Below are 113,290 nucleotides of genomic sequence, written 5' to 3'. Positions count from 1 at the left end.
CTGCCAGTTCCTGTTCATTCAGCATGATGGCGCCCTCCTCTTGAAACGTGCAGGCGGCGGTTAGGTCGCCGTTCACGCAAACTTGGAGCGGTACCCTGCGGTAATTGTAAGCGCCACTGAATGGTGCGGCGGGGCTGCGAACTGGCGCTAACATCCGCGCTTGAAGATTGGTTTTTCATGGACGATCTCCTGCTTCGCCGACGCGCATGGGATGGCTCGCCGACGTTGGTTTGGGAAATCGCGGGACGAACGATGCCACACCGACGACAAAAAACTGCCGGCCGGAGTTGACATAGCATGCTGGGGAGACGAAACTGGACGTGAGCAAAGGTCCGATACCAATGCGTCGTACCAGAAAGCCCATGAGCCACGAACTCTTGGGCTTTCGTCTTTTCAGCGTCACGCGTTTTGCATATTGGATGATCAAAAATTGCCTAGTGTGTCTGCGCCTCACCTCCCGTGATCAGTGTTGCCTTTAACATTGAATCCGGCTGGTCTTACCGCTTGATAGCCGGCTCACCTGCCCACCTATCTTCATTATTTCCCGCCTATGTCGGCACCCAATAGCTTTTCGGTTCTTGCAGCAGTACGCTCGGCAACCCAAGCCTGAACTACGACCGGGTCCCAACGTCTTGTTCTCCCTATCAGGTAGTGCGCCGGTGCCTGGCCATCGGCAATCAGCGTTTCGAGGGTTCGCTTCGAAACGTTGAGCAGCTCGGCCAGTTGCCGCGCCGTCAGGTGTGTGTGTGATTGCATCATGAGCCCAAGTTGTTGCAGGTCAGTGCAGTTTGACGGCGCGCCGTTGGCAACTCAATGCCAACTAAAAACATATATTGTTAAACTAGAGATAATTTTCTCTCTTATTTTCAATGCAATACGCTTAACATGGCCTTATACAGACCACCCCATTTGTAGAAAAATTACCGCCTGAGTCGTGCCAGAACCTCTTAAGTCACCCCTGCAAGATGCTCCCCTGCTGCGGGAGGCGAAGGCCATGGTGGTGGCAAGGCGGCCATGGCTCACCAAAGACCTGCTTTCCCTAGAAGCCGGCAAAGTGGTCATCACAGGGCTCTACCACCTCATGTGGTCGTCGACGCACGCCAATAGCGCGAAAAAACGGCTCGATAAAGCTGCAACGTATGACCCTAGGCAGGTCTGCCACCTTCCACACCGTCTTGGGAGTTCCGATTTTTCAACCGAAGTTGAGGTACTTGGCAGGGCGCTGCTCAGCCTCCCGGAAAGCCGCCGAAACTTAGGCATGTCTGCGAAGCAATTCCTGTCGCAGCATGAAAGAAACGACGTACACGGCAGTTGTTTCGTTCCTCTGCCTGGCATGGCACCACCCGACTTGGCCAAGTCGGCGTATGCGTACCTATTTGATAAAGCAGCTCCCGCAGCGCCGGTAGATGGTGATACGGTAGCCGCTCTTGCATGGCTGGGTTTATCGTTCTTGGGACTTGCCCGAATGACGCTGTGCCGGTTTTGCCCACGATGGGCATTTCCTGGAACTGGCGTCTGCCCCGCGCATAGTCAGGCTGTTGTTACCGACGGCACCGCTTCCGAGAAAGCCGCCCGCTTCCGATTTGCCCGCCAGGTTGGTGAGCATTACAACTACTATCAGCGCGATATCCCGAAATTTGTACCTATCAGCAACGAGAATGTATGCGCGTACATATCGCGCCTGCTGTGGTCCACCGTGCTACCCGACGAGGAAAGAACCGCTCGGGCAATCAAAGCGCAAATCCGGCGAAGTGTCCTTCTACAGGACTGGGTTGGTGGAGATTTCAGCAACTTGAAAAGCCAGCATTTATACATCCGCCTGCGTCAAACCATTGATCCTTTCGAGTACCGCCCGCGGGTCTGGCGTTGGAAGCTTCAACGGTTGAGATTATGGCTGACGTATGCCGATATGGTGCAGTGCCAACCGCGAAAGAAGTCTAGACGTACGCGCGACCGCATTCGGACTGCGAGTGAACTTGAGTCACTAGGCTATACCCAATCCGAGATTGCCAAGGAGCTTGGTATTACGCCGGCCGCAGTTTCACTCTGGCTAAAGAGATCGGGCCACAGCACCTTTGAGGCATTGCTTCGTTCGGTAAATGAGGAGCAGCTTCAGTACACCTTGCGTAGTGTCCAAGCGTTTGAAGCAAAGCTCCTGGCTGGCTACAGGCCAAACTTTTCTGGAGTACGTCGCTAATCGTTGCTCCTGCACAGCGCTTCCTGGGGGAGCGCATTTTTGCTACCCAGAACAAGCTGCCAAAGCCGTTGGATATCAGGGTTGGTGAGCACTCGATGGTTGTAACGGAGCCTGCCAATTGGCTACTGAAGCGGTCATGCAACCTGAACTTCCCTAGCAACGCTCTCAGGATCTCATCACTTGGCGCCAACACCCCGGACAAGTTGGGCAATCTCGCGGCGATCGCCAGTCCGGCGGAATCGTAATCGGGCGTGGACCAAACAGGACGACCATAACCTTCAAGAAAGCGATGAGCAGCACTAGTCGTTGAATTTGAGGAACCGCCGCGCCACATGATCAGCGGGTTACTGGAGACACGACTGATATCAACCTGAAGGTCATCGATGCGCTCAAAGGTCTCCCAATTCTCAACGAGAACCACTTCGTCATGCTGAAGGTTATCGATAGCCTGCTGATATCCCCATTCCAGATTGGCGCCCAGAGGAAGGAGCAGGGAACCTCCACACACCATCAATGGCTTTTCTTGGATAGACGGGCTGCGTGACGACGATAGCCCGACCGAGCGACCTGCAAGACCTTGCAGATCGGCTCGACCCCAAAGGTCTCCCGGTGTGCGTCGACAAAGTTCCTAAGGATTTAAGTCAGCGGTCGAGCCCCACCTAAACAAAAAACGCGCTGGCCAGCTTGAGAATCTCGTAGGCACGGCACAACTCCTTTACTTCGCGTTCCGACTCCTTGAGCCGCCGTAGCTCGGCTGGGTAACCTGCCCTGGCGGGCTGTTTGGCAATCTGCCGTTTCCTTGATCGCTATCAGTTCGCTCCTACGTGATGACTGCCACAATGCAAGCATTCCATCTCATCAGCAGGCTTGCCATGCTAAATCTCGGAAACAGCGCCGCACCTGGGTTTGACGACCCCATTGCTTTGCTGATTGCCTGCCACGACAAGGTGCGGCGGTTTGCAGCGCTCAGCCTGCGGCTGGATCAGCATTTGCAGCAGAAGGGGCAGGATAGCGAGGCGGCCAGTGCCGCCAGCAATATCTTGCGCTACTTCGACGTAGCTGCGCCGTTGCACCATGCCGATGAAGAGGAGGACTTGTTCCCTGCCCTGCGGCAACTGGACGATGCCGGGCTGAACACGGCCATGGCCAAGCTGGAGGCAGAACATGATGAACTGGCTGCATTATGGCGTGCGGTGCGCCCTTGGCTGGAGACTGTTGCCCAGCAAGGTCTGCCGGTTCGGCCGGTAGAGCTGGATGCTTTTGCGCAGCGCTACCCTGCGCATGCGCAGAGAGAAGAAGACGAGATTTACCCTGCCGCGCACCAGTTAAGCGCCCAGGTGCTGGCGCAGATGGGTGAACGGATGCGGGCACGCCGGGAGTATGCGGTATGAGCCTGACTGTATTTACTGTCTCGCCACAGCCGTCGTCCTGGCGCCGTCTGTTGCAGGTGCCGCATCGACTCTATTTCAGCGCTGGCGTGCTGGCCATGCTGGGCCTGGCCGCCTGGTGGATGCTGCGCCTGCTGGCACCCGGCAATGAGGGCTACCCTGCCATGCTGGTGCATGCGCTGCTGATGCCTTTGGGTATTTTTCCGTTATTCATGTTGGGCTTTATCTTTACGGCCGGGCCGCGCTGGCTGAATGTCGAGCCGGTGGGCGGCCATGCGCCTGCTGCGATGGCTTATCTGCTTGGCCTGCTATTGGCGCTGCTGGGCTTTGCCCGAGGCGGGAGCTGGCCTACCGTCGGCTTGCTGTTGATGCAACTGAGCTGGAGCATTGCCACCTTGCGCTGGCTGCAATGCATCAACAAGAGCGCCGCTCAGGACAAGCGCCATGCAGTACGGTTGTTCTGGGCCATGGCAGCCGGGGCAATGTCCTTGATGCTGGCATTGCTGTGGGTGCGCTCAGGCGAGGGGGTATTGTGGTGGTGGTGCCGGCAACTGAGCCTCTGGGGCTTTCTGCTGCCGGTATTCTTGATTGTTTCGCACCGGATGATTCCTTTCTTCACCCAGTCGGTGCTGCCTGAGCGTGCGCCATGGCGGCCCAATTTCCTGCTGGATGGCTGGCTGCTGCTGTGCCTGGCGTTGGTGCCTGCCGGCCTGTTGGGCTGGCCACTGCTTGAGGCGGCGCTGGCCTTGGGCCTGTCGGCCAGCCTGGCCTATACCAGTTGGCGCTGGGGTTTGTGGGCTAGCCTGGGCAATCGCCTGCTGGCCATGCTGCATCTTTCGTTTGCCTGGCTGGCGCCGGCCTTGCTGTTACAGGGCCTGGCCGCCTTAGGCGTGCCGGTGGGGGCGGCCCCCGCCCATGCGCTCGGCATGGGCTTTTGCTGCACCATGCTAGTGGGGTTTGTCACGCGTGTCAGCCTGGGCCATAGCGGCCAGCAGTTGCAGGCAGACAATCTCTATTGGGCCATCTACCTGGGCCTGCATACGGTGGCTTTGCTGAGGGTGCTGGTGGCGGTGCTTGCCGGGCCTGCTGCCTGGTTGCACCTGGCCTCGGCAAGCTGGCTATTGCTGATGCTGGCATGGGCTTGTCGGGTATTGCCGATCTACTGGCGCGCCAGGGCTGACGGCAAGCCAGGCTGAGCGCTAAGAGCATGTTCAAAGGATTGTTCCGTAGCTGCGCTGCGTCCACGGCGCTACTTCTTGCCGGCCCTATGGGGCCGGTTTTTTTGGCTGACGGGCCGGGGTCTTGATCCTGGTCAAGCTTTTCAAATAAGCCCGGCAACACCCTGCAAAAACACAATATCTAGTGCCAAACTGGCTGCATGACTACTAGATGGAGTGTTTATGTCGATCCTGCAGGTAATGAAGCGTGATGGCCGGCTTGTTGAGTTCGATGAGCGCAAGATTGCCGCTGCCATTGCGGCGGCGGGGCAGGCAACCGGCGAGTTCGACAAGTCGGTGGCAGATCTGCTTTGCCGGCATGTCTGTCAGAATCTGGCTGGGCAGCCCTGCCCTTCCATCGAGACCATACAGAATACGGTAGAAGAGGCGCTGGTGGCGTCTGGCTGCTGGCGCACTGCCCGTGCCTATATAGTCTACCGCGAACAGCATGCCCGCCTGCGCTCCTTGCAACATACCCTGGTGGATGTTGAAAGCGCCATGGAGGAGTATCTGGATCAGCGCGACTGGCGGGTCAATGCCAATGCCAACCAGGGCTATAGCCTGGGTGGGCTGATACTCAATGTTGCCGGCAAGGTGACGGCCAACTACTGGCTTAACCATGTCTATAGCCCCGAGGCGGGCCGCGCCCACCGCGAAGGGGATTTGCACATACACGATCTCGATATGCTGAGCGGCTACTGCGCAGGCTGGTCTTTGCGGCAGCTGCTTACCGAAGGTTTCAATGGCGTACCCGGCAAAGTAGAGGCCACACCACCCAAGCATATGTCGGCCGCCATAGGCCAGATTGTCAATTTTCTGGGTACGCTGCAAAACGAATGGGCGGGGGCGCAGGCCTTCTCCAGCTTCGATACCTATATGGCGCCCTTTATCCGCCGCGACGCTATGCGCTACAGCGAGGTGAAGCAGGCCATGCAGGAGCTGGTCTACAACCTCAACGTCCCCAGTCGCTGGGGCACCCAGACACCGTTTACCAACCTGACTTTCGACTGGACCTGCCCGGCCGACCTGCGCGAGCAGATACCGTATGTAGGCGGTGAGGAAATGCCGTTCAGCTACGGCGATCTGCAGGCCGAAATGGACATGATCAATCGGGCCTACATCGAGGTGATGATGGCCGGGGATGCCAAGGGACGTGCGTTTACCTTCCCCATACCCACCTACAACATCACCCCGGATTTCGATTGGGACCACCCCAATACCGCCTTGTTGTTCGAGATGACGGCCAAGTACGGCCTGCCCTACTTCCAGAACTTCCTGAACTCGGACCTGGAGCCGCACATGGTGCGATCCATGTGCTGCCGCCTGCAGCTGGATCTGCGGGAGCTATTGAAGCGCGGCAACGGCCTGTTCGGCTCGGCCGAGCAGACGGGATCGGTCGGCGTGGTCACCGTCAACTGCGCTCGATTGGGTTATATGCATGCTGGCGACGAACGTGGCCTGCTGCTGGCGCTGGACAGGCTACTGGAACTGGGCCGCGATGTGCTGGAGGTAAAGCGCAAGGTGGTGCAGCGCTATATAGACCAGGGTCTGTATCCCTACACCAAGCGTTATCTGGGCACCCTGCGCAATCATTTCAGCACACTGGGGGTGAATGGCATCAATGAGATGATCCGTAACTTCAGCCAGGATGCTTACGACATCACTTCGCCGCAGGGCCATGGCATGGCGCTGCAATTGCTGGACCATGTACGCAGCCGCATGACAGAGTTTCAGGAAGAAACGGGCCATCTGTACAACCTGGAGGCCACGCCGGCCGAGGGCACCACCTACCGCTTTGCACGAGAGGATAGGAAGCGCTGGCCGCAGATACTGCAGGCGGGTACGGCGGAGCAGCCGTACTACACCAACTCAAGCCAACTTCCGGTCGGCTATACCGACGATCCGTTTACCGCACTGGCCATGCAGGAGGCCCTGCAAAGCCGCTACACCGGCGGCACGGTCCTGCATCTCTACATGAACGAGGCGGTATCGAGCGCAGAGGCTTGCAAGCGCCTGGTGCAGCGATCTCTGGGGCAGTTCCGCCTGCCCTATGTGACGGTCACCCCAACCTTTTCCATCTGCCCCAAGCATGGCTACCTCAGCGGCCATCATGAGTTTTGCCCCAAGTGCGATGCAGCCCTGCTGGCACGCACAGAAGCCTGTTGTACCTGATCCATCACCCAAGGAGAACACATGAACAACGCAGTCGCAGAACGCACTCAAACCACCCTGGACGAACAACAGCGTACCCGTTGCGAAGTCTGGACCCGTGTAATGGGCTATCACCGTCCGGTCAGCTCGTTCAATACCGGCAAGCAAGGGGAGTTCCATGAACGCCGCTTCTTCACCGAACAACAGCCTGGATAGGGCCATCGGCCTGTTTCATCAGGTGGCTCCCGGGCCGGCCCTGGTCGGCCCGGAGGAGCCCGCCGTGGCGGGGCTGGTGCCCTTCTCCAGTGTGGATTGGCCGGGGCATCTCAGTGCCGTGGTATTTATCGGCGGCTGTCCCTGGCGATGTGGCTATTGCCATAACCCGCACCTACAGAGCCGTCGTGCCCAATATCACTGGCCGGCACTCTGCAACTGGCTGGAAACTCGCCGCGACTTGCTGGATGCCGTGGTGTTTTCAGGGGGCGAGCCGCTATCGGAACGTATGCTGCCGCAGATGATCGCGGCAGTCAGAACCATGGGTTTCAAGGTGGCGTTGCACACGGCAGGTATTTACCCGAACCGGCTGGCTGAGATACTGCCTGAGCTGAACTGGGTGGGGCTGGATATCAAGACCCACGCCAAGGGCCATGATGCGCTGACCGGGCGTGAGCGCAGCCACGCGCCGGCGGCCGCCAGCCTTGAGTTGATGCTGGAGTCGGGCGTCCCCTTCGAGTGCCGCACCACCTGGAGCCCGGCTTGGCTGAGTGAGGCCGAGCTGCTGGCCCTGGCGCAGGATCTGGCAGCGCGTGGCGTGGTGCAGTATGCCGTGCAGAACTACCGCGTCAAACCCGATATTGCGCCGACTGCCTGGCTGAGTACGGCTGCCAGACAGCAACTGCAGAGCTGGTTCCGCTGCTTCGAATACCGCTGACGGGTGGCGACCCTGCCCAATCAGACTAGCTCTTCTGGCGGATTCCGACGGATACCCGGCGGGCTTAGCATGGGGGCATTCTCACCTGCTTGAACAGGTACATCATGGCCATCAAACTCGACATCGAAGCCCTGCTGGCGCATCTGCCCCTGTTTCGTAGCCTGGACAAGACCCAACTGGTGCTGATGGCCCAGGCCAGCCAGGAAGTACGGGTCGCCAAGCATGGCTTCGTGTTTCATCGCGGCGATGCAGCCAGCGGGCTGTATGTGGTTGCCGTGGGCGGGATCAAGCTGGCCATACCGTCAGCCAATGGTCAGGAGAAGGTCATTGAATTCTTCAGCCCTGGCCAAGCCTTTGGCGAGGCGGTGATGTTTCTGGACAAGCCCTATATGGTGCAGGCGCAGGCGCTGGAGGACACGCTGCTGCTGTGGATAGACAAGCAGGACATCTATGCTGCCATAGACCGAGACCCCTCCTTTGCCCGGCGCATGCTGGCCGGCCTGTCGCTACGCCTGCATGCGCTGGTGCAGGATATAGAAACCGTCAACCTGCAGAACGCTTCGCAGCGGGTCATCAGCTACTTGCTCAAGCAGCCGCGCGAAGGGGAGCATGTGCAGTTCCCATTCAACAAGAATGTGATTGCCTCCAAGCTGGGGCTCACCCCCGAGACCCTGTCACGCCTGCTGCACCAACTCAACAGCAAGGGCTATATCGCCGTCGATGGGCGGGATGTGCATATCCTGGATGTGCCGGGGATGGAAGCGCAGCTCTACGGGCGTTGATGGTCCGCCCAAGCAGGCCATTATTGCGCCACAAGAAAAAGCAAGCGATTGATTGGTAACGACTTATTCGATTAAACCACCCTATCCACTTGATCAAGCTCAAGGCGGCAGGTGCGCGCGCAGCTTAGGCTGGCGCCACTACTCAACCGGGGCAATCAATGATGTGGTTCAACTCATTCAAGCTGGCAGGCCGCGAACTGCTACCCATAGTGCAAGGCGGCATGGGCGTGGGCATCTCTGCTCATCGACTGGCTGGTGCCGTGGCGGCGCAGAATGCGCTGGGCACCATAGCCAGCGTGGATCTACGTCATCACCATCCCGATCTATTGGCGGCTACCCATCGCTGCCGCGATCACGCGCTTATTGATCAGGCCAACCTGACTGCACTGGACCGCGAGATACAGGCGGCACGCAGGCTGGCCCAAGGCAAGGGCGCCATTGCAGTCAATGTCATGAAGGCTGTACGCGAGCATCCGGCTTTGGTCAGGCAGGCTTGTGAAAGCGGCGCCGATGCAATCGTGATGGGCGCCGGCTTGCCGCTGGACCTGCCCGAAATGACTGCCGACTATCCCAAGGTAGCCTTGATCCCCATCCTGTCGGACGCCCGTGGCGTGGGTATCGTGCTGAAAAAATGGCTGAAGAAAGGCCGGCGGGCTGATGCAGTGGTGATAGAACACCCTGGATACGCCGGTGGCCACCTGGGCGCGGCAAAGCTGGCCGAGCTGCGCGACGAGCGCTTTGATTTCGAGCGGGTGCTGGCTGAATGCCATGCCCTGTTTCAATCCCTGGCACTGGGCAAGGATGCTCCCAGGCTGATTGTGGCAGGTGGCGTGGATAGCCACGAGAAGGTACGGCGCTGGCTGTCGAGTGGTGCCGATGCGGTACAGCTGGGCACGGCCTTTGCCGTGAGCGAGGAAGGCGATGCCCATCTGAACTTCAAGCAGACACTAGCTGATGCCGATCCGGCTGAGCTGGTGGAATTTGTCAGCGTTGCGGGCCTGCCCGCCAGGGCCGTGGCCACACCCTGGCTCAAGCAGTATCTGCGCCGCGAAGCCAGCCTGCAAGCAAGCGCCCGCGCCGATGCACGTCGCTGTACCCAGCGCATGGATTGCCTGAGCCAATGTGGCTTGCGTGACGGCATCAGCCGCATAGGCCAGTTCTGCATCGACCTCAAGCTAGCGGCTGCGGTGCGTGGCGAGGTCGACAAGGGCCTGTTTTTCCGAGGAACCAGCAAGCTGCCCTTTGGGCAGGCCATCCGACCGGTCAGCGAGTTGATCGACTACCTGCTGCATGGGCGCTATCCGGCTGCCATCGGCCAGCCGGCCTGAATACGGTTTGCTTGTCCTTGCTCAAGGCGGCGGCCAGCGCCGCTTATTACCATCAGCGCATCCTAACCACTCGATGGAGACCATCATGTCCGGTATCGTCTGCGAGCAGACTTTTCTATTCGACGCACGTGGCGTCGCCAAGCGCTTCCGCCACGCCGCCATCTTTGGTGCACTGGAAGCCTTGCGCGAAGGCGAGACCATGCGCTTCGTCAACGACCACGATCCCCTGCCCTTGCTACAGCAAATAGGCCAACGCTACCGGGATCAGGTACGTGTGCAATATGTCGATCACGATGCAGCTCATGTCGTCATCGACTTTTCGGTTCATCCGGCCGAGCAGCAACGCTCGGAAGGTGGCTGTGGCAGTAATGGTGGCGGTTGCGGCTGCAGTGGGTCGTAGTGGGCTGTGCCCATGACAACACACCACTTTGTCTCGTGCGACCCGCGCACTGGCGAGATTTTTGGCGAACGCCCGCATTGGTCCATGGGCCAGCTGCAGGATGCACTTGCGCTCGCCACGGCAGCCAGCCGGCGCTGGATGCATACCGACGCCACACAGCGCAGTGAACGATTGCTGGCCTTGGCTGAGGCATTGGAACGCGCCCTACCCTCGCTGGCGTGCAGTATCAGCCGGGAGATGGGCAAAGGTCTGCTGGAGGCCGAGGATGAAGTTCTGCGCGCTGCCAAGTGGTGCCGCTTTATGGCACAACAGGCAGCAGTGTGGCTGGCAAACGAGCACAACGACACCGGCCAGATACTGCGCAGACCACTGGGTGTGGTACTGGCAGTGACTCCCTGGAACTACCCGGTGTGGCAGATGCTGCGCCCGTTGGCCGCCGCCCTGGCTGCTGGCAATGCCGTGCTGATCAAGCCGGCCTGCAATGTCGCACAGACCAGCGCGCTGGTTGAGACACTATGCCGTGACGTGCTGCCAGCCGGCCTAATGCAATGCCTGTGGGTGGATGAACTGGGTACCCATGCGGCACTGGCCAGCCCAACCGTGGCCATGCTGGTGTGTACCGGAAGCGAAAACACCGGGCGGCAGCTTGGCGCCCTGGCGGGCCACCATCTCAAGCCCGCCGTGCTGGAGCTGGGCGGCAACAATGCCTTTATCGTGCTGGATGATGCCGATATAGACGCCGCAGCCGGCGCCGCAGCCGAAAGCCGCTGTGTGAATGCCGGGCAAGCCTGCACGGCAGCCAAGCGCTTCATCGTCCAGCAAGCAGTGGCTGCTGCCTTTACGTCCGCCCTGGTCGAGGCCATGGCGTCGTATCGCTGCGGGGCCGCACTGGCCCCCTTGGCGCGTGCTGACTTACGCCACAAGCTGGGCCTGCAGGTCGATGCCAGCCTGGCAAACGGCGCTCGCTGCCTGTTAGGCGGGCAGGCAGCGAGTGGGCGTGGTTATTATTATCCTGCCACCGTGCTTGCCGATACCAGGCCCGGCATGCCGGCGTTTGACGAGGAGCTGTTTGGCCCGGTTGCCGCGATCAGCGTAGTGGAATCGGCTACCGTAGCGGTGCAGCTGGCCAATGCCGCACGACAGCAACTGGCGGCCAGCATCTGGAGTGCCGATGCGCCTCGCGCACAATATCTGGCAGGCCAGCTGAAGGCTGGCATGGTTTGCTTCAACCGCCGTCCCAGCAGCCGGTTTGAGCTACCATTTAGTGGCAGCGAGGCATCGGGCTACGGCAGTACGCTGGGTCGCGACGGTTTGCTGACGTTTACCCGTCCTGTAGGCTGGATGTGAGCCTGCTATGGACTTGCAGCATGCAGGGGAGAGACGAGGCAGGCGCCAGTGACACGCTGGGGCCGGACGTCTGTGCAACCTGAAACAGCAAACACGCCCCTGATTTATTCGCCCCCCAGCTCTCACCGCCACGATGGAAATCCACCTTGCATACTGCGTGGGGGCGCCTCGCTGACATGACTATTCTATTGAGTATTGAGATATCGCCATGAACCATCCCTTGCTGGTCGAGCTGGCAAGCCTGCTGCCACCGGCCAATCTGGTACTGAATGCGGACCGGTTGGCGCCTCGCCTGCTCGATGCGCGCAAGCGCCTGCGCGGGCAGACATTGGGCATGGCCTTGCCCAGCAGTGTCGAAGAAGCCGCCATGATCATCACCCGATGTTGGGCGCACGGGGTATCCATCGTTCCACAAGGTGGGAATACCAGCCTGGTCGGTGGCGCCACACCCATGAGCGAAACCAGTCTGCTGTTGGGGTGCGATCGTCTGAAACGGATACGCCAGATAGACCCATGCGGTTACACCCTGACGGCAGAGGCCGGCTGTGTGCTGGACGATATTCGCGATGCAGCCCAGACCGAAGCTCGGCTCTTCCCGCTCTGGCTGGGCTCGTCGGGTAGCGCCTGCCTGGGCGGGCTGATCGGCACCAATGCCGGCGGCTTGCAGGTACAGCGCTATGGCAATACCCGCGAGTTGGTACTCGGCATAGAGGCCGTGTTGCCGGACGGACAGATTTTCCGTGGTCTGCATCCATTGCGTAAGCGGAATGCTGGTTATGATCTGAAACAGCTGTTTATCGGCGCCGAAGGCACACTGGGCTTTGTGACGGCGGCAACGCTCAGGTTATTTCCGCAAGAGCGTGGCCAGGCGGTCGCCATGGTGGCGCTGGACCATGCCGAGCAGGTTCTGGCCCTGTTCGATCAGACCAAGGCGGCCGTTGGTGAGGTGCTGACGGCCTTTGAGATGATGGACAGCGAGGCCATGATACTGATGGCCAGGCATTTCCCAACCCTGCAACAGCCGTTTGCCGCCCCACCACCGTACTCCGTGCTGATTGCGCTGAGTGGCAGCGAGAGCGATGGCGTACTGGCCGAGCGCCTGATGGAGCTGCTGCTTGCCAGCGGAGGCGAGAATGCCGTACTGGCCCAAGACGGCAGCCAGGCCAAGGCGCTCTGGGCGCTGCGTGAGCATATACCGGCGGCGCAGACCCGCCAGGGTCCGTCGATCAAGCATGATCTGGCATTGCCCATCAGCGCGATACCCGCCTTTATTGCCGAGGCCGCCAGCCTGCTGAAGCAGTGGCTACCACAGGTGCGCCCGGTGGTGTTTGGCCATGTGGGTGATGGCAACCTGCACTACAACCTGGGCCTGCTGCCAGAGGCAGAGACAGGCCAGATCGAGGCGGAAGCCAATGGCCTGCTATTTGACCTGGTTGCGCACTATGGTGGGGATATCAGCGCCGAACACGGCATAGGCCGGCTGCGTATTGCTGCCGCCGATGCGCACCACGACCCGGTTGAACGGGCACTGATGCGCCAGGTCAAGGCCATGCTGGACCCGACTGGTCTGTTCAATCCCGGCGTATTGTTCTAGCGCCTGGCGGCAGGCCCTGCCTCACCTATCAGGATTGCAGGAACTGCCACCAGCACAGCACGATGGCCACCCATGCAGGCATGACCAGCAGCATGGCGTACCCACGGCGCACTTGCCCTGCGCCAGCAGCTTGCAACCAGAACAAGCGCAGGCTCCACAGCAAGCCCAGACCCAGCAATGCCAGTTGTGCCACGCCCTTCCATGGCAGCATCAGCCCCATGCCACGCAGCAGTGACAAGCTGGTGGCTGATAGCCCCAGGATTAAGCCCGTGCCTGCCAGCGGCGTGAGGCAATAGGCCAGTTGCAGGCGTCTGCTGCGCCAATCTGGTTGCAGCGCCCGTGCTGACACACCCAGCCAGAACCAGAGCCAGCTCCCCAGCAGGCTGCCGACCAGCGCGATATAGCCAACTATCATGGCGCCATCCAGCCAGCAAAAACTGTCGTTTAGGCTGGGATAATGCGTCAGCAGCCACCAGGGCACATCGTCATCCAGCAGGAACAGGCCGGCTTCATGCTCGATCAGCCAGCCCGCCACGGCCTGTTTGGCCATGACAAAGGTGCTGCTGGCGCTCCACTGAAAGGCACCGATGGCTACCCCTATCATGCCGTACAGCAGCAGTAGCACCTCCCAGGGCTGCGCCTGATCGGGTCGCAAGCGGGATATCTCGCGGTTAAATGGCCGACAGGCCAGTTGTACGGCATCACGCTGGCCGGCGCAGCGGCCGCATTGGTGGCACAGGCTAGCCCCCTCCATGCGGCGTATGTCGATCAAGGGGGCGCAATTGATGGGAATGGTCTTGCGTGTAGTGCGGGACTCCCAGGCCTGCCGATCTACCGCGTAATGCAAGGGCGCCAATCGCGCCAGCAGGCCGAACACGCCGCTGACAGGGCACAGGTAACGACACCATACCCGCTTGTTGCGGCCATAGAGATAACCGACCAGCATGGCGGCAAGGGTGGACCCGCCCAAAATCAGCAGCGCAGGCTGCGGGTATTGATACACGCTGATCAACTGGCCATAGACGGTAGTGGCGACAAAGCCCACCAGCGGCCAGCCTGGCCATTTCAGCCAAGCAGGAATACGCCGGCCTCGACCGTGGCCACTGGCCCATTCAGTCAGCATGCCCTCGGGGCAGAACAAGCCACACCAGCTGCGACCCAGCAGCAGGACGGAGACAATGACCCCAGGCCACCAAACACCCCAGAAAACGAACTGGGCAATCCCTGCCATGCTGCTGAACAACTGCGACTCAGCCGCCGGTAGTGGCAGCATGGCCGGCACGATCAGCAGCACCGCGTAGACAAGCACGATGCCCCACTGGCCCGCCTGTATGAAACGGCGATGGGCGCGCAACCAGAGACCCAGGCGAAACAGGGTGGCATCAGCGGGCATGCCTGCCTCGCCCCAGCCAGGCCCATACCAGACCCCAATAACCCAAGAGGGCCAGCAACGGACTCAATGCCGGGTGCGCCCGGTAGCCGGTGAAACTGGCCAGCAGATTGCCGGCACGGCTGGCGTCATCCAGTAGCCAACTGCTGTCCCAGAGCTCGTCCACCAAGGTAGGTAGCCAGCCCAGCATGGTCATTTTCTCGGCAGCCGCCAGCAAGAGCGCGCCGCCCAGCAGTAGCAACAAGGTTTCGCTCAACCGGAAGAAATGCCGCCAATGCAGCCAGCGGCCGCCCTGTTGCAGCAGCCAGTAGGTCAGCATGGCCAACACCACAGCCAGCAAGGCGGTCAGGCCTAGCTGGCCGGCGCTTTGTTGTCCCAGCCCCAGGCCGTACAGGAACACCACCGTCTCGGTACCCTCCCGGGCGATGGCCAATGCCGCCAGCAAGGCAATGCCTGGGCCGGCACGCTTTGCCACATCCTGTTGCAAGGCATGCTTCATCTGCCCGCCCTGCTGCCGCATCCACCCCACCATATGCACGATCAAGCCGCTGGCCAGCAGCATCATGGCCAATTGCATCTGCTCTATGGCGCCTTCTGGCAGGGCGCTGAACAAACCCAGCAATGCCGCCGCAAAGGCCAGCGCCATGAGCGTGCCGGCAGCAACGCCGGCCCAGAGCCAGCGCAATTTGTGCGTGGCATCCACCCCCTGGCGCAGCCAGGCGTGCAGTATGCCGATGACCAGCAGGGCTTCGGCGGATTCACGCCAGAGTATGAACAGGGCTTGCGTCATGGGGCATTAGTGGGCGGTGAGGACAAGGCGTCCGGTGTCAGGGTGAAATTCATCGATGAACTGATACTCGCCAGGCCTGAGCGGGTTGAGCACCACAAAGGAGCTTGCGCCCGGCGCCAGCACTTTCTCCACCCGCAGTCGCAGGTTCTCGAACTCGATCGGGCTTTGCCCGGCATTGCGCAGTACCAGCTTGATGCGTTGGCCTGCCGGCACAGTGAGCACCGCCGGGCTGAGCCGGCCATGTTCAGCTGTAATGGTGTGGGTGATCAGCTCACCTGCGATACTGGTGCTGGCGGTCAATAGCAGTACCAGCGCCGTTGCGAGATGGGTTGCTGCCTTGCCTGTCATAGCGCTCAATAGCCCCCCTTCTTGCCTATGCCTGCATACACAAATGGGTACTTCAGTGTGATGGGGGCAAACCAGGCAGCCACACCGGTTTCCTTATCCACATGGCGCCCAAAATGGGCGTGGCCACCACCACTCGGTGGCAATATGCGCAGAGTGAGCATGTATTTACCCGGCCCCGCCAATTTGACATTGTCGCCATAATGCGGCCCGTCGCTAGCCACCATGGGGTGCATGTCGCCCTGGGCAACCGGCTTACCGTCCGCCTTGCTTAGCTGGTACTGCACCTGCAGCCCAGGCACCCAGCCTCCCTCAGGAAAGCCATTGGCGTTATTGGCCAAGGCGCGTATGTCGGCCTCCAGGTGAATATCAGACGCCGCTGCCGCCCGCATCATGCCGGCAGGCTCCATCTGCACAGGCTGCAGGTACACGGCGGCCACTTCGAGACCGCTATGCATCTGCGGTTTGCCTATAGGGTATTCCAGCGCCATGGCGCTGCCTTGCGCCAGTAACAGGGAGAGTGCGAGCAAGGAGGTGGTGCGTAAGGACATTGGTTTTCCTTTAATGGTATTAATAATCGTTATCAACATTGTGTATAGACAAAACAGTGCCGGCCTTGTCCTACATCAAGAAAACAGCAGGCGGCGCCAAATAAGGCCGCCTGCCAGGCGAATCAGCCCGCCCTACCCGCTTGCATAGCCGTGTCGCTGGTCGCATCCGGCCCCATGGTCTCAGCCGCCTGCTCCCGCAGCGAGCGCGCTGCGCCGCTCACCGCCAGCCACACCACCTGCCGCTCTTCCTCCTGGCAGTCGGTATGCAAGCGCTTCTTCGCCCCCATCTGATTGAGTACCAGATGGGTATCAGGCGTGACGCCGACATTGCTCAGGCAGGCACTGACACAGGCGAGTGCACAACCATCGAGCGCCAGGACAGGGCGACCGCTGCGCGCCAGCTTGACCAGCACCGGCACCCCTCCCCCTACTCCGCTGATGCAGGACATCTCAGCCTCACCTTGCCTATCCAGCGCGATGGCCAGATCATTGGCAAGCTGGGCCACGCTGGAACAACCTGAACAGGCATATACCAAGGGGCGGGTACGTGGATTCATGGCAGACTCCTTCAATCAGAGAGGTAACGGTGGCGCAGCCAGGCAGGTCGCTCAGTCGCATCCAGCCAGTTCTTGACCATCAAGCCCAGCTCGGTATCGCCGCTGATCTTCAGGCGGCGCTGAAAGAACAAGGTGTCGGCATCCATCTCGCCCTGCAGCAGGCTGAAGAAATCGGCCGCGCTTGCGCTGAGTTCCAGATCCGCCTGGGCATCCCAACTCGGCCTGAAACTGCCATGACGGCAGCAGAACAGACAGCGCAGGCCCAGATCTGTCACCTCGATGGCGAAACGCTTGCCTTCCAGTTCGGCGGGGGGAAGCAGCCAGTTGAGATGGCGTGCCACCAGCAGGCCTGCAGTAAAGTGCAGTGACAAAAATGCGGGGGGTAAGCGCCGGCCCAGCGAGGCCAACAGGGCCGGTGGTTTGGGTAGCTTGAGCATTAGGCCTCCTGCCCCAGCCAATCGATGCCGGCCTTGCCATGCCAGTAACCGTTGCAACGGCGCATGCCGGCGGGTAGCGGTATGGGCAGTGCTGCCCTGCCTTGCCGCCACTGATGCAGGGCAGCGACAGCATCCAGAGTGCCCCTGGATTGTGGGCTGACACGCAACACCTCGACCCCCATACCGTGCAGCTCACCAGCTTGCTCCAGCAGATCCAGACACTGTGCCGACTGGGTCTGGATACCGTTGATTGCCAGGAAGTCACCTGCTTCCTGGGTGCGTAGTGCCAGGCCATCGGGATAGTCGATGCAGCGAAAGCCACATTCGTCCTTGCGCAGATGAAAATGCCGGGCAGTAAAACAACGTGCAGAAAAAGCCAGCGGCATCCTGCCCCAGACCATGACCTCGGCCTGCAACCCTGCAGGGCGTTCTGTCAGCAGGGTTCGCAGATCGGCCTGGCTCAGTTCCAGCGGGGCGACGAAGCGCTTGGCGCCTTGCCCAGCCAGCCAAGCCAGGGTGGCACCATGGTAGGCATTGAGGTGCGGGCCAGCCACGAAGGGGCGTCCGGCAAGGCTGCGTATGGCACCGACCTCGCCGACCTCGATCATGAATTCCGCCTGGTTGACCAGGCGCTTGATCTGAGCGACCTCGGTGCTGGTTTCCACCAGGGTGGGAGAGGAGAGGATGACAGCCTTGCCCGCAGCACGCAGCTCGCCTGCCAGCGCCAACCAGTCGGCTGCGCGCAATTCGTGCCGCCGGCTGCAGACAGTTTCACCGAGGTAGACAATATCTACCGGGCTACGCCCAACCTGTTCATAGAAGTCGAGCGTGGTCTGCCTGGGCCAGTAATAGAGCAAGGGGCCCAACGAAATCTGACTGGATATCATTTCCATGGTCGGTCGAATGCCCCTTGGGTAGTTTGCGATCCTTCTGCATGCCGCGACAGGCTGGCCTGCCAGTCTGGCCTGACCACATAGCGGGCGGGTGCCAGGTTGGCGGCATTGATGGCGGCCCGCAGCGTGGCGATGACCTGGGCCACATAAGCCGGACTGCGTTGGCGTCCCTCAACCTTGATGGCCTTGACCCCCATGGCTGCCAGGCGCGGCAGCAGGCCGAGCGCATTGAGACTGGTGGGCTCTTCCAGCGCATGGTCAAACCGGCCTTCAACCTCAAAACGGCCCTTGCACAGGGTCGGATAGGCAGCCGGTTCGCCAGGGGCATAGCGATCAATCAGGATGCCATTCAGGCGGGCATCGAGCTGGCCGCCGATTTCGCTCCAGCGCACGGCATGGGCCGGCGAGCAAACGCCCTTGTTGTTGGGTGAATCGCCGGTGGCAAAACTCGATAGCAGGCAACGGCCCTCGGCCATCACGCATAGGCTGCCAAAGCCGAATACCTCGATTTCTACCTGGGTCTGGCGTGTCACCCGCTCGATTTCCTGCAGCGTGAGTACCCTAGGCAGTACCACCCGCTGGATATTGAACTGCTCGCGCATCAGCTCAATCGCATCTGCGTGGGTAGCCGAACCCTGTACCGACAGATGCAAGCGCATGCGCGGGTAACGCTCGTGGGCATACACCATCAGCCCCGGGTCGGCCAATATCACGGCATCGGCACCCAGATCGTGCGCCGCGTCCACGGCGTTGCGCCATTCCTGCGTCCGGCCAGGCTGGGGGAAAGTATTGATGGCAAACAGCACCTTGCGCCCTAGCGCATGGGCATGCTCGACACCCGTGCAGATATCTGTTTCGCTGAAGTTCAGGCCGGCAAAATTGCGGGCATTGGTGGCATTCTTGAGGCCGAGGTAGACCGCGTCTGCACCAGCCTCCAGTGCTGCTTTCAGCGCAGCCAGGCTACCGGCCGGCGCCACCAGTTCCATGGGGGGAGGTAGATTGTTCATGCGGCCAAGTCTAGGCAGCGCAGGTAAGCTGCGCCTTAACGCATGTCAAGTCTTTGCCAGTTGCAGATAGCGGGACAATACGTAGAGCAGTAGCCCCCCAAGGCTGGCCTGTGATGCGGCAAACAACAGGCCGGCTGGCAGGGCAAGCCTGGCTGGGGCGATGGGCAGCATCAGCAGGCATAGCCAGGCAAACAGAACCAGCATCACCTGTATCCACTGCAAGGCAGGTGGCAGCAGCGTCTGCATGGCAGGTACCCGTACATGGGCAGGCAGTTGCCGACGGAGATGCAGCCACACAAGAAAGGGAATGATCTTGCCCAGCATGGCATTGATGGGTAGCACCGCCCCGCCCACCAGTATCAATACCCCTAGCCACCATGCTATCGGCCAATCCGCTGGCAACATCCCTTCCAGCAAGCCCAAAACGGCGGCCAACCACCAGGATAAAGCGGCGATACCCCATAGTGGCCAGGCAACATCGTGCTTGCGCTTGGCTTTAAGGGCCGCATAAAGCAGCAGGCTGGCCAGTAGGCATAAGGCCAGCCAGCACAGCGGGCGCCAGGGAGCCGGCAGGCCTGCCAGCTCCAGCAAGCCTAGCGCCAGCGGCAGCCAGATCAGCCCAGGTAGCAAGCGGGACAGGCGCGCGTCCAGTTTGGGGGTTTGCCAGAACATGGGCAGCACGGTAGCCGCGACTCCTGCCAGCAAAACCGCCAGCCAACCGCCTGCTCCCCAAGCCACATGCAGATCCAGCACTGACCGCAGGGGCAGGCCCCAGCCATAGGCCAGCACCCCAGCCAGTGCCGCACCCAGCAGCACGGTTACCAGCAAGGCCCAGGCTATCCAGCGCAACACGCGTGTGCTGGCATTGGTGGGGATGACTTGCCAGCCAGCCACAACAAGTGCGATCACCACACTGCCCACACCGATGGTTGCAATAGTGCCACCCAGGATAAAACCCGTTGGATTGCTACCCAGAAACCCCCAGACCAGGCCGCCCACCGTGCCCACGCAGCAAGGTGCTACCCAGGGTGCCAGCCAGCGGGTGGCCGGCACCGGCACGCCAGCCAGGACAGGGAAAAGCTGGAACAAGGCCCCCAGCATTACCGGCAATAGCATGCCCAGGGCCAGCACATGCACCAGGCTCAAGCTAAGTGGTGCAAAACGGTGCGGCAAACCCTCGACCGGCCCCAGTGCCAACAGCAGCCCCGCCACCATGCCAAGCCAGGGTGCCGGCAGCAAGCAGCCAAAAATCACGCCGGGTGATGGCGCCAGATGGAAGGCAAGGTTCCTGGGGGCATTCATGTCGTACAACTGGCGTGGGTATGCGCCAGCAGCGCGCCCAGATCCCCTATATGTGCGCGACACATGGGGTAGAGCACCCCTTCTTCCTTGGCATTGTGCTGCTGGATAAAGATGAACAGGGTGTCGAGCTCAGCTTGCAGGGCCGCATAGTCCTCTGCCAGCAGCAGGCTGCGGCAGTTCTCCAGTAGATCCCGCATGGCGTAGTGCTCGTCGCGCATGACCTCGGTGGGCCCATGCAGCAGGCCGGTGGCTAATTCAAAGGCCGGAAACAGTATGGTTTCCTCCAGCTCGAAATGCGCCAGCATGGCCTGCTCGGCCTCGTGAAAATAGCGCTGCCCGGTACATAGGTCGCGCTGCTGCACGGCGGCCTCCAGCCTGGCAAGCAGGTCGTCGCATTCGTGATGTTGATAGATCAGGCGGGTAATGGCATCAGACATGGCGGCAGCACCGATAGGAGAGTGTTGCCCATGCTAGGCGGCCACGGCACCTGCCGCCTTGACTTTGGGCAAGCAAGTGGGCTTTGGGGCGGGCCTGCTTGATCTCCATCAAGGGTCTGCGTACTCCCCACGAGCGTGCCGGACGAGAGGGCCATAATGCAGTTCTCAACAGGCGCCAAGAGCCAGTTCAAAGTCTTTGCACCGCACAACCCAAGCACCACTGAAACATGACTGACCCAGTTGAACGCCACTCCCTACTTGAGGATGCACAAGCCCTGCTGATAGGCACCCTGTTGGTGGCCTTGTCGGTATTGCTGCTGCGCCAATCCGGCCTGTTGACGGGCGGTACGGCCGGGCTGGCATTCCTGGGCCACTACTTGAGCGGCCAGCCCTTCGGCCTGGTGTTCTTTGCGCTCAATCTGCCCTTTTATCTGTTCGCCTGGCGAGCCCTGGGGTGGGTATTTACCCTCAAGACCTTTGCCGCCGTCAGCCTACTTTCGTTCTACAGCGAATGGCTGCCCAGCCTGATACATCTAGATCACTTGAACACCGCCTTTTCGGCGGTGCTGGCTGGCTTGTTGGCAGGTACGGGACTGTTGATGCTGATACGGCACCGGGCCAGCCTTGGTGGACTGGGGGTGCTGGCACTTTACCTGCAGGAGCGCCATGGCTGGCGGGCCGGCAAGCTGCAGATGGCGGCCGACTGCCTGATATTGCTGGGCGCCCTGCTGGCATTGCCGGCGGCCGAGGTATTGCTGTCGATTCTGGGCGCCATGGCCATGAATATGGTGATTGCGATTAATCACCGTCCTGGGCGCTACATCGGCATGTAGGTGCTGGCTAAAGGTCTGCCGGCCGGGCACGCAAGGGAACAGAAATCGAGATTATTGCCAACGCCCCTCAAGGCGCCGCCATGTCGCTGATTCCATGCTCCACCGCATATACCGCCACCTGCACCCGGCTGGTCAGGTTGAGCTTCTTCAGTATGTTCTGCACATGGATCTTGACCGTACTTTCGGCCACATCAAGGTGGCGGGCGATCTGCTTGTTGCTTTCGCCACGCGCCAGGCACTGGACTATCTCACGCTCCCTGGTTGTCAGCTTATCCCGCTCGGCCGGCTGACTGTTTGCCACCGGCGCAGACTGCGCCCGAAATTGCGCCACCAGCTTGGCGGTCATGCTGTCGGCGATGACCGGCTCGCCACGATGTGCCTTGCGTATGGCTGTCGTCAGTGCTTCTGCCTCGATATTCTTGATCAGATACCCCCGCGCACCATCACGCAATGCCTGACCTAACTCATCGGCCTCTTCCGACACAGTCAGAATGATGATGGCTGCCGTCGGCACATCCTGCACCAGCAACTGCAGTGTCTCCAGCCCGGACAGCCCCGGCATGTTCAGGTCAAGCAAGATTACATCGGGGTGGAATTCCTTGGCACGCTTGATGCCTTCTATGCCGTCTGCGGCTTCGGCAACCACGTCCAGATCGGCTTCACGCTGCAAGAGCTGGCGTACGCCAGAACGAAACAAGCTGTGGTCATCTACCAGCAAAATACGAATGGTCATGGTCTATCCAAGTGTATGAAATCAGGCTGCCTGGCGGGCAGTCTGCGGCAGAACCAGTTTGACGCTGACCCCTGCCCCAGGGCGAGCATCCAATACCAAGGAGGCATTCAGCCGCTTGGCGCGCTCTTGCATGATATGCAGACCGACATGGCGCTCGCCACGCTCCGCAACCTCGGCGGGCTCGTAGCCACGCCCATTGTCGCGTATCACCATCTCGAAATCCCGCCGGTTGTTGATTTCGACCGTCGCCTGGCTGGCCTGCGCGTGCTTGCGTATATTCGACAGCGCCTCCTGCAGGATGAACAGTACCTGCAACTGCTGTTCCGGCGGCAAGGGGGCGCCCTCCAACTCGTCCACCTGCAACAACACTGCCATGCCAGTCTGCCTGCGGAAGCGGGCAATGGTGTCTTCCACGGCAGCCAGCAAGGCCCCCTGCCCCAGCTTGCTGCGAAAGTTCAGCAGCAGCTCGCGCACGTCCTGATAGCTCTCATCAACGCCTGTCCTTAACAAAGGTACAATTTCGCGTACTTCCTTGAGGTCTTCCCGGCCTAGTGCCGAGTCCAGCATCTGCAACTGCAGATTCAGGAAGTTCAGGCCCTGCGCAATACTGTCGTGCAGGCCCTGGGCGACCAGATTGCGCTCCTCCGCCACCGCCAGCTGGCGGGCCTTGGCGCTGAGACGGCGATTATCTAGCGCCACCCCTAGATGCTGCCCCAAGGTCTCCAGCAATTGCGCCTCGGCAGCCGGCACCTCATGGGTGCTGCGAAAATGCAGCGAGAAGGAGCCCAGCACCTCGTCACGGGTCACCACCCTGAACACGGCCAGGCCCTGAAAACCCTCCTTGGCGCAATGAAAGGCTTCCGGCTGGGGCAGCTTGCGGAAGTCGCGTATCACCACCACACCCTGCTTGGTGGCTTCGCCACAAAAGCAGGCATCCACCTTCATGCAGTGCTCGGTTTCTTCAAGCGACTCAGACAGGCCTATGGAGACCACTAGGTGCAGTTTCTCACCCAGGGGGTCGATCACGCGGATGCTGCCGCCGTCGGCATTGAACTGCTGCATTACCCGCTGCAGAAATCCATGGCAAAGCGTGTCGATGTCTGTAGGCTGGTTCAGGAAGGCGGCCATATCATAGAGCGCGCCAAGTTCGCGATTCTGGTTGGCCAACTGTGCCGTCTTTTGCTGCACCCGGTCTTCCAGTTCGCGGTACAGGCCTTCCAGCTCATCTGCCATGCGGTTGAAGCCATAGGCCAGCACGCCAAACTCGTCTCGGCTTTCCACCGGCAGCCTTACCCCAAACTCCCGCGCCGTCATGCGGCGCAGGCCCTCTTGCAGATGCAGCACCGGCGAGATGATCCAAAGGTACAGCAGATAAATCAATGTCAGCGTGCCAACGCAGGCAATGCCCAGCAAGACGGCCTGCGACATGCGCAGCAGTGTGGTCTTGCCGGCATTGTCGGTTTCTATCATTTGCACCAGGTGGTCGGCCTCTTGCACGAATACGGGCAAGGCGCGCAAATAGGCCGTGTGGTCGCGACCTTGCAGGGTGGACTCTGCCGCAGGCTGCAACTGAGTCATCCAGGTACGTTCCACCAGTTGCATTTGCGCGCGGATTGCCGCGTCATTCGGCAGAAATAGCGGACGGGACGGCACTCCCCGCTGCAGGCGGGAGAGCGTATCGCGCTGGGCCTGCAATTCGGCATGCCATTGTGCCGGCCTGGCTGCGCTGGCCTGCAACAGCTCGATACCTACCCGGTTGGCACGCATGCGCAAACTGCCGGCATCATTGATCGCCGCCCCCGCCCCCTCAAGCTGCCAGGAAAGCCACAAGGTCCAGCCTATCATGCTCAGCACCACCAGCAGCGCCAACAGGGCACTGGCCACGATACGCGTCGACAACCTGTCCCGCAGGGCGGGCTGATCTACCGAGTCGGCTATCTGTGCATCCGGTCTGTTCATCGACTTGATCCCGTTCAAGGCACGCTGAGCTGCCCTGCGCTATTCTGTTTCCCAGTCTGCCCCGGGCAGACTGACCATCCCAAGACAATGTATATCAGGGCACCATGAGCTACCTTACCCTGCGCCATCTCCATATTACGGCGGCCTTCCTTAGCGTGGGCCTGTTCATGCTGCGCGGCGGCCTGGCCCTGGCCGGGCGCAATTGGCGGCAGGTACCTACGTTGCGCTGGCTGCCCCATGTCAATGATACCGTGTTGCTGTCGGCCGCCATCAGTCTGGCCTGGCTGAGCGGCCAGTACCCGTTCCAGCAACACTGGCTGACGGCCAAAGTGATCGCCCTGCTGGCTTACATCGCCACCGGCAAGCTGGCGCTGCGGCCTGAGTTGAGTACAAATCGCAGGGCGTGCTGGCTGCTGGCAGCGCTGGCCTGTGTGGCATATATCCTGGCCGTTGCCCGCACCCGTAGCCCGTGGCTGGGGCTAGCCTAAGAACCTGCCGTGAACTCAAGCCACTGGTGGGTGGCGATGCCCTAGAGTCTGTTCAAAGTCCTTTGGCCTCGTCGCGGCCCGCTGTGCTCGGCCGCATGAATATGCAGGCCATTCACCCACCCGTCACTGGCGGAAAAATCGCCACTTCGGCGCCGGGGGGTATGTGTGTATCCTGCCCGGCAAGCTCCTGGTTGACAGCCACCCGGAACACTTTATTGACCGCCAGCTCGACCGCCCAGGCGCCGCCACGGCTGCGTAGGTGCGCCAGCAGGCCAGCCACATCCCATGACGTAGCCGGCACTGCAAGGCGCTCGCCATCGCAGCCCAATACCTCGCGCAAACGGGCAAAGTACAGTAGTTGTATGGTCATGATAGGGTCATCAGGCGTAAGCCAGTTCAAACAGGTGGTGACAACGTACGCGCATGCCCGCAGCCAGCCGGGTACGCTCAGGGATTTCCAGCAATACATCCGCCTCTGCCAGCGAAGCCAGCGCCGCCGACCCTTGTTGCTCATAGGCCTGCACACAACGCTGCCCTTCCTGCTCCAGCAGCCTGGCACGCAGAAATTGCCGGCGTGACGCCATGTTTTCCACTGATTCCGCCAGGGGCAGGTAGCAGGGCAAGCGGCTACGCATGGTCTCGCCGCAGGCCCGCTGTATAAAAGGACGGGCCAGCAGCAGAAAAGTGATGGCCGCCGCCACCGGGTTGCCTGGCAGCCCCAGAAACGGCTTACCCTGGACATGCCCGAAGGCAAATGGCTTGCCGGGCTTGATGGCGACCTGCCAATGACTGATGGCGCCCAATGCCTCCACTGCCGTACGCACATGGTCTGCCTCACCGACAGACGCACCGCCCGAGCTGATTATGATGTCGCACTGGCCAGCTGCAGCCTGCAGCCGCTCCCTGGTTACTTCCAGGTCATCAGGCACCCAGCCAAGATCAAGCACCTCGGCACCGGCTCTGGCAGCAAGCGCCAACAACTGCGGCCGGTTGGCATCGTATATCTGGCCTGGCGCCAAGGGCTGGCCCAACGCCTGCAACTCGCTACCCGTAGACAGTACGCCTATCACCGGTCGGCGATACACCTCCAGCGCCGCATGCCCCTGCGTGGCCAGCAGCCCCACCTGCAAGGGACGTAGGCGTTCGCCGCGATACAGCAGCACGCTACCGGCGCTCAGCTCACTGCCCCGCAGGCGCATATGTGCGCCATAGCAAAGGGGCGAGTCCAGGTGCACCTGATCCCCCTCCACTTTTACCTGCTCCTGCGGCACCACACCCTGGCAGCCCAAGGGCAGCGGTGCCCCCGTCAGGACACGTACCGACTCGCCAGCAGCAATCTGCAAGCGCTCGCCCGCCCCCGCAGCCGCGTACCCCACCAGGCGGAATGGCCCCAATGGTTGCTCGGGGCGCATGGCAATGGCGTAGCCATCCATGGCGCTATTGTCAAAGTCCGGCAATTCATGCGCGGCCTTGATGGTCTGGGTGCTGACGCGACCAGCCGCCAGATGCAGGGCCACCTGCTCCGTACCTGGGGTCGCTACCGGATGGCTGGCCAGGAAGTGTTGTATGTCCTCTAGGCTATGCATGTGATTGCAGACTTTCCAGAATGAACGCCGCAATGAAGGCGGGCTGGTTGAGATCGAGCACGGGCAAGGTAGTGTCTATGGCCTGATCACTGGCAACTGCCAATAGCTCAGGCAGCTCCGGGTAAAGGGGCACCAGCCCCAGTGCCGGCCGGTAGACTTCCAACCGCGGTATGGCAAACCGCTTGTATCCCTCGACCAGGGTCAGGTCAGCAGGGGCCAGCCGCGCCAGTTGCGCATCCAGGCCCGGCTCCGGCGCATCATGCAGCTCATGGAAAATGGCGAAGCGATAGGGCGTAGCCAGTAGCACCTCGGCAGCACCGGCTGAGCGGAATCGTGCGCTGTCCTTGCTGGGCGGCTCCAGTTGCACATCGTGGTGGCTGTGCTTGATGACGTTGACGCGCAAGCCCTGTGCCGCGAAGCACGGCAGCAGGGCTTCGATCAGGCTGGTCTTGCCGCTGCCAGAGCGGCCTATCAGGCCAAATACCCGACTCATGCATCCTCCGGAACCAGTGGGCACACCAGCGGCAGAAAGGCATCGGCACGCGGTGAGTAGGCCAGCAATGCGCCTGCATCCAGATCGAAGTACCAGCCATGCAAGGTGATGTCGCCCTGGGCCAGCCGTTGCTGCACCCAAGGGAAGGATTCAAGATTCCGTAGCGAAACCAGGATGGCCGCCAATTCGCACGCCCGCTGCCGTTCGGCCGCTGTGGCCATGGGTAGCTGCTGCGCCACCCTGGCCCTGGCCGGCTCGGCAATACGCACCCAGCGGCCGATGAAGTCGGTCTCGCCATCAACCGGGAAACGCTGCTCCACCAGGGCGCGGATGCCGCCGCACTGAGCGTGGCCCAGGATGATGATGCGTGCCACCCGCAGTTGATCTACAGCGAACTGAATGGCGGCTGCCACCCCCTGGTGGCTCAGTCCATGGTTGCAGGGCGGCACCAGATTGGCGACATTGCGTACGGTAAAGATATCGCCGGGATCGCACCCTAGCAGCAAGGCAGGATCGACCCGGGAGTCGCAGCAGCCTATCAGCAGTGTATTGGGGTGCTGACCCTCGCGCAGATCGCGGTACAGGGCTGGCGTCTGTTCGAAGTAGTGCAGCTGAAAGCGCTGAAAACCATCGATGAAGCGTTCAAGGTCATGCATCTCAGCCCCCAGTCTGGGACATGAAACGAACAATTTTGGTGGGCTGGGTAGTGAACTCATGCCGCTCTGGCTTGGCGGCGATGGCTGCCACGATGGCGGCACTCAGCTCCACATCACTGGCACCTGCACGCAACTGCTGCCCCAGCGCCACCTTGTCTTCCTGGCCCAGGCAAAGATACAGGGTGCCATCCACCCCAAGCCGGACGCGGTTACATGCGGCGCAAAAATGCTGCGACATGGGCGTGATGACACCCAGGCTCATCTCACCATCGGCAGTCGTCCAGTAACGCGCAGGCCCAGCCCCCTGGCCTTTTACCTCGGGTATCAAGCCAAAGCGCTCAGCCAGCCGCAGCCCCAACGCCGTCAGATCGACCACGCCAGTCTGCCTGCCGGTGTCGCCTATGGGCATGGCTTCGATCAGGCGCAGGATAAAACCGTGCTCAATGGAGAAATCCACCATGCGCTCCACTTCGGCTTCATTCACCCCCGCCTGCACCACCATATTGAGCTTGATCGGTGCAAAGCCGGCCGCCTTGGCCACAGACAGGCCCTGCAGCACATCAACTAGGCAGTCGCGCCCGGTTATCCTGGCAAAACAGCTTTCATCCAGGGTATCGAGGCTGATATTCAGGCGCCGCACACCTGCCGCACGCAAGGCGGTTGCATGCTGGGCCAGCTGGGTACCGTTGCTGGACAGTGATAGATCCTGCAGACCGGGCAGGCCGGCTATCTGCCCCGCCAGGGTGGCAATCCCGCGACGCAGCAAGGGCTCGCCACCGGTCAATCTCACCTTGCGTACGCCCAGTTGCACGAACAGGCCAACCAGTCGGCTCATTTCCTGGTGAGTCAGCCAGTTGGCAGGCTCCTCAAAGCCTTTAAAGCCCTTGGGCAGGCAGTAGGTACAGCGCAGATCGCACCGATCGGTCACCGATACACGCAGGTAGTCGATGCGGCGATGGTAGGGGTCGATCAATACGGGTGCGGCAGTGGGAGTAATCATGGCAACAGCCCGAGGGAGTCTGGCCACCATTGTGCGCAGCCTGCGGCGGCATCGCTATTCGCTGTTGGGACTAGTCATTCTGGCGAAGCGCCCCAGCACGGAAAAAACACGGCAGCGCGGCCGGGTAGAGGTAGCCGCAGGCAGAACCGACCGGTGGCGCGCGCACCAGCAGGCTGGCAAGCCAGCCTAGCCTTGAGGCACCCATCAATACAGGCGTTGAGGTTCGCCTTGGCGGTCAAATGCCAGCAGCTGCTGCACCCTGCCTTGTTTGATCGCTTCTATCATGCGATTCAGATGGGGTTCGGCCTCAGCGCTGCCCGGCGCCTTGCCGCCACGACCAGCCAGGCTGGCAGCAAACAGCAGCTGCCACGATGGCCCCATCTGTTCAGACTCGGTACGCAACTGGACAAAGTCGCCGATTTCCTCAGGCAGCTTGTCGACACACATCAAGGGCGCCAGCGTACCGCCCTGCCCCGCGTCAAAGCGGGCGCGCTCCTCCAGACTGGCGTGCTCTGGCAACTCGGCCCTGGCAAAGACAAACAACAAGCGTTGCGGTTGATCTTGCTGCTTGGCAGCAAGGAGAAAATCCGAAAACGAGTTGATGGGCAAGGACATATCGATTTCCTGGGTGGCGTGATCTTCACGGCGCTCATTGCACCAGCGGGCTGTCGGCGCCTTCCAGCGTAATGCCTTCTATCCGGGCGCGGCCGACCAGCAGTTGCAGGTATTGGCGCCAGGCGGCGTCCTGGCTGGCAGTATGCAGGGCGGCGGCAATCTGCTCGGCAACCTGTTCATAGGGCAGCAGACGGCCTTCTACCCGTCGCGCCACCCGCACGATATGCAAGCCAAAGCGGGTTTCCAGCAGGCGCGGTAGGATGCTGCCCGGCGACATGGCAAACACGACACGCTCGAATTCCGGCACCGTATCGCCACGGCTCAGTTGCCCGAGGTTGCCGCCTACCTCGCCTGAGGGGCAGTTGGACAAGGTACGGGCACGCTCGGCAAACAAAGCCGGTTCAGCCAGCAACTCAGCTAGTGTCTGCTCCCCCAGGCCGCGCAATGCCTCCAGCGGCACCCTGGGTGTGACTTGAAAGAGGATATGGTCGACCTCGACCAGCTCACCCACGGTAAAGCGCTGGGGGTATTGCTGGTAGTGGCGGCGACAACTGGCCTCGTCCGGCGTAGGCACTTGCACCTCACTTGCCAACAGTGCATCGATGGCAGCCTCCTCATCGGCAGATGGCAAACCCAGCCGCCTGGCTTCATCCAGCAGCACCCGCCGCAGCACCAGTGCCGTCATGGCGCGCTGCATGGGGTTGGGGGCATCGCCGTGCAGCGGCAGTTCCTGTTCCATATCGGCGTCACTCAGTTCTACGCCATTCACCACAACAGCCATATTGGCCTCCTGGTACGGTAAGGCGCCCGGCCGGGCCAAGCGCAAGCTAAGAACCTGTTCTAAGGCGATCAGCGTGGGCGAACCAGCTGCCAAGCACGGCCCAGGTAGGTCACCGAGGCAAAGCCACTCCAGACATGCACCAGCCGGGTGAAGGGGAAGATGACAAACAAGGTCATGCCCATGAACAGATGCAGCTTGAACAAGAGATGGGCACCAACGATAAAGGCAGCGGCGTCTCCCTTGAAGGTCACAATGTGCTGCGCCCAGGTCATCAGCAAGACCATCTCATGTCCATCCATATGCTGGGCCGAGACGAAGATGGTGGACAAACCCAGCAGCAAGGTGACCAGTATCCAGAGCAGCAACACCTTGTCGCCAGGCTTGGTGACGGCACGGATGCGCGGATCGCTCAGGCGGCGATGCAACAGTATGAGCAGGCCCGACAGGCACAGGCCACCCATGACACCCCCGGCCGCCATGGCGAATGCCTGCTTGAAGCCATGCGTTACCCCCAGTGCGTCCCACACCGCTACCGGTGTCAGCAGGCCGACCAGATGGCCAAAGAACAGCCCAATGATGCCCAGGTGAAACAGGATATTGCCCAGTCGCAGATTGCCACGATGCAGCACTTGTGAGCTGTCGCTCTTCCAGGTGTATTGCTCTCGCTCGAAGCGGGCCAGGCTACCCAGGATAAAGATGGCGAAAGCAATGTAAGGGTAGATGCCGAATACGAATTGGTGCAGGTAGCTCATGATGGTGCTCCCGGTGGATTCAATGTGCGCTTGCCGCGCGCGGGTAGAACTGCACGGTGTGGGTGCCGCTCAACGTGGGCTTGAGTAGTGGCTCGACACCATCTACGCCCGGACCAAAGGTTTCCATGGCCTCGTCCATGTCCCGCACCGGCGGGTCGGTCTGCTCCAGCGGCACCACGGCCGTCAGGGTGCACAGCACCGCAAAGACAGCGGCATAGGGGCTTTCGTTGCGACCCAGGCGGCGGCCTATGGCGGCCAGCACATGTATCGCATCACCCAGCAGGGCTTCTGCCTGCGCTGGGCTCACCAGGCTCAGATACTCAAGAAACAGCGGCACATGGTCGGGCAGTTCAGCCGCATCGGGCTCAAAGCCGTGCTGCTGATACTCGTGCAGCAGATCGACCATGGCCTGACCACGATCGCGGCTTTCGCCATGCACATGCTCAAACAGGTGCAGTGAGTGAGCAGGGTTGCGGTCAAAGGTGGCGACATAGTTCTCCTGCAACGCGATCAGATCATGCTGCTTGAGGAAATCCGTCAGCTCGGCAAGTGCTTCCTGGGCATCGGGATACGCATCCAATGCGTCGTCGATTTCCATCAGGGCGTCGATAAGGTCCGGCTCAGGGTAAGTAAGCAGGGCGGAAAGAATGCGGTATAGGCTCATGGTGTACTCCTGAAACGCGGGGGATGGTGTCGCAGCACAACGTCCCGGAAGGCTGCGACGCCTCCCCTGTCGTTTACTCCTCCGTTGTCACAGGCTTCTTGCGCGACTTGGGCATCTCGACAAAGATCACGCTACCCTGCGGCTTCTTGCCAAACAGCGAGCCTTCCGAGGTACCACCAGAGCAGCCATTGCCGAAGGTAAAGCCACAGCTACCTTTGTCGTTGAAGCTATCCTCGACCATTTCCTTGTGGCTGGTCGGAATCACGAAGCGATCCTCGTAGTTGGCGATGGCCATGATCTGATACATATCCTCCACCGTGGCCGCATCCAGCCCCACTTGCTGCAACAGGCTGACCTCCTGCTTGCCATGCACCACCTCGCCACGCTTGTAGGCACGCATGGCGATCATGCGGTCAAGCGCCGTCACAATGGGTTTTTCCTTGCCCGCCGTCAGCAGATTAGCCAGGTAACGCACCGGTATGCGCAAGCTCTTCACGTCAGGAATGATGCTGTCGCCCAGGGTCTTGTGCGGCATCCGGCCGGCCTCTGCCGCGCTTTGTATGGGCGACAGTGGTGGGATGTACCAGACCATGGGCAGCGTGCGGTACTCGGGATGCAGGGGAAAGGCCACTTTCCATTCGCAGGCCATCTTGTAAACCGGCGATTTGCGGGCCGCTTCCAACCAGCTTTCCGGTATACCCTGCTTGCGGGCTTCGGCAATCACGGCGGGCGAGTGGGGATCCAGGAAGACCTTGAGCTGCTCCTCGTACAGATCCTGCTCATTGGGGGTGGAGGCAGCCTGTTCAATCAGATCGGCGTCGTACAGCAGCACACCCAGATAGCGGATGCGGCCTACGCAGGTTTCCGAGCAGACTGTGGGCTGGCCTGCCTCGATCCGGGGGAAGCAGAAGGTACACTTCTCTGCCTTGCCACTCTGCCAGTTGTAATAGATCTTCTTGTACGGACAGCCCGAGATGCACATGCGCCAGCCTCGGCACTTGTCCTGATCCACCAGCACGATGCCGTCATCCTCACGCTTGTAGATCGAGCCGGACGGACACGATGCCACACAGGTGGGATTCAGGCAGTGCTCGCACAAGCGCGGCAGGTACATCATGAAGGTGCTCTCGAAAGTCGAGTACATCTCCTTCTGCAGGCCTTCGAACAACTGGTCCCTGGAGCGCGAGCTGAATTCGCCGCCCAGGTCATCCTCCCAGTTCGGCCCCCACTGTATCTTGTCCATCTTCTTGCCGGTGATGACAGACACCGGCCTCGCGGTCGGAGGCGTCTGGCTCAGTGGGGCTTTTTGCAGGTGCTCGTAGTCATAGGTGAAGGGCTCATAGTAGTCATCTATCGCCGGCAGATTGGGGTTGGCAAACAGATTGGCCAAGATCTTGAGCTTGCCGCCCTGGCGAGGTTCCAGCTTGCCTGCGGTATTGCGCTTCCAGCCGCCATTCCATTTGGCCTGGTTTTCCCATTCCTTGGGATAGCCGATGCCAGGCTTGGTTTCCACATTGTTGAACCAGGCGTATTCCACCCCGTCGCGACTGGTCCAGACGTTCTTGCAGGTGACGGAGCAGGTATGGCACCCGATACATTTATCGAGATTCAACACCATGCCGACTTGGGCGCGGATTTTCATTTGGCGACTCCTTCTTCGTCCTCGACGCGCGGCCCTTCCAGCCACTCCACTTTCTTCATCTTGCGCAGCACGACAAACTCATCGCGATTGCTACCTACCGTGCCGTAGTAGTTGAAGCCATAAGCCTGCTGGGCATAGCCACCTATCATGTGGGTGGGCTTGAGCACCGTACGAGTAACTGAGTTATGGATACCACCACGCTTGCCGCTGGTTTCCGCGCCGGGCACGTTCACGATCTTTTCCTGAGCGTGGTACATCAGGCACATGCCCTGCGGTACGCGCTGGCTCACCACCACGCGGGCGGTCAGGGTGCCGTTGACGTTGAAGACTTCCACCCAGTCGTTGTCGACGATGCCAGCCTGCTTGGCTTCGGCCTCCGATATCCAGACGTGCGGGCCGCCACGGCTCAGCGTCAGCATGCGTAGATTGTCCGAATAGGTGCTGTGTATGCCCCACTTCTGGTGTGGCGTAATCCAGTTCAGCACCAGTTCGTGTTCACCATTCGAATGGCGTCCCAGCATGGGCTTGACGGTCTTGGTGTCGATGGCCGGCTTGTATACGCAGGAGCCCTCGCCGAAATCCAGCATCCAGCGGTGATCCTGATAGAACTGCTGCCGGCCCGTCAGCGTGCGCCAGGGAATCAGCTCATGCACATTGGTGTAGCCTGCGTTGTAGCTGACCTCTTCGCTCTCCAGCCCCGACCAGGTCGGCGCCGAGATGATCTTGCGCGGCTGCGCCTGCACATCACGGAACCGGATCTTGTCGTGTTCGCGACCGACTGCCAGGTGGGTATGGTCTCGACCAGTGATCTTGCTCAGAGCGTCCCAGGCCTTGACCGACACATGGCCATTGGTCTCAGGCGCAAAAGTCAGGATCATCTCGGCAGCATCGATCGCGCTATCCAGCCGTGGCCGCCCCTGGCTCACGCCCGGCTCGGTCACGGTCCTGGTCAGGCCGGCAATCTCATGCACTTCGTGCTTGGTATCCCAGTTGATGCCTTTGCCGCCATTGCCCAGCTTGTCGAGCAAGGGGCCGATGGAGGTGAACTTCTTGTAGATATCGGCGTAGTTGCGTTCCACCACGGTCATATTGGGCGCTGTCTTGCCCGGTATCAGGTCGCATTCACCATGCTTCCAGTCCTTGGGCTCCAGCGGCTGGCCCAGTTCGCCCGGGGTGTCATGCATCAGCGGCGTCAGTACGATGTCCTTGCGAGTGCCGAGATACGGCCCGCCGATGTCGCTGAACTTCTTTGCCAGCAGCTTGTAGATTTCCCAGTCCGTCTTGCTCTCCCATAGCGGCTGTACGGCCTCGCTGAGAGGGTGGATGAAGGGGTGCATGTCCGAGGTATTGAGGTCGTCCTTTTCATACCAGGTAGCGGTAGGCAGCACGATGTCGCCATACAGGCAGGTAGTACTCATGCGGAAGTCCAGCACGGTCAGCAGATCCAGCTTGCCCTCGGCAGCCTGCTCGTGGAACTTCACCTCGGATGGCCGGATGGCGTCGGCCTCGTCGGCGAACAGGGCGTTCTGGGTACCCAGCAGGTACTTGAGGAAATACTCATGCCCCTTGCCGCTGGAGCCAAGAATATTGGAGCGCCAGACAAACATATTGCGGGGGAAGTTGGCCGGATTGTCCGGGTCTTCACAACTCATGTGCAAACTGCCCGACTTGAGCTGTGCGGCGGCATAGGCCACCGGATCTTGGCCGGCTGCTTCGGCCGCAGCTACCACGTCCAGCGGATTGGTCTGCAGTTGCGGCGTCGACGGCAACCAGCCCATGCGCTCGGACTTGGCGTTCAGGTCTATCATGCTCATGCGGCCATACTTGGCACGGTCTGCCGTGGGGGCGAGTATCTCGTCCACGTGCAGCTTTTCGTGGCGCCACTGGCTGGTGTGGGCATAGAAGAAGCTGGTGCCATTCATCTGCCGCGGTGGGCGCTGCCAGTCGCTGGCGAAAGCCAGCGGGGCCCAGCCAAACTGGGGCCGCAGTTTTTCCTGGCCCACATAGTGGGCCCAGCCACCACCGCTCTGGCCCACGCAGCCACACATCATGAGCATATTGATGATGCCGCGATAGGTCATGTCCATGTGGTACCAGTGGTTCAGCGCTGCGCCGACGATGACCATGCTCTTGCCATGAGTGTCGTGGGCATTCTGGGCGAATTCGCGTGCAACCTGGATCACCAGTTCGCGCCGCACTGTGGTGTGTTTCTCTTGCCAGGCCGGGGTATAGGGCACGTCATCATCAAAACTGGCAGCGACATTGCCGCCACCCAGGCCACGGTCTACGCCGTAATTGGCCATTTGCAGGTCATACACAGTTGCCACAGACACGGTTGTGCCATCGGCCAGGGCGATACGCTTGATCGGTACGTTGCGCACCAGCAGCTCATCGTGCTCCCCGCCAAAATAGGGGAAGCCCACGCCTGCTACGTCATCGCGCTGATCAATCAGGCTGAGCAGCGGATCGACCTCGCGGCCGCTACCGCCATCCTTCTGTTCCAGATTCCAACGGCCCACCTTTTCGCCATCATTGACCTTGCCCTCGCCCCAGCGGAAACCGATGGTGCCGTTAGGCACCACGACATCGCCGCTACGGGCATCAATCTGCAGCGTTTTCCACTCCGGATTGTTTGCCTCGCCATGATTGCCCGCCAGGTGGGCTGCACGCAGGAAGTGATCGGGCACCAGGCAACCGTTGCGCTCCTTCAGCATCACCAGCATGGGCATGTCGGTGTACTGTTTGGCATAGCTGCTGAAGTAGTCTGACTTGCCTGTCAGGTGAAACTCTTTGAGGATCACATGCCCCATGGCCATGGCCAGGGCGGCATCGGTACCCTGCTTGGGCGCCAGCCAGATGTCGCCAAATTTCACCATCTCGCCAAAGTCGCTCGACACGGCCACGGTCTTGGTGCCCTTGTAGCGAACCTCGGTGTAGAAATGAGCGTCCGGGGTACGTGTCATGGGCACATTGGAGCCCCAAACCATCAGGTAGGTCGAGTTGTACCAGTCGGCCGACTCAGGCACATCGGTCTGCTCACCCCAGATCTGTGGGCTGGCCGGTGGCAAATCACAGTACCAGTCGTAGAAACTCAGGCAGGCGCCGCCAAGCAGGCTCAGGTAGCGGGCACCGGCAGCGTAGGACACCATGGACATGGCCGGAATCGGCGAGAAGCCCACGATGCGATCAGGCCCGTATTTCTTGATGGTCAGTGCATTGGCGGCCGCAATGATCTCGGTGGCCGTATCCCAGTCGGCACGCACAAAGCCCCCCTGCCCGCGCACACTCTTGTAGCGCTTGGCTTTCTCGGGGTTCTGGCTGATGGATTCCCAGGCAGCGATTGGATCCATGGTCTTGCGGGCTTCGCGCCACATCTCGATCAGGCGGCCACGTATCATCGGGTACTTCACCCGCTGCGCCGAATACACATACCAGCTGTATGAAGCACCGCGAGGGCAGCCACGGGGCTCATGGTTAGGTAGGTCTGGGCGGGTGCGCGGGTAGTCGGTCTGCTGGGTTTCCCAGGTGATCAGGCCATTCTTGACGTATACCTTCCAGCTGCAGGAGCCGGTGCAGTTCACACCGTGGGTGGAGCGCACGATCTTGTCGTGCTGCCAACGGCTACGGTAGCCGTCTTCCCATTTGCGATCCTCATCCACCACCGCGCCATGACCGTCCGAGAATGTGGACTTCACGCGCGACATGAATTTCAGTCGATCCAGAAAGTGACTCATTATTGCTCTCCATGACGGTCACCCTGAAGGTGGCCCGGGCTGCGATTGGGACAGTGCCACTGTAGTTTTTTGCGCCTGCGCTTCCCATTCACCGGAGGGAGGGGGTAAGGCAGCGCAGTGGGACTAGTCCGCATAGGCCATATGGACTAGTCCCACATGGCCACAAAAAAAAGCGCCCATAAGGGCGCTTGGGGATCAGCAAGGCATGGGTGCTTGCTTGCGTGCGTAATACCACCAGGTGATGGCCATGCAGCTCAGGTAGAAAGCGATAAAGCAGAACAGCGCGCCATCCACCCCGCCGGTCAGGTCTATCGACGTGCCGAAGCTCTTGGGAATGAAGAAGCCGCCATACGCCCCTATGGCGCCGGAAAAGCCCAGTACGGCAGCCGCCTCTTTGCTGGCATCCACTACCGCCTGTTTTTCGGCTTTCTCGCCACGCCCCCTGGCTTCGCGCTGACGCTCAGTCAGGAAGATCACTGGAATCATGCGGAAGGTAGAGCCGTTGCCTATGCCGGTAAGGGCAAACAACAGGATGAACATGGCCAGGAAGCCATAGAAGTCGCCCCCCTGCCCGCCTTGTGGCAGGTAATGCAGCACCCCGAAGACGGCCGCAATCATGCCGGCGAAGGTCCACAGTGTGACGCGCGCACCACCCAGCTTGTCAGACACCCAACCACCCAGGGGCCGCGCCAAGGCGCCCACCAGGGGGCCAAGAAAGGCATAGGCTGTGGGGTTGATGCCAGGAAACTGGGACTTGGTCAGCATGGCAAGGCCTGCAGAGAAGCCGATGAAGGAACCAAAGGTGCCCACATAGAGCCAGCACATCAGCCAGTTATGCTTGCGCTTGAAGATCACAGCCTGATCGGCAAACGACGCCTTGGCATCGGCAATGTCATTCATGCCAAACCAGGCGGCCAGGCTGGCAGCGATGATAAAAGGCACCCAGACAAAGCCGGCATTCTGCAACCAGATGCTTTTTTCCACGCCATCCTTCACATACTGCTGCGGCTCGCCACCCATCGCTCCCAGCAGGCCCATGGATATCACCACGGGCACCACAAACTGCACCAGCGAGACCCCAAGATTGCCTATCCCGGCATTCAAGCCGGTGGCCAGGCCTTTTTTAGCCTTGGGGAAAAAGAAACTGATGTTGGACATGCTGGAGCTGAAGTTGCCCCCGCCCAGGCCACACAGCAGCGCCAAGATGAGCAAGGTGGGGAAGCTGGTACTGGGGTCGCGTAACGCGAATCCCATGCCCAGTGCCGGTATCAGCAGGCTGGCAGTGGAGATGGCCGTCCATTTGCGCCCGCCAAAGATGGGCACCAGGAAGGAATAGAAAATCCGCAGGGTTGCTCCAGACAAGGCCGGCAGTGCCGTCAGCCAGAACATCTGGTTCTTGGATAGCTGAAAACCTGCCTTGTCGAGGTTGACCACCACCACACTCCAGAGCATCCAGACACTGAAGGCAAGCATCAGTGCCGGAATGGAGATCCATAAATTGCGATTGGCAATCCGCGCACCGGTTTGCTCCCAGAAGCTGGTATTTTCCGGTTCCCAGCGCTTTAGTACGTGACTGGACATGATAGATATCCTTGATGGAGGAAAAGAGTGAATCCGTAAGCGCTTGCTTTTGAACTGTTATGCCGCACGGGAAGCCAAGGCGCGCTGCCCCTCTGCGACACTCTCCGGGCGGAAACTGAAGTGCATCCAGACCAGGCTGACGCAGACCGTGCCATACAGCAGCATGAAGGCACTGGAGCGGATGCCGGTCAGATCCAGTAAGGCGCCGAACATGATGGGCAGGATGAATCCGCCCAAGCCGCCAGCGAGACCGACCACGCCAGAAACCGCACCAATATTGGTGGGGAATTCGTCTGATATGAACTTGAATACCGAAGCCTTGCCTATCGCCATGGCGATACCAACCACAAACAGCAGGACGGTGAACAGCGTCGCATTCAGGCCGATATGGAAGGTGCGAGGGCCTTCGACGGTAAGGATGGTGAATTGGGTTTGCGGATAGCTGAGCAGAAAGAAGGCAATCCAGCACACCCACATCACCCACCAGGTGGTCTTGTAGGCACCGTATTTGTCCGACACCCACCCACCAATCGCCCGCAGCACCCCACCAGGCAGAGAAAAACAGGCCGCCAGCAATGCAGCCAGCCTGAGATCAAAGCCGTATTCGCCGATGTAGTACTTGGTCATCCACAGTGCCAGGCCCACGTAGCCGCCGAAGACCACTGAGTAATACTGGCAATAGCGCCAGACGCGGGGGTCTCGCAGCATCTTCAACTGCTCGCCAAAACTGCCACTTTGCTTGACCAGATGAGCGGGATTGCTGGCCGAGAGAAACCAGAACAGCACGGCTGTCACCAGCATGGCAACAGCGTAAACCTTGGGCACGATCACCCACGCGCCACCCGCCGCGGCAATCAGCGCAGGCGCCACGAATTTGGTCAGGGCCGAGCCTGAGTTGCCCGCGCCGAACACGCCCATGGCAAAACCTTGGCGGCTCTTGGGAAACCAGCGCGCGACATAGGGCGTACCGACCGAGAACGAGCCGCCAGCCAGGCCCACAAACAGCGCCAGGACCAGGAACTGCCAATAGGCAGTTGCATAGCTCATCAGCCAGATGGGAATCACCGTGGACAGCATCAGGATGAACAGCACGATGCGTCCGCCGTAGCGATCAGTCCAAATGCCCAGCGGCACCCGCACCAATGATCCCGTCAGCACGGGCATCGCGGCCAACAGGCCAAACTGAGTTTCGGATAAATCCAGCTGCTTCTTGATGGGTATGCCGAGTACGGCAAACATCATCCAGACCGCAAAGCAGATGGTGAAAGCAAACGTACTGGATAGCAGTACCGAGGTAGCCTGACTGTTGCCGGCTGTAGTGTCCTTAGCCATGATGCTCTCTCACGATCGTCTATATCTCGTGAGAGCCAGCTTAGAGTGACTCGGTACTGTCCACCATTCGCCAATAGAACCAGATAGGACTGGGCAGACTGACTAGTTCGCCTGGGTGATATCTCGTAGCAACCCAAGCAAGTCACGCCCCTGTATCGTGCTCGCTAGCCCGCATCTTTCACCAGTAGTGCCCAAGTCCAAAGCTAACCTAAATTTTTCGCTGGCCTCGTGGTGTGCTGATGCCGCTTGCCGAGATTCGGGCAAATCCGTGACCGCAAGACGCAGCCCCCTACCCCAGCGCTGACAGCGTGCCTAGGGCGCACCCAGCGTGGGCTCAGGATTAGTTGAATCAGGCAGCGACGAGCAGTTTGGCAACGTTATGCTTCCCGACCCCGGAGACTTTATGGTTCCCGTCACACTAGTTGTGACGGGAACCATAAAGTTGCCGCTGCGGCAAGTATATGCTTCCATTTTGTTGTGTTTTCTTACAAACCTCGTAAGAACCGTCACTTCAGCCGCTCTTCCCGCCCGCCCCTCGTCTGCTTCAAAGCCAGGCCGTTCAACGGTTTCAGCGGTTTACCCCCTAAGCCTCACTCTTCCACACGTATGCCATTGGACTGGCAGCTTTATGCTTCGTTTTTCGCAAAACGGCAGCTTTATGCTTCCCGCTTCTCACGTGTGGAACCATAAAGTTGCCGCTTTTCGTGCAGCATGGAACCATATGGGAAGCATAAAGTTGCCGCCGGTGCTCGGCCCCAAATTGGCGCGCAACATCGTACTGCCAGCCCCTTGTCTGAACACCGCGTTCGATTGACTAGGACAAATGTCCGCGATGAACCTTATCCTTGAACGAACCGAGCAGGTTCCCTACTTCACCGACATACGCTTGATGCTGGATGCACTTGGTGTCTGTGCTGCTGACTATGACTGGTACATCAGCGACATAGAGACCAACTACTACGGCACTGACTTTCATTCGGAAGACCAATGGATATGCGGCCAGCAGCTTTCGGACTTCCTTCAGAACAATGATGTGCAATTCATCTGGGCCGTGTTCAGCGCAGTTCCGACCGGACACCGCTCGGCAGTCGAGGAAGTACCATACGTTGAAGGCAACCCGAACTATTGGAAAGGAACCGAGCCAATGCCGCAGCTTGCTGGTGCACTGTTCGAAATTGCCTGCTGGGATAGCAGTGCGACGATTTTCATCGGACTTCCTGCGGAGATGGAAGCCTCATTAATTCGTGCCTACCCAGAGACGCGCCCATTGATTGGCGCTCGATAAAGCGTATCGCGCAACCTGGTAATGCTAATGCAGCATTGGCGTCAGAACTGTTAGCGCCCATCCCCCAACCCAAACACGCCATAGCGTTACAAAAATGCTAAACCTCGAAGACCCAACGTGGTCAACGCTTGACCATGCATATGGTTCCGCAACAGATATTCCGCCGATGCTGGCGCAACTATCCGAAAACGGCCTGCCGTCCCACAACCAAGCCATTTGGTTTGACATTTGGAGCGCGCTTGCACACCAAGGCGACGTGTATTCTGCGTCGTTTGCAGCAGTACCCCATATTGTCGAAGCGCTTGCGCTGGCGCCAGAAAAGGCCGGCAGCGACTATTTCCAGTTCCCTGCGTGGGTGGAGATTTGTCGTCGCAAGCAAGGCGCTGTGGTGCCACCAAACTTGGAAGCGGCCTACCGTGCCGCGCTAGCGCGAATGCCATCGCTTGTCGCCCTTGGTGCAACTGCCGACTGGGACGAAGGCATGGTTCGTTGCGCACTTGCCGCAATTGCGGCGGCCAAGGGCCAACATCAGATCGCCGAAGCCGTGCTGGAACTATCGCCAGGCATTGCGGGTGTGTTCCTGGAGCGCCTAGACGAGGGAGATTTTGAGGCCGAGCAGTAGCACACTAAGCCAAGAGCAAAAATGGAGTCAGGTCTTGTATTTTGCATATTCCAAACAGTCTTGGAATGCAAAATACAAGACCCTATGCATTCAGTTGGATTGATTTTAGCGGTTGCTACCGTGGATGAACAACTTGGGCTCGTCCATGACTACGGTGCAATCCAGTGGCTATCGTCGTGGATAGCGGCAATCGCGCGAACAATCTAACCGAACAGTATTGAGACCTGACCCTATGCTTTCTCATAGTGTTCATGTTAATCCAGATATGTCTGATCAGCTTTAAGGAGCATCCACATGTCGAAAGTGACTCTGTTTATTCGTGACTTTGGCCCCAAGAAGATTGAAGCAATTGGGGCTATTCGAGAAAAACTAGGTATTGGATTGTCACTAATAAACCAATCTTTTGCTAATGGCACCCCATTGCTGGAACGGGCAATATTTGATCGGAACAATCCAGATTTTCCGAATCAACTCTTGGACTTAATTAGGCGGCTTGATGCTCTTCAAGTTGGGTATGTAGCATTTGAGATTCTTGACAACCAAACTTTCTCGTTGCCTGGGAAGTACTATGAAATCACTTTCGACAGATTGACACAAATGATTGAAGCCCGCGAGAAATCTGTAGAACAGCAGCGTAACATTGGTGAACTTCAAGACGGTATGCCATAGCCATAATAGCCACCACTGCCCCGTTCGGCGTTCACAACAGCCCCTTTAACTTGCAATGAAACATCACGCAAACCACAAACCGACGTCCACCCGGATTTGAGTAGCACCACAATTTGGAGTCAAACTCCATCAAAGGAGATTAGTCAGTCAGTACCGGTAAGCAAACATAGGGGTCTTGTATTTTGCACTTTCAAAAAAGCCTTGGAATACAAATAACAAGACCCTGTGAGTTATGACTTAAACGATTGTAAATACACTCGATGATCTACTGGATTATTGAGGGTTGATTTGCAGCGCGAGGAAATCTCAATGCGACAAGACATCATGATCATATTGGATATGTCGATATCTGCCGCAGAAATTGCTGATCTCCTCAAGGATTTCGGCTACTGGACTCTACCAAGTGACACTTGCATAAAAGTCTGGGAATCTGAAAACAGTGGAAGTGACGAGGTAGAAGTTGAATGTGCCTCGACCGATTTTTACAGGTATGATGAATCGGAGCTTAGCGCCATAAGAGCGATCATCGATAAGCCGCAGTTGGTTTATGTGAGTTTTAGGAACAAGCCGCTAGCTGAGAGAATAGTTAATTTGCTAGAAAAGAAATATGTTTCCATCATTGACAACGACCACGGCTCATTGACCTTCAGGGGTGTGCAACTGATTCGATAAATACATAAACCATAGTACCAGTTCTCGCACAAGCTACAAACTATAGGACCAGGTCTTGTATTTTGCATTCCAAGGCTGTTTGGAGGATGCAAAATACAAGACCTGACTCCATGGTTCCTGCTGAGTTCGCGGGGACGTCGATGCAAGAGCAGGGATTGCCGGTGCGACCAAAGGATTGCGGCATTTATGACCTCTGGACACGCTGGCTGAACACGTAATTGATGGAGTAAGGAAAATGCGCTTCGGCCCAAATACGACTTTGGTTGAGGAAGTTATCGAATACGCCCGATCTGGGGAATTTTTCACCGTGTCATATCAAGGAGGCATCACCGGATCGATAATCGAAGTGGATTTTGTGCATGCTCAAGAGTTAGCATGGACTCAAGAATCTATCGATGGTTTTACAAACTGGATGTATTTGCAAGACAAGTTTGCTGGTGAACTTCTTCGCCTTGAGTATACCCTCAAGGACTTCAGAGAGGCATCCAAAGAACTAAGCAAATTAGTCGATGAATTGGGAGCTATTGCAAAGGCTAGGTTTTCGCGTAGCCCCTTTGATGATATTGGTGATCAAATTGCGACCGATTTGTACTACTGCGCTTATAAGCGTGCAGTGATTGGAAGCGCCCCCCATTTCTTTGAAAAGTTGTTTGACTGCTATCGGATGGGGGGGTGGCCATGTGGCTGGAAAGGGACACATCCTGCTGGCTCAGTTGTAGTATTTTCTGCAAATTAAGGGAAACCACCCAACCAATTACGGGCGCACAGAACCAAGACAAACTATGAAAAACTATAGGGTCAGGTCTTGAATTTTGCATTCCAAGGCTGTTTGGAGGATACAAAATGCAAGACCCTGCGATGCGTTGGGTGCATATCGCGTATACAATGCACCCGAACGAAAAACTGCACGCTATGCCTCTCAAGAAATCGGTTCCTTTGCAGGTGGGGTAGCCGGAGGAACGCTTGAAACGATGGCTGTTAGCACTATCGCCGTTGGTTTAATCACCGGCGTGCCGGTAATCTTAGCTGGGGGAATACTGGCAGGTGTCGGTAGTAGTATATTTGCCTCAAGTTATGGCTGAGAGGTTGGAGACTACTACTACGATCTCTTTACGGGTAAATAAAAATGAAGCCAACTTTGAAGTACTTAAATACGCCAGCGATGGTTCGCTCTCGGCACGAGATGGCAAGCGATGCTCTCCGAGTGGTCGTGGAGAATATCAATGACAAAAGTGAGATATACCTCTCAGAAGATGGTGGCGAAACTTATCGCCAAATCGGCTGGAAGCAGAGTAAATTTGGCGCAATTGTAACTTGGCTACGATATAGAGATTGGCCACCGCACGGCGTAATATCCATTGAAGAAGTCGAGCCAAATTTGGTTGTTATCTACACTGACTACAGTAGGGGATTTTGTGAGACTGATTATCTCACCGCCATTTACTCCTATGATAAAAGAATATGGAAATTGAAATGGTAAATAAGTTGGAGGCCTATTTTGGCGTTCACAAGAGCCCACACCACCAACTGCCCCTCATGGTGTAAAGCGCTAACGGTTAGCCTCTGGTAACATATTCACCACAATAGAACCGGCGAAGTTTATGGAAACCCAAGAGGCATATGCGTTAGTAACAAGAGAGTTTGAATGTTATTATCAGGCAGATGAGCTGACTTGGAATAATTTCGCACTTTCTGAATTAGCCAAATACTCTGCAGAGAGGTTATTCTTCTACTCAGAAGGGAAAGATGTTCATGTGCTTATTTCTGTATTGCAGCAGGCCAAGTCAGAGAGGGATGGTAGCTTTGTAAAGTTTGTAGAACGGGAAACAAATGTGGATTGGGGTGACGCTGAGCACTGGGAACTATTTAAGAATCAAAAGGATATGATTTCGAGATCCTTGCAGAATATGAGCAATATGGTCGCATGACAATACTTTTCCAAACAGAGTTGACAATACTGCATTACGTGTGTGTCGGACGACAGAAGCGCCGCACCCCATTCCGTTTAGCGCCAGTGACGTGCGACCACTACTGGCAATGATAAAGGCTGAGGTGACATTCACCTCAAAATCGAAGGCCAGCTTGTCAAATTCGGCATCATTGAACATACGGCGGAAGGCCCGCAGTTCGTGCTGGGCAAGACCACTACGCTGACAAGTGAGAAGTAACCATACATAAGTTCATCCATCCCCGCAAAGCACAGCAGCGATACAAATGAAAACGCCGGCACAAGGCCGGCGCTTCTTACACCTGCGGTACCAACTCAGTCCGGCTGATACACATAAGCCTTCTGGTTCACCCGGCCGGCCTCGGCCTCTGCCTGGAAACCGCGATCTACCTGCTTGTCCCACAGCAGTGCGCGGCCTTCCACCTGGCCCTTGGCCACTTCCGGGTTCTTGTCGAGGAACTCACGCAGGAACTGGGTGGTTTCGGATACGTATGTGGTGTCTTTGAACAGCAATGCCATGATGGGTTACCTCTAGCCTAAATCCAGACAGTCATTATACCGCCAGATACCCTAAGCGCATGCAGGGACTTGGGCCCGCTGCAGGCATGGCCGAAAAAACAAACCCCTGCGCTGAGGCAGGGGTTTGTTGTCGCTGCGCGGTGTGTTGGATCAGATGCGTTCCACACACAAGGCCACGCCCATGCCGCCGCCTATGCAGAGGGTAGCCAGGCCCCGCTTGGCATCGCGCCGCGCCAGTTCGTGCAGCAGGGTGACCAGCACGCGGGCTCCTGATGCGCCGATGGGGTGGCCCAGCGCTATCGCGCCGCCGTTCACGTTGACCTTGTTCCAGTCCCACTTCAGCTCGCGGGCAACCCCCAGAGCCTGGGCGGCGAAGGCTTCATTGGCTTCGATCAGGTCGACTTGGTCCAGCGTCCAGCCGGCGCGGGCTAGCGCACGCTGTGTGGCGGGCACCGGGCCCATGCCCATGATGCTGGGCTCGACACCTGCCGAGGCATAGCCGGCCACACGCGCCAATGGCTTGAGGCCCAGCTCGGCAGCCTTCGCTGCACTCATCAGCATCAGGGCTGCGGCGCCGTCATTGATGCCCGAGGCATTGCCGGCTGTGACACTGCCCTCCTTGTTGAAGGCAGGGCGCAGCTTGGCCAGAGCATCCATGGTGGTGCCCAGCTTGATGTATTCATCGCTGGCAAACGCAACCGGATCACCCTTGCGTTGCGGCACCAGCACGGGAGTGATTTCGTCGGCAAAGCGGCCTGCCTTCTGGGCGGCCTCGGCCTTGTTCTGCGAGGCCAGCGCCAGCTCGTCCTGCTCCTGGCGGCTGATGTTGTACTTGGTGGCGATGTTCTCGGCGGTGATGCCCATGGGGTACTGGTTGTACACATCTGTCAGGCCATCGTACATCATGCTGTCCACCAGGGTGGCGCTACCCATGCGTATGCCATCGCGCGAGTTGGGCAGCAGGTGCGGCGCCAGCGACATGTTCTCCTGGCCACCGGCGATGACGATATCGTTATCGCCCGACAGGATGGATTGCACCGCCAGATGGGTGGCCTTGAGGCCGGAGCCGCACACCTGGTTGATGGTCAGTGCTGGCACATGCACCGGAATACCTGCCTTGATCAGGGCTTGGCGGGCCGGATTCTGGCCCAGGCCTGCGGTAAGCACATTGCCCAGTATCACTTCGCTGATCTGCTCGGGGGCCACGCCGGTCTTCTCCAGCAGTGCCTTGATGACGGTAGCACCCAGATCGGGGGCAGACACCTTGGCCAGGCTGCCGCCGAATGAGGCTATGGCAGTACGCTGTGCGGCAACGATTACGACTTCAGTCATGATTTGCTCCTACTTGGGTGGGGAGGCCGCCCGCAGCATCAAGCTGGCGCGGCGTCTGCATTACGCCCCATATTGATGGGGCTGGATTCCAGTTGTGCTACTACTCAGTGCCCGCCGTGGCGGGAATTGTTCAAGCCCGCAGCCGGCTGGCAGACGGAAGGCCGGCATCGGCCGGCCCGGCCTGCAATCAGGCACCGACCTTGGCTTTGACATAAGCACCCGGTGCCGGCTCGATGGCCTTGTAGCGGGTATTGCCCGGCTTCTTGGGCGCAGCTACCTGCTTGCCTGATTGCGGCGCGAGCCAGTTATCCCAATCCTGCCACCAGCTACCTGGGCGGCTCTCGGCACCGGCCAGCCAACTTTCGGCGTCGGCTGGATGGTCGTCGTTTACCCAGTAATTACGCTTGTTGGGGCCGACCGGGTTGATCGAGCCGGCAATATGGCCCGATGCGCCCAATACATAGCGCACCTTGTCGCTGCCCAGCAGCTGGGTGCCCCGGTAAGCCGATTGCCACGGCACGATATGGTCTTCGCGGGCGGCAAAGATATAGATGGGCCAGTCGTATTTGGCTACATCCACCGGCACACCGCAGACCGACATGGCACCAGGCTTGGCCAGGTTGTTCTCCAAGTACATATTACGCAGGAAGAACGTGTGCATGGGCAGGGGCAGGTTGGCCGAATCATTGTTCCAGTACAGCAGATCGAACGGGGGAGGTGTCTTGCCCTTGAGGTAGTTGTTGACCACGTAGTTCCAGATCAGATCGTTGGCGCGCAGCATGGAGAAGGCCCGGGCTAGCTCCTTGCCGCTGATCACCCCGCCCTCGGCCAGCTTGGCCTCGCGGCTCTTCACCAGCTCTTCATCAACAAACTGCTTGATATCGCCCGGCTCGGTATGGTCGATCAGCGAGGTCATGAAGGTCACGCTCTCGAACCAATCCAGCTCGCGGGCTTTCATCACCGCCAGGGTGGTCGCCAGGATCACGCCGCCTATACAGAAACCCAGCACATTGATCTTGTCCTGCTTGCTGATCTCGCGCACTACCTCGGCAGCCTTGATCACGCCGCTCTCGACATAGTCGTCCCAGGTCAGCTTGCCCAGCTCGGGGGTGATGCTGCGCCAGGACACCATGAATACCGTGTAGCCCTGTGCCACGAAATGGCGAACCATGGAGTTTTCGGGCTGCAGATCCATCAGGTAGTACTTGTTCACCGCTGGCGGCACAAACAGCACGGGCCGCTCGTATACCTGGGCGGTCGTCGGTGTGTATTGGATCAGCTGGAACAAGGGGCTCTCAAACACCACCGTACCGGGTGTGACCGCCAGGTTCTCGCCCACGGCAAACTGCGATTCGTCGGTCATCGAGATATGGCCCTTGGCCATGTCTTCAGACAACTTGCGCAGCCCTTCGGCCAGGCTCTCACCCTTGGTATCCAGCGCCAGCTTGATGACTTCGGGGTTGGTCAGGGCGAAGTTGGAGGGCGACATGGCGTCGATGAACTGCTGGGTATAGAAGCCCACTTTGACGCGGGTGGGGTCATCCATCGGCACACCATCGACCAGCTCGTTCAGCCACTTGGCGCTGAGCAGGTATTGCTGCTTGATGTAATCGTAAAACGGGTATTGGGCCCATTCGGGGGCAGCGAAGCGGCGATCGCCCTTGCTGGCTGGCGGGTTAGGTTGTTTCTCGCGGGTACCCAGCAGACCCATCCAGAGGTCCATCTGCTGCTGGTAGTAGCTGCTCTGCAGACCCACCAACTGCTGGGTGTTACCCATCAGGCCCTGCATGAACTGCTCAAACGCCTTGGGCTGGCTATCGCCAGCAGGGCGCATGCCGCCCACAAAGTTTTCCAGCAACTTGCGGTTGGCTTCGGTCAACGATTGCAGAAAGGCCTGATAAGGCTGGGATTCGCTGCCTGCTTGGGGTTCGGTACTGGACTGGCTCAAGCGCTGTCTCCTGATCGGTTTGCCCGTATTTTTGTATGTGTGTGGGCAGGGTAGATGCTGCAACGCAGCAAATTTGTACGCGCCCGCATTTTAGGCATGCCCTACCAGCAGACACAAGCGCCAATACATGACAGGTCATCTTGTCTAGCGCTCGGTCAAAAATGCACTGTAAAAGCAATACCTTGGTAATATTCGCCACTTCCTGGGTCATCACAAGCGCTTAATTCTTAAGCAATTATTGAGAACTCACTTGACTTGCACGACCTTAACCCATGATTTTCATGGCTTTTCATTGATCGCTTATGTATTATCGATTTATCGTGTATCTACATTCCGGAGACGTCGCATGCAGTCCCGCCTCTCCGCGCTAATTGCCGGTATCGTCGTGATGTGCTTGGTGTCCTTCCCCGCCCCTGCCGAGGCGGCCAAGGCCAGCAAGAAGCAAGTCAGCAGCAAGACGATACGTAGCAAGGCCGCCAAGAAACCAGTCAAGAAGCTGCGCTATGTGCGCAAGGGCAAACCCAGCAAGCTGGCTTTGAATAAGCCTCGCTTGCGTGGCGGCAAGATCACCCGCGTCTCTACCCGTGCCAGCACACTGGACTTTGGCGCACCCATAGGCAATCCAGGCGAATTGGCGCTGTACTCCAGCTCTGCCGTGGTGGTCAACGCCATTTCCGGCGAACGCATCTATGGCAAGAACAGCAACAGCCCTGCCCCCATCGCCTCCATCACCAAGCTGATGACGGCCATTGTGGCGTTGGACATGCATCTGCCGCTGAATGAATACATCACCATCACCGAAGAAGACGTCGACACCCTGAAGAACACCAGTTCGCGCCTGATGGTAGGCACCACACTCAGCCGTGGCGAGCTGATGCACCTGGCACTGATGTCGTCCGAAAACCGGGCCGCCCATGCACTGGCCCGCACCGCCCCAGGTGGTACCGCAGCCTTTATTGCCCGCATGAACCGCACAGCGCAATCGCTGGGTATGTATCGCACCACATTTGCCGACCCCACCGGGCTGACCAGCGCCAATGTCTCGTCAGCCGAAGACCTGATCAGGCTGGTGCAAGCAGCCCATCACTACCCCGAGATTCGGGCCTATTCGACCAGCGAAGGCTACAACTTCGTCTCCAACGTCAATAATCGCCTGTACGAATTCCGCAATACCAACCCCTTGGTTCGGAGCCAGAACTGGCAGATAGGCTTGTCCAAGACCGGCTATATCTCCGAGGCGGGCAAATGCCTGGTAATGCAGGCCACCATCAACGACACACCCGTCATCATTGTGCTGCTGGATTCTGACGGCAAGCTGACCCGCATCGGTGACGCCAATCGTATCAAGAAATGGCTGGAAACCAGCCCTGTCGCTATGTTGCGGGCGGGTTAGCACAACGCCGCATGCATCTGCTCAACGCCCGCTGACGCGGGCGTTTTGCTTTGCAGCGCCCGGAGCATAAGCTCAATGACAAGAAGTACTTGCATCCACCAATGAGAATCAATATTATTCGATAAACATTCTCATTGCATACACACCATGTACGTCTGCATCTGCAACGCCGTCACCGACAAGCAAATTCGCCGTGCCATCAACGATGGCTGCGGCAGCATGCGTGAGTTGCGCATGGAGCTGGGCGTGGCAGGCTGCTGTGGTAAATGCGCCCCTGATGCCCGCGCTCTGCTACTCGACAGCAAGCGCGAACAGATGACTGCAGGCCAAGGAGCCACCATCACCCTGGTACCCGCCTAAACAGACTTGCGTTTCCTCTTGCCGCACCCTGTCTAACTGGCATACGCTAGCGAGATAGGGGCGGCTATGCTGCTTTGCAAATTCGATTCTGCAAGGAGGGCATCATGAAGGGCGATAAAAAGGTCATCAGCTTCCTGAACGGGGCGCTGAAGAATGAGCTGACGGCGATCAACCAGTATTTCCTGCATGCGCGCATGTTCAAGAACTGGGGCTTCCAGGCACTCAATGAACATGAGTACCATGAGTCCATCGATGAGATGAAGCATGCCGATGCCCTGATAGAACGCATCTTGTTCCTGGAGGGCCTGCCCAATCTGCAGGAGCTGGGCAAGATCTATATCGGTGAAGATGTAAAGGAAGCCTTGCAGTGTGACCTGAAGCTGGAGATGGAAGCCATCCCCCTGCTGAAGGAAGCCATCGCCCACTGCGAGAAGGTGCACGACTACATCAGCCGGGAACTATTCGAGCACATCCTCGAAAGCGAGGAAGAGCATGTGGATTGGCTAGAAACCAACCTGGGCCTGATCGAGCAGATAGGCTATCAAAACTACCTGCAATCGCAGATATCTGGCAGTGGCTCCTGATCTATCGCCAGCGCACCATCACCGCTCGCGCCTGACTAGACTTGAGTCGCCAAAGAAACAGCAGGTGCCACTGCACGAAAGCCGCTGATTACTTACATCAGCGGCTTTTTTGTTGCCGGCGGGCCTATGCCTCAAGCGACTCAGGTAAAGGCGATCACGTGGTCTATTTCCAGCCGTATGCCTATGGATTCACCAATGGCATGATCGTGATGGCTGGGCACCAGGCTAAGCACCGTCGCACCCGAGGGTAACGCCAGGGTATAGAGGAACTGCGCACCCCTGAAAGCTTTTTTAACCACCCGCGCCTGCAGCGTACTGGCATCGTCATGCAGCACATCATCAGGGCGCAGCAGTACCTGCACCTTGCTACCCGTCGCGCAGTCCTGCATGGCCCGGCAGTTGCGCCTACCCAGCTCGAACACCAGCTCGCCCGGCCCGACCACCTCGGCAGGCAGGAAGGCCCCCTCCCCGACAAAGTCCGCCACGAAGCGGTCGGCCGGTTCATGGTAGAGCGCGTAGGCTGCATCCCACTGCCGCAGGCGGCCGCCTTCCATCACCCCTATCTTGTCAGCCAGGGCAAATGCCTCGTGCTGGTCATGGGTTACCAGCAAGGCCGTCATGCCACGGCTCTTCAGTATGTCGCGCACCTCCTGCGACAAGCGCTCCCGCAACTCCACGTCCAGGTTGGAGAACGGCTCATCCAGCAGCAGCAGGCGCGGTGCGGGCGCCAGGGCCCGGGCCAGCGCCACGCGTTGTTGCTGCCCGCCCGACAAGGCGTGTGTGTAGTGATCTGCATAGCCCGCCAGCCCCACCACCTCCAACAGCTCATCGACACGCTGGCGGCGAGCTGCCGATGCCACGCCTGTCATGCCGAAACCAACGTTCCCCGCCACCGTCAGGTGTGGAAACAGGGCGTAGTCCTGGAACACCATGCCAACCCCACGGCGCTGTGGCGGCCAGTGGTCGGCCACGGTGGCTACCGTGTCGCCATTGATGGCAATGCGGCCAGCCCGAATCGGCTCGAAACCGGCAATGGCGCGCAGCGCGGTGGTCTTACCGCAGCCGGAGGCCCCCAGCAGGCAGCCAATTTCACCCTCCAGCAGGGTAAAGGACAGGTCGTGCAGCACACGCTTGTCGTCATAGGTCACACCCACGCCATCCAGCGTCAACAGGCTCTTGCTCACGCGTGTTTCTCCGTCTGCACCGCCAGCAGGATAACTGGGATCAAACCCGCCAGCACGATGGCTACCGAGGGCAAGGCCGCCATCTCCCACTGTCCTTCACTGGTCATCTCGAACACCCGCACCGCCAAGGTATCCCAGCCAAAAGGCCGGGTCATCAGGGTGATGGGCATTTCCTTCATCACATCCACAAACACCATAAGCGCCGCCGTCAGCAAGCCCCCCCGCAGCATGGGCAGGTGTATGCGCCACAATACCGCACGTCGCCCCAGGCCCATGGAGGCTGCCGCCTCCTCCTGGCTGGCGGTAATGCGCTGCATGGCAGATTGGGTAGGCTCGAACGCCACCGCCAGGAAACGTGCCGCATAAGCCAGCAGCATCACCAGCAGCGTGCCTTTGATGACTTCGCTCACACCCGGCCAGCCCAAGGCATGGGCAGCGGTAATAAGATGATTGTCCAGCCAGGCCAGGGGAATGAACACGCCCACCGCCAGCACCGTGCCCGGTACCGCATAGCCCAGAGTGGCCAGGCGTGCCGCCAGCCGGCTGGCGATATCGCGCTTGCGCCGTACCGAATAGGCCAGCACCAGCGCCAGTACGACCACCACGCCGGCAGCCCCCGCCGACAACACCAGTGAGCGACCGACAAAGCCCATATAGCGCAAATCGAGCTGCTCGGCTGCTACCGACCACGCCCAGTAAAGCAACTGCGCCATAGGCACCAGGAAAGCCAGGCTCAGCACCAGCAAGCATGCACCCGCCACCAGCCAGCCTCGCCAGGGCGATAGACGCTCCGGCCGGTGGGCAGCCCCTCGACCCGTCGCGGTATAGCGCTTGTCACCACGGGCGCGCTGCTCAAGCAATGCCAGGGCCAGCACGGCCATCACCAGCAGCGATGCCAGTTGTGAGGCGGCGGTCAGGTTGAACAGGCCAAACCAGGCCTTATAGATGGCCGTGGTAAAAGTGTCGTAATTGAACGTAGCAACCGTGCCAAAATCGGCCAGGCACTCCATCAGTGCCAGGCTGACCCCACCCACCAGCCATGGACGCGCCATGGGCAGTGCCACCCGCCAGAAACCCTGGCGACGGCTCAGGCCCAGCGACGCTGCAGCCTCCAGCGCCCGCCTGCCCTGTGTAAGAAAAGCATTACGCGCCAGCAGGTAGACATAGGGGTAGAGCACCAACGTCAAGGTCAGTATCACGCCCCCGCGTGAGCGTATGGACGGAAACCAGCTGCTGTCGCCCGCAACATCGCGTATCAGGCTTTGCAGCGGCCCGGTGAAGTCGTACAAGCCTATCTGCACAAAGGCCAGCACATAGGCCGGCATGGCCAGCGGCAAGGCCAGCGCCCAGGCAAAATGCTTGCGGCCGGGGAAGTCATAGATCGCAGTCACCCAGGCCAACGATACGCCCAACCCCAGCGTGCCTACGGCCACCCCGGCAATCAGCCAGGCGGTATTGATCAGCAACTGCGGCAGTACAAACTCTGCCATATGCCGCCACACCTCGCCCTCGGGCTGCCACAGGCTGGCCAGCACCACCCCCAGCGGCACCAGCGTAACTGCCGCCACCAACCAGGCAAGGGCATGCTCATCCAGCCGACGCGGCAGGCGACGGGGGGTGGGCGGCAAGGGAGCGGTATGAGGGATATCGATGTCCATAAGACGGATAAAGCCAACGGCCGCTTGATTGCGGCCGTCGATGATTCATTCTACCCAAGGCAGAGCGCTGCTGCTAAGCGAAACCGCTACCCGGATTGATGCAGGTCAAAAGCGCCGGCCGGAAACGGTACTGTCCGGCCGGCGCTCCGATGCTTGCTGGGTGCAGGTAGTCCGTGTGCAAGAACCCGCGCAACAACGCCACAGCGGTTTTGTAAGCAGTGCTTAGCGATAGCCTGCGCGGTCCATCAGCTTGACTGCAGCTGCCTGCAACTCACCGGCCTTGGCCACGTTGATGTAGTCGTGCTTGAAATCACCCCAAGCAGCCACCTTGGCATCAGGCTTCACCTTGGTGTTGACGGGATACTCCATGTTCACGTCGGCATACAGGTTCTGCGCCTTATCGCTGGACAGCCATTCGATCAGCTTGAGGGCACCCTTTTCGTTCTTGGCATGGCGGGTAACACCAGCGCCCGAGATGTTCACGTGTACGCCCGTGGTCTTCTGGTTAGGCCAGAACACGGCCAGCGGCAAGGTGGGTTCCTTTTCCATCAGGCGGCCGTAGTAGTAGGTATTGGCAATACCTACTTCGCACTGGCCAGCCGCGACGGCCTTCAGCATCATGGTGTCATCCGAGAACGGATCGGTTGCCAGATTGGCAACCCAGCCACGCACGATCTGTTCGGTCTTGGCCTCGCCCAAGCGGGCAATCATGGTGGCCACCAGCGATTGGTTGTAGACCTTCTTGGAGGTACGCAGACAAAGCTTGCCTTTCCACTTGGGGTCGGCCAGATCCTCGTAGCTTGCCAGTTGGGCAGGCTTGAGCTTTTGCGTGTTGTAGAACATGGTGCGAGCCCGTACCGACAGGCCATACCAGCTACCCTTGGGGTCGCGCAGGTGGGCAGGTACATTGGCTTCCAGCACAGTGGACTTCACCGGCTTGAGCAAACCCATCTGCTCGGCCTGCCACAACACGCCAGCGTCCACCGTCAGCAGCACATCGGCTGGGGTATTGGCACCCTCAGCCTTGATACGCTCCATCAGCGGGCCTTCCTTGTCGGTCACGAATTTCACCTGCACACCGGTTTCCTTGGTGTAGGCATCAAACAGGGGCTTGATCAGCGATTCGATACGGGCCGAATAGACCGTCACTTCCTCGGCCATGGCGGGCATGGCAGCAACAAAGGCAGCGGCAAGCAACAAGGGGCGAAACTTCATGAGGCACTCCAGCTTTTGGATAGGTGGAAGAATCTGACGGGCATCCTCAAGCCATAGTCAGGCGGTGTTTGCTCAAGACGCTACCAGCCTACCCATGGCACCACGGGCATAACTGATACGGGCCAAGCGCACCCATCCGACCTACAAACCAGACTGTGAGAAAAATACCCTGCAAACGCGATTCTCTCACGAATGAGAACGCTTATCAAAATTGCCCGGATGGACTGGCGGATAACGGCAGCAGTGATCGAAGCGGTTCTGGCATACAATCGCCCCCTTATCCCTGTCGTCCCGGAATACCGTCCTATGTGGTTCAAGAACCTGCAGCTCTATCGCATTACCGATCTCAGCAAACTGAATGCCGACCAGCTCGACACCGAGCTGAGAAAGCGCCCCTTCGTACCGCTGGGCGCCACCGATCGCCTTGCTGCCGGCTGGATTCCTCCGGCCAGCCACGCACCCGACATCTTTGCCTACCCCAACTCCGGCGCCATGCTGATTGCCCTCAAGACTGAGGAAAAGCTGCTGCCGTCGAGTGTGGTCAAGGAGGTGGCCGATGAACGCATCACCGAGATCGAAGCCAAGGACCTGCGCAAGATAGGCAAGAAGGAAGCCAAGGAGATACGTGAACGCGTGGCGGAAGAACTGCTACCCCGTGCCTTCTCCCGCTCCAGGGTTCTGCGCGCGCTGATCGATTTTGAAGCTGGCTGGATATGGGTGGACAGCGCCACGCCAGCCAAGGCCGAGCTGTTGATCCAGTTCCTGCGCGAAAGCCTGGGCACCTTGCCCACCAAGCTGCCGCAAACCCAGCTCGACCCGGTCACCGCCATGAGCACCTGGCTGGAGCATGACGCCCCCAGCAACTTCACCCTGGACGCCGATTGCGTACTCAAGGCACCGGGCGACGGCGGCGCGCAGGTGACTTGCCGGCGGCACGATCTGAACTCTGACGAAGTCAAACAGCATCTCAAGACCGGCAAGCTGGTCACGCAGCTGGCGCTGAGCTGGGACGAGCGCATCGCCTTTGTGCTGACCGACAAGCTGCATATCAAGCGGCTGACCTTCCTCGACCTGCTGGAAGACCAGATCAAGGAAGCCAATGCGGAAGATGCCGCCGCCATGTTCGACACCACCCTCACCCTGTTGGCACAGGAAGGTCGCGGCCTGATTGCCGCCGTGATCGAAGCACTGGGTGACGAACTGGGCGAAATAGCAGCGCCCGCCACACCGATCGCTGCGCCTGCCCCGGCCCCCCAGGCAGCGGCACCGGCAGGCAAGGTAGACGTACCCTGGTAAACCAAGGGGATTGACCTACTTTGCCTGAACACCGTTTCAGGCTCCAAGACCGGCAGGCCGCCCTCGTGGCGAACCTGCCGGTTTTTTTCATTCTGGGCGCGGTGCCATCAGTTGCAGGCCTGCGCCAGCACGCCCATCCACCCCTTATCCGGAGGACCGATATCGCCCATTGATCATTTGCTACAGCAAATGTCATCCGACAGGCCTACATTTGGGGGAAAGCCTATCAATCACCCATCCACCAACGCATGTCCGATCGCCTGAACAAAACCCTGATCTGCAGCGTGGTTTTTCTCGATATCGTCGAATACTCGAGACAGCCCGTCAGCACCCAGATGCGCCTGAAAGAGGCGTTCAACAGCCTGCTGTCCAAGGCGTTGCAGGATATCGCCGTCAGCGACCGAATCATCATCGATACCGGTGATGGCGCCGCCATCAGTTTCCTGGGCGACCCGGAAGACGCCCTGTTCGTGGCCATCAGCCTGCGCGACGCCGTGTTGCACAACAATGACCCGAACTTCCCACGCTTTGCCATACGGATAGGCATCAACCTCGGCCCGGCCAAACTGGTCAAGGACATCAACGGCCAGCTCAATCTGCTGGGCGACGGCATCAATGCCTCGCAGCGGGTCATGAGCTTTGCCGAACCCGGTTGCATCCTGGTGTCGCGCTCCTACTACGAGGTGGTGTCCTGCCTGTCGGACGAGTATGCGCAGCTATTCCAATATGAGGGCTCGCGCACCGACAAGCACGTGCGGGAGCATGAGGTTTACCAGGTCGGCTTCGGTGAGCTGGCCAAGCGGGCGGTGCGGCCCGGCGGTATCCGGCGTGCTAAGCCCGGCAGCCCTGCCCATAACAAGCGCATGCTCAATCTCCGGCAAGGTGGCATAGCCGCGCTGTTGGTAGTGGCCTTGATTGCAGGTAGCTGGTGGTTCATGCAGCGCCAGGATGCTCCGCCACAGCTTGCCTTGCCGGCTGCAGCACCCGCAGTGGCGCAGACGGAGGCCGCTCCCGTCGCAGCCCCGGCTGCAGCTGACCCCGCCAAGCGCCAAGCCATCGCCACCAAACCGGCCGCGACCTCCGCACCGCCTGCCACCCCTGCGCCGACCAGCACGCCTGCAGCTACCCAGACCAGCACGCCCACGCCTGCCCCAGCCTTGCCGCCGGCAACTGCCATCACACCGCCAGCCGAGGCTGGCAAGGCCACGCCGAAAGCCCACGAAAAACCCACCGTCAAACCGACGCCAGCCGTCAAACCCGCGGTCAGCAAGCCCAAGCGTCAGGCAGAAACCGATATCCCAAGTCAGCCAGCACCCAGGCCGCGCGAAAAGGTCAAACCCTGCCCAGTGGCGGAATGCACACCGGATGGCCGCCCCAAGCGTGATCGCTAGCCTTGCAGGGGAACAAGCCAAGCCAGGGGAGATGCAGGCAGCTGGTATATATAAGTAACTGATTCTACACTCCAGCATCACCCAGCTGGAGTCGTCCATGTTACGCCCCACCCTGCTTGCCATCGCCCTGCTCGGTCATGTCTATGCAGCAGACCGGATTACCGATTCCCCCTTTGCGACGCGCTCGGAAGTCATCGCGCCCAAGGCCATGGCCGCCACCAGCCAGCCACTGGCTACCCAGATTGCACTGGACGTGATGAAGCAGGGCGGCAACGCCATCGACGCCGCCATTGCCGCCAATGCCGCGCTGGGACTGATGGAGCCAGTAGGCGCCGGCATAGGTGGCGATTTGTTCGCGCTGGTGTGGGACGGCAAGACCCGCAAGCTCTACGGCCTGAATGCCAGCGGCCGCTCGCCCCGCTCCCTGACGCTGGCCCAGCTCAAGGCCGAGCTGGACAAGCAGGGGCTCAAGACCATTCCGCCCTTAGGGCCCCTGCCGGTCAGCGTACCGGGTGCGGTGGACGGCTGGTTCAGCCTGCACGCCCGGTTCGGCCAGCTTCCCATGCGCGATATCCTGGCCCCCAGCGTGCGCTATGCCCGCGAGGGCTTCCCGGTCAGCGATGTCATCAGCTACTACTGGCAGCGCAATGTCCGTTCCCTGCTGCCCTACCCCGGCATACGCGAGCAGTTCACCCGTGATGGCGTGGGCCCGCAGAAAGGCCAGCTGTGGACCAACCCCAACCTGGCCAGAACCTACGAGATGCTCGGCAAGCAAGGCCGCGATGCGTTCTACAAGGGCGAGATCGCCCGCAAGATCGCCGCCTATATGGCGCGCAATGGCGGCTATCTCAGCTACGACGACCTCGCCAGCCACAAGAGTGAATGGGTGGAGCCGGTATCGGTCAACTACCGTGGCTATGATGTGTGGGAGCTCCCGCCCAACACACAGGGTATCGCCGCCCTGCAGGCCCTCAACATTTTGGAAGGTTACGACCTCAAGGCAGCCGGTTTTGGCAGCACCCGCCATGTGCATTGGTTTGTCGAAGCCACCAAGCTGGCCTTTGCCGACCGTGCCCGCTTCTACGCCGATCCCGATTTCGTCCGGACACCGCTTGAGCAGCTGCTATCCAAACAATACGCGGCAGAACGGCGCAAGCTGATCACGGAAGAGCGCAGCCTGCAAAAGGTTGAGGCAGGCAATATCGCACTCAAGACCAGCGACACCATCTACCTGACCACCGCTGATGCGCAGGGCAATATGGTGTCCTTGATACAAAGCAACTACCGTGGCATGGGCAGCGGTATGGCGCCAGAAGACCTGGGCTTCATCCTGCAGGACCGTGGCCAGCTGTTCGCGCTGGATCCTGGCCATGCCAATGTCTATGCCCCCGGCAAGCGGCCCTTCCACACCATCATCCCGGCCTTTATCAGCAAGGATGGCCAACCCTGGGTCAGCTTTGGCCTGATGGGGGGTGATATGCAGCCGCAAGGCCACACCCAGATCGTCATGAACCTGATCGATTTCGGCATGAACCTGCAGGAAGCAGGTGACGCACCGCGTATCTATTGGGACACGCCGCAGCAACCCACCGGTGGCAGCATGACCGATGGCGGTGCAGTCAGCCTGGAGACTGGGTTTCCCTACAGCACCATCCAGCAGTTGCTGCAGAAGCGGCACAAGCTAGGCTACGACCTGGGCGGCTATGGTGGCTATCAAGCCATCATGCGGCTACCTAATGGGGCCTGGGCAGGCGCCAGCGAATCGCGCAAGGATGGCCAGGCCGCCGGATACTGAGTCTGGCAGGCTGCCTTTGAACGGGCTTTTACTCGCCACGCTCACGCAGAAAGCGCTGCACGGTCTCGCGCGCGGCGCGATTCATTTCGGCCTCGGACAAACGGGTACGGCTGGCGCTGTTACCCAGCCTGGTGTAGAGGCGGTATGCCAGCAAGACAGACAGGATCAATGCGAGCGCAAAAAGAGCGAGTACAAAAGGGCTGGGCATGGTGTAACTACATAAAGGTATAAAAACTATCGTCTATATATATTAATCGATACCTTGGGCGGCGGCATAGCCCGGCTGCGGCGGTAGTCGAGGTAAAATGGCGAATAGCCTGGCTTATCCCCTCAGAGGCAGGCTCTAAGGCCAGCACCAGGACGCGCCCCTCCTAGCAAAACCGGAAACCCATTCATGCACCCCGAACTCTCCCCGCTGGGCCGCACCAGTGCCTATGTCGAGCAATACGACCCCAGCCTGCTCTTCCCCATACCTCGCCAGGCCAAGCGCGACGAGATCGGCGTACCGAGCACCCTACCCTTCTTTGGCAGCGACTTCTGGAATGCTTACGAGCTCTCCTGGCTTAACCCGCGCGGTAAGCCGCAAGTCGCCCTGGCCAGCTTCATGGTGCCGGCGGACACGCCCAACATCATTGAATCCAAAAGCTTCAAGCTCTATCTCAACAGCTACAACCAGACCCGGCTGGATGGCGTGGATGCGCTCAGGACCCGGCTGCAGGCAGATCTATCGCAGGCTGCCGGCGGCAATGTGAACGTACGCATCGTGCTGCCAGAGGCCTTCGGTCGCGAGCGCATGGCGGAGCTGGATGGCTATTGCATCGATAACCTCGATATCGAGGTAGACCATTACACGCCTCAACCGGGCTTGCTCCGCACCATGGAGACCGGCGAGGGCATCGTGGAAGAGACCCTGGTATCGAACCTGCTTAAATCCAACTGCCTGGTGACTGGCCAACCCGACTGGGCCAGCGTGCAAATACGCTATCGAGGCATGGCCATAGAACGCGGCAGCCTGTTGCAGTATCTGATTTCGTTCCGGCAGCACAATGAGTTCCATGAGCAGTGCGTGGAACGCATCTTCATGGATATCAGCCGTGAATGCCGGCCCGAGGCCTTGTCGGTCTACGCCCGCTACACCCGCCGTGGCGGTCTGGACATCAATCCCTTCCGTACCAGCTTTACCCAGGCAGCCCCCGCCAATCTGCGCACGGCGCGGCAGTAGCGTGTTGTGGCTGCGGGATTGCTGTGGCGGTCTAAACTGGGTAGTGCCGACCGCCCTATTGCCCAGGAATCCCCCATGCCTCAAGCCCTGTCTGATGCCGAAGCCGCACAACTGCTGAAAAGCCTGACGCTGCCGCCGCTACCACAAAGCCTGGCCGAGTTCCGCCAGGCCAGGGCGGCGGGGGCTGACCTGGCCGACATGAGCGAATTGATCGGCCGCGATCTCAGTCTCGCCGCTGCAGTGCTCAAGATCGCCAACTCGCCCGCTTTTGCCAGCCGCCAGCTCAACAACCTGCAGGATGCGGTCATGGTGCTGGGAGCAGACAATCTGGACATGGTGGTGACCAGCGTTACCCTCAAGAATGCCATCCCGCTGGCCCCCATCCTGCGTGCATTCTGGGATGACGCCACCCAGATTGCCGCCATTGCCAGCCACTTGGCGCGCCGCTGGAATCTGATCAAGCCGGAGCAGGCCTATTTGTTCTGCCTGTTCCGCGATTGCGGCATTCCGGTGCTGACCCAGCGCTTTCCTGCCTATATCGCCACCCTGGCACGGGCGATGGAAGACCCGGCCAACTTTATCCGCATCGAGATGGACAGCCGCTCGACCTCACATGTGGTGGTGGGTTATCTGCTGGCGCGTTCCTGGTTCATGCCCTCAGCGATGAATGAGGCCATCCTGCATCACCATGATTTCGACCAGCTCGGCGATGACGAGCTGCTGGAACCGGAATCGGCCCGCCTGATTGCACTGGCGCGCCTGGCCGAATACCTGCTGTTCAGCCGCCTGCGCCGGGATGCCGACCCACACTGGCCACATATCCAGGCGGCCATTTTGGCTGAACTGGGCTTTGACACTAGCTTGATGAGTGAACTGACCGAGGTCGCGACCGACGCCCTCAAGTAGCCCGCAGCACCGGCATCACGGCCAGCGCAAGCGCTCGAAGCTGAAGGGTGCGGCTGGCGAGGGCATGACGCCTTTCAACCTGGCATCATGTGCCAGTGCCGCCTTGGGGTAGGCCAGCACGGCCCAGGGAGCTGCCGTCAGGAAGTGCTGTGCCGCCGCCTCGTACAGCTTGGCACGCTTGGCCTGCTGCTGCGTGGCCCGGGCGGCATCTATCAGGCTATCGAACTGCTTGTCACACCAGCGCGCAGTACTTGTCTGCGCCGCATCGCAGGTCAATAGATTGCCATACAGCTCATCGGGGTCCAGGCTGTTCATCCAGCCTGATATCACGATGGCGTGCTCACCCAGGCGGCCACGCCGCCCAAGCTCAGCCGCCTCCATGGCCACCAACCTGGTCTTGACGCCCAGCTTGGCCCAGTCGGCCTGCACCAGTTCGGCGGTCAGGCGCGGATTGACATTGGAAGCCCCGCCACCCACCCGGGCCCAGATACTGGTTTCAAAGCCATGGGGGTAGCCCGCCTCGGCCAGCAGCTTGCGGGCCTGCTCCAGCCTGGGCGCTATCGGCGGCTGGCTGGGTGCGCCCCATAGGGTGTCTGGGGCGTAGGGCAGCATGCCTGTAGCGGCGCGCCCTTCATACACGGCCTGCACGATGGCCGCGCGGTCTATCGCCAGGCTGAGTGCCTGCCGCACCCGCACATCATTGAACGGTTTCTTCTGGCTATTGAACGCCAGAAACGAAGTGATCTGCGGTTGATAATGCACCACCCTTACCTTGGGTGCATCGCTCAGCGCAGCCTCATCCTGCGGGCGCAGGCTCTCGCTCAGATGGCACTCGCCGGCGCGGAGCTTCTGCATGCGCACCGAGGCATCGGGATTGATGCTGAAAATCAGCTTGTCCACGGCAGGCCGGCCCCTGAAATACGCCGGGTGAGCGGCATAGCGTATGACGGCACCCTTCTCGTACTTGAGCAACTGATAGGGCCCGGTACCCACCGGCTCGCTGCTGAGCCTGGCCAGTTGCCCCGCCAGCGCCAAGCGGTTGCCGTACTCGGCCGAGACGATGGACATCGGCCAGGACGCCATCAGCGCCGGGAATGGCGCATAGGGCTTGGCCAGCACAAAGCGCACTGTGTAGGCGTCGATCTTCTCGCTGGCCCGTATCAACGCCCCCCAATCGCCGGACAGCGCGGCCGGGAATCCGCCTGGGGCCGTGGCAGCGCCCGGGTGGCTGGTCACGACCTGCCGGCGTACGCTCCACAACACATCGTCGGCATTGAAATCGCGGCTGGGCTTGAAGCCGGCAGTGGTGTGGAACTTCACGCCACGGCGCAGCTTGAAGGTCCAGCTACGGCCATCGGCCGACATGCTCCACTTTTCCGCCAGCTCCGGCACCAGCGCACCACTAGCCGGTGCATAACCCACCAGGCGGTTATACAGGGGGTAGGCGGCGGCGCGGTGGGTTGCAGCGGTATCCGACAAGGCCGAGTCAAATCCGTCGGGGTCGGCATCGGCACAGAACACCAACGGCTGGGCCGCCAGGAGGTTTACTGCCAGGCTACTGCAAAGCAAGGCCAAGCCAAGGCGCGAACGAAACAACATCAACTGAACCATCCCTTCAAGGCCGGCCATGCGGCACATGCCGTGCCGGCCCTGTATTGATCTCTGTACGTGCTCTGATCCGCAGCGACTCCAGAGCCGCTGACCAGTCAATGCTGGCAGCTACCACTCAACGCAGATAGGCCAGCGCCTGCTCATGCAAGGCGGCGGTTGCCGCCACCAGTACGCTGCCGTCGGAGTCCTTGTTCAGCTCGCCGCCCAGCCAGTCTGTCATCGTGCCACCTGCGCCCTGCACCACGGGCACCAGGGCAGCAAAGTCATGCAATTTGAGGCCGCTCTCCACCACCAGGTCATAGCCACCGCAGGCCAGCAGGGCGTACAGGTAGGCATCGCCGCCCCATACGGTAAAGCGGCAGCGCGCTTGCAAGCCGGCAAAGCGCTCGCCGGCGGTGGCCTGCAGATATTGCGGTCCGGTCGAGCCCAACCGGGTAGCTGCCAGATCCGTGACATCCGAGGTCTGCACCACGCTGCCATTGAGGGTGGTAGGCAGGCCCGCCACCCCCACCCAACGCTCGTTCAATACCGGCTGATCGATGATGCCCAGCACCGGCTTGCCATGGTGGAGCAAACCAATCAGGGTACAGAAGGTCGGCCGGCCCACAATAAAGCTCTTGGTGCCGTCAACCGGGTCCAGCACCCATACCCATTCGGCCCCATCCCGCTCACGCCCGAATTCCTCGCCGATGATGCCGTGTTCCGGCGTATGCTCGGCCAGCAAGGCACGCATGGCCTGCTCTGCGCCACGATCAGCCAAGGTCACCGGGCTGGCATCGAGCTTGTCGTCCACTGCCAGGCGGGTGCGGTAGTACGGCAGAATGAACGCACGGGCAGCATCGGCCAGGCGTTGAGCCAGCGGCAGGAAATCGGCGGGATGACTCATTGGGCTATCCTGGTGCGTAAACAAAGGAGGCAGCCATCTTAGAGCCTGTTCAAGATCTTTTCACCTCGTCGCCAACTTGCCGTGGGCTAATAGAGACTGTGCCAGCGTTATTTTCCCGGCTTGGATGGCTTAAGCTTGCCTGTCAGACGGTCCAGCACATCAGGTACCAATCTCTCGGCAAACCCGAACAGAAAGCTCCATACCGCCAGCTTGGCCAGTTCATGGCCACCTGTAGGCAAAGGGATGCTGGGCCAGTCGCCCGACTTGAACTGTGGGATCAGGCTGGCATTGAGTGCCGGGCTGAACAACTGGGTAAACAGGCCGCTAGCAAGCAGGCTGTAGCCCACCAGGGCAAACAAGCCCGCCAGCAGCATGCCTTGCACCACACTATCCTGCCCTACGTCCAGCGCACAGAGATTACCCAGGGCGGTGCCCTGGCTGGCATCGCCGCCTTGCGAGGGGCCTGGCGATTGCGCGCGCCGTGCAATGCTGGCATAGCCGCCGCTGATACCCAGCCAGGCCACCATGCTCAGCAGCGCCAGCCCCTGCCAGCCGAACAGCATGCCGCTCCAGCTCACCAGCACCGCGATTGCCGTCACCGCCCACAGGGTGGCGGCCAGCCTGCGGCGCAGCCGCCAGGCTTCCTGCTCACGCAGCAGGTTCTTGCGGAAAGCCCATTGCCGTTCCGATTGGAGATTGAGCGCCCATGCCCGCAAGCGCGGCTCGTAGTCCGCGCGTGCCGGATCGGGCAAAGCTGCGGCGGTCTGGTGAAACAGCTGGCCCAGGATGCCGGCGCGTTGTTCCAACTGGTAGAGCGGCATCAGTTGCACCACCCACAACTCCAGCGTAAACAGTTGCTGCCAGTCCAGCGTATCGCTGTTATTAGCCAGGGCTGCGGCTTCGCCATAACGGGGTAGCTGAGCAGCCTCGACCGGCAAGGCCCGAAAATCTGCCACGACTTGATCGACGTAGGGGCCGCCCACGGCTCTTACCTGTGCCAGGGGACGATAGGTGCGGCTACCCGCCATGGTTTGCTCCTCCTCGGTTAGGGCCTCATCCACACCCAGGGTGGGGATGTGCCGTTTTTTGTCTGTACAGCATCAACAGCCACTGGCCGAATTGCAAGCAGCAGCCTTATTCGGTAAAAATTTTGCTTCATCCCCCCAACGGATTCCCCCATGCGCCCTGCCTTGTTGCTGCTTGCCTGCCTGACCTTTGCCCAGGCCCAGACCGTAGAGGAAGCCCGGCTACAGCAGGTTGCTACCCGCCTGCCTGCGCTCAATACCGCCTTTGCTGGCCTGACCCGGGACTTTGCTCATGACTGGGCCAACAGCCGCGATGCACTCGAAGCCACCCGTGTTGCCCGCGAATATGGCCGCAAGCTCTGGCTTGGCGCCAAGGCCAGGCTGCATGAACAAGGCGATTTTGATGACAGGCCGCTTTATTGGGCCAGGCTGGCGCTGACCAGCATCATCCGGGACAACAAACCCGCCTTCCCCCTATTCGAAGCAGACCGGGCGGCCGCCATCGCCGCACTGGAGCAATCCAGCCGTGGCATGGATGAAATCCGCTACGACCCGGACCGCAAGATCAAGCGCATCCTGCTGACGGGTTTTGATCCCTTTGCGCTGGAACGCAACCTGGACCAGAGCAATCCCTCCGGCGTGACCGCCTTGCTGCTGGATGGCGAAGAAATCGTCGTCAACGGTGAGCGCGCACGGGTGGAAGTCGCCGTCTTTCCGGTGCGCTATGCCGATTTCGATGCCGGCATGGTGGAAGACTTCCTCACCCCCTGGATGGCCGGCCCACGCGCCCTAGCCACCTGGCAAGCGGCGGCGGGCAAGCTGCCGGCAGGGGTAGAGCCCCAGGTGGACATGGTGGTCACCGTCAGCATGGGGCGCGAACAGTTCGATCTGGAGCGTTACCCCGGCCTGCGCCGCTCGGCCAAGGCTACCGATAACCTGGCCGCCCTCAGTGGCGGCAGCCGCACTGCGCCCGTCATACCCTTGCTGCACGGCCTGCCGCTGGTAGGGCCGGAGTTCGTCGAGTTCTCCTTGCCGGTGGCCGCCATGCAGACCGCCAACGGCCCCTACAAGGTGCAGGACAATCGCTGGGTGCGGGTGATGCCAGATACCCGCATGGCCGCCGGCGGCCTTGCCGCCCTGCATGGCAAGACGGCAGTTGAAGGCGGCGGCGGCGGCTACCTGAGCAATGAGATCTCCTATCGCTCGGTACGACTACGCAACCAACTGGGGCTGGCGCAATTGCCGGTTGGTCATATCCATACGCCCTCCATCCAGGCTTTCGAGCCCGCCAAGACCGCCGACATCACCAAGCAGGTGCGGGAGATGCTGAAAGCCGCCATTAAAACACTGTAGCGGCCGGACGCTCAGACAGGCAGCAACTTGAACGCCACGCCGGGGCAGTGCAGCGGTTGCGCATGAAGGTTGCCGCCCGGTGCCGGGACAACGCCCAGCACCACATCGTGCAGTTGGCCGGTATAGCGCACCGTGTAGGGCCCAGGCTTGCCCAGGTCGTAGACCAGCCCCAGATCCACCTCGACCTGCAGGGTCTGGCCGGCGGTGAGCTTGCGATAGTCCACCGGCTGTGGCGTACCCCGCTTGAACATGGGCCCTTGGTATGCAAGCTCGCCAGTGGGCCCGCGCACGGTCAGGAAGCGGCCTTTCAGGCCTTCCAGCGGGGTGTTCCAGGCCAGCACCCAGACATCCTGCGGGCTGCGGTTATGCAGGCTGAAGCCCAGCATCACCGGCTGCCCCAGCTTGGCGTTGGGTGGCGCCAGCAGTTTGCACTCGAGCATGGGTACGGACGCCGCCTCCGCCAGAGGAATTAGAAGGAAAAAACCGGCCGCGCAAAGCGGCCGGATCAACAGAGGTATCTTCATGTCGGCTCGATGCCAGACAGGAGAAGAGGGAGCAGCTAGCCAGGGGAGCAAGCCACCTGCCCCATCGTCACCTTATGGCAGGTAAGGCGTGTTTTCGGTGAAGTACTCGTGGCTGTCGGCGTTATCCAGTGCCTTGGTCGGGCTCTTCTTGGCCAGGCTCTTGGCGGCCGTCTGGCCATAGGCATGGTCATCGGTGCCGGCTACGACATTGAAGTGCGACAGCTCATGCACAATGGTGCCGCCACGCGAGTCGGTACCGGTGTTGGCAGCCGCCCAGTAGGCACCGCACAGGTAGATCTTGTACGGCTGGGTTGGATAGACGTAGGCGAAGGTGCCGCTCTCGGTACAGGAGCAGTCAAACACCAGGGGCTTGGTATCCAGCGCATCCTTGATCTTCACGAAGTGCGACTTGGCCGTGTTCCAGTTGGTGCTGGAATACTTGCCGAACCAGGTGACATAGCGGGAGGTGCCCGACGGTGTCCCGTTCAGGTAGCTGACCGAGGCATTGGCGTAGGAGATGGCTGCCGACACACCGCTATTGATCTGCGACTGACGGGTAGCCGAGCAGTTGCTGGCATAGGACACGCTGGACGCAGTGATGCGATCAAGCAGGGCCGACAGTTTGCGGCCTTCCTCGGCCTGCCTCAGCAAGGGGCTGCTGCGGCCCTCTACCCACAGTGCCACATCATTCGAGCGCAGCATCTCCGACTCGACTGCAGCCTCGATACCTTCAGCCGCAGCGGTCTCGTTGATGCCCTTCAGCGGACGCTTGAGCATACGCTCGCTATCGGCAGCAAAGCGGATGCTGTAGCTGCCGCTTTGCGACATATCGTAGACGGAGGAGAGCTTGACGCGGCTGCTGATGGTCTGGCCGGGGCGAACCGTGATCAGGTCGGCTGCCGTGGGGGCACGGCGCTTGACCAGCGGGCCGAGATATTCGACCGGCTTGCCATCACGGCTGACTTCGAACATCGGGTCCTGTAGGCCGTTACCTGCCACATACCACTTGTACAGGTAAACGGGCTGACGGCTCTCATTGGTGTAGCGTACATCGACTTCCACATCCTGCGTGGCCATGGCGGACACGCGGGTGGCGGCGACGCTGACGCGCAGATCCTGCGCCTGAACCAGTACCGGCGCTGCGAGTGCAGACATGACGGCCATTGAAACAATCCAGCGGTGTTGCATAGTTGCTCCTAGTTCTCACCTTGTTATGTTGGCTGCTTGTGGCAGCCGCTCCTGCCCCTGTGCTGCGTTTTTATTTCGGGGCTCCAATATGGTTAGACTAGGGAAAACCCACATACAACTTGTACGTTTGTCCAGTGGATCAAATGACACAGCCACCCGGCAAGCACGCCATTGGTCAGGCCAGGTGCCGAGATGGGCAGCGGACCGCAACCCGCAGGCGGCCGTCCAGTCCAAGCTAGCGGAGTGGCAAGCGGCAGAAAAATCCATCACGACTGATTGACGTTTACGTCAATGTGAAGTTACAAAGCTAGCCAGCAATGCAGCACACCCTGCAAGGTGCTTCGCGCAAGCCCGGTTCCCGCGCATCCACCATACCCAGGCAAGGCTGCAACCATCCAAAACAAACAAGGAGCGAGACATGACCGAGAATGTAAAACTGCTGATCAACGGCGAATTCACCGAATCGAGCGCCAGCCAGTGGCAAGAGGTACGTAACCCGGCCACCCAGGAGGTCTTGGCCCGCGTGCCCATGTGCGGCAGTGATGAAGTCGCCCAGGCGGTAGCCGCCGCCAAGGCAGCCTTCCCGGCCTGGCGCGCCACGCCGATTGCCGAGCGGGCTCGCGTGTTCCTGCGCCTGCAGGCCTTGATACGCGAGCACATGGATACACTGGCCGCCACCCTGACCCGTGAGCAAGGCAAGACCCTGGCCGATGCCAAGGGCGATGTATTCCGTGGCCTGGAAGTGGTGGAACACGCCTGTTCGGTCGGCAGCCTGCAGATGGGAGAGTTCGCTGAGAACGTCGCCGGTGGCGTCGATACCTATGCCATCCGCCAGCCGCTGGGTGTCTGTGCCGGTATCACGCCGTTCAACTTCCCCGCCATGATTCCGCTGTGGATGTTTCCCATGGCCTGCGTGACCGGCAATACCTTTGTGCTCAAGCCCAGCGAACAGGACCCCATGACTCCCATGCTGCTGGCGCAGCTGGCACAACAAGCCGGCTTGCCCAAGGGGGTGCTCAACGTGGTGCATGGCGGCGTCGATGCGGTCAACGCCCTGTGCGACCACCCTGATATCAAGGCCATCTCCTTTGTCGGCTCAGTAGGGGTTGGCACCCATGTCTACCGCCGGGGCAGCGAGCACGGCAAACGGGTACAGGCCATGCTGGGCGCTAAGAACCATGCGGTTTTCCTGCCCGACGCCAACAAGGAGCAAACCCTCAATGCCCTGGTGGGCGCGGCCTTTGGTGCAGCGGGCCAACGCTGCATGGCCATCTCGGTGGCGGTGTTGGTGGGCAAGGCGCGCGACTGGATACCCGAGATCGTGGCCCGTGCGCAAACCCTCAAGGTCAGTGCCGGCCACGAAGCCGGCGCCGACCTCGGCCCCCTGATCAACCGGCAGGCCCTGGCACGGGTAGAGAAACTGATAGGCCAAGGCGTCGAGGAAGGCGCCAAACTGGAGCTGGATGGCCGCAACCCGGCGGTAGTGGGCTACCCCGATGGCAACTTCGTCGGCCCCACCATCTTCTCGGGCGTCAAGGCCGGCATGCAGGTGTACGAGCAGGAGATTTTTGGTCCGGTGCTGTGTATCGTCGAAGTGGACACGCTCGACGAGGCCATTGCCTTCGTCAACGCCAACCCCTATGGCAATGGTACGGCCCTGTTTACCCAGAGCGGCGCTGCCGCACGCCGCTTCCAGCACGATATCGACGTCGGCCAGGTGGGTATCAACGTGCCTATCCCGGTGCCGGTTCCCTTCTTCAGCTTTACCGGCTCGCGCGGCTCCAAGCTCGGTGATCTCGGCCCCTATGGTAAGGAAGTGATCCGCTTCTACACCCAGACCAAGACCGTGACCGCCCGCTGGTTCGACGACGAAGCGACTGCCGGTCCCGTCAACACCACCATCTCGCTGCGCTGATCGCCAAGGAAACCCGATGACCAACGCTTGCCATATCGCCTTTATCGGCCTGGGACACATGGGCGGCCCCATGGCTGCCAACCTGCTCAAGGCCGGCCACGCGCTCACCGTGTTCGACCTGGTACCGGCTGCCGTCGAGGCCGCCGTGGCACTGGGGGCCAAGGCCGCCCCCAATGCCCTGCACGCCGTCACCGAGGCCGACGTCGTCATAACCATGCTGCCCGCCAGCCAGCATGTAGAGGCCCTTTACCTGGGTGAAGGCCGACTGATACACGCCGTCAAGCCAGGCGCCCTGGTACTGGAGTGCTCCACCATCTCGCCCGAGGTAGCGCGTGCGGTCCATGCCGCAGCCAAGACCCGTGGCGTGGCCATGCTCGACGCCCCGGTTTCGGGTGGCACAGCAGGTGCCGCTGCCGGCACCCTCACCTTCATCATCGGTGGCGAGGCGGCCAACCTGGAACGCGCCCGCCCCTTGCTGGAAGCCATGGGCAAGAACCTGTTCCATGCCGGTAGTGCAGGCGCGGGCCAGGTGGCCAAGATCGCCAACAACATGCTGCTGGCCATCCACATGATAGGCACGGCTGAAGCACTCAACCTCGGCGTGGCTAACGGCCTGGACCCCAAGGTACTGAGCGATATCATGCGCGTCAGCTCCGGCGGCAACTGGAGCCTGGAAAAATACAACCCCTGGCCAGGGGTGATGGAGAACACGCCCGCCAGCCGTGGCTACGAAGGCGGCTTTGGCGTGGATCTGATGCTCAAGGACCTGGGCCTCGCCATGGAGGCCGCCCTGGCCAGCAAGTCCAGCACGCCGCTGGGCAGCCTGTCGCGCCAGCTCTATGCCCTGCATAGCAGCCTGGGCCATGGCGGGCAGGATTTCTCCAGCATCCAGCAATTGCTCAAGCGCAGCTGAGCGCGCGCGGGGCCAAGCGGAGGGTACCGTCATCAGGCGGCACCCTCCGCTTGCCATCGGGGCTACGTCCGGCAGTAGCGGTTCCCAAGGGCGATCAACTGCGAGCCAGCCAGAGACGCCATCAAGCCTTGAAGGTCACCAGTGGCAACAACCTGGCCACCGGGGCCAGCAGGCCAGCCTCCTCCTGCGCAGCCAGTACCGGGCCGATGGGCTTGTAGGCGTGCGGCGCCTCTTCAATCCGCCGCTCTTCCCGCAACGTCACACAATGCCAGCTACCGTCTGCCTGAGCCTGACGCATGCGGCGCACCTCCTGCCGCCTCAGCTGACGACCCGCACCGTGGCTGCACGACCACAGCCAGTCTGCATTGCCCAGGCCACTGACCAGATAAGACGCATCTCCCATCGAGCCGGGTATCAGGGCCAGGTCGCCACAGCGTGCCGGCGTCGCCCCTTTACGGTGGATATTGAAGCCCTGCTCCTGCAGCACCACGTTATGGGGTACATCCACCACCAGGCGGGATGTTGTGGCACCTGTCACCTCGGCCAGTTCCTTGCGGACCAGTTCGGCCAGCACCACCCGATTCAACCAGGCATAGCGGGCGGCCGTACCCATCGCTACCAGATATTCCGCCGCCAGCGTGCCCGCCAGGCCATACAGGCCGCTCGCAGGGTGCTTCACCCCTTGCGGCCAGGCATCACGTGCCTTATCCATCCAGCGCTGCCCCACATAGAAACCCAGGTCACGCGAGCCGCTATGTATCATCAGCACCACCTCCCCTTGCTTGAGGCCAGCCCGGTAGGCGGCATGCCGATCCAGCACGGCATCCACCCGCTGGAACTCCACAAAGTGGTTACCTGCGCCTGGCGTGCCCAGACAGGGGTCGCGCAGCAGCTCCCGATTACCCACCATGGCATCGGGCGCATAGCGACTATTGCCGGCAAAGTCCGCAAGGCCTATGCAGTCCGTCAATTCTGCAGCCAGCCGAGCGGTATCGACACCGGCCCATAATCCTTCCCTACCCAAGCCATCTATCAAGCCCAAGGGGCCAACATCAAACAGGTTACGGAAAGCCTGGCTGCGCAAAGGCACATCGCGGCCGTTGTCGAGCAACACCCGGGTCAGCCGCGCCAGTAATACATCGCGATGCCGGGCAAAGCCCGCTTCATCCAGCCCGGTGGTAATCAAGCGCATGCCGCAGTTGATATCCGTGCCTATGCTGGCCGGAATCACGAAATTCGGCCCTGTTGCCACCACAGAACCAACAGGTGCAATGGAGCCGGGGTGAAAATCCGGCGTGGCGCAGGCCTTGCAAACCGCATGGTGGCCATCTGCCGAACGTACGGCAGCGAAATCCAGCAGTTGCCGAACAGCCTTTTCTTCCAGCGGAAAACTGGCGGGGAGTAAAACAGTGGCGGCACTGTCGGCACGGGCGAGCTGGTAAACACCCCGGTCGAACTGCACCATCACACCTTGGCGCGCCAAGGCTTTTTGTAAACGAAGTAAGGTAGACATTGCTGCTTTCCAGAGACATGGCAATGCCCCACGTCCAAATGCGTGGGGGCATGTCCTTCTGCAGCAGCAAACTTGAAGGGATGCGCAGTCTAGCAATAACGCCGCCAGCCAGTAAAGCCTCAAAATGGCGGTGCCCTCAGGTAAGAGTTAGATTCCCATTGCCCAAAAAAAAGAAACTACCCAACCCAAATTTTCCAATAGGCAGGTCATTCAGCAATAGAAAACGGGATGGCGTGCTCGCTTTGGCAGCGGCCTGATCGGCGGTGGAAGCGGCGGCTTTAGTTGCTCCTGTAAACAACGTGGCCACTGCGCTAACGCCGATGCCAGTCGCAAACTGGCAGAATGGCGCGTAGACCAACCAGGGGGGTACACATGCTAGTTGAAATAGCCATCGGTGATGCCTACGGCGCCGGGTTCGAGTTTTGCGAACGGCCCAAAATAGCGCAATACAACGATCTCACTGCTTACCAGCAGCACTATCTGGGCATGCCTGCCGGCTCTTACACAGACGACACCCAGATGAGCATTGCGATAGCTGAGCTATTGCTGGATCGGCTTGACTGGAGCCCTGCCAATATTGCTGATGGATTTGTCCGCGCCTTTAAGCGCGACAAGCGTCTAGGCTATGCCAAAGGTCTGTATCAGTTGTTAAGTGATGTGGCGGATGGTGCCGCCTTGCTTGCCATCCTCCGCCCAGACAGTAGCCGAAACGGGGCAGCCATGCGCTCGGTCCCGCTAGGCTTGGTAAAAGATCAACAAACGATGGAACAGCAATGCAGGGTGCAAGCACAACTGACTCATAACACCCCCGAAGGTGTGGTCTCAGCCATGGCAGTCGCCTATGCCAGCCACTACTTGGTCTATCAACTTGGACCAGTTGCCCAATTGACCACATTTGTTTCGGAAAAGACAAAGCATGCGTGGCGCAACGACTGGGATGCCGAGGTTGAGTGCGATGGCATCCAGACCGTCCACGCCGTCATGACAGTCATGTCCCAGCATCGCTCCTATGCAGAAATACTGCGGCATAGCGTAGCGCTGGGCGGTGATGTGGACAGTGTCGCAGCAATTGCGCTGGGCCTGGCATCCTTGAGCACTGCATACCAAAGCGATCTACCTGAGCATCTGTACACCGGTCTGGAGCAAGGTCGCTATGGCATGTCGTACTTGAGAGAATTGGACGCAAGGCTCAGTGCGCAGTTTGGGTTACCCCTACTGGCTGGCAACAGCTAAAAAAAGCGCCCACCAGGGGGCGCTTCAGTCAGGGAGATTCAATCATGCAGGGAAGGCACCGGAGCGGTTTGCGCTGCCGCTCCGGCTGCGGCGCCGCTTAGAACTGGTACTGCACGCCAGCCGAGTAAGTATTGATACGTTGTTCACCGCCGGCCTTCAGGCGATCGTAGTCGGCGCGTACTGCCCAGTTCTTGTCCAGCTTGTAGCTGGCGCCCACCCCGTAGGTCAGGCCATCTTTGGCAGCATTGCCCAGGGTATCGCCGGTGCGGGCATAACCGAGCTTGCCGTTGACTTCTATCTGCTCATTCACCGGCAGGATGCCGACGGCGCGGACATTGGCAGTCTGATCAGCCATGCCGGTGCGTTCTTTCAGGCCGGTGTAGCCGCCCTCGACCGCAAAGTTGTCACTGAGCCGGTAACCGACACCAGCGCCAAGGCCGTTGGCGACCTGCTTGTTAGCGTGGGTTTCACGGGCATGGGTGGCTTGGCCGAATACGTACACGCCATTGGCGTCGGCCATGGCCGGCACAGCGCTCAGGCCGGCGATCAAGGCGCTCAGGGCGATGGTCTGTTTGGTCATGGTCTTCATGGTCCTACTCCTTCAGAGTTTGCAAAGTAAGCCGGCTTCCGGCCGGCGGTGGCCTTGTCGTTCTTGCCACGGTTTGCATTCTGCCGTTTGACCGCACAGCGATAAATAAGCGATATTTCAATTAATAGTTTAATAAACCTAAACAATAAGAAGGAACTTTTACCATGGATCGCTTTCGTGCCATGCAGACCTTTGTCCGCGTTGCCGAGACTGGCAGCTTTGTGCGCGCCGCCGAGGCCATGGGGCTGTCCAAGGCTTCCATCTCCCTGATCATTTCGGAACTGGAAACCGAGCTGGGCGCCCGCTTGATGCAGCGCACCACCCGCAAGCTCTCACTCACCGAGGCAGGCCAGGCTTACCTGGCGCGTTGCCAAGACATCCTGGAAGCGGTAAACGAAGCCGACGCCATGCTGACCGCCCGGCAGACCGAAGCGCGTGGGGTATTGCGTGCCTATGCACCACTCAGCTTTGCCCAGCACCATATCGTGCCGGTGCTGCCGGCCTATCGGGCGGCTTTTCCGGAGGTGCGCATTGATCTGGTACTCGGCGCCCGGCCGGTGGACATGGTGGAAGAAGGATTCGACCTGGCCCTGCTGTTCGAGCAGCAAGGCCTGGCCAGCAGCCTGGTGGCAAGACGCCTGGCCTACTCCGACCTGATACTGTGCGCAGCACCAGGCTATCTGGCCCAGCACCCTCCACTCGACACACCAGCAGACCTTGAGGGACAGCAACTGCTGGCCAGCGGCAACTGGCTGGATAGCCGGCTTTACCGTGGCACGGAAGAAACCCTGAACGTACGCTGGCCCACCCCCGCCCTATCGTGCAACACCCAGGATGTGCTGCGTGCCAGCGCGGTGGCCGGCATGGGGATCGCCATCCTGCCCTCCTATGTAGCCAGCGAATCGCTGCGCCTGGGCGAGCTGGTGCGAGTGTTGCCAGCGTGGCGTGCCGGCCGGCTGGATCTTTGCCTGGTTTTCCCCAGCCGCCGATTCTTGTCTGCCAAGGTCAGAGGGGCCGCCGACTTCATCCTGGCCCGCTTTGCCGAGTTTGCTGGCTCAGCCGGGCAAGACCCATGGCTGGCCGCCGCGCAGCCCGCTTGAGGGCAGCAAGGCCATGCCACAGCGGATAACTAAAGAGAAATACTTCCCTCACCAGGCCGCGTAGCGATACATGCGAGATTGCAGGCAGCACCTACCAGCTAGGCGCAATCGCCAGGCCGATCACCGGCTCGCTGCTGGCGATCTCGCCTATCAGCCGCGCTGCGCCGGTATTGAGGTCAACCAGATAAAGACTGGGCGCCCTGCTGCCGGCAGTGCGGAACGCGGCAAAGGCAGCGTTATCCTTCCAACTGATATCAAAGCCCACGCCCCCTTCGGGCTGTGCACCGAGCTTGCCCACGGTGTAAAGCTTGCCGCTATTGGGGCCGACCGCTGGTTGCACCCCCTCGCGCGTACCTTGGGTCACCAGCGTGGCCGCCGCTGCGTCGATGGCGAAGTTGGTGGTGCCGGTTTTACTGACCTTGCTGTAGGTGTAGGCTGCCCCCGCGATCGCTGGCTTCTGCCCCATGGATGGGTCGCCGTCGACATAGGCCAGCCGTGCATCCTGCTGCACACCCTCAGCGCTAGCGTCACCATCAAGCTGTGCGCCGGTATCGGGATGCAGACGCAAATTCACCCCGTCGTAGTTGACCACGCGCAGCCTATCTACCACCGGGTTGAAGTCCAAGCCCCACTCCCCTGCCACCGGCAGCGTGACACCCATCGGCGCCACGGCAGTTGCCTGACCATTGCTTGGTTCAATGACGTAGAGCCGGCCACCGCTGGTCAAGCCGTAGAGCTTTTCATTGGCGGAACGGAAATCGATGCCTAATAGCCGTTCACCGGCAGTCAGGCCACTGATGGATAGTGTCTGCTCTATCTTGCCCGGCACACCTGCATTCATGCGCAGCAACTTGCCACCGGCAGTCAGCACCCAGGCGGTTTCCGATCTGGGTTGCTGGGACGGGGCGGTCGCGCAGGCCGCAAGCAGGCTGCATGCAAACAGCGGAACAAGGCGGCTCATTGTCTATCCTTTGTATCGACCAATGCCGGATCGGCAGTAGCCTTACGTTAGACAATCACACCGTACTTCGCCAGTTGCGGACAAAGCTGTCAGCGAACTGCCATCCGCAGGCAGAGCACAAGCGCCGTGGTGGGCGCTGGCAATGTCCAATGGGTTGGCATGGCCGATTGCATCGGCAGCGCCAAGCTTATCGCGCCTCTCAGGCATCATCGACGGCCATAGCGTCGTCCGGCTACGGGTACACCCCTTGCGCAGAGCACGATCGTTCTCCACAATACACAGAGAACGAACGTACTCCACAAGGCCGGATCAAGGAGGAAGCATGGCAAGCAGCGAACAGATCGTGCAGCAGTACTGGCAAGCCGCGCACAGGCGCGATTGGGCCGGGTTTGCGGCACTGCTCGATGAAAACGTGGTCTACGAGGTGCCGCAGACCCGCGAGCGCATCCGGGGGCGAGATCACTATCTGGACTTCAACATCACCTACCCCGGTGATTGGCAGCTCAGGGTAGACAGCGTGATCGGCAATGCGCAGCAGGCGGTATCGCGCATCACCTTCTTTGTCGATGGCACCAGTTGCGAGGGCATCAGCTTCTTTACCCTGCAGCACGGTCGCATCACCCACATCCTCGACTACTGGCCCGAACCCTATGATCCACCTTACCGCCATACCGCGCACATCGAGCGTTACTAGCCTTATCTCCCGCAAACAGGATCAGACCATGCTGCACCATATCTCCTTCGGCGTCCGCGAACTGGAACGCTCGGCCATCTTCTACGATGGCACGCTGGCCACACTGGGCTATATCCGCGTCTGGTCGGACGACGATGCCATAGGCTATGGCCTGCCAGGTGGCGAAGATCTGCTTTGCATCAAGCAAAGGGCCGCCACCCACCCGCCGGGCGCGGGTTTTCACCTGGCCCTGACGGCGTCCTCGCATGAGGCCATACAGGCCTTTCACACCGCTGCGTTGCAACTAGGTGGGCAGGACAATGGCGAGCCAGGGCTACGCCCCGACTTTGGTGACCACTACTATGCCGCCTTTGTGCTGGACCCGGACGGCTACGCACTGGAGGCCGTATTGAACTCCCCCTGCTCCTGCTGACCCGGCTCTCACGCCCGCAGATAGCGCAACATGCGGCCGCGATAGGCCTCGCCAGAGGCCTGCGCACCGTCCATCGAGATTTCACTGCAGTCATAGCCCCGCTCTGCCATCAACCGGTTGAAATGGCCATGGTTGCCGCGCTTGGGGTCCACGATCAGGACTTCCACTCCGTCATTGGAATGGCGGTCGATAAAGGCCGATAGCCAGGCAGGCTGGTCACGCTCGTACAGCACATCGCTGCCGATGATGAGATCGAACTGGCCCAGGCTGGCATCGCTACCGTGCCAATCGCCGGTGCGGTAGCCCATGGGAGGCAGCGCATTCAGGCGCAGGTTTTCCAGCAGAAAGGTCTCGGTCAGCGGGTGTACGTCGCTGGCGATCACATCTGCACCCCGCCGATGCGATAACAGGCTGGCTAGTGCCAAACCACAGCCCAGCTCCAGTATGCGGCGGCCATCTACCTCGCGCAGTGCCATTGTGGCAGCCAGCATGCGTGCCGATGGCCAGACCATGCCGAACAAGGGCCAGCTTGCCGGCGATATGCCAGCCCGCTCCGCCTCACCCAGCGGATCGGCATATTGCTGGCGATCCAGCAGCGAGCGTATCTCCAGGTCGGCCGTGCCATTGATAGAGACGGATTCGAACTTGACCTGGTAGCCCAGGTGGGCGGTAGGCATGGTGCTTCCTTGAAGGCGGTGCGTGAATGTTCTGGACGAACAGGCACGACGCCAACCGGAATGCGCTGCGCGAGACTCATGGCACACAGTATGGCCGCGAGCGAACGCAGAGCCTGGTCCGGCAAGGGCTATGCAGGCTGAACAGGGCAAGACCCTATGGTACTTGCTTTGCCTTGCCCCGTCCCGCTGGCGTACTGCGATCGAACTGCGCCAAGGGCTGGCCGGCGGCAGAATCCGCTATCAGCTGCAGCAAACGCCTCTGCCGGGTAGGCTCCTGTTTGGCGCTGATTACCCACCAACTGGCGCTACGCTGGTACCAAGGCGCCTGCAGCTGGAAATAAGCCCAGGCCGCCGGATTGGCCTGCAGCAGCGGCAGGTAGCCATCGGTCAAGCTGGCATGCTCACGCTCATAGGAATACACCACAGATTTCTCTGCCTGCCTGGCCTCAAATGCCGCCATGCCCGCTGCCTGCATGCGCCCCTCTGCCTCCAATACCGCCACGCGACCGATATTGACAGCGCTCCAGATACTGCTGCGTTTGCGTGGCGTAAAACGTATGGCATAGCTGGCCTCGTCCACACGCTTGCGTATCCCATCTATCCAGCCCACGCACAGCGCCTCATCCACCGATTCCGGCCAACTGATACTGGGTAGGCCAGATTCCTTCTTGTAGAACCCCACCCATTGCACCGTCGCCGTGGCGTGGTGCTGCCGCAACCAGTCGCGAAAATCAGCCGGGGTTGCGAAGAAGCGCAGGTTCTCGATTTCCATGAACAATTACTCAATTAAACGGAGGCAGGCAGGGTATCGGCCGCCAGCGAACCTGAGTAAGTCAGTACGACACCCAGCAAAGGCACGGAGATAGCCACCGAGAACTGATAGCGCCCATCAACGATACGTTTGTGCGCGCGCGTGCGGGGCAGGCACCAGCGCGGCAAGGTCAGGCGCCCCAAGCGGACCGCGCGGGTCTGCCAGTGCCATCCGCCCTCGATGACCTCTACCCCCAGCTCCAGCACTATGGCGCCACTTTGTTCTATCCAGTAACCGCTGGGCCAGTACCCCCTGGGCACAAACAGCGAGCGGAACCAGTGCTTGCCGTCAAAACAGCGATCCCAGTGCAGGCCATCCGCACCGGGCCGGATATGCACGGCCAGCGTATGCGGTGCCACTTCAGTCGGCACCCCCAGCTTGGCCGCCAGGCGTCGCCCCACCAGACCACTCAGTCCTTTACCGAAAACGATATCGACAGGCCCCCGGAGCAGGCCGCCCTGCAGATGCAATGCCTGCAGCAAAGGATGCAGACGGGCGAATTGCGGGCCTAGCCAGTCGTGAACCAGGTTGTGATCGCTGTTGACAGCTAGGGGAGCGGGCATGGCAAGGTCTGCGGGCATGGGCAGGCAGCATAAAAGTGCACGGGGTAGGCCTGCAGCATCATACGCCACCATCGCAGAGGGCGGCATCAGGCGCGCCGGATGTCGGCGTCGCCTGCAATATTCATCATGCTCTGTCGCCGCTACCGCAGGACGGTCAATACTCCCAGAACACCCGCTGCAGATTTTGGCTGTCACTGAACTGGCTCAAGGCTACGGCCGCCAGTATGCGGGCCTTCTGCGGATTCAGATCGTGCGCCACCACCCAGTCGTGCTTGTCGTCAGGCTGCTCGGCGTTGCGCAACACAAAGCCGGCCGGCACCCTGGCAGAGCGGATGATCTGCACGCCCTTGCCCCGCAGGCTTTGCAGGGTAGGCACTATCCTGTCGGCCACCGAGCCATTGCCCGTACCCGCATGGATGATGGCGCGGGCACCCGCTGCCGCAGCGGCCTCGTACAGGCTGGCAGGCACATTGCCATAGCCGTAGACAATTTCTACCGGCGCCAGTTGGTCCAGCTTGTCGATATCGAACTCGCTATTCATGGTGTGGCGTTTCACCGGTGCGCGGAACCAGTAGTTCCGACCTTCCACCACCATGCCCAGCGAGCCCCACTGGCTGGCAAAGGCATTGGTCTTGATATTGATGCCCTTGCCCACATCGCGGCCACTGTCGATCTGGTCGTTCATGGTCACCAGCACGCCCTTACCCCTGGCATCTGGGCTCGCCGCCACGACCACGGCGTTGTAGAGATTCAACGCACCATCGGCCGACATGGCCGTCCCAGGCCGCATCGAACCGACCACCACGATGGGCTTGTCGGTATGGACTGTGAGATTGAGGAAATAGGCCGTCTCCTCCAGTGTATCGGTACCATGGGTGACGACGATGCCGTCCACATCCTGCTGCTTGGCCAAGGCCGAAATACGCTTGCCCAACTGCAGCAAATGGCTGTTGGTAAAGCTCTCCGAGGCAATCTGGAACACCTGCTCGCCGCGTACCTGCGCCACACTGGCCAGTTCCGGCACGCTTAGTATGAGCTTATCCACCGGCACCTTGGCTGCCTGGTAGCTGGCGCTGTTAGCAGTGCTCGCACCCGCACCGGCTATGGTGCCACCGGTCGCCAGTATCACCACATTGGCCTTGTCAGCTGCCCAGGCAGCCGCATTGAACGCGGAGGCCGCCACACCCATCAGCAGCCATCTTTTCCACAGGGTCAGTTCCATCGCTTGTCTCCATCTTGTTGTAAGGATGAAGACACGCTACCGCCTTAGCACCCGCGGGCAGAATTGGGGGATATCACATTGGGACAGCCCCCATTGGGGTTAGCACCTAGCGCCGCCCCTACCCCCGACCCACCCTGCTCTCACTACGGGTAGCGTCAGAACCCGCCGTTGATGCTCAGGTAAACCTTGCCATGCTTGTTGTCGCCATAGCTCACGGCAAAATAGGCCGGTCCCAGGCGAGTATCGCTACCCACAAACACGGTTCCCGAATACAGCAGCCTGTTGCTGTCTAGCGTGGTATCCAATGGCTGCCATATACGAGCTGCCTCCAGAGAGAAGCCCCAGAACCCGGCGGTGCCCAGCAAGGGCGTCAGACGGGTCACATCCTGCGACAGGCGGAACTGGCTGCGGAAGATACGTTCGGCACGCAACTCATCAATGCCATAGCTGGACAGCTTGAACAGCCCCCCGGCTCGCGGCAGTGCGTTGATTTCCGCCTCGCGGCTGTAGTCGTACTGGGTGTCCAGATAGGCAGCCCAGTTGCCCCAGCGCTGGGCATGCTTAAGCGTCCACTGCGCCTTGTGATAGTTGGCTTCGCCGCCCAGCTTGGTCAGGTTGCTGTACAGATGCAGGCCGGCAAAGCTGCCCTCGCGCGGATAGCGGGCGCTGTCCAGCTGGTCATATACCAGGCTGTAGTGCACGCCCCCTTCGTTGCCACGGCCCTCGCCCAGTGCAGGATCGCCGGTCGCGCGCGACAGTCGCTTGCGGCTGTATTCCAGCCCCAGCCGCATTTCGCCCCAGCGTCCCCACAGGCTGCCAAGGTCGAGCTTGATGCCACGTTCGGCCAGCCGGTACTCAGCCAGGCGCTCGCCATCGAAGTAAATGGGAAAGCTGTCGTTGCTGAAGCGGCCTTGCAGCTCGGCAAAGAAAGTGCCGTCACGGTTCAGCGGTTGGTAGAACTGGGTCGTCAATCCGCGTGATTGCCCCAGGAACAAGCGTGTCTTCCACTCCGCTCCGCGAGCATTGATCCAGCTACGGCGATACTGGGCACTGAGCTGGAAGGCCGCGTCATCATCGAAATCCGTGCGCAGGCCCAGGCCAAGATCCAGGTAGCCCGGCCCCCAGGGCTTTTCCTTGGGTAGCAGTTGCACGGTTTCGCCATCGCCGTCCCGTACCATGCGGTAGTCTATCTGCTCGAAATCACCGCTGGCGTAGACCTTGCCCAGCTTGTCATGGAAAGCCGGTACATCCAGCGGCTCGCCGGTTTTGACCTCCAGCGCATCCTTGAGCACATTGGGGTTCACGAAACGCGTGCTGTCCACCACCACCGCACGTACCGGCCCTGGCTGGTAAACACGCCCCGCCAATTGCTGGCGCCACTGCTGCCAGCCTGCTTCATCCACCCTGTAGGCCAGCAAGCTCGGCAGCGCCAGCCTGGCCGCCTCCTCGCCAGCGGCCACCGCATCCAGCGCGTCGGCAAATGCGGTGGGCGAGAGATTGCCCAGCTGCGGCGTGATCAGGATATCGCGCGTCCCCAGCTGCTTCAGTTGCTCATCCACGTTGCGCTGCATCAAAGCCCGCACGGTCTGGTCCGAAATGGCCAATACATCGGTAGTCTGCTTGCGTGTCAGCAGCGGTGAGCTGACGTCCACCGCGATGACCACATCGCCGCAAAGGCCACGGGCCACATCTACCGGCAGGTTGCGGGCAATGCCGCCATCCACCAGTACCCGGGTATCACGCTCCACCGGCGGAAACACCCCCGGCACCGCCATGCTGGCACGCATGGCAGCCGCCAGGTCACCCCGTGACAGCACCACCATATCGCCAGTCTCCAGATCAGCCGCCACCGCCCTATAGGGCACCGGCAGGCCGTCGAAACTGGGCAGGGTCGCGTTGTTCACCAACTGGCGTATCAGCAAATCCACCTTCTGGGTATTGATGGCGCCCTTGGGAAACAACAACTGGCCGGTATCCGACACCCCCAAGCCCAGGTTCATCATATTGAACCAGTCGTCCTGCTTGTCGCGATAGCTGCGTTGCTGGCGCAGGGGCCGGTCGTCCAGCACATCATCCCAGTCTATCTGGCGCACGGTGGCATCCACATCCGCCGCCGAGCGCCCGCTGGCGTAGATACCGCCGACCAGCGCCCCCATGCTGGTACCTACCACGCAGTCCACTGGCACCCTGGCCTCCTCCAGCACCTTGAGCACGCCCACATGGGCCAGCCCACGGGCACCGCCGCCGCCCAGCACCAGCGCGACACGCGGTCGCTCTGCCGCCTGGGCCAGGCCTACTGCCAACAGGGTCGATATCAAGGCGTTGCGAGCTAGTCTGCGCATGGTCGTGGTTGGGTATCAGGTTCAGCGGATTGCAATGAAATAAGAATCTCGGCCTTGAGCCAGTCTATAAACGTCTGCAGCACCGGGCGATGCGGTGGCGGCGCGGCAGTCACCAGCCAGTACGACCACTGGAACGGCAAAGTCGCCTCGAACAGTCGTACCAGCTTACCGCTGGCCAGGTCATCCTGCACCAGCGAGCGGCGCGCCAGGGCAATGCCCTGCCCCTCGGTCGTCGCCTGTACCAGCAGGCCGGAATCACTGAACACCAGGCCCTGGGTAGGCTCAGGCAGATCCAAGCCAACCAAGTCAAACCAGGGCTTCCAGGGTTCGCCATCGCCCCGCAGTAGAGGCCGCCCCACCAGTTCAGCCGGCGTGCGCGGCAGGCCACCAGGCAGCTTTGGGCTGGCCACCACCATAAAGAATTCATCGAGAAAACGCTCGGCATGCACACCGCGCCAGTTACCCGGCCCCAGGCGTATGCCCAGGTCTATGCCGCCAGTCGTCAGTGACTCCAGGGCCTTGGATGACTGAACCCATAGCTCCACCTCCGGGTAAGCCTCGATAAACCGGCCCAGCCGTGGCGTCAGCCAGCGCGCCGTAAACGAGGGCAAGGCCGACACGGTCAGCCGTGGCCGCTCCCGCTCGCGCCGTATCGACTCCAGCTCGCCTCCCACATCGACCAACAGTCGGTTCAGCGTAACGGCCAGGCGCGTGCCCTCGGTGGTCAGCGCCAGGCCACGCCCCTGGCGGACAAACAGGGGAAAACCCAGTTGCGCCTCCAGCGACTTGATCTGGTGGCTCACTGCACCGGGCGTCACAAACAGCTCCTCAGCAGCACGTGCCACGCTGCCGGTACGCGCCGCCGCCTCGAAGGCCCGCAGTGCAGGCAGCGAGGGTAAGCGTCCTGGCGTTTTAAATAGTGAATCCAATTCAACTATCCAATGAGAAATGGTCGATTGTGCCTGCGCCCCTCTGCGACCAGAATTCACCTCAAGCAAGGCCAATCTCGGCCCACAACGCAAGCAAGGAAAGGAGCACGGCAATGTTGTACGAGTTTATAGAATACGAACATCGCTTGGCACAAAAACAAGTACTGACACTGCAGAGTGTCGAAGGTGCCGTGATCGTCTGCGAGCAAGGTGGCCTGTGGCTGACCGAGGAAAACGGTGGCGACATCGTGCTGCAACCTGGCCAAAGCTATCGCCTGCGCGGCGGTGGGCAGCTGGTAATCGAAGCCTTGCATACCGCTCGGCTGCAAATCCTGCCAGCCGTACACCAGCACGCCAGAACGGTAGTACAACTAGCTTATGGCGTGGTCAACGATTTGCTCCATGTCATTCGTCGCCCGCTGGCGCAAGTAGTCGGCCACGGTGTACATCGGTCGCAAACCGATGGTCACGCGACACCCGCAAGTGCAGGATGCAAGTGCGCCTGAGGTTCAAGGTGCCGCATGCAGACCCGAAAGGAGCGTCATCATGGATCATCACTATGAAGAGCAGCATTTCGATGAAGCGCACCACGTAGACGACGTACTGGAACCCGTCATCCTGTTCATAATCGGCACCCTGCTGGTGGGCGCCCTGCTGGTGGAAATGTTTGTAGGCGCGCGCAGTGAGACCACGGCCAGCGCCCCCGACACCCGCCCCGCCATCAGCAAACAGACCTGACAGGTAGTGCCCGAGCTACCCGCTGGCGGTGTTCCGCTGCCAGCGGACTTCCTACTGCCCTGCCTGTTCAAGGTACAGGGATATCCGGATAACTACACCCATGGACCAGATCAACTACTACGCCAGCCAACTGGCGTATGAGATGGACGCGGCCGAGCTACGCGGCCTGCTACCCGCCGATCAGCATCTTGCCCTGATCGATGCCCGCCACCCCGAGGCCTACACCCTGGCCCATCTGCCTGGCGCCATCAGCCTGCCGGCGCGCCAGCTTACCCCCTTGAGCGTCGGCCACCTTGAGCGGGAGCGCCTCTACATCTGCTACGGCGACGGTGCTGGCTGCCAGGCGGCCCAGCGCGCTGCGCTCAAGCTGGTTCAGCTGGGTTATACGGTGAAAACCCTGGCCGGGGGCATGGACTGGTGGCAACGCCAGGGCTATCCCCTGGAAGGCTTGATCGCCGAGCCCCGCCTGGCCATGGCACACTGAATCCTTATTTTGATGCCTACCCCGTAGGAGGCTGCTGGAAACCTCGACTTCGAAGCAAGACCAGGCGCGAGGAAAAAGCGCATAGCGCAGCACAGGCTTGATAGGTCAGGCAAGCTTCCCCTCGGGCAGCGCCATATTGCGACGAAAGCAAGGTTTCCGGACCTTCCCTGTCAACCCGCACAGAGAGTCGCCATGATCCAACTGCATTACGCCCCCAGCACTGCCAGCATGATCCCGCATATCCTGCTTGAAGAACTGGGCTTGCCATTCGAACTGATCACCGTGGACAAGGACGGCGGCGAGCTGGATAGCCCCGCCTACCGACAGCTCAATCCGAATGGCCTGATCCCCGTGCTGGTAGACGGTGAGCTGGTGCTGTACGAGACGGCTGCCATCTGCCTGCACCTGACCGATCAACAGGCAGCCGCCAGCTTGGCGCCACGGCCCGGCACACCTGAGCGTGCCCATTGCTACAAGTGGTTGAGCTGGCTTTCCACTACCCTGCAAACCACCTTGATCGTCTATTTCTATCCAGAACGCTGGGCCAGCACCCCGGCGGCAATCGCCGACGTGCAGGCTCATGCCCAGGCGCGTGTACTCACCCTCCTGGAACAGCTGGATGCGCAGCTCGCCAAACCGGGCCAGGACTGGCTATTGGGCCCGGATTACAGCGTGGTCGACCTCTACGCTACCGTGCTATGCCGCTGGACCCGTAACTTCAGCGGCAGGAAAGCGCGCGACTACCCTCATATTGGCCCCTGGCTGCAGCGTGTGCTGGCCCGACCTGCCATACAGCGTGTCATGGCCAGGGAAGGCCTGCAGCAGCCCTGGGTGTAGCCAGCCCCTCGGGGGCCGCGCCAGGCGATCCAGCCACCCTCCGCGCACGGGCATGGCAGGCCAGATCCCGGCTGCGATGCCCGCCCCGTCACACTCTGCCGACAAGCAGCCATGCCAAGTCGACGCAGTTTGCTTAAACTGGTGCCATTCGCCAGCACGAGACCTACGCCATGCATCTGCTCGCCCACCGTGGCTACCATGCCCACAGCCCCGAGAACACGCTGGACGCCTTTGCCGCTGCATTGCGCCTGGGCTTTGAAGGCATAGAGACCGATGTCCGAGTCAGTGCCGACCACGAGGCCGTGCTGTTTCACAACCGGGTTGCGGCCAATGGCGAACCGGTTGCTGCCCTCACCCGCAAGCAGCTATCCGATGTCTGCGGCTATACCGTACCGACACTGACAGAAGCGCTCCACGCCTTCCCCCATACTTACTGGAACATCGAGATCAAGACGCCAGCAGCCGCCAGCCTCGCGATTCCCCTGCTCAGCCACTATGAGGACAGCCACCGTCTGCTGGTGACCTCGTTCCGCCACGAGGTAGTCCAGTCCGCCGCCGAGCAATTGAGCGTTGAATGCGGCTATCTCAATGCTCACCGTCCTGCTGCCATCAACAGCCTGCTCCATGCCGCCCTGCCCCGCCCCAATCTGCGCACCCTGGTGTGGGACTGCGAGATAGTCGATCCCGACATCCTGCTGCAAGCCAATGCGCTGGGTTTTCGCAATATCGTCTACGGCGCCAAGACGGCCTACGAGCACCAGTTGATGCGTGAATTTGGCGTACACGCCATCATTACCGACTACCCCGAGCATGTAGGCCTGCTTGCCTGATGCGCTGCGCGATCACCAGCCGGATTCGGTTGCCCAGCGCGCTTGGGCAGACAGTGCGACCTGACCGCTTATCGGCTGGCAAACCCATGCCACAACCGCCCCCAGCCCGATCTACCGTCGCTGCATGACGGTCTCTGGCTAGACGGCCATTGGGCTGGGCGGGTTAGTCTAGAAGGCTGGCCCATGCGGCTCGGCCATGTGCAGACAGGCAAGGAACTCAAATAGCCTGCCGCAGTCCCTACATCGCCCCCGGTTATTCAGGTTAGAATCGCCGCTTTCTTATCTTCCGCCCATCACGGATTCTTCATCATGCTGAATGGCAGTCTGGTCGCAATCGTGACCCCGATGTTCGAGGACGGCAGCCTCGATTTCGCCAGCCTTGAAAAGCTGGTCGAGTTCCATATCGCCGCTGGCACCGCCGGCATCGTCGCCGTCGGTACCACGGGTGAGTCCGCCACGGTAGACGTGGAAGAACATATCGCCGTGATCAAAGCCGTTGTCGCCGTTGCCCGCGGCCGCATCAAGGTGATCGCTGGCACGGGTGCCAATTCGACCCGCGAGGCCATCGAGCTGTCCCGTCGCGCCCAGGAAGCCGGCGCGGACATGACCCTGTCGGTCGTGCCCTACTACAACAAGCCCACCCAGGAGGGCATGTTCCAGCACTACAAGGCCATCGCCGAAGCCGTCGCCATTCCCATGATCCTGTACAACGTGCCTGGCCGCACCGTTGCAGACATGAGCAACGACACCATACTGCGCCTGGCCGCCATCCCGAATATCGTCGGCGTGAAGGAAGCCACCGGCGATATCGGCCGTGCCGCCGATCTGGCCATGCGCGCGCCCAAGGGCTTTGCCCTGTATTCGGGCGACGATGCCACCGCCCTGGCCTTTATGCTGATGGGGGGCCATGGCGTGATTTCCGTCACCGCTAATGTCGCACCCCAGCTCATGAGCGAGATGTGCGCTGCCGCACTGCGTGGTGACCTGGTTGCCGCCCGTGCCGCCAACGACAAGCTGCAAGGTCTGCACAAGCATCTGTTTATCGAAGCCAACCCCATTCCGGCCAAGTGGGCCTTGAACCAGATGGGCATGATGCCAGCCGGCATACGCCTGCCCCTGACTCCACTGACTTCCGCCAGTGTTGCCCCCGTGCGTGCTGCCATGCAGCAGGCCGGTATCGAAATCTAAGGGTTATCAACGTCATGATTCGTTCTACTCGTACCGTGGCCGCCATTACGGTTGCCCTGCTGGCTGCCGGCTGTGCCAACACTACTTTCCGCGTGCCCTTCTTTGGCAGCGACGAAGAAAAGACCCCCGAATACGCCCAGGCGCGCAAGTCGATACAGCGCAAGGATCTGGAAGTACCGCCAGACCTTGCCACGCCCGGCGTCAACAACACCTATGACATTCCCGGCCTCAGCGGCGTCACGCTATCCGCAGCCGGCCAGAAGGCCCTGGAAACCGGTGCTGTGCTGCCCAAGTTCGACAAGGTGAGGATGGAATCGGCTAACGGTCAGCGCTGGCTGGTCGTCAGCGCCCCGGCCGAGACTGTCTGGCCGCAGGCCCGCCAGTTCTGGCTGGACCAAGGCTTCAAGCTGACCATAGACAACCCCTTGGCCGGCATACTGGAAACCAACTGGGCTGAAGAACGCCCCGAGCTGCCCGTCGGCACCATTCGTGCCGCCCTGCAACGTGGCTTGGGTACGCTGTACTCCAGTGGCATGGTGGATCAATACCGCATGCGCATCGAGCGGGGTACCGAGGCCGGCACCACCGAGATCTACATCAGCCATCGCGGCATGGAAGAGAACTTCATCGGGGCCAACCGCGAAGACACTCGCTGGACCAAGCGCCCGGCTGAACCTGCCCGCGAGGCCGAGCAGCTGAAGAAGCTGCTGGTACGCCTGGGCGTGACGGCCGATACGGCCAACCAGGTGGTCAACAGCGCCACCACGGCAGATAGCAGCAGTGCTACTGCAGCCACCAGCAGCGGCGAGCGTGCCAGCATGATTACCATGGCCGATGGCAAGCAGGCCATCCAGCTGGCCGAAGGCTTTGACCGTGCCTGGCGCCGTGTTGGCTTGGCACTGGAACGTGCCGGCTACAGCATCAGCGACCGCGACCGCTCGCTGGGTGTGTACTACATCCGTCCGGGTGTAATGCAGACCGCCAAGGAAGGTAGCAGCTTCTGGGATACCCTGGCCTTCTGGAAGAGCGAAGAGAAGAAGGTGGATGCACCGCTGAGCTACGAATACGTGGTCATCGTATCGGGCAAGGACAGCCGTACCGTCGTGCGCGTGGGCGGCAAGGATGGCAATGCCCTGCCAGATGCTACCGTTGGCAATGTGCTCAACCCATTGATAGGCGAGTTGCGCTAAACCGTGCAGGGCAGCCTGCACCGCCTTACCCGCGACAAGGTCTTGCATAGACCCTTTTGATATCGGATAGCGGCAGTCAGTCTCGAAACGCGTCACCTCTTGCTGAGGTGGCGCGTTTTTTATTACCCCCTGGGCGCCTACCCACCCTGCCCCGTCCCGTCTACCGGCAGGTCCACCACCTTACCAAGGTTGGATGTGACGTCGATTTCATCGCCGCTGCGCCGTAGTGTGTCTGCGTGCAACAGGGCGATGAACCGTGCGCAGCGCCCCTAATCTACGGGCTTGCGCCGTTTGTAGGCGATCACTTACTTACTACAAACTTACTTATTACTTACCAATTTCTTACCGATGCTTGCATTTAGCTTACAGCACTCCTATGCTGACGCCACTGGTCTGTAAGTGGACACATAAACGACGGACATCGCTGTCCAGGGCCAGTCAAACCAATAGACAATGTGACAAAGGAGACAACATGCATAGCTTACAAGGACTTCTTGCGCTCAGCGCAAATGTCATTGTCATTACCATGGCCGCAAACCCGGCTATCGCAGCCGATTACACCCAAGGCATCGCCGAATCCGGCAGCACGGCCACCATCTGGTTCAAGTCCAGCGTCAATACCACTTGGGTGGATGTGCACTATCGCATCAATGCAGGACCACAACAGAACGTACGCCTCAACTATGTGGGCGCCAACAGCCGCTATGAACTGCCGCTCAGCAATATCAGCACCGGCAGCCAGCTCAGCTATTGGTTTACCTACAACAACGGCATGCCCGCATACGATACCCCCAGCGCCACCCACACCTTCGCAGGTGGTGACGATGGCGATGGCGACACCGGCACAGCCATAGACCTCGGCCCCAACGTCAAGGTTTTCGACCCCACCATGCCCGCCACCGCCATCCAGTCTGCCGTGGATGCTGCCTTCAATGCGCAGCTGCGCAGCCCTACTGCGCAGTTCGGTTCGCAACGCCATGTCTTCCTGTTCAAGCCGGGCCGCTACAACGTCTGGGTGAACACCGGCTTCTACACCGCCTTGGCAGGCCTGGGCCGCAACCCTGGCGATGTCACCCTGGCCGGCGCAGTGAATGCCGACAGCGGCTGGAACCATGGTGACGAGAACAATGCCACCCAGAACTTCTGGCGCTCGGTCGAAAACCTGTCCATCGCCCCTAATGGCGGCACCAACCGCTGGGCGGTGTCGCAAGCCGCGCCCATGCGCCGTGTCCATATCCGCGGTAACCTGGTCATGAGCCCCTCCAATAGCGGCTGGTCCAGCGGTGGCTATATCGCCGACAGCAAGATCGATGGTGTGGTGGCGACCGGCTCGCAGCAGCAGTGGTACACCCGCGACAGCAATGTGGGCAACTGGTATGACGGTGTGTGGAACACCGTGTTCTCGGGTGTCACCGGCGCCCCTGCCCAATCCTTCCCCTCGCCACCCTATACCACGCTCGCCACCACGCCCATCTCCCGCGACAAGCCCTACCTCTACCTTGATGCCGCAGGCCATTACAGCGTGTTTGTCCCCACCCACAGGATCAATGCGGTGGGTGCCAGTTGGTCAGGCGGCAGCACACCTGGCTACTCCCTACCGCTCAGCCGGTTTCATATCGCTCGCCCAGGCGACAGCGCAGCCGCCATCAATGCCGCGCTCGCCAGCGGCAAGCACCTGTTCTTTACGCCGGGCGTGTATCCGCTCAACGACACATTGCGCGTCACGCGGGCCAATACCATCGTACTGGGCATAGGCTTCCCCACGCTGATACCCCAAGGTGGCGTCAATGCCATGAGCGTGGCCGATGTGGATGGTGTGCGCCTGGCCGGCCTGGTGTTCGATGCAGGCACGGTCAACAGCGCTGCCCTGCTCACCGTCGGCACGCAAGGCGCCCAGGCCAGTCATGCGGCCAATCCCATCAGCGTGCAGGATGTGTTCTTCCGCATAGGCGGGGCACTGCCAGGCAAGGCCACCACCAGTCTTATCGTCAACGCCAACGATACCCTGCTTGATCATATCTGGGCCTGGCGTGCAGATCACGGCAGCAGCCCAACCGGCTGGGACATCAACACCGGCGATACCGGCCTGATTGTGAATGGCCACAATGTGCTAGCCACAGGCCTCTTCGTCGAGCACTACAAGAAGTACGAGGTGATCTGGAATGGCGAGAACGGCAGGACCATCTTCTTCCAGAACGAAATGCCCTACGATGTCCCAAGCCAAGCCGCCTGGACCAGTGGCCGGGGCAACGGCTGGGCAGCCTACAAGGTGGCCGATGGCGTGAAGAAGCACGAGGGCTGGGGTATGGGCAGCTATTGCTTCTTCAATATCGGCGGGCAGAACACGCATATCAACGCGGCCCGGGGCTTCGAGGTGCCGGTCACGCCCGGCGTACGCCTGCACAATGTGTTCACCGTCTCGCTGGGCGGCAATGGCACGATCTCGCGGGTGGTCAATGACAGCGGTGCGGTCACCAGCAGTTCCACCACCCCCAGCAATGTCCTGAACTACCCCTGATACACATTGGCTGCGTACATCGGTGCGCGCCCCCACACGCGGCGATCCCCCACGGGGGCTCGCCGCGTCTCCCACTGATTTCGATTGATAAGGAACCGCCATGTTCATGTCGTTCAAACCGCACGCGCTATGTCTCGCCCTCTCCTTGCTCGCCGCCTCGCCTTGCCTGCTGGCCGAGGATTTCTCCAACGGTGTCAGCCACACCAGCGGCAGCAACGCCACTCTCTGGTTTGATTCCAATGTGAACACCAGTTGGGTCGATGCCCACTACCGAATCAACGGTGGTGGCCAACTCAATGTCCGCATGCACTACAACCCTGCCAGCGGCCGCTATGAGACACCCATCCCGGCAGGCATAGGCAGCGTGGTGACCAGTTGGTTCACCTATAACAATGGCCAGCCTGCCTATGACAGCCAGCCCGTCACAATCACGCTGGGCAGCCCGACGCCGCCCGGCTCCGCAATAGATTTCCCCGCCCAGGGCACCACCTTCAACCTGGTCAATGGCACCAAGGGCGCCTATGCCGACAACGCCGTGTACTGGACCATGGTAGGTATGGACCCCACCAAGCAGGATGCCTACGTGCATGTGGACTGCGCCGGCAACCTGGTGCCCATGCAACCGGGCGATAACCAAGCCAGCGGCACTGGCTACGCCAATTACTCCATCCCCCTGTCGCAGTGCAAGCGCGTCACAGTACGGCAGATCAAGTCGGCACGGCTCTATCTCAGCGTGGGCAGCCCGTTATTCCTGCGTGCCAACGGCAACCCGGTCAACGGCTACGCCGGGCCGAACATCGACAATCCGTCCGACCCCAATATTCCGGTCATCTTCGACTTTGTCGAAATGCACCTCGACAACCAGGCCTTCTTCGGCAACACCACCCGGGTAGACATGTTCGGCTTCCCCGTCCGCATGCGGCTGCAATCCAAGAGCGGCTTTGACCAGACGGTGGGTGAGACCGAATCACGCGCTGCGCTGTTCAATGCCTACAGAGCGCAAACTTCAACGCCGTTCCAGCAACTGGCGCGCTCGCCCTACCGCATCGTCGCGCCCACCCACGGTGGCTTTCAGGCCGGCGGCCCGTATTCCCAGCACCTCGATGGTTATATCAACGCCATCTGGTCCCAGTACAGCTGGCAGAACCTGACGATAGACACCGCCCTCGGCACCTTCACCGGCCGTGTCGTAGGCAACCAGTTCCGCTTCAGCGACGCCCAAGGCACCTACTACGTCAACGGCAAGCCAAGCACCGCCCAGACACTGGCCTGCAATGGCGTGTTTGCCGATGCCACCCACGCCGCACCGGGCGTGGCTACTGCCAAGCAGCTGCAAATCCAGGCCCAGTTGTGCGCAGCGCTGAACCGCACCGTGGCGCACGATGCCAAGCTGTGGTCCAGGGCGGACAGCTTCTACCAGCAACAGGCCACCAACGAGTACTCCCGTTTCTGGCACGCCCACAGCATCAACGGGCTGTCCTACGGCTTCTCCTACGACGATGTGCGCGAGTTCAGCTCTTCGCTGACTGCCGCCAATCCCAGCATCGCCACCATTACCGTAGGCTGGTAAGCCATGCCGCCGCCGGCTCCACAGCGAGCCGGTGGCGCTACTCCTGGCCGCTTGTGCAGGTAGAGTCCAACCCATCCCGCCCCACCAAAGGCAGCCGTCCAATCACGCCATTGTCATTTATTCCATTGCCATCGCTGTGGTAGCCGCTACACTGCCGCGCTGGTCGCCCAGGCGATCCTTTTATATATGCAAGGGAGTAGGAAATGAAAAAGCACCTGATTGCCACCCTGTTTGCCGCCACCATGCTGGGCACCGCAGCCCAGGCCGGCGGCCTGGACAGCCTGCTGGGCGACAAGAACAAGATGGGCGCCGTCTCTGATTTGGTCAGCGCCGCCACCATCAGCGACAGCGACCTGAAGAATGTAACGCAGCAATACGTAGCCAGCTCCGACAAAAAGGAAAAGGTCGCTCCCGCCAAGGACAAGTACGCCAAGCGCCTGGCCAAGCTGGTGGCCAAGCACCAGAACGAAGACGGCATGAAGCTGAACTTCAAGGTCTACCTCTCGCCCAACGTCAATGCCTTCGCCACCGCCGACGGTAGCGTGCGCGTCTATTCCGGCCTGATGGACCTGATGACCGACGACGAGCTGCGCGCCGTGATCGGCCACGAAATCGGCCACGTCAAGCTGACCCATAGCCTCAACGCCATGCGTACCGCCTACCTGGCCTCCGCCGGCCGCAACCTGGCTGCCTCGCAGGGCGGTGGCATCAAGCAGATGGCCGAGTCCGATCTAGGCGCGCTGTCCGAAGCCTTGCTGAACAACAGCTTCTCGCGCAGCCAAGAGACCGATGCCGATGACTACGGCTTCGCCTTCATGCAAAAGCACAAGTACCCGCCCGCCGCCATGGAAAGCGCCTTCCGCAAGCTGGCCGGCGACGGCGGCAAGCAGACCGGCCTTGATGCCATGCTGTCCACCCATCCCGATCCGGAAAAGCGCGCCAATCGCGTGAAGGACAAGATGGCCGGCAAGTAAGCCACCATGATGTAGCACTACAGGGGCGCAGATTGCGCCCCTGTTGCATGGCAGCGCCACTGCACCTGTCGACACGAGCAAAACTGCGCTATCGTTCGCGCCTCTCTACCGTGCGCCTGGCCATGCATCCCCTCAAAAAGCTCCTGGGCTATGCCCGCAACTACCGCAGCGACTTCCGTCTCGCCGCGCTGTACTCGGTCATCAACAAATTCTTCGACGTCCTGCCCGAGGTACTGATCGGCGTAGCGGTCGACATCGTGGTCAATGGCGAGAAGAGTTTTCTGGCCAAGCAGGTACTGGGCAGCTTTGGCATCACCGATACCTGGCACCAGCTGCTGCTGCTGGGGGTGGTCAATGTCCTGATCTGGGGCGGCGAATCGTTCTTCGAATACCTCTACTCCATCAAATGGCGCAAGCTGGCCCAGGATCTGCAGCATGACTTGCGGCTGGACGCCTACCAGCATGTACAGAAGCTGGAGATGGCCTATTTTGAGAACCAGCGCACCGGCAACCTGATGTCCATCCTGAACGAGGACATCAATCAGATGGAGCGCTTCCTCAATGGCGGCGCCAACCAGATCATCCAGGTGGTGTGCTCGTCCATCATGGTCAGTGCCGTGTTCTTTGCCCTGCAGCCTACCCTGGCCATCATCTCGCTGCTGCCGATACCCGCCATCCTGCTGGGGGCATTCTGGTTCCAGAAACGGTTGGCGCCGCGCTATGCCGAAGTCAGGGTGGCCGCAGGCGACGTCAGCGCCCGACTCAACAACAATCTGCTGGGCCTGGCCACCATCAAGGCCTTCGCCAGCGAGAGCTTCGAGGCCAAGCATATCGAGGAGGCCAGCAATGGCTATCGCGAGGCCAACAGCCGCGCCATCGCCGTCAGCTCGGCCATCACCCCCGTCATACGCATGGCCATCCTGGCAGGCTTTACCGCCACCCTGGTCTACGGCGGCTGGCTCACCCTGCAAGGCGATCTGGCAGTGGGTGCCTATTCTGTCCTGGTGTTTCTGACCCAGCGTCTGCTGTGGCCCCTGACCGGTCTCGCCGAAGTGGCCGACATGTACCAGCGCTCCATGGCGGCCATAGACCGCGCCATGAACCTGCTCAACACCCCCATCAATATCCCCTACGAGGGACGCCACTTCCCCGCAAACGGGGTAAAAGGTGAACTGCTGTTCGAGAACGTGGGTTTTGCCTATGGCGAGACCCCTACCCTGCAAGCTATCAATCTCAGCATCCCGGCCGGCCGCACCATCGCCTTCGTGGGCAGCACCGGATCAGGCAAGTCCACCCTGGTCAAGCTGCTACTGCGCTTTTACGATGCCCAGTCAGGCCGCATCCTGCTGGATGGTCAGGCCATCTCCGAACTGAACCTGCAAGACTTGCGCCGCTGCATGGGCTATGTGGCGCAGGACAGTTTTCTGACCGATGGCACCATCGCCGACAACATTGCCTATGGCGTGCCTGATGCCAGCGAAGCCGCCATTGCCGCCGCCGCCCAGGCGGCCGAGGCCACCGAGTTCATTGCCAAGCTGCCACTGGGTTTTGCCACCCGGGTAGGCGAACGCGGCCAGAAGCTGTCTGGTGGCCAGCGCCAGCGCCTGGCGCTGGCTCGCGCCATACTCAAGAACCCGCCCATCCTGATACTGGACGAAGCGACCAGCGCGGTAGACAACGAAACCGAGGCCGCCATCCAGCGCAGCCTGGACATCGTCAGCCGCGACCGGACCACCATCGTCATCGCCCATCGCCTCTCCACCGTGCGCCAGGCCGATTGCATACACCTGCTGGAGGGCGGTCGCATCGTCGAAAGCGGCACGCATGAGCAGTTGCTGGCTCACAACGGTGGCTATGCGGCGCTCTGGCGCCTGCAGACGGGCGAGCGTATCGGCCAAAGCTAAGTGGCGACAACACCCCACTGGCCGAATACCAAACCCGGTGGGGTGATGTGCGCAACACTGGCCAACTGTTTGATTAATTAAATATTCTCTTAATCACCGGCCCGGTAGAATCCCGCCCGCGCAACCGGCATCCGTTTCGGTTGTGTTGTCTATAAGGGAATACCGTGAGAGAGAAACACACTACGTACTGCGTTGCACTGGCACTGAGCCTCGCCGTCAGCAGCGCCTTGGCCGCCCCTGGCAGCCGCAACCCCGATCATTTCGAGTTCGACGCCACCCTGTCGGCACCCTATGCCGGCCGCGATATCAACGGCGCACGTACCTTTGCCCTGCAATTTGATTACCCCGGCGCCCATTACCTGCAGACCGTGGCCTGGCGCCTGGAGCTGCTGGACCCCAAGGGCAAGCTGGTCGAGCGCTGGGACGGTGAGTCGTCCTATCTGGGCCGGCCATTGACGGTGGAAGTCCCCTGGGCCGGCCGCAGCGGCAAGCATGCTGGCCTGCCTGACGGCACCTACAGCGTGCAACTGCATGCCACCGTGGCCGATCCCGTCCTCGCCCGCAGCATTGCCGGCAACACCAGTGCACGGGTAAGCCGCCTGCTGCAGACCGCCGACGATCACGACCGCAAGCTGCAGCGCTGGGATATCCGCGTCGGCAATCCGGCCAAGCCGGCCATGCCCCGCTTTGCCGGCCTGCCCACCGTGCAGCGCAAGGGCGGCATGCGCATACAGGCGGCCCCCGCTACCGGCTCGCTGCCCTATACCGTCTACTACGGCAACCTGCACAGCCAGACCAATGACTCGGATGGCGGCGGCGCCATCGGCAGTTGCACTTCTTCGCAGCCCGCCCAGACCGGCCAGTACGGCCCGGCCGATGCCTTCAGCTACGCTCGCAATGCCGGCCTCGACTTCCTGATGACCTCGGAGCACAACCATTACTTCGATGGTTCCTCCAGCACCAATAGCGCAGCCAATCCCACCACCGCCCGCAACCGCTACCAGGCCGGCCTGGCTGCGGCCAGCAGCCACAACACCGCCAACCCTGACTTCCTGGCCCTTTACGGCATGGAGTGGGGTGTCATCAACAACGGTGGCCACCTCAATATCCTGAATGCCCATGAGCTGCTGGCCTGGGAGTACAACAGCAGCAACCAGTTGATCGGTGACCGCTTTGTTGCCAAGAACGACTACGCCAACCTCTACGCCACGATGAAGCAACAAGGCTGGATAGGTCAGTTCAACCACCCCGAGCGTAGCGGCCAGTTCCTGATCAATGGCACCGCGCTGGGCTATGACGCCAATGGCGACGAAGTCATGGTGGCGACCGAGATCATGAATACCTCGGCCTTCTCCTCCAACACCACCGAAACCGAGACCGGCCGCAGCAACTACGAAAGCGCCTACAACATGCTGCTGGAGCGGGGCTACCATGTCGCGCCCACCACCAACCAGGACAATCACTGCGCCAACTGGGGCACCAGCTACACCAACCGCACCGGCGTATTGATCCCCCAAGGTGCCGCCTTGAACCTGGCCAGCTTTGTCGAAGCCATGCGCGCACGCCGGGTGTTTGCCAGCATGGACAAGCAGTCGCAGCTGATCTTCACCGCCAATGGTCAAATCATGGGTGCCCGCATCAGCAATAGCGGCCCGCTGACGCTGACAGCCAACTTTGCCAACAGTGCCGGCCGTAGCGTGACCCAGGTGCAGATATTCGAGGGTGTGCCGCGGCGCAATGGCACCGTCACCCTGTTGTCCACCGACGCAGTCACCACGGTGACGCCAGCCGTTGGCGAGCACTTCTACTATGCCAAGCTGACTCAGGACGACGGCAAGGTATTGTGGTCTGCCCCAATCTGGGTCAACCAGACTTCGGGTGGCGGCGGCACCGATACCACGCCCCCTACTGTGACAGCCAGCGTCACCGGCAGCAGCGGCAACATCAGCCTGGCCGCCAATGCCAGCGACAATATTGGCGTCAGCAATGTGGAGTTCCTGGTCGATGGCAGCAGCAAGGGTAGCGACAACAGCACGCCTTACAGCCTGGTACTGGACAGCACCACCCTGGCCAACGGCAGCCACACCTTGGTGGCCCGCGCCCATGACGCCGCAGGCAACAGTGCCAGCAGCAACCCGGTCAGCTTCAACGTCAGCAACACCACCGGCGGTGGCAGCCTGGCCGAGACCGAGTCCAACGGCAGCCTCAGCAGTGCCAACGTGGCAGCACGCACGGTCAGCAGCATCAATGGCACCATGGGCACGGTCAGCGACAAGGACTACTACAAGCTGACGCTGAACCCCGGCGAAACCCTGCGGGTGAACATGAGCGGCCCCACCGACAAGGACTATGATCTCTACCTGGTCAATGGCAGCGACAGCACGCTCAAATCATCGCTCGGCAATACCTGCACCGAGAGCCTCAGCTACACCAATGGCAATGCCAGCCAGACCGTCTACCTCAAGGTCATCAGCTACAAGGGCAGCAGCAGCAGCCAACGCTATACCCTGACGCTGAGCTACACCGGCGGCACTGCCAGCATCAAGCGTTAACCCGCTCCGGGTAAGGTGGTACACCCACCGCCACACAGCAGGGGCAAAGGCGCCACAACGCCCTTGCCCCTGCCTTGTTTCGATTGCCGACCCGAGCAAGCGCCTGTCTATAATGGCCCCAGATGCCAACAACAGCGGAGACAACCATGAGCAAGTGGACAGCCTTTCCCCATGACGCAGCCGCCTTCGACTACGACGGCGACAAGCTGTGGAAACAGTGGGAACGCCTGCACGCCGGCGATCAGGAGCCCTGGCCAGAAGATGAAGCCAGCCAGGAAGCCTGGCGCGCCTACCATCGTGGCGATTTTCAAAATGCCGTGGCCCTGGGCCTGAAATCCGAAACCGGCTCGGGCATGAATGCCGCCAACAAGGCACAGAGCATCTACGCCACCTATCTGGTGGAAGACGAGGACGAGAAGAAAGAGCTGTTCGAGGAAGTCGCCGACCGCGCCGAAGTGGCCGCCAAGGAGAATCCCAACAACATCAATGCCCACTACCAGCACGCCTATGCACTGGGCCGTTACAGCCAGGCCATTTCCATCGCCAAGGCACTGACTCAGGGCATCGCCAGCAAATGCAAGGCCAGCCTCGATAAAACCCTGTCGCTGGCCCCGGAGCACGCCGAAGCACATATCGCGCTGGGTGCCTACCATGCCGAGATCATCGGCAAAGTCGGCAGCATGGTGGGCTCCCTCACCTACGGCGTCTCCAAGGATGCATCCGAAGCCCACTACGAAAAGGCGCTGGAGTTGATTCCCCATTCCGCCATTGCGCGCATCGAATACGCCAACGGCCTGCTGACCCTCTATGGCAACAAGAAGGTCAAGGACGCCACCAAGCTGTATGAAGAAGCCGCCGAATGCCAGCCCTTGGATGCCATGGAGAAGCTGGACGTGGAGTTCGCCAAGTCCGAGCTGACTGACGATTGATGCGCCTGCTTCCCTGCTTTGCAGGCAGGGAAGCGGCGTGCCATGCCTGCCGCCCATCCCGGCCTATTGCGTGCAACCCAACCATAGTGTTAGTCTCTAAAAAGAGATTACGGATACTCCTGCAATGACCCAACACCAACTCGATCACTGCCAATGCAACGCTGCCCTCGTGGCCGCTGGCGCCCGTGCGCCCTTTGCAGATCGCGCATTGCTGGCAATGCCGTACTAGCCTTTTGAGCACTGCTCGGGAGGCTGATCGCCTACCCGGGTAGCAGTAACACCCCGACCCCGGTAGGCCTCAAGCCACCGGGGTTTGTTTTTTCTTTCACAGCAGGAGTGCGCCATGCGTACCTACGACAAGTTGATCGCCGTAATTTGGTCCAGCCAAGGGAGCAGAGGCTTGCGCTCGCCCTTTGGCACGAACCTGGTGACCACGGTACGCCCTGCGCACTGTGTCGCCGCCCCGCAAGATACGGCCTAGCCCTATCCTCGGCATCCATGCCGGACGGGGCTGTACAGCACCTATCCGGTTGGCAGAACCACCCCGGAATTGGTGCAAACCCTCCGGGGTTGTTTATTGGAAGACACAGATCATGGAAGACAGAAAACTACGCAATATCGGCATCATCGCTCACGTCGACGCCGGCAAGACCACCACCTCCGAACGCATCCTGTTCTACACGGGCGAGAACTACAAAATGGGCGAAGTCCACAAGGGCGCCGCCACCATGGACTACGACCCGCAGGAAAAGGCACGTGGCATCACTATCAATAGCGCCGCCACCACGGTCTTCTGGCAAGGCACGCAGATCAACCTGATCGACACGCCTGGCCATATCGACTTCAATATCGAGGTCAACCGCTCATTGCGCGTGCTGGACGGCGCAGTGGTGGTATTCGACGGCGTCGCCGGTGTGGAGCCGCAGACTGAGACAAACTGGCGCCTGGCCGACAAATACCATGTGCCTCGTCTGGCCTTCATCAACAAGCTGGATCGTACCGGCGCCGACTTCCTGCGCGTGGTTGGCATGATGCAGCAGCGCCTGGGCATCCCCCCCCTGGTACTGCAGCTCCCCATAGGCAGCGAAGGCGAATTCCGTGGCCTCATTGATTTGGTTGAGATGCGCGCCTTGCTGTGGTCGGCAGACCATCTGCCCGTGCCCTATGAGGTGGCAGCGATACCGGCTGCACAACTGGAACTGGCCCAGCACTATCGCAAGCTGTTGGTTGAATCCACCGTGGAGTTGGATGAAGACTTGCTGGCGGCCTACCTTGACGGTGCCGACCCCAGTGCCGATGCGCTACGCCAAGCCATACGGCGTGGCACCATCGTCGGCACCTTTGTGCCGGTGCTGCTGGGCTCGGCCTATCGCAACAAGGGGGTGGAGCCGCTGCTGGACGCCGTCAACGCTTACCTGCCGGCACCCGGCGAAGTCCTGGTGGCCAGTGAGCACGATATCGCGGTGGATCCTAACGGCCCCCTCGCGGCACTCGCCTTCAAGGTGCAGCACGATGATCACGGCATGCTGACCTTCACCCGGCTGTACCGTGGCCGCCTGGCAGTGGGCGACATGGTGCTCAATGCCACCAATGGCAAGCGTGAGCGGATCGCACGGCTGTACGAGATGCATGCCAACCGTAAGGTGGAACGTGACTTCGCCATCGCTGGCGATATCGTCGCCATTGCCGGGCTCAAGGCCACGGTAACCGGCGATACGCTGACCGCGCTGGCGCATCCACTGGTGCTGGAACGCATCGATACACCGGAGCCGGTGATCGATGTGGCGGTGGAACCCAGGACGCAGGCCGACCAACAGAACCTGCTCAAGGGTCTGCAGGCCCTGCTGTCCGAGGACCCCAGCCTGCATCTCAAGCAGGATCACGAAACCGGCCAGACCGTGCTGTCAGGCATGGGCGAGCTGCAACTCGAGGTCACACTGGAGAAGCTGCGTAGCCGCTTCAAGGTGGAGGTCAACGTCGGGCAGCCGCAGGTGGCTTACCGCGAAACCATCACCCAGGCTGCCACGGTGCGCCATATGCACAAGAAGCAGACTGGCGGCCCCGGCCAATATGCCGAGGTGGAACTGTTGGTAGAGCCGCTACCCCACGGCAGCGGCCTGATATTTGGCCACCAGCTGACCGGTGGTGCTATCCCGCGCGAGTTCATCCCCGGCGTGGAGGCCGGTGTACGCAACACGGTCAAACAGGGCGTGGTCGCAGGCTACCCGGTGGTCGACCTCAAGGTCACCCTGGTGGATGGCAGCTACCACGAGCGCGACTCTTCGCCCTTGGCGTTTGAACTGGCGGCCGGCGCGGCCTTGCGCGAAGCACTGCGCAAAGCCGCCCCGGTGCTGCAGGAACCCCTGATGGCCGTGGAAGTGGTAACACCGCTGGACCATGTGGGCGATGCCATTGGCGATCTGAACCGTCGTCGTGGACAGGTTCGCGAGCAGACCATGCGTGGCAATGCCGTAGCCATTGCTGCCCATGTGCCGCTACGTGAAATGTTCGGCTACATAGGCCAGCTACGCGCACTGACAGCCGGCCGTGCCAGCTTCACCATGCAGTTCGACCACTATGCCGCTGTGCCTGCCCATGTGGCCAGCGCTGTCACCGGCCAACCCGGCTGACACACTCAAAGGCGGACACCTCGGTGTCCGCCTTTTTATTGGCCGCAGCAGGCTGCAGCCCTACGCCTCGGATACCCGCCTACTTCGGCAGCTCGTATCCATACGACTTCACAATCCTATCGAAGCTCCCATCCTTCTTCATCGCCTCCAGCGCCGCCTTCCAGGTCTCGGCTTCCGCTTTGTCAAACTTGAGTGAGGCCCCCAGGTAGATACTGACCCTGCTGGCCACCGCGCCTCGCTTGAGCTGCTTGGCATCCAGGCCCGCCGCACGCTGGCCCTGCAGCGCTGAATTCCAGGCGGCCAGCCAGGCGTCGATCCGGCCATTAGCCAGCTTCTGGGCATTCATGTCCTCCTTCACCACATCTTCAATCTTGGTAAAGCCCTTGGCTTTGGCTATGCCCGCACCCACCGAATCACGCATTACTCCCACGGTGAGCGCTGGATTGAAGCTACTGACATCCACCTTGCTGGTTGCGTGGCCTATCAGCACGAATTCCTCATCCACCAGACCAGTCACCCACTGGTAGCTGGCTTCGCGCGCGGCATTGCGGCCCAACGGTATCAGCAGCACATTGGCTTCGGTTTTGCCTGTCTCCAGCATTCTGGTAAAAGGCTGCACATCGATCTTGCCAGAATGCCCCACCCGCTTGGCCATCTCGCGCACCAGGTCGGCTGCAACACCCTTGACCGCGCCTTTTTCCATGTAGACAAAGGGCGGTACTTCACCCGCCACGATACGCGCCTCACCCCAGGCCGGCAGCAGTGCAAGGCCAAGAGCAAAGGCAAACAGCTGGGAGAGAGACAGGCGCATGGAGGACTCCAGATACGGTGTTGGATTTGCTCTGGGTTATAGCCGCTACAAACATGAAAAAGCCACCCCGAGGGGTGGCTACACGCTGAGCGGATCAATCCCCGGCAGATCAGGCTGCGGACAGATGCGCCCGTATCACCTCGGCCAGGGTCTTCACCCCTTCTTCGATCTTGTCCGGCGACGCGTGGCTGAAGTTCAAGCGCAACTCGTTGGACACACGGTCGGTAGCATAGAAGGGCTTGCCTGGCATAAAGGCGACCTTACGGTCCAGGGCCGGTTGCAGCAAGCCATAGCTGTCGATGTCAGCCTTGAGCTTCAGCCAGAAAAACAGGCCACCGGGCGGCACGGTCCAGTCAGCCAGGTCATGGAAATGCTTGTCCAGGGCAGCAGCCATGATGTCGCGCTTCTGGTGATAGAAGTCACGCAGGCGGGCAATGTGTGCCGGATACTCGGCCGAGGTCAACAGCTTGTGCATGGCCCACTGGCCCTGCCGGTTGGTATGCAGGTCGGCAGCTTGCTTCAGCTTGTAGAAATGCGGCATCAGACTGGGGTGGCAGGCCAGATAGGCCACGCGCAGACCCGGGATGGCCGTCTTGGAGAAGGTGCCGAAATGCACCCAAGGTGCCGATTTCAGACGGGAACAGATCGGTGCGCGGTCGCACTGGTCATACACCAGCTCGCGGTAGGGCTCGTCTTCCAGCAACACCACATTGTGCTCATCGAACAGATCGGCCACCCGCTGCCGGGTAGCCTCGTCATAGCAGACGCCCGACGGATTCTGAAAGGTGGGGATCAGGTAGGCAAAGCGGGGCTTCTCGCTCTTAAGCTTGCGTTCCAGCTCGTCCAGATCAGGTCCATTGGGTGTCAGGCCCACTTCCACAAAACGGGCGCCGAACAGGCTGAAGCACTGCACGGCAGCCAGGAAAGTCGGCGCCTCTACCAGCACCGGTGTGTCGTGATCCACAAACAGCTTGGCCGCCAGATCCAGGCCCTGCTGCGAGCCGGTCAGTATCAGCACATTGTCGGCCGTCACCGGTACGCCGTTCTTGCTCATCTCGGCGGCAACCGCCTCGCGCAGCCACTTCTCGCCTTCGCTGGGGCCGTACTGGCTCAGGCCATCAGGCAAGCCATTGAAATCGAGCTTGGGCATGGCTTCGGGGGCAGGCAGGCCACCGGCAAACGAGATCATGTCAGGCTGGTTGGCCACAGCCAGAATCTCGCGTACCAGCGAGCCCTGCAGACGGGAAAGGCGTTCGGAAAACATGGGCATTCCGTTGTATTGAAGGGGAAACTACGCACCCTGAACGAAAAAACGCACCGCCACAAGTGACGGTGCGCATTCGTATGATCCCAACCGTACCGGCCCGTCCAGGCTACTGCACGCCGGTACGATCTATCGCTAGGCTTGCAACAGCCGCATCAGGCGTGCTTGCCAGCCTCGCTCTGCATCCGCAGCACCGCCAGATGCAACTCAGCCAGCTCGGGATCAGGCGGGCAATCCACCACGCTCAGCAGCGTTGCCAGTACCAGCTTCTCAAACTCCTCACCAAACCGCTCAATGATCCGGGCGGGCTCGGCCACCAGCTTCTTGTCTGTCATCACGCCGAAATTGACCCTGTCGTTGTACGAAAGGATGGACACCCCCATGCCTATCTCACCCGACTGCGGCACCCAGAACTGCAGGTCGCTCACCTTGTTACCCGCCATGTAGATCGGATCGCGCGGGCCGGGTACATTGGTCATGACGGCGGTGGATTTGGTGCTGAAATACTCGATGGCCGGCTGCTCGACGATATTGGGCAAGGAGCCCACCACACTGAGCAGACCCAGGGTAATGATGGCATCGTAGCCACCCTTGATCTCTTCCATGCGGCGCTTGACCTCATACACCCGCTCTATCGGGTTGGCCACGCCTATGGGTAGCGGCAGGAAGACCAGGCCAAAATAATTGCCCAGCTTATCCAGCTTGCTCTCAGGCCGCAGGTTGACCGGCACCGAGGCGCGGATGTCGAGGCCATCCACGTTCTGCCCCTTCTCCACCAGATAGGCCCGCAAGGCTCCCGCCACGCACGACAGCAGCACATCATTGATGGAACAGCCCAGCGCCTTGCCCACATGCTTGACCTCGGGCAGCGGCAACGATTCGGACCAGGCGATGCGCTTGGCGGTAGAGAGCTTGCCCTTGAACTTGGTGCGCGGGTCGGCCGGCATGGCCGCCAACTTGGCCAGTCCCTGGCTGATGGCCAGCCCCGTCTGGGTGTACTCGGCTATCTTGCCCGGATTCATCATCAGGCCGTAGCTGGTCCCCAGCACCTTGCCATAGCTCTTCAGCACCCCGGCGTACATCTTGGCCACCGGCTTGTAGAGTCGCATGAAAGGATCGTCCGGTTCCCGTTCGCCAGCCTGGAACTTGAGCTTCTTCGGCGCTGGCGCACTATCGCCGTCAGCTTCCTTGTCGGTCAGCGACAACAGCACCTGTATCAAGGCGATACCATCGCCGATGCAATGATGTATGCGCGCTACGAGTGCGCTGCCCCCTTGGTAGTTCTCTACCAAGTGGAACTGCCAAAGCGGCTTGCCGAAATCGAGCGGGGTGGAAATATGTTCGTTGACGAAGGCCTCCAGCTCAGGCTTTCCCGCATCCCCCGGCAACGCCACCCGATGCAAGTGGTTGTCGATATCGAAATCCGGGTCGCTTTCCCATGCGGCGTTGGTACCCGTGCGCACCACCCGCTGCTTGAAGCGCTGGTACTTCAGCAGGCGGCTTTCCAATACGCCGCGCAGCCGGGCAATGTCCATATGGCCCTCAAAGAACATGATGCCGGTAATCACCATCAGGTTGGTTGGCCTATCCATGCGCAACCAAGCCGTGTCAACGGCCGACATTGATTCCTTGCCCGAGCCAAAGAGATTCAACAGCATATTTCCCACCCTGTGTCTGAATTGTGGTTGTTGTTTACGAGTCGGACGACCGCTCGCTTGACGTTGCTCTCGGAGGATTATAGAACACAGCTAGTCGCCGCCGACCACTACACGGTGCGGCTTACGGGCACGTCAATCGCCCAGACTGCATACGCATACGAATAACGAGGAGCAAGCCCCATGACTTATTTCGTGACCGGTGCTACCGGTTTTATCGGCAATAACCTCGTCCAGACTCTGCTGAAGAAACGCAAGGGCAAGATCTACGCGCTGGTACGCAAGGAATCGCTGGAAAAGTTCGACAAGATCAAGGAACGCTGGGGCAAGGACGCTGATCGCGTCATCCCGGTGGTCGGCGAGCTGGGCAAGACCCAGCTAGGTGTCTCCAAGAAAGACATCGCCGAGCTGAAGGGCAAGATCAAGCACTTCTTCCATCTGGCCGCCCTGTACGACCTCAAGGCCACCGCCGAGGAACAGCTCGAAGCCAACGTCAACGGCACTCGCCACGCAGTGGAGTTCGCCGAGGCCATCGAAGCCGGCATCTTCCATCACACCAGCTCCATCGCGGCCGCAGGCCTATATGAGGGCGTGTTCTCGGAAGACATGTTCGAAGAGGCAGGCAAGCTCAACCACCCCTACTTCCGCACCAAGCACGACTCCGAAGCCATCGTCCGGCGCGAGTGCAAGCGCCCCTGGCGTGTCTACCGGCCCGGCATCGTGGTCGGTAGCTCCAAGACCGGCGAGATAGACAAGATCGACGGCCCCTACTACTTCTTCAAGGTCTTGCAGAAAATGCGCAAGATCCTGCCGCCCTGGATGCCTGCCATAGGCATAGATGGTGGCCGCATCAACCTGGTACCGGTGGATTACGTGGTCGAAGCGATGGACCACATCGCCCACCTCAACGGCCACAACGGCGGCTGCTTCCATCTCACCGACCCCGATGCCAAGCGCGTGGGCGAAGTGCTGGCCATCTTTGCCGAAGCCGCCCACGCCCCCAAGCTGACCGTGCGGCTCAACCCCGCCATATTCGGCTTTGTGCCGTCGATGATACGCCAGGCTATCAGCTCGCTAACTCCCGTGCGCCGCGTGCGTGACGCAGTTATGCGTGATCTGGGCCTGCCGCCCGACATCATGAACTTCGTGTCCTACCCGACGCGCTTTGACAGCCGCCAGACCCAGAAGCTGCTGGCCGGCACCGATATCAAGATCCCGGCACTGGAAGACTATGCCTGGAAGCTGTGGGACTACTGGGAACGCCATCTGGATCCGGATCTGTTCATCGATCGCTCACTGTCCGGCGTATCGCGTGGCAAGAACGTGCTGATCACCGGCGGCTCCTCCGGCATCGGCCAGGCCAGCGCCATGAAGCTGGCAGCAGCTGGCGCACACGTCATCATCGTGGCGCGCGACATGGAGAAGCTGGAGGCCACCAAGAAGGAAATCGAAGCCTGCGGCGGTAAATGCTCGGTGTATTCCTGCGACCTGTCCAGCCTCGATGCCATTGACGAGCTAGCCAGGAAAGTACTGGACGAGCACGGCCACGTGGATGTGCTGATCAACAATGCCGGCCGCTCCATCCGCCGCGCCGTTGAAAACAGCTACGATCGCTTCCACGACTTCGAGCGGACCATGCAGCTCAACTACTTCGGTAGCCTGCGCCTTACCCTGGCCCTGCTGCCTAGCATGAGCACCCGCAAGAGCGGCCATGTGGTCAATATCTCTTCCATCGGGGTGCTGACCAACTCACCACGCTTCTCAGCCTATGTGGCCTCCAAGGCAGCCCTGGACGCCTTTACCCGCTGTGCCGCCAGCGAGTTCTCCGATCGTGGTGTCTACTTCACCACCATCAATATGCCGCTGGTGCGCACCCCCATGATCGCCCCCACCGACATCTACAAGAACATGCCCTTCATCATCAGCCCGGATGAAGCGGCCGACATGGTGGCACAGGCCGTCATCTACAAGCCCGTACGAGTGGCGTCGGGCCTCGGTATCTTTGGCCAGATGATCCATGCCCTGGCACCACGCGTGGCACAGATCATCATGAACACCGCCTATCGCATGTTCCCCGACTCCTCGGCCGCCCAGGGCAGCAAAGAAGGTGGTCGCGCTCAGGAACTGAGTGCAGACCAACTAGCGTTCATGCAGATCATGAAGGGTATACACCTGTAAACCTACAAAGCCATGGCAGCACAATGAAAAAGGCAGGTGGTTCCCCACCTGCCTCTTTTTTATTGCCGACCCTGGCTGCGTGACCGCGCCTTTACGGACGCCATGCAGCCGCAAGCTAGCCGAAATGCTGCCCCAGAAAACCCTTCACTTCCGACTCTATCCTGGGCTTCAATGCCATCAGCAGGAAACCCAGCTTGGCGTCTACCACCACCTCATCTGCCGCCACAGTCAACTGACCAGAAACACCAGGACGCTGGAAGTGCAAGACCTCCCCCTCCCAACGGTAGTCCATGCCGAACTCCTGCTTCATCTGCTCGGCAACTTCACCAGCCAACTTAAGTGCCTCGTCGTGCGGCTTGCTGTGGGGGTACTGTATATGTATCGACATGTGCTTGCTCCACCGTACTGTTTATCAGTGCGCAACCGCCACCACCGGCAAGCTGCTTTCGAATGCTGTGTAGCTTAGCGCCAAATCCGCCGCCTGCCAGCCCTTCCTGGTCATTCTTCGGAAAATTCTTTGTCCCTCCCCACACCGGTGCGGTGATGCCACGTTGATCCGAAGCCGTCATTGGTGAGCGAACCGTATTTCCTCGAAGCGACATGCCAGGCTCGAACCACATCAATTAGCTAATTAGTTAAATACGAACAAATGAACTATGATTGCGCCACCGCTGCCCTGACTAGAGCCGGCCAACCTACCCTGCACAGCGGATGCTGGCTTGGCACGGACAGCCTGCCCTACACAGGTCTGGCTAGATCGCACAACCGTACCAGCAGCGTTTAGAGCGGCTACCAAAACCCAGCGTAGCGGTTCTGGCTAGGCGTGCGAGAGATGGCGCGCGCAGTAGAAAGTACGTGGGTACGGCAAGCTCGCACAACAACGCCAGAAGGTTTTTGATAGCGGCGCTTAGTTCGCGGAAAATAGGATAAGCATGTCCCAGTCAACCTCAGCCCGCACTGCCTCAGTCACCGCCTTGCAGGTCACATTGGGGACTATCCGTTATGCCCCCATGAAGTCACTCTGGTTCAGCGGCATGCTGGCAACCACAGTAGTGGGTGGTATCGCTACCTTCAGCTGGTCGGGCTTGCTGCTCTTCATTATCTGCACCACTACCGTCCTGCTGCTGGGCCACTCGCTGGGCAGCCACCGAAAACTCATCCATCACAGTTATCAATGCCCCCGCTGGCTTGAATACAGCCTGGTCTATCTGGGTGTGCAAGTAGGTCTAGCAGGGCCACTGGGGCTGCTAGCCCAGCATGACTTACGTGATCTGGCGCAACGCCAGCATACTTGCCACGACTACCTGCGCCATGGTGGCGGCTTCTGGCGCGATGCCTGGTGGCAACTGCATTGTGAATTGGTCCTGGATCATCCACCGGTCACCGCCCTCCCCTGTGACATTGCGCAAGACCGGTTCTACCTATGGCTGGAGCGTACCTGGATGTGGCAACAACTCCCCCTCGCGGCTTTGTTCTACGCCTTCGGAGGATGGCCCTTTGTTATCTGGGGAGTGTGCGCTCGTATCACCGCCTGTGTATTTGGCCACTGGCTGATAGGCTACTTCGCCCACAACCACGGCCCCATGCACCATCAAGTACAGCATGCCGCAGTGCAAGGCAGAAACCTGCCTTATGTCGCGCTGCTGGCCATGGGCGAAAACTGGCACAACAACCACCATGCCTTTCCCGGCTCCGCAAGACTAGGCCTGCATGCCGGTGAATGGGACCCAGGCTGGTGGGTACTGACCTTGCTGCAGCGACTCGGCTTGGCATGGGATATCAAGCTACCCAAGGATCTGCCAATACGCCCCGAAGTGATCGCCTGCAGCTCGCCCGGAGCTTGCTCCACTCCCCCCAAAGCGGCCCTGAGTACAAATCGGCGTGATGGCAGCCCTGTTGCCCACCAATTCGGGAACAGCTCGCACTACCCATAAACGCCTGATAGGTACTGAAAATGTTGATAAGCTGAAACCCGCTCGGGCTGGTAATCCGCCGCGGCAGGGACGTGGAGCCTAATCCCGGCTGAGCCCGCGGGTCCAGGCGCCACTGGCGCCAGCCCAGTCAGCGATAACCGATCAATGACTAGAGTTCAAGATTGGCTCTCTTATGACCATACACATCATCCGGCTTGGCAGCCCACGCCTACCCAACGAAGGACTGCGTATCGGCACCGTACGTCGCCCGCCGCGCGGCGTGCCCAAGACCGAGTTTGCCAGCCGCAACTATTACGATACCTGGCTGCCCAACCTTGCTCCCAGTAGCGAGCTGATGGCCTTAGGCAAGACCGCCCTCAGCGACGCGGACTGGGCAGGATTCAAACGCCGTTTCCGCAGCGAGATGAATGAAGCCGATGCAGCCAGGGTGCTGGATCTGCTGGCGGCACTTTCGCACCAGAGTGAGCTGGCCATAGGCTGTTATTGCGAAGATGAGGCCCGTTGCCATCGCTCGGTGCTGAGAGAGCTCCTTGCCGAGCGGGGTGCACGCTTGGCAGAGCTGGCAACAGATTCACCACCCCATACCCACACTTAATACCCATACGCCGCCAGAAAGCCGCTATGAACCCTGTCAGCAAATCAACTCCATCCCTGCTCACCATAGGTCTGATCGGCGGCATGAGCTGGGAGTCCACGGTGCCTTACTATCAGCACATCAATCAGGCCGTGCGGCAACAACTAGGTGGCTTGCACTCAGCACGAATCGTGCTCTACAGCGTGGACTTCCATGGCATAGCCCAATTGCAGCGCGATAATGCATGGGACGACGCAGGCAGGCAATTAGCCAGCGTTGCACAAAAGCTGGAGGCAGCAGGCGCAGATCTACTGGTGCTGTGTACCAACACCATGCATAAGGTGGCCGATATGATCACGGCAGCCACCAGCATACCGTTGCTGCACATAGCCGACCCCACCGCAGCCGCCATACGGCAAGCAAACATGCAAACAGTCGGGTTGCTCGGCACCCGCTTCACCATGGAACAAACGTTCTACCGCGACCGCATGCAACAACAAGGCATAGCCGTACTGGTACCGGACGGCCCCGACCGCGACATCGTCCATCGCGTCATCTATGAGGAACTGTGCCAGGGTATTGCCAACGACTCATCTCGGCGTGAGTACCAGCGCATCATCAAGCAGCTTAAGGATCAAGGCGCACAAGCCGTGATCCTCGGTTGTACCGAGATCAGCTTGTTGATCGGGCCTGAACACGCAGCCGTACCCTTGTTTGATACCACTCGCTTGCATGCCTACGCAGCGGCCAGCATGGCAATGTCCACCAACGTGGGCTGAAGCGGCCTAGCGCCACTCAGCTTCATTCACCGCCAGGCGGAGCCAAAGGCCGCAAAGCGATCGGCGCAGACATCACGATAGAGGTACGCGTCTCGCCAAAGTGATTGATGCTACCCACGAACTGCTCCAGATGACGGATATTGCGTGTCACCACCCGCAAAATAAACGAATCCTGTCCGGTGACATGCAAGCACTCCAGCACCTCCGGCATTTTCTGCAGCTGGGCAATCAATCTAGCCTTATCGGGCTGCGCCGTGGTCATGCCTACCAGGGCCATCACGTCGTAGCCTACCGCCTCGGCCGACACCAGCGCACGATAACCCCGCACTACTCCAGTCTCTTCCAGGCGTTTCAAACGTTCCGATGCTGCCGGCACAGATAGCGCCACCTTGGCCGCCAGCTCCGTCAGCGAGATACGTCCATCAGCCTGTATGGCCTGCAGTATTTTCCAGGACTTGCCATCGATCTCCATAAAATCCCCATGCAATCTCCAAATATTCAAAAGAATTTTAGGCGAAAACCCAAAACATACTTAAGGACACTATTCAAGCATGGGTCACAGGCTTGGACAATCTATCCATACAACCTGGAGCCCACTCATGGATACCCCCCTCTTCCTGAAAGCTTGTCTGATCGGCCTCTCCATTGCCGCCCCGGTAGGCCCCATAGGCCTGCTATGCATACAACGCACGCTGCAGCATGGCGCCCGTACAGGCTTTGCCAGCGGCATGGGTGCCGCTGCGGCAGATGCCTGCTATGGCGCTATCGGTGCACTGGGCATCACCAGTCTGACCCGGGCGTTCACCGCATTGACCTTGCCACTGACGCTAGTCGGTGGTGCCATGTTGATCTGGATGGGCATAGGCATGCTGCGCAGCAAACCACCCGCTGCTGCTGCAGAGGTCAAACAAGGCAGCCACGCCAGCGCATTCGCCTCGGTCTTTGCCCTGACGCTGACCAACCCCATGACCATACTGTCGTTCGTCGCCGTCTTCGCTGTGCTAGGTCAAGGCCAAACAAGCAGCATCAGCCAGACGGTGCTCATGGTCGGCGGCATCTTCACCGGCTCAGCCTTCTGGTGGCTAGGCCTGGCATGTGGGGTAGCCGCAGGTCGGCACCACCTTAAACCGCCCTACCTGCGCTATCTAGGCCAAACCGCCGGGCTCTTGCTGATCGGCTTTGCCTGCTGGCAATTGATTGGCCTAGTGGCCTGATGTATCCGAAGGTTCTGCATATTGCCAATCGCAAACCCAAACCCGCAAAGCAAAAGCCCCAGACTCTGGTGAGTCTGGGGCTTTTAAGGGGAGCCTGGCGGTGACCTACTTTCACACGGGTAGTCCGCACTATCATCGGCGCTGCCTCGTTTCACGGTCCTGTTCGAGATGGGAAGGCGTGGGT

General features: G+C 60.4%; 105 protein-coding genes, 1 rRNA gene, 3 pseudogenes and 1 other annotated feature (1 of these 110 cut by a window edge). Of the genes and pseudogenes, 53 read left to right on the top strand and 56 right to left on the bottom strand.

What is annotated here, in order from left to right; all coding sequences use genetic code 11:
- Positions 1–25, bottom strand: partial view of a hypothetical protein gene (locus QQK16_RS18775; RefSeq protein WP_284198020.1) — the 5' portion only. The gene continues 2,585 nt to the left of window position 1, outside the view; only the first 25 of its 2,610 coding nucleotides appear in the window; its start codon is at positions 23–25; its stop codon lies off the left edge, out of view.
- A gap of 512 nt (positions 26–537) precedes the next feature.
- A complete protein-coding gene (locus QQK16_RS21340) occupies positions 538–756 on the bottom strand; it encodes a helix-turn-helix transcriptional regulator (RefSeq protein WP_368860149.1) in 219 nt (72 codons plus the stop codon).
- A 238-nt stretch (positions 757–994) separates the two neighbouring features.
- On the opposite strand from QQK16_RS21340, the gene QQK16_RS18770 reads away from it, so the two are divergent.
- A complete protein-coding gene (locus QQK16_RS18770; RefSeq protein WP_284198019.1) occupies positions 995–2,197 on the top strand; it encodes a helix-turn-helix domain-containing protein in 1,203 nt (400 codons plus the stop codon).
- A 178-nt stretch (positions 2,198–2,375) separates the two neighbouring features.
- Here QQK16_RS18770 and QQK16_RS21585 read toward each other — a convergent pair.
- Both QQK16_RS21585 and QQK16_RS18765 read right to left on the bottom strand, forming a co-directional pair.
- Positions 2,376–2,708 (bottom strand): annotated as a pseudogene (locus tag QQK16_RS21585) (DUF7281 domain-containing protein); the annotation flags it as partial.
- A 17-nt stretch (positions 2,709–2,725) separates the two neighbouring features.
- Positions 2,726–2,952, bottom strand: a pseudogene (locus QQK16_RS18765) (IS3 family transposase); the annotation flags it as partial.
- Positions 2,756–2,872, bottom strand: a sequence feature (AL1L pseudoknot). It overlaps the preceding pseudogene by 117 nt.
- Positions 2,953–3,069: 117 nt before the next feature.
- Between QQK16_RS18765 and QQK16_RS18760 the strand changes: the two are divergent.
- The 9 genes and pseudogenes from QQK16_RS18760 (at position 3,070) to QQK16_RS18720 (ending at position 13,335) form a co-directional block, all read left to right on the top strand.
- The gene (locus tag QQK16_RS18760; RefSeq protein ID WP_284198018.1) at positions 3,070–3,588 is read left to right on the top strand and encodes a hemerythrin domain-containing protein; all 519 of its coding nucleotides are present in this window, start codon (positions 3,070–3,072) and stop codon (positions 3,586–3,588) included.
- Complete coding sequence (locus tag QQK16_RS18755; RefSeq protein WP_284198017.1) at positions 3,585–4,781, top strand: NnrS family protein; 1,197 nt, start codon at positions 3,585–3,587, stop codon at positions 4,779–4,781. Before QQK16_RS18760 ends, QQK16_RS18755 begins: the two co-directional genes overlap by 4 nt.
- 204 nt (positions 4,782–4,985) lie before the next feature.
- A pseudogene (locus tag QQK16_RS18750) lies at positions 4,986–7,169 on the top strand (ribonucleoside triphosphate reductase).
- Complete coding sequence (locus QQK16_RS18745; RefSeq protein WP_284198016.1) at positions 7,132–7,884, top strand: anaerobic ribonucleoside-triphosphate reductase activating protein; 753 nt, start codon at positions 7,132–7,134, stop codon at positions 7,882–7,884. The pseudogene QQK16_RS18750 and the gene QQK16_RS18745 overlap by 38 nt, the downstream one beginning before the upstream one ends.
- A gap of 104 nt (positions 7,885–7,988) precedes the next feature.
- Positions 7,989–8,666: a Crp/Fnr family transcriptional regulator gene (locus QQK16_RS18740; RefSeq protein WP_284198015.1), complete on the top strand. Its 678-nt coding sequence runs from the start codon at positions 7,989–7,991 to the stop codon at positions 8,664–8,666.
- 161 nt (positions 8,667–8,827) lie between these two features.
- Positions 8,828–9,994 carry an NAD(P)H-dependent flavin oxidoreductase gene (locus QQK16_RS18735; RefSeq protein ID WP_308447082.1) on the top strand — a complete coding sequence of 389 codons (1,167 nt, stop codon included), beginning with the start codon at positions 8,828–8,830 and terminating at the stop codon, positions 9,992–9,994.
- A gap of 85 nt (positions 9,995–10,079) precedes the next feature.
- Entirely contained in the window at positions 10,080–10,394 is a 315-nt protein-coding gene (locus tag QQK16_RS18730) for a DUF2249 domain-containing protein (RefSeq protein ID WP_308447077.1), read from the top strand.
- A gap of 12 nt (positions 10,395–10,406) precedes the next feature.
- Complete coding sequence (locus QQK16_RS18725) at positions 10,407–11,741, top strand: aldehyde dehydrogenase family protein (protein WP_284198012.1); 1,335 nt, start codon at positions 10,407–10,409, stop codon at positions 11,739–11,741.
- Between the two features lie 208 nt (positions 11,742–11,949).
- Positions 11,950–13,335, top strand: coding sequence for an FAD-binding oxidoreductase (locus QQK16_RS18720; RefSeq protein WP_284198011.1), 1,386 nt, complete (start codon positions 11,950–11,952; stop codon positions 13,333–13,335).
- Between the two features lie 28 nt (positions 13,336–13,363).
- On the opposite strand, the gene QQK16_RS18715 is transcribed toward QQK16_RS18720, so the two are convergent.
- From QQK16_RS18715 to QQK16_RS18670, 10 genes are all read right to left on the bottom strand, one after another.
- Entirely contained in the window at positions 13,364–14,728 is a 1,365-nt protein-coding gene (locus QQK16_RS18715) for a 4Fe-4S binding protein (protein WP_284198010.1), read from the bottom strand.
- Positions 14,718–15,515 carry an FTR1 family iron permease gene (locus tag QQK16_RS18710; RefSeq protein ID WP_284198009.1) on the bottom strand — a complete coding sequence of 266 codons (798 nt, stop codon included), beginning with the start codon at positions 15,513–15,515 and terminating at the stop codon, positions 14,718–14,720. The genes QQK16_RS18715 and QQK16_RS18710 overlap by 11 nt, the downstream gene beginning before the upstream one ends.
- Before the next feature lie 6 nt (positions 15,516–15,521).
- Positions 15,522–15,863, bottom strand: a complete 342-nt coding sequence (locus QQK16_RS18705; protein ID WP_284198152.1) for a cupredoxin domain-containing protein — start codon at positions 15,861–15,863, stop codon at positions 15,522–15,524.
- 5 nt (positions 15,864–15,868) lie between these two features.
- Positions 15,869–16,411 carry an iron transporter gene (locus tag QQK16_RS18700; protein ID WP_284198008.1) on the bottom strand — a complete coding sequence of 181 codons (543 nt, stop codon included), beginning with the start codon at positions 16,409–16,411 and terminating at the stop codon, positions 15,869–15,871.
- A 122-nt stretch (positions 16,412–16,533) separates the two neighbouring features.
- Complete coding sequence (locus QQK16_RS18695) at positions 16,534–16,968, bottom strand: putative zinc-binding protein (protein ID WP_284198007.1); 435 nt, start codon at positions 16,966–16,968, stop codon at positions 16,534–16,536.
- Positions 16,969–16,979: 11 nt separating this feature from the next.
- Entirely contained in the window at positions 16,980–17,405 is a 426-nt protein-coding gene (gene ubiT, locus QQK16_RS18690; RefSeq protein WP_284198006.1) for a ubiquinone anaerobic biosynthesis accessory factor UbiT, read from the bottom strand.
- Positions 17,405–18,298 (bottom strand): U32 family peptidase, encoded by an 894-nt coding sequence (locus tag QQK16_RS18685; protein WP_308447076.1) that lies wholly within the window; start codon positions 18,296–18,298, stop codon positions 17,405–17,407. The genes ubiT and QQK16_RS18685 overlap by 1 nt, the downstream gene beginning before the upstream one ends.
- Positions 18,289–19,305 carry a ubiquinone anaerobic biosynthesis protein UbiU gene (gene ubiU / locus QQK16_RS18680; protein WP_284198005.1) on the bottom strand — a complete coding sequence of 339 codons (1,017 nt, stop codon included), beginning with the start codon at positions 19,303–19,305 and terminating at the stop codon, positions 18,289–18,291. The genes QQK16_RS18685 and ubiU overlap by 10 nt, the downstream gene beginning before the upstream one ends.
- Positions 19,306–19,350: 45 nt before the next feature.
- The gene (locus tag QQK16_RS18675; protein ID WP_284198004.1) at positions 19,351–20,607 is read right to left on the bottom strand and encodes a hypothetical protein; all 1,257 of its coding nucleotides are present in this window, start codon (positions 20,605–20,607) and stop codon (positions 19,351–19,353) included.
- Complete coding sequence (locus tag QQK16_RS18670; RefSeq protein ID WP_284198003.1) at positions 20,604–21,044, bottom strand: hemerythrin domain-containing protein; 441 nt, start codon at positions 21,042–21,044, stop codon at positions 20,604–20,606. Before QQK16_RS18670 ends, QQK16_RS18675 begins: the two co-directional genes overlap by 4 nt.
- Positions 21,045–21,271: 227 nt before the next feature.
- On the opposite strand from QQK16_RS18670, the gene QQK16_RS18665 reads away from it, so the two are divergent.
- Positions 21,272–21,877 carry a YitT family protein gene (locus QQK16_RS18665; protein WP_284198002.1) on the top strand — a complete coding sequence of 202 codons (606 nt, stop codon included), beginning with the start codon at positions 21,272–21,274 and terminating at the stop codon, positions 21,875–21,877.
- 67 nt (positions 21,878–21,944) lie between these two features.
- Here the strand turns inward: QQK16_RS18665 and QQK16_RS18660 are convergent, their stop codons facing one another.
- Together QQK16_RS18660 and QQK16_RS18655 are read right to left on the bottom strand one after the other, a co-directional pair.
- A complete protein-coding gene (locus tag QQK16_RS18660; RefSeq protein WP_284198001.1) occupies positions 21,945–22,610 on the bottom strand; it encodes a response regulator in 666 nt (221 codons plus the stop codon).
- Between the two features lie 21 nt (positions 22,611–22,631).
- The gene (locus QQK16_RS18655; RefSeq protein WP_284198000.1) at positions 22,632–24,569 is read right to left on the bottom strand and encodes a type IV pili methyl-accepting chemotaxis transducer N-terminal domain-containing protein; all 1,938 of its coding nucleotides are present in this window, start codon (positions 24,567–24,569) and stop codon (positions 22,632–22,634) included.
- A 104-nt stretch (positions 24,570–24,673) separates the two neighbouring features.
- Between QQK16_RS18655 and QQK16_RS18650 the strand changes: the two genes are divergently transcribed.
- The gene (locus QQK16_RS18650; RefSeq protein WP_284197999.1) at positions 24,674–25,057 is read left to right on the top strand and encodes a SirB2 family protein; all 384 of its coding nucleotides are present in this window, start codon (positions 24,674–24,676) and stop codon (positions 25,055–25,057) included.
- A 112-nt stretch (positions 25,058–25,169) separates the two neighbouring features.
- Here QQK16_RS18650 and moaD read toward each other — a convergent pair whose 3' ends face one another.
- From moaD to QQK16_RS18585, 13 genes are all read right to left on the bottom strand, one after another.
- Entirely contained in the window at positions 25,170–25,427 is a 258-nt protein-coding gene (gene moaD, locus QQK16_RS18645) for a molybdopterin converting factor subunit 1 (protein WP_284197998.1), read from the bottom strand.
- 10 nt (positions 25,428–25,437) lie between these two features.
- Entirely contained in the window at positions 25,438–26,643 is a 1,206-nt protein-coding gene (locus QQK16_RS18640) for a molybdopterin molybdotransferase MoeA (RefSeq protein WP_284197997.1), read from the bottom strand.
- Positions 26,636–27,136, bottom strand: a complete 501-nt coding sequence (mobB, locus tag QQK16_RS18635) for a molybdopterin-guanine dinucleotide biosynthesis protein B (RefSeq protein ID WP_284197996.1) — start codon at positions 27,134–27,136, stop codon at positions 26,636–26,638. Before mobB ends, QQK16_RS18640 begins: the two co-directional genes overlap by 8 nt.
- Positions 27,133–27,792: a carbonic anhydrase gene (locus tag QQK16_RS18630; RefSeq protein ID WP_284197995.1), complete on the bottom strand. Its 660-nt coding sequence runs from the start codon at positions 27,790–27,792 to the stop codon at positions 27,133–27,135. The genes mobB and QQK16_RS18630 overlap by 4 nt, the downstream gene beginning before the upstream one ends.
- Position 27,793: 1 nt before the next feature.
- Complete coding sequence (gene moaA, locus QQK16_RS18625; RefSeq protein ID WP_284197994.1) at positions 27,794–28,792, bottom strand: GTP 3',8-cyclase MoaA; 999 nt, start codon at positions 28,790–28,792, stop codon at positions 27,794–27,796.
- Between the two features lie 204 nt (positions 28,793–28,996).
- A complete protein-coding gene (locus QQK16_RS18620; protein WP_284197993.1) occupies positions 28,997–29,407 on the bottom strand; it encodes a ribonucleotide reductase subunit alpha in 411 nt (136 codons plus the stop codon).
- A 34-nt stretch (positions 29,408–29,441) separates the two neighbouring features.
- Complete coding sequence (locus QQK16_RS18615; protein ID WP_284197992.1) at positions 29,442–30,188, bottom strand: peptidylprolyl isomerase; 747 nt, start codon at positions 30,186–30,188, stop codon at positions 29,442–29,444.
- A gap of 68 nt (positions 30,189–30,256) precedes the next feature.
- Positions 30,257–30,940, bottom strand: coding sequence for a respiratory nitrate reductase subunit gamma (gene narI, locus QQK16_RS18610; protein WP_284197991.1), 684 nt, complete (start codon positions 30,938–30,940; stop codon positions 30,257–30,259).
- A gap of 19 nt (positions 30,941–30,959) precedes the next feature.
- Positions 30,960–31,604: a nitrate reductase molybdenum cofactor assembly chaperone gene (narJ, locus tag QQK16_RS18605; protein WP_284197990.1), complete on the bottom strand. Its 645-nt coding sequence runs from the start codon at positions 31,602–31,604 to the stop codon at positions 30,960–30,962.
- Between the two features lie 73 nt (positions 31,605–31,677).
- On the bottom strand, positions 31,678–33,246 hold the full coding sequence (narH, locus tag QQK16_RS18600) for a nitrate reductase subunit beta (RefSeq protein ID WP_284197989.1): 1,569 nt from the start codon (positions 33,244–33,246) through the stop codon (positions 31,678–31,680).
- Positions 33,243–36,980 (bottom strand): nitrate reductase subunit alpha, encoded by a 3,738-nt coding sequence (locus QQK16_RS18595; protein ID WP_284197988.1) that lies wholly within the window; start codon positions 36,978–36,980, stop codon positions 33,243–33,245. The genes narH and QQK16_RS18595 overlap by 4 nt, the downstream gene beginning before the upstream one ends.
- A gap of 195 nt (positions 36,981–37,175) precedes the next feature.
- The gene (locus QQK16_RS18590; protein WP_284197987.1) at positions 37,176–38,561 is read right to left on the bottom strand and encodes a NarK family nitrate/nitrite MFS transporter; all 1,386 of its coding nucleotides are present in this window, start codon (positions 38,559–38,561) and stop codon (positions 37,176–37,178) included.
- A 57-nt stretch (positions 38,562–38,618) separates the two neighbouring features.
- On the bottom strand, positions 38,619–39,893 hold the full coding sequence (locus QQK16_RS18585) for an MFS transporter (protein ID WP_284197986.1): 1,275 nt from the start codon (positions 39,891–39,893) through the stop codon (positions 38,619–38,621).
- Between the two features lie 823 nt (positions 39,894–40,716).
- Here QQK16_RS18585 and QQK16_RS18580 point away from each other — a divergent pair.
- The 7 genes from QQK16_RS18580 to QQK16_RS18550 all read left to right on the top strand — a co-directional run bounded on the left by QQK16_RS18580 (position 40,717) and on the right by QQK16_RS18550 (position 45,069).
- Entirely contained in the window at positions 40,717–41,178 is a 462-nt protein-coding gene (locus QQK16_RS18580; RefSeq protein WP_284197985.1) for a hypothetical protein, read from the top strand.
- 94 nt (positions 41,179–41,272) lie between these two features.
- Positions 41,273–41,800, top strand: coding sequence for a hypothetical protein (locus QQK16_RS18575; protein ID WP_284197984.1), 528 nt, complete (start codon positions 41,273–41,275; stop codon positions 41,798–41,800).
- A gap of 294 nt (positions 41,801–42,094) precedes the next feature.
- Positions 42,095–42,469: a hypothetical protein gene (locus tag QQK16_RS18570; RefSeq protein WP_284197983.1), complete on the top strand. Its 375-nt coding sequence runs from the start codon at positions 42,095–42,097 to the stop codon at positions 42,467–42,469.
- Positions 42,470–42,778: 309 nt separating this feature from the next.
- Positions 42,779–43,141 carry a hypothetical protein gene (locus tag QQK16_RS18565; RefSeq protein WP_284197982.1) on the top strand — a complete coding sequence of 121 codons (363 nt, stop codon included), beginning with the start codon at positions 42,779–42,781 and terminating at the stop codon, positions 43,139–43,141.
- 235 nt (positions 43,142–43,376) lie between these two features.
- The gene (locus QQK16_RS18560) at positions 43,377–43,877 is read left to right on the top strand and encodes a hypothetical protein (RefSeq protein WP_284197981.1); all 501 of its coding nucleotides are present in this window, start codon (positions 43,377–43,379) and stop codon (positions 43,875–43,877) included.
- A gap of 390 nt (positions 43,878–44,267) precedes the next feature.
- Positions 44,268–44,621 (top strand): hypothetical protein, encoded by a 354-nt coding sequence (locus QQK16_RS18555; protein ID WP_284197980.1) that lies wholly within the window; start codon positions 44,268–44,270, stop codon positions 44,619–44,621.
- 121 nt (positions 44,622–44,742) lie between these two features.
- A complete protein-coding gene (locus tag QQK16_RS18550; protein ID WP_284197979.1) occupies positions 44,743–45,069 on the top strand; it encodes a hypothetical protein in 327 nt (108 codons plus the stop codon).
- A 335-nt stretch (positions 45,070–45,404) separates the two neighbouring features.
- Here the strand turns inward: QQK16_RS18550 and QQK16_RS18545 are convergent, their stop codons facing one another.
- The 3 genes from QQK16_RS18545 to QQK16_RS18535 form a co-directional block, all read right to left on the bottom strand.
- Complete coding sequence (locus QQK16_RS18545) at positions 45,405–45,608, bottom strand: DUF3460 family protein (RefSeq protein ID WP_308447075.1); 204 nt, start codon at positions 45,606–45,608, stop codon at positions 45,405–45,407.
- 150 nt (positions 45,609–45,758) lie between these two features.
- Positions 45,759–46,940, bottom strand: a complete 1,182-nt coding sequence (locus QQK16_RS18540; protein ID WP_284197978.1) for an acetyl-CoA C-acetyltransferase — start codon at positions 46,938–46,940, stop codon at positions 45,759–45,761.
- A 187-nt stretch (positions 46,941–47,127) separates the two neighbouring features.
- On the bottom strand, positions 47,128–48,888 hold the full coding sequence (locus QQK16_RS18535) for a PHA/PHB synthase family protein (RefSeq protein ID WP_284197977.1): 1,761 nt from the start codon (positions 48,886–48,888) through the stop codon (positions 47,128–47,130).
- A gap of 346 nt (positions 48,889–49,234) precedes the next feature.
- On the opposite strand from QQK16_RS18535, the gene QQK16_RS18530 reads away from it, so the two are divergent.
- The 3 genes from QQK16_RS18530 (at position 49,235) to bfr (ending at position 51,225) form a co-directional block, all read left to right on the top strand.
- A complete protein-coding gene (locus tag QQK16_RS18530; RefSeq protein ID WP_284197976.1) occupies positions 49,235–50,281 on the top strand; it encodes a serine hydrolase in 1,047 nt (348 codons plus the stop codon).
- Positions 50,282–50,428: 147 nt separating this feature from the next.
- Positions 50,429–50,641 carry a bacterioferritin-associated ferredoxin gene (locus tag QQK16_RS18525; protein WP_284197975.1) on the top strand — a complete coding sequence of 71 codons (213 nt, stop codon included), beginning with the start codon at positions 50,429–50,431 and terminating at the stop codon, positions 50,639–50,641.
- A gap of 104 nt (positions 50,642–50,745) precedes the next feature.
- Positions 50,746–51,225 (top strand): bacterioferritin, encoded by a 480-nt coding sequence (gene bfr, locus QQK16_RS18520; protein WP_284197974.1) that lies wholly within the window; start codon positions 50,746–50,748, stop codon positions 51,223–51,225.
- A gap of 140 nt (positions 51,226–51,365) precedes the next feature.
- On the opposite strand, the gene QQK16_RS18515 is transcribed toward bfr, so the two are convergent.
- The 3 genes from QQK16_RS18515 to QQK16_RS18505 all read right to left on the bottom strand — a co-directional run bounded on the left by QQK16_RS18515 (position 51,366) and on the right by QQK16_RS18505 (position 55,282).
- Positions 51,366–52,409, bottom strand: coding sequence for an ABC transporter ATP-binding protein (locus QQK16_RS18515; protein ID WP_284197973.1), 1,044 nt, complete (start codon positions 52,407–52,409; stop codon positions 51,366–51,368).
- A complete protein-coding gene (locus tag QQK16_RS18510) occupies positions 52,406–54,067 on the bottom strand; it encodes an ABC transporter permease (RefSeq protein ID WP_284197972.1) in 1,662 nt (553 codons plus the stop codon). The genes QQK16_RS18515 and QQK16_RS18510 overlap by 4 nt, the downstream gene beginning before the upstream one ends.
- Positions 54,068–54,289: 222 nt before the next feature.
- The gene (locus QQK16_RS18505) at positions 54,290–55,282 is read right to left on the bottom strand and encodes a Fe(3+) ABC transporter substrate-binding protein (protein ID WP_284197971.1); all 993 of its coding nucleotides are present in this window, start codon (positions 55,280–55,282) and stop codon (positions 54,290–54,292) included.
- A 306-nt stretch (positions 55,283–55,588) separates the two neighbouring features.
- Between QQK16_RS18505 and QQK16_RS18500 the strand changes: the two genes are divergently transcribed.
- The 3 genes from QQK16_RS18500 (at position 55,589) to ggt (ending at position 59,764) form a co-directional block, all read left to right on the top strand.
- Positions 55,589–56,578: a recombination-associated protein RdgC gene (locus tag QQK16_RS18500; protein WP_284197970.1), complete on the top strand. Its 990-nt coding sequence runs from the start codon at positions 55,589–55,591 to the stop codon at positions 56,576–56,578.
- Positions 56,579–56,826: 248 nt separating this feature from the next.
- Positions 56,827–57,969, top strand: a complete 1,143-nt coding sequence (locus tag QQK16_RS18495) for an adenylate/guanylate cyclase domain-containing protein (RefSeq protein ID WP_284197969.1) — start codon at positions 56,827–56,829, stop codon at positions 57,967–57,969.
- Positions 57,970–58,066: 97 nt separating this feature from the next.
- Complete coding sequence (gene ggt, locus QQK16_RS18490; RefSeq protein ID WP_284197968.1) at positions 58,067–59,764, top strand: gamma-glutamyltransferase; 1,698 nt, start codon at positions 58,067–58,069, stop codon at positions 59,762–59,764.
- 28 nt (positions 59,765–59,792) lie between these two features.
- Here ggt and QQK16_RS18485 read toward each other — a convergent pair whose 3' ends face one another.
- Positions 59,793–59,972: a hypothetical protein gene (locus tag QQK16_RS18485; protein ID WP_284197967.1), complete on the bottom strand. Its 180-nt coding sequence runs from the start codon at positions 59,970–59,972 to the stop codon at positions 59,793–59,795.
- Between the two features lie 186 nt (positions 59,973–60,158).
- On the opposite strand from QQK16_RS18485, the gene queF reads away from it, so the two are divergent.
- Entirely contained in the window at positions 60,159–60,986 is an 828-nt protein-coding gene (gene queF, locus QQK16_RS18480; RefSeq protein WP_284197966.1) for an NADPH-dependent 7-cyano-7-deazaguanine reductase QueF, read from the top strand.
- 75 nt (positions 60,987–61,061) lie between these two features.
- The gene (locus tag QQK16_RS18475) at positions 61,062–61,892 is read left to right on the top strand and encodes an HDOD domain-containing protein (protein ID WP_284197965.1); all 831 of its coding nucleotides are present in this window, start codon (positions 61,062–61,064) and stop codon (positions 61,890–61,892) included.
- A gap of 15 nt (positions 61,893–61,907) precedes the next feature.
- Here QQK16_RS18475 and QQK16_RS18470 read toward each other — a convergent pair whose 3' ends face one another.
- From QQK16_RS18470 to QQK16_RS18460, 3 genes are all read right to left on the bottom strand, one after another.
- A complete protein-coding gene (locus tag QQK16_RS18470) occupies positions 61,908–63,491 on the bottom strand; it encodes an ABC transporter substrate-binding protein (RefSeq protein ID WP_284197964.1) in 1,584 nt (527 codons plus the stop codon).
- A gap of 127 nt (positions 63,492–63,618) precedes the next feature.
- Positions 63,619–64,389, bottom strand: a complete 771-nt coding sequence (locus tag QQK16_RS18465) for an inositol monophosphatase family protein (RefSeq protein ID WP_284197963.1) — start codon at positions 64,387–64,389, stop codon at positions 63,619–63,621.
- A 107-nt stretch (positions 64,390–64,496) separates the two neighbouring features.
- Positions 64,497–65,417, bottom strand: a complete 921-nt coding sequence (locus QQK16_RS18460; RefSeq protein WP_284197962.1) for a hypothetical protein — start codon at positions 65,415–65,417, stop codon at positions 64,497–64,499.
- A gap of 150 nt (positions 65,418–65,567) precedes the next feature.
- Here QQK16_RS18460 and QQK16_RS18455 point away from each other — a divergent pair, with 150 nt between their 5' ends.
- Entirely contained in the window at positions 65,568–66,767 is a 1,200-nt protein-coding gene (locus QQK16_RS18455) for a hypothetical protein (RefSeq protein WP_284197961.1), read from the top strand.
- 11 nt (positions 66,768–66,778) lie between these two features.
- Here the strand turns inward: QQK16_RS18455 and QQK16_RS18450 are convergent, their stop codons facing one another.
- Both QQK16_RS18450 and QQK16_RS18445 read right to left on the bottom strand, forming a co-directional pair.
- Entirely contained in the window at positions 66,779–67,207 is a 429-nt protein-coding gene (locus QQK16_RS18450) for a hypothetical protein (protein WP_284197960.1), read from the bottom strand.
- Between the two features lie 156 nt (positions 67,208–67,363).
- Complete coding sequence (locus QQK16_RS18445) at positions 67,364–68,446, bottom strand: M35 family metallo-endopeptidase (protein ID WP_284197959.1); 1,083 nt, start codon at positions 68,444–68,446, stop codon at positions 67,364–67,366.
- Positions 68,447–68,897: 451 nt separating this feature from the next.
- Here QQK16_RS18445 and QQK16_RS18440 point away from each other — a divergent pair, with 451 nt between their 5' ends.
- The gene (locus QQK16_RS18440; protein ID WP_284197958.1) at positions 68,898–70,394 is read left to right on the top strand and encodes a CoA-acylating methylmalonate-semialdehyde dehydrogenase; all 1,497 of its coding nucleotides are present in this window, start codon (positions 68,898–68,900) and stop codon (positions 70,392–70,394) included.
- Between the two features lie 16 nt (positions 70,395–70,410).
- The gene (gene mmsB, locus QQK16_RS18435; RefSeq protein WP_284197957.1) at positions 70,411–71,307 is read left to right on the top strand and encodes a 3-hydroxyisobutyrate dehydrogenase; all 897 of its coding nucleotides are present in this window, start codon (positions 70,411–70,413) and stop codon (positions 71,305–71,307) included.
- A gap of 121 nt (positions 71,308–71,428) precedes the next feature.
- Here the strand turns inward: mmsB and QQK16_RS18430 are convergent, their stop codons facing one another.
- The gene (locus tag QQK16_RS18430) at positions 71,429–72,820 is read right to left on the bottom strand and encodes an RtcB family protein (protein WP_284197956.1); all 1,392 of its coding nucleotides are present in this window, start codon (positions 72,818–72,820) and stop codon (positions 71,429–71,431) included.
- Positions 72,821–73,192: 372 nt separating this feature from the next.
- Between QQK16_RS18430 and QQK16_RS18425 the strand changes: the two genes are divergently transcribed.
- Entirely contained in the window at positions 73,193–74,053 is an 861-nt protein-coding gene (locus tag QQK16_RS18425; RefSeq protein ID WP_284197955.1) for an ADP-ribosylglycohydrolase family protein, read from the top strand.
- A gap of 97 nt (positions 74,054–74,150) precedes the next feature.
- Here the strand turns inward: QQK16_RS18425 and QQK16_RS18420 are convergent, their stop codons facing one another.
- Positions 74,151–74,642 (bottom strand): porin family protein, encoded by a 492-nt coding sequence (locus QQK16_RS18420; RefSeq protein WP_284197954.1) that lies wholly within the window; start codon positions 74,640–74,642, stop codon positions 74,151–74,153.
- A gap of 164 nt (positions 74,643–74,806) precedes the next feature.
- Between QQK16_RS18420 and QQK16_RS18415 the strand changes: the two genes are divergently transcribed.
- The gene (locus QQK16_RS18415) at positions 74,807–75,742 is read left to right on the top strand and encodes a LysR family transcriptional regulator (RefSeq protein ID WP_284197953.1); all 936 of its coding nucleotides are present in this window, start codon (positions 74,807–74,809) and stop codon (positions 75,740–75,742) included.
- A 91-nt stretch (positions 75,743–75,833) separates the two neighbouring features.
- Here QQK16_RS18415 and QQK16_RS18410 read toward each other — a convergent pair whose 3' ends face one another.
- A complete protein-coding gene (locus tag QQK16_RS18410; RefSeq protein WP_284197952.1) occupies positions 75,834–76,703 on the bottom strand; it encodes a DUF4394 domain-containing protein in 870 nt (289 codons plus the stop codon).
- A gap of 322 nt (positions 76,704–77,025) precedes the next feature.
- On the opposite strand from QQK16_RS18410, the gene QQK16_RS18405 reads away from it, so the two are divergent.
- Both QQK16_RS18405 and QQK16_RS18400 read left to right on the top strand, forming a co-directional pair.
- Entirely contained in the window at positions 77,026–77,397 is a 372-nt protein-coding gene (locus QQK16_RS18405; protein WP_284197951.1) for a nuclear transport factor 2 family protein, read from the top strand.
- A 28-nt stretch (positions 77,398–77,425) separates the two neighbouring features.
- On the top strand, positions 77,426–77,809 hold the full coding sequence (locus QQK16_RS18400; RefSeq protein ID WP_284197950.1) for a VOC family protein: 384 nt from the start codon (positions 77,426–77,428) through the stop codon (positions 77,807–77,809).
- Between the two features lie 8 nt (positions 77,810–77,817).
- On the opposite strand, the gene QQK16_RS18395 is transcribed toward QQK16_RS18400, so the two are convergent.
- From QQK16_RS18395 to gcvA, 6 genes are all read right to left on the bottom strand, one after another.
- Positions 77,818–78,486 carry a class I SAM-dependent methyltransferase gene (locus tag QQK16_RS18395; RefSeq protein ID WP_284197949.1) on the bottom strand — a complete coding sequence of 223 codons (669 nt, stop codon included), beginning with the start codon at positions 78,484–78,486 and terminating at the stop codon, positions 77,818–77,820.
- Between the two features lie 154 nt (positions 78,487–78,640).
- On the bottom strand, positions 78,641–79,258 hold the full coding sequence (locus QQK16_RS18390; RefSeq protein ID WP_284197948.1) for a YdeI/OmpD-associated family protein: 618 nt from the start codon (positions 79,256–79,258) through the stop codon (positions 78,641–78,643).
- A gap of 14 nt (positions 79,259–79,272) precedes the next feature.
- Positions 79,273–79,860 carry a DUF4166 domain-containing protein gene (locus tag QQK16_RS18385; RefSeq protein ID WP_284197947.1) on the bottom strand — a complete coding sequence of 196 codons (588 nt, stop codon included), beginning with the start codon at positions 79,858–79,860 and terminating at the stop codon, positions 79,273–79,275.
- 154 nt (positions 79,861–80,014) lie between these two features.
- Entirely contained in the window at positions 80,015–81,082 is a 1,068-nt protein-coding gene (locus QQK16_RS18380) for a type II asparaginase (RefSeq protein WP_308447074.1), read from the bottom strand.
- Between the two features lie 155 nt (positions 81,083–81,237).
- Complete coding sequence (locus tag QQK16_RS18375; protein ID WP_284197946.1) at positions 81,238–83,424, bottom strand: patatin-like phospholipase family protein; 2,187 nt, start codon at positions 83,422–83,424, stop codon at positions 81,238–81,240.
- On the bottom strand, positions 83,412–84,353 hold the full coding sequence (gcvA, locus tag QQK16_RS18370; RefSeq protein WP_284197945.1) for a transcriptional regulator GcvA: 942 nt from the start codon (positions 84,351–84,353) through the stop codon (positions 83,412–83,414). Before gcvA ends, QQK16_RS18375 begins: the two co-directional genes overlap by 13 nt.
- Before the next feature lie 113 nt (positions 84,354–84,466).
- Between gcvA and QQK16_RS18365 the strand changes: the two genes are divergently transcribed.
- The 14 genes from QQK16_RS18365 to fusA all read left to right on the top strand — a co-directional run bounded on the left by QQK16_RS18365 (position 84,467) and on the right by fusA (position 102,697).
- Positions 84,467–84,859 (top strand): DUF2917 domain-containing protein, encoded by a 393-nt coding sequence (locus QQK16_RS18365; RefSeq protein WP_284197944.1) that lies wholly within the window; start codon positions 84,467–84,469, stop codon positions 84,857–84,859.
- Between the two features lie 40 nt (positions 84,860–84,899).
- A complete protein-coding gene (locus tag QQK16_RS18360; RefSeq protein ID WP_284197943.1) occupies positions 84,900–85,091 on the top strand; it encodes a hypothetical protein in 192 nt (63 codons plus the stop codon).
- Positions 85,092–85,191: 100 nt separating this feature from the next.
- A complete protein-coding gene (locus QQK16_RS18355; RefSeq protein ID WP_284197942.1) occupies positions 85,192–85,575 on the top strand; it encodes a rhodanese-like domain-containing protein in 384 nt (127 codons plus the stop codon).
- A gap of 192 nt (positions 85,576–85,767) precedes the next feature.
- A complete protein-coding gene (locus tag QQK16_RS18350; protein ID WP_284197941.1) occupies positions 85,768–86,412 on the top strand; it encodes a glutathione S-transferase family protein in 645 nt (214 codons plus the stop codon).
- Positions 86,413–86,582: 170 nt separating this feature from the next.
- Complete coding sequence (locus QQK16_RS18345) at positions 86,583–87,242, top strand: glycerophosphodiester phosphodiesterase (RefSeq protein WP_284197940.1); 660 nt, start codon at positions 86,583–86,585, stop codon at positions 87,240–87,242.
- A gap of 309 nt (positions 87,243–87,551) precedes the next feature.
- Positions 87,552–88,430 (top strand): 4-hydroxy-tetrahydrodipicolinate synthase, encoded by an 879-nt coding sequence (gene dapA / locus QQK16_RS18340; RefSeq protein WP_284197939.1) that lies wholly within the window; start codon positions 87,552–87,554, stop codon positions 88,428–88,430.
- A gap of 14 nt (positions 88,431–88,444) precedes the next feature.
- Complete coding sequence (gene bamC, locus QQK16_RS18335; protein WP_284197938.1) at positions 88,445–89,620, top strand: outer membrane protein assembly factor BamC; 1,176 nt, start codon at positions 88,445–88,447, stop codon at positions 89,618–89,620.
- Between the two features lie 472 nt (positions 89,621–90,092).
- The gene (locus QQK16_RS18330) at positions 90,093–92,138 is read left to right on the top strand and encodes a hypothetical protein (RefSeq protein WP_284197937.1); all 2,046 of its coding nucleotides are present in this window, start codon (positions 90,093–90,095) and stop codon (positions 92,136–92,138) included.
- Positions 92,139–92,238: 100 nt separating this feature from the next.
- Positions 92,239–93,708 carry a glycoside hydrolase family 64 protein gene (locus QQK16_RS18325; protein WP_284197936.1) on the top strand — a complete coding sequence of 490 codons (1,470 nt, stop codon included), beginning with the start codon at positions 92,239–92,241 and terminating at the stop codon, positions 93,706–93,708.
- 203 nt (positions 93,709–93,911) lie between these two features.
- A complete protein-coding gene (locus QQK16_RS18320; protein ID WP_284197935.1) occupies positions 93,912–94,682 on the top strand; it encodes a M48 family metallopeptidase in 771 nt (256 codons plus the stop codon).
- Between the two features lie 122 nt (positions 94,683–94,804).
- Positions 94,805–96,586, top strand: coding sequence for an ABC transporter ATP-binding protein (locus QQK16_RS18315; protein WP_284197934.1), 1,782 nt, complete (start codon positions 94,805–94,807; stop codon positions 96,584–96,586).
- 164 nt (positions 96,587–96,750) lie between these two features.
- On the top strand, positions 96,751–99,138 hold the full coding sequence (locus QQK16_RS18310; RefSeq protein WP_284197933.1) for a CehA/McbA family metallohydrolase: 2,388 nt from the start codon (positions 96,751–96,753) through the stop codon (positions 99,136–99,138).
- A gap of 146 nt (positions 99,139–99,284) precedes the next feature.
- Positions 99,285–100,067 (top strand): hypothetical protein, encoded by a 783-nt coding sequence (locus tag QQK16_RS18305; protein WP_284197932.1) that lies wholly within the window; start codon positions 99,285–99,287, stop codon positions 100,065–100,067.
- A gap of 593 nt (positions 100,068–100,660) precedes the next feature.
- On the top strand, positions 100,661–102,697 hold the full coding sequence (fusA, locus tag QQK16_RS18300; RefSeq protein ID WP_284197931.1) for an elongation factor G: 2,037 nt from the start codon (positions 100,661–100,663) through the stop codon (positions 102,695–102,697).
- A gap of 79 nt (positions 102,698–102,776) precedes the next feature.
- On the opposite strand, the gene QQK16_RS18295 is transcribed toward fusA, so the two are convergent.
- The 3 genes from QQK16_RS18295 to QQK16_RS18285 form a co-directional block, all read right to left on the bottom strand.
- On the bottom strand, positions 102,777–103,508 hold the full coding sequence (locus QQK16_RS18295) for a substrate-binding periplasmic protein (RefSeq protein ID WP_284197930.1): 732 nt from the start codon (positions 103,506–103,508) through the stop codon (positions 102,777–102,779).
- Positions 103,509–103,617: 109 nt separating this feature from the next.
- Entirely contained in the window at positions 103,618–104,772 is a 1,155-nt protein-coding gene (locus QQK16_RS18290; RefSeq protein WP_284197929.1) for an aminotransferase-like domain-containing protein, read from the bottom strand.
- Positions 104,773–104,927: 155 nt separating this feature from the next.
- On the bottom strand, positions 104,928–106,430 hold the full coding sequence (locus QQK16_RS18285) for a WS/DGAT/MGAT family O-acyltransferase (RefSeq protein ID WP_284197928.1): 1,503 nt from the start codon (positions 106,428–106,430) through the stop codon (positions 104,928–104,930).
- 180 nt (positions 106,431–106,610) lie between these two features.
- Between QQK16_RS18285 and QQK16_RS18280 the strand changes: the two genes are divergently transcribed.
- Complete coding sequence (locus QQK16_RS18280) at positions 106,611–108,605, top strand: SDR family oxidoreductase (protein WP_284197927.1); 1,995 nt, start codon at positions 106,611–106,613, stop codon at positions 108,603–108,605.
- A gap of 115 nt (positions 108,606–108,720) precedes the next feature.
- Here QQK16_RS18280 and QQK16_RS18275 read toward each other — a convergent pair whose 3' ends face one another.
- Complete coding sequence (locus QQK16_RS18275) at positions 108,721–108,993, bottom strand: polyhydroxyalkanoic acid system family protein (protein ID WP_284197926.1); 273 nt, start codon at positions 108,991–108,993, stop codon at positions 108,721–108,723.
- Positions 108,994–109,537: 544 nt separating this feature from the next.
- On the opposite strand from QQK16_RS18275, the gene QQK16_RS18270 reads away from it, so the two are divergent.
- The 3 genes from QQK16_RS18270 (at position 109,538) to QQK16_RS18260 (ending at position 111,892) form a co-directional block, all read left to right on the top strand.
- On the top strand, positions 109,538–110,539 hold the full coding sequence (locus tag QQK16_RS18270) for an acyl-CoA desaturase (protein WP_284197925.1): 1,002 nt from the start codon (positions 109,538–109,540) through the stop codon (positions 110,537–110,539).
- 172 nt (positions 110,540–110,711) lie between these two features.
- Positions 110,712–111,134, top strand: coding sequence for a DUF488 domain-containing protein (locus QQK16_RS18265; protein WP_284197924.1), 423 nt, complete (start codon positions 110,712–110,714; stop codon positions 111,132–111,134).
- Between the two features lie 56 nt (positions 111,135–111,190).
- Positions 111,191–111,892: an aspartate/glutamate racemase family protein gene (locus QQK16_RS18260; RefSeq protein WP_308447081.1), complete on the top strand. Its 702-nt coding sequence runs from the start codon at positions 111,191–111,193 to the stop codon at positions 111,890–111,892.
- 22 nt (positions 111,893–111,914) lie between these two features.
- Here the strand turns inward: QQK16_RS18260 and QQK16_RS18255 are convergent, their stop codons facing one another.
- Positions 111,915–112,364: an Lrp/AsnC family transcriptional regulator gene (locus QQK16_RS18255; RefSeq protein ID WP_284197922.1), complete on the bottom strand. Its 450-nt coding sequence runs from the start codon at positions 112,362–112,364 to the stop codon at positions 111,915–111,917.
- 127 nt (positions 112,365–112,491) lie between these two features.
- Here QQK16_RS18255 and QQK16_RS18250 point away from each other — a divergent pair, with 127 nt between their 5' ends.
- On the top strand, positions 112,492–113,106 hold the full coding sequence (locus QQK16_RS18250) for a LysE family translocator (RefSeq protein ID WP_284197921.1): 615 nt from the start codon (positions 112,492–112,494) through the stop codon (positions 113,104–113,106).
- A gap of 92 nt (positions 113,107–113,198) precedes the next feature.
- On the opposite strand, the gene rrf is transcribed toward QQK16_RS18250, so the two are convergent.
- Positions 113,199–113,290 (bottom strand): 5S ribosomal RNA (rrf, locus tag QQK16_RS21580); the annotation flags it as partial.

The organism is Chitinimonas prasina (assembly GCF_030160395.1).
GTDB lineage: Bacteria > Pseudomonadota > Gammaproteobacteria > Burkholderiales > Chitinimonadaceae > Chitinimonas > Chitinimonas prasina.
Note: the sequence above shows the minus strand (reverse complement) of the source record. Positions and strands in the feature narration are given on the sequence as shown.

What these genes read in the sequence shown, in the direction of transcription:
- QQK16_RS21340 (WP_368860149.1), bottom strand. Translation starts at nt 756, where the DNA reads ATGCAATCACACACACACCTGACGGCGCGGCAACTGGCCGAGCTGCTC.
- QQK16_RS18770 (WP_284198019.1), top strand. Translation starts at nt 995, where the DNA reads ATGGTGGTGGCAAGGCGGCCATGGCTCACCAAAGACCTGCTTTCCCTA.
- QQK16_RS18760 (WP_284198018.1), top strand. Translation starts at nt 3,070, where the DNA reads ATGCTAAATCTCGGAAACAGCGCCGCACCTGGGTTTGACGACCCCATT.
- QQK16_RS18755 (WP_284198017.1), top strand. Translation starts at nt 3,585, where the DNA reads ATGAGCCTGACTGTATTTACTGTCTCGCCACAGCCGTCGTCCTGGCGC.
- QQK16_RS18745 (WP_284198016.1), top strand. Translation starts at nt 7,132, where the DNA reads ATGAACGCCGCTTCTTCACCGAACAACAGCCTGGATAGGGCCATCGGC.
- QQK16_RS18740 (WP_284198015.1), top strand. Translation starts at nt 7,989, where the DNA reads ATGGCCATCAAACTCGACATCGAAGCCCTGCTGGCGCATCTGCCCCTG.
- QQK16_RS18735 (WP_308447082.1), top strand. Translation starts at nt 8,828, where the DNA reads ATGTGGTTCAACTCATTCAAGCTGGCAGGCCGCGAACTGCTACCCATA.
- QQK16_RS18730 (WP_308447077.1), top strand. Translation starts at nt 10,080, where the DNA reads ATGTCCGGTATCGTCTGCGAGCAGACTTTTCTATTCGACGCACGTGGC.
- QQK16_RS18725 (WP_284198012.1), top strand. Translation starts at nt 10,407, where the DNA reads ATGACAACACACCACTTTGTCTCGTGCGACCCGCGCACTGGCGAGATT.
- QQK16_RS18720 (WP_284198011.1), top strand. Translation starts at nt 11,950, where the DNA reads ATGAACCATCCCTTGCTGGTCGAGCTGGCAAGCCTGCTGCCACCGGCC.
- QQK16_RS18715 (WP_284198010.1), bottom strand. Translation starts at nt 14,728, where the DNA reads ATGCCCGCTGATGCCACCCTGTTTCGCCTGGGTCTCTGGTTGCGCGCC.
- QQK16_RS18710 (WP_284198009.1), bottom strand. Translation starts at nt 15,515, where the DNA reads ATGACGCAAGCCCTGTTCATACTCTGGCGTGAATCCGCCGAAGCCCTG.
- QQK16_RS18705 (WP_284198152.1), bottom strand. Translation starts at nt 15,863, where the DNA reads ATGACAGGCAAGGCAGCAACCCATCTCGCAACGGCGCTGGTACTGCTA.
- QQK16_RS18700 (WP_284198008.1), bottom strand. Translation starts at nt 16,411, where the DNA reads ATGTCCTTACGCACCACCTCCTTGCTCGCACTCTCCCTGTTACTGGCG.
- QQK16_RS18695 (WP_284198007.1), bottom strand. Translation starts at nt 16,968, where the DNA reads ATGAATCCACGTACCCGCCCCTTGGTATATGCCTGTTCAGGTTGTTCC.
- ubiT (WP_284198006.1), bottom strand. Translation starts at nt 17,405, where the DNA reads ATGCTCAAGCTACCCAAACCACCGGCCCTGTTGGCCTCGCTGGGCCGG.
- QQK16_RS18685 (WP_308447076.1), bottom strand. Translation starts at nt 18,298, where the DNA reads ATGGAAATGATATCCAGTCAGATTTCGTTGGGCCCCTTGCTCTATTAC.
- ubiU (WP_284198005.1), bottom strand. Translation starts at nt 19,305, where the DNA reads ATGAACAATCTACCTCCCCCCATGGAACTGGTGGCGCCGGCCGGTAGC.
- QQK16_RS18675 (WP_284198004.1), bottom strand. Translation starts at nt 20,607, where the DNA reads ATGAATGCCCCCAGGAACCTTGCCTTCCATCTGGCGCCATCACCCGGC.
- QQK16_RS18670 (WP_284198003.1), bottom strand. Translation starts at nt 21,044, where the DNA reads ATGTCTGATGCCATTACCCGCCTGATCTATCAACATCACGAATGCGAC.
- QQK16_RS18665 (WP_284198002.1), top strand. Translation starts at nt 21,272, where the DNA reads ATGACTGACCCAGTTGAACGCCACTCCCTACTTGAGGATGCACAAGCC.
- QQK16_RS18660 (WP_284198001.1), bottom strand. Translation starts at nt 22,610, where the DNA reads ATGACCATTCGTATTTTGCTGGTAGATGACCACAGCTTGTTTCGTTCT.
- QQK16_RS18655 (WP_284198000.1), bottom strand. Translation starts at nt 24,569, where the DNA reads ATGAACAGACCGGATGCACAGATAGCCGACTCGGTAGATCAGCCCGCC.
- QQK16_RS18650 (WP_284197999.1), top strand. Translation starts at nt 24,674, where the DNA reads ATGAGCTACCTTACCCTGCGCCATCTCCATATTACGGCGGCCTTCCTT.
- moaD (WP_284197998.1), bottom strand. Translation starts at nt 25,427, where the DNA reads ATGACCATACAACTACTGTACTTTGCCCGTTTGCGCGAGGTATTGGGC.
- QQK16_RS18640 (WP_284197997.1), bottom strand. Translation starts at nt 26,643, where the DNA reads ATGCATAGCCTAGAGGACATACAACACTTCCTGGCCAGCCATCCGGTA.
- mobB (WP_284197996.1), bottom strand. Translation starts at nt 27,136, where the DNA reads ATGAGTCGGGTATTTGGCCTGATAGGCCGCTCTGGCAGCGGCAAGACC.
- QQK16_RS18630 (WP_284197995.1), bottom strand. Translation starts at nt 27,792, where the DNA reads ATGCATGACCTTGAACGCTTCATCGATGGTTTTCAGCGCTTTCAGCTG.
- moaA (WP_284197994.1), bottom strand. Translation starts at nt 28,792, where the DNA reads ATGATTACTCCCACTGCCGCACCCGTATTGATCGACCCCTACCATCGC.
- QQK16_RS18620 (WP_284197993.1), bottom strand. Translation starts at nt 29,407, where the DNA reads ATGTCCTTGCCCATCAACTCGTTTTCGGATTTTCTCCTTGCTGCCAAG.
- QQK16_RS18615 (WP_284197992.1), bottom strand. Translation starts at nt 30,188, where the DNA reads ATGGCTGTTGTGGTGAATGGCGTAGAACTGAGTGACGCCGATATGGAA.
- narI (WP_284197991.1), bottom strand. Translation starts at nt 30,940, where the DNA reads ATGAGCTACCTGCACCAATTCGTATTCGGCATCTACCCTTACATTGCT.
- narJ (WP_284197990.1), bottom strand. Translation starts at nt 31,604, where the DNA reads ATGAGCCTATACCGCATTCTTTCCGCCCTGCTTACTTACCCTGAGCCG.
- narH (WP_284197989.1), bottom strand. Translation starts at nt 33,246, where the DNA reads ATGAAAATCCGCGCCCAAGTCGGCATGGTGTTGAATCTCGATAAATGT.
- QQK16_RS18595 (WP_284197988.1), bottom strand. Translation starts at nt 36,980, where the DNA reads ATGAGTCACTTTCTGGATCGACTGAAATTCATGTCGCGCGTGAAGTCC.
- QQK16_RS18590 (WP_284197987.1), bottom strand. Translation starts at nt 38,561, where the DNA reads ATGTCCAGTCACGTACTAAAGCGCTGGGAACCGGAAAATACCAGCTTC.
- QQK16_RS18585 (WP_284197986.1), bottom strand. Translation starts at nt 39,893, where the DNA reads ATGGCTAAGGACACTACAGCCGGCAACAGTCAGGCTACCTCGGTACTG.
- QQK16_RS18580 (WP_284197985.1), top strand. Translation starts at nt 40,717, where the DNA reads ATGTCCGCGATGAACCTTATCCTTGAACGAACCGAGCAGGTTCCCTAC.
- QQK16_RS18575 (WP_284197984.1), top strand. Translation starts at nt 41,273, where the DNA reads ATGCTAAACCTCGAAGACCCAACGTGGTCAACGCTTGACCATGCATAT.
- QQK16_RS18570 (WP_284197983.1), top strand. Translation starts at nt 42,095, where the DNA reads ATGTCGAAAGTGACTCTGTTTATTCGTGACTTTGGCCCCAAGAAGATT.
- QQK16_RS18565 (WP_284197982.1), top strand. Translation starts at nt 42,779, where the DNA reads ATGCGACAAGACATCATGATCATATTGGATATGTCGATATCTGCCGCA.
- QQK16_RS18560 (WP_284197981.1), top strand. Translation starts at nt 43,377, where the DNA reads ATGCGCTTCGGCCCAAATACGACTTTGGTTGAGGAAGTTATCGAATAC.
- QQK16_RS18555 (WP_284197980.1), top strand. Translation starts at nt 44,268, where the DNA reads ATGAAGCCAACTTTGAAGTACTTAAATACGCCAGCGATGGTTCGCTCT.
- QQK16_RS18550 (WP_284197979.1), top strand. Translation starts at nt 44,743, where the DNA reads ATGGAAACCCAAGAGGCATATGCGTTAGTAACAAGAGAGTTTGAATGT.
- QQK16_RS18545 (WP_308447075.1), bottom strand. Translation starts at nt 45,608, where the DNA reads ATGGCATTGCTGTTCAAAGACACCACATACGTATCCGAAACCACCCAG.
- QQK16_RS18540 (WP_284197978.1), bottom strand. Translation starts at nt 46,940, where the DNA reads ATGACTGAAGTCGTAATCGTTGCCGCACAGCGTACTGCCATAGCCTCA.
- QQK16_RS18530 (WP_284197976.1), top strand. Translation starts at nt 49,235, where the DNA reads ATGCAGTCCCGCCTCTCCGCGCTAATTGCCGGTATCGTCGTGATGTGC.
- QQK16_RS18525 (WP_284197975.1), top strand. Translation starts at nt 50,429, where the DNA reads ATGTACGTCTGCATCTGCAACGCCGTCACCGACAAGCAAATTCGCCGT.
- bfr (WP_284197974.1), top strand. Translation starts at nt 50,746, where the DNA reads ATGAAGGGCGATAAAAAGGTCATCAGCTTCCTGAACGGGGCGCTGAAG.
- QQK16_RS18510 (WP_284197972.1), bottom strand. Translation starts at nt 54,067, where the DNA reads ATGGACATCGATATCCCTCATACCGCTCCCTTGCCGCCCACCCCCCGT.
- QQK16_RS18505 (WP_284197971.1), bottom strand. Translation starts at nt 55,282, where the DNA reads ATGAAGTTTCGCCCCTTGTTGCTTGCCGCTGCCTTTGTTGCTGCCATG.
- QQK16_RS18500 (WP_284197970.1), top strand. Translation starts at nt 55,589, where the DNA reads ATGTGGTTCAAGAACCTGCAGCTCTATCGCATTACCGATCTCAGCAAA.
- QQK16_RS18495 (WP_284197969.1), top strand. Translation starts at nt 56,827, where the DNA reads ATGTCCGATCGCCTGAACAAAACCCTGATCTGCAGCGTGGTTTTTCTC.
- ggt (WP_284197968.1), top strand. Translation starts at nt 58,067, where the DNA reads ATGTTACGCCCCACCCTGCTTGCCATCGCCCTGCTCGGTCATGTCTAT.
- QQK16_RS18485 (WP_284197967.1), bottom strand. Translation starts at nt 59,972, where the DNA reads ATGCCCAGCCCTTTTGTACTCGCTCTTTTTGCGCTCGCATTGATCCTG.
- queF (WP_284197966.1), top strand. Translation starts at nt 60,159, where the DNA reads ATGCACCCCGAACTCTCCCCGCTGGGCCGCACCAGTGCCTATGTCGAG.
- QQK16_RS18475 (WP_284197965.1), top strand. Translation starts at nt 61,062, where the DNA reads ATGCCTCAAGCCCTGTCTGATGCCGAAGCCGCACAACTGCTGAAAAGC.
- QQK16_RS18470 (WP_284197964.1), bottom strand. Translation starts at nt 63,491, where the DNA reads ATGTTGTTTCGTTCGCGCCTTGGCTTGGCCTTGCTTTGCAGTAGCCTG.
- QQK16_RS18465 (WP_284197963.1), bottom strand. Translation starts at nt 64,389, where the DNA reads ATGAGTCATCCCGCCGATTTCCTGCCGCTGGCTCAACGCCTGGCCGAT.
- QQK16_RS18460 (WP_284197962.1), bottom strand. Translation starts at nt 65,417, where the DNA reads ATGGCGGGTAGCCGCACCTATCGTCCCCTGGCACAGGTAAGAGCCGTG.
- QQK16_RS18455 (WP_284197961.1), top strand. Translation starts at nt 65,568, where the DNA reads ATGCGCCCTGCCTTGTTGCTGCTTGCCTGCCTGACCTTTGCCCAGGCC.
- QQK16_RS18450 (WP_284197960.1), bottom strand. Translation starts at nt 67,207, where the DNA reads ATGCTCGAGTGCAAACTGCTGGCGCCACCCAACGCCAAGCTGGGGCAG.
- QQK16_RS18445 (WP_284197959.1), bottom strand. Translation starts at nt 68,446, where the DNA reads ATGTCTGCACTCGCAGCGCCGGTACTGGTTCAGGCGCAGGATCTGCGC.
- QQK16_RS18440 (WP_284197958.1), top strand. Translation starts at nt 68,898, where the DNA reads ATGACCGAGAATGTAAAACTGCTGATCAACGGCGAATTCACCGAATCG.
- mmsB (WP_284197957.1), top strand. Translation starts at nt 70,411, where the DNA reads ATGACCAACGCTTGCCATATCGCCTTTATCGGCCTGGGACACATGGGC.
- QQK16_RS18430 (WP_284197956.1), bottom strand. Translation starts at nt 72,820, where the DNA reads ATGTCTACCTTACTTCGTTTACAAAAAGCCTTGGCGCGCCAAGGTGTG.
- QQK16_RS18425 (WP_284197955.1), top strand. Translation starts at nt 73,193, where the DNA reads ATGCTAGTTGAAATAGCCATCGGTGATGCCTACGGCGCCGGGTTCGAG.
- QQK16_RS18420 (WP_284197954.1), bottom strand. Translation starts at nt 74,642, where the DNA reads ATGAAGACCATGACCAAACAGACCATCGCCCTGAGCGCCTTGATCGCC.
- QQK16_RS18415 (WP_284197953.1), top strand. Translation starts at nt 74,807, where the DNA reads ATGGATCGCTTTCGTGCCATGCAGACCTTTGTCCGCGTTGCCGAGACT.
- QQK16_RS18410 (WP_284197952.1), bottom strand. Translation starts at nt 76,703, where the DNA reads ATGAGCCGCCTTGTTCCGCTGTTTGCATGCAGCCTGCTTGCGGCCTGC.
- QQK16_RS18405 (WP_284197951.1), top strand. Translation starts at nt 77,026, where the DNA reads ATGGCAAGCAGCGAACAGATCGTGCAGCAGTACTGGCAAGCCGCGCAC.
- QQK16_RS18400 (WP_284197950.1), top strand. Translation starts at nt 77,426, where the DNA reads ATGCTGCACCATATCTCCTTCGGCGTCCGCGAACTGGAACGCTCGGCC.
- QQK16_RS18395 (WP_284197949.1), bottom strand. Translation starts at nt 78,486, where the DNA reads ATGCCTACCGCCCACCTGGGCTACCAGGTCAAGTTCGAATCCGTCTCT.
- QQK16_RS18390 (WP_284197948.1), bottom strand. Translation starts at nt 79,258, where the DNA reads ATGGAAATCGAGAACCTGCGCTTCTTCGCAACCCCGGCTGATTTTCGC.
- QQK16_RS18385 (WP_284197947.1), bottom strand. Translation starts at nt 79,860, where the DNA reads ATGCCCGCTCCCCTAGCTGTCAACAGCGATCACAACCTGGTTCACGAC.
- QQK16_RS18380 (WP_308447074.1), bottom strand. Translation starts at nt 81,082, where the DNA reads ATGGAACTGACCCTGTGGAAAAGATGGCTGCTGATGGGTGTGGCGGCC.
- QQK16_RS18375 (WP_284197946.1), bottom strand. Translation starts at nt 83,424, where the DNA reads ATGCGCAGACTAGCTCGCAACGCCTTGATATCGACCCTGTTGGCAGTA.
- QQK16_RS18365 (WP_284197944.1), top strand. Translation starts at nt 84,467, where the DNA reads ATGTTGTACGAGTTTATAGAATACGAACATCGCTTGGCACAAAAACAA.
- QQK16_RS18360 (WP_284197943.1), top strand. Translation starts at nt 84,900, where the DNA reads ATGGATCATCACTATGAAGAGCAGCATTTCGATGAAGCGCACCACGTA.
- QQK16_RS18355 (WP_284197942.1), top strand. Translation starts at nt 85,192, where the DNA reads ATGGACCAGATCAACTACTACGCCAGCCAACTGGCGTATGAGATGGAC.
- QQK16_RS18350 (WP_284197941.1), top strand. Translation starts at nt 85,768, where the DNA reads ATGATCCAACTGCATTACGCCCCCAGCACTGCCAGCATGATCCCGCAT.
- QQK16_RS18345 (WP_284197940.1), top strand. Translation starts at nt 86,583, where the DNA reads ATGCATCTGCTCGCCCACCGTGGCTACCATGCCCACAGCCCCGAGAAC.
- dapA (WP_284197939.1), top strand. Translation starts at nt 87,552, where the DNA reads ATGCTGAATGGCAGTCTGGTCGCAATCGTGACCCCGATGTTCGAGGAC.
- bamC (WP_284197938.1), top strand. Translation starts at nt 88,445, where the DNA reads ATGATTCGTTCTACTCGTACCGTGGCCGCCATTACGGTTGCCCTGCTG.
- QQK16_RS18330 (WP_284197937.1), top strand. Translation starts at nt 90,093, where the DNA reads ATGCATAGCTTACAAGGACTTCTTGCGCTCAGCGCAAATGTCATTGTC.
- QQK16_RS18325 (WP_284197936.1), top strand. Translation starts at nt 92,239, where the DNA reads ATGTTCATGTCGTTCAAACCGCACGCGCTATGTCTCGCCCTCTCCTTG.
- QQK16_RS18320 (WP_284197935.1), top strand. Translation starts at nt 93,912, where the DNA reads ATGAAAAAGCACCTGATTGCCACCCTGTTTGCCGCCACCATGCTGGGC.
- QQK16_RS18315 (WP_284197934.1), top strand. Translation starts at nt 94,805, where the DNA reads ATGCATCCCCTCAAAAAGCTCCTGGGCTATGCCCGCAACTACCGCAGC.
- QQK16_RS18305 (WP_284197932.1), top strand. Translation starts at nt 99,285, where the DNA reads ATGAGCAAGTGGACAGCCTTTCCCCATGACGCAGCCGCCTTCGACTAC.
- fusA (WP_284197931.1), top strand. Translation starts at nt 100,661, where the DNA reads ATGGAAGACAGAAAACTACGCAATATCGGCATCATCGCTCACGTCGAC.
- QQK16_RS18295 (WP_284197930.1), bottom strand. Translation starts at nt 103,508, where the DNA reads ATGCGCCTGTCTCTCTCCCAGCTGTTTGCCTTTGCTCTTGGCCTTGCA.
- QQK16_RS18290 (WP_284197929.1), bottom strand. Translation starts at nt 104,772, where the DNA reads ATGTTTTCCGAACGCCTTTCCCGTCTGCAGGGCTCGCTGGTACGCGAG.
- QQK16_RS18285 (WP_284197928.1), bottom strand. Translation starts at nt 106,430, where the DNA reads ATGCTGTTGAATCTCTTTGGCTCGGGCAAGGAATCAATGTCGGCCGTT.
- QQK16_RS18280 (WP_284197927.1), top strand. Translation starts at nt 106,611, where the DNA reads ATGACTTATTTCGTGACCGGTGCTACCGGTTTTATCGGCAATAACCTC.
- QQK16_RS18275 (WP_284197926.1), bottom strand. Translation starts at nt 108,993, where the DNA reads ATGTCGATACATATACAGTACCCCCACAGCAAGCCGCACGACGAGGCA.
- QQK16_RS18270 (WP_284197925.1), top strand. Translation starts at nt 109,538, where the DNA reads ATGTCCCAGTCAACCTCAGCCCGCACTGCCTCAGTCACCGCCTTGCAG.
- QQK16_RS18265 (WP_284197924.1), top strand. Translation starts at nt 110,712, where the DNA reads ATGACCATACACATCATCCGGCTTGGCAGCCCACGCCTACCCAACGAA.
- QQK16_RS18255 (WP_284197922.1), bottom strand. Translation starts at nt 112,364, where the DNA reads ATGGAGATCGATGGCAAGTCCTGGAAAATACTGCAGGCCATACAGGCT.
- QQK16_RS18250 (WP_284197921.1), top strand. Translation starts at nt 112,492, where the DNA reads ATGGATACCCCCCTCTTCCTGAAAGCTTGTCTGATCGGCCTCTCCATT.